85 protein-coding genes and 7 pseudogenes are annotated in these 95,118 nt (G+C 66.5%); 45 read left to right on the forward strand and 47 right to left on the reverse strand.

The features are described 5' to 3' along the window. Positions 1 to 236: 236 nt before the first annotated feature. From E1181_RS12510 to E1181_RS12520, 3 genes are all read right to left on the reverse strand, one after another. Positions 237 to 1,298 (reverse strand): phosphotransferase family protein, encoded by a 1,062-nt coding sequence (locus E1181_RS12510; protein WP_235876714.1) that lies wholly within the window; start codon positions 1,296 to 1,298, stop codon positions 237 to 239. Positions 1,299 to 1,381: 83 nt separating this feature from the next. Beyond that, positions 1,382 to 3,046 (reverse strand): class I adenylate-forming enzyme family protein, encoded by a 1,665-nt coding sequence (locus E1181_RS12515; protein WP_132674273.1) that lies wholly within the window; start codon positions 3,044 to 3,046, stop codon positions 1,382 to 1,384. Beyond that, the gene (locus E1181_RS12520) at positions 3,043 to 3,996 is read right to left on the reverse strand and encodes a cyclase family protein (protein ID WP_132674275.1); all 954 of its coding nucleotides are present in this window, start codon (positions 3,994 to 3,996) and stop codon (positions 3,043 to 3,045) included. Before E1181_RS12520 ends, E1181_RS12515 begins: the two co-directional genes overlap by 4 nt. 157 nt (positions 3,997 to 4,153) lie before the next feature. Between E1181_RS12520 and E1181_RS12525 the strand changes: the two genes are divergently transcribed. Beyond that, entirely contained in the window at positions 4,154 to 5,059 is a 906-nt protein-coding gene (locus E1181_RS12525) for a TetR family transcriptional regulator (RefSeq protein ID WP_132674277.1), read from the forward strand. Positions 5,060 to 5,103: 44 nt separating this feature from the next. Here E1181_RS12525 and E1181_RS12530 read toward each other — a convergent pair whose 3' ends face one another. Then, positions 5,104 to 6,378, reverse strand: a complete 1,275-nt coding sequence (locus tag E1181_RS12530) for an MFS transporter (protein ID WP_165944600.1) — start codon at positions 6,376 to 6,378, stop codon at positions 5,104 to 5,106. Positions 6,379 to 6,760: 382 nt separating this feature from the next. Here E1181_RS12530 and E1181_RS12535 point away from each other — a divergent pair, with 382 nt between their 5' ends. Then, positions 6,761 to 7,114 carry a UBP-type zinc finger domain-containing protein gene (locus tag E1181_RS12535; protein ID WP_132674281.1) on the forward strand — a complete coding sequence of 118 codons (354 nt, stop codon included), beginning with the start codon at positions 6,761 to 6,763 and terminating at the stop codon, positions 7,112 to 7,114. A gap of 126 nt (positions 7,115 to 7,240) precedes the next feature. Here E1181_RS12535 and E1181_RS12540 read toward each other — a convergent pair whose 3' ends face one another. Beyond that, a complete protein-coding gene (locus tag E1181_RS12540) occupies positions 7,241 to 8,515 on the reverse strand; it encodes a PucR family transcriptional regulator (RefSeq protein ID WP_132674405.1) in 1,275 nt (424 codons plus the stop codon). Positions 8,516 to 8,698: 183 nt separating this feature from the next. Between E1181_RS12540 and E1181_RS12545 the strand changes: the two genes are divergently transcribed. From E1181_RS12545 to E1181_RS12560, 4 genes are all read left to right on the forward strand, one after another. Next, positions 8,699 to 10,057 carry an MFS transporter gene (locus E1181_RS12545; RefSeq protein ID WP_132674283.1) on the forward strand — a complete coding sequence of 453 codons (1,359 nt, stop codon included), beginning with the start codon at positions 8,699 to 8,701 and terminating at the stop codon, positions 10,055 to 10,057. A gap of 28 nt (positions 10,058 to 10,085) precedes the next feature. Continuing rightward, a complete protein-coding gene (locus E1181_RS12550; protein ID WP_207922122.1) occupies positions 10,086 to 11,099 on the forward strand; it encodes an NAD(P)H-quinone oxidoreductase in 1,014 nt (337 codons plus the stop codon). Between the two features lie 53 nt (positions 11,100 to 11,152). Further along, the gene (hchA, locus tag E1181_RS12555) at positions 11,153 to 12,031 is read left to right on the forward strand and encodes a glyoxalase III HchA (protein WP_132674285.1); all 879 of its coding nucleotides are present in this window, start codon (positions 11,153 to 11,155) and stop codon (positions 12,029 to 12,031) included. A gap of 117 nt (positions 12,032 to 12,148) precedes the next feature. Then, the gene (locus E1181_RS12560; RefSeq protein WP_132674287.1) at positions 12,149 to 12,958 is read left to right on the forward strand and encodes an SDR family NAD(P)-dependent oxidoreductase; all 810 of its coding nucleotides are present in this window, start codon (positions 12,149 to 12,151) and stop codon (positions 12,956 to 12,958) included. Positions 12,959 to 13,368: 410 nt separating this feature from the next. Here E1181_RS12560 and E1181_RS12565 read toward each other — a convergent pair whose 3' ends face one another. Further along, positions 13,369 to 14,004, reverse strand: coding sequence for a TetR/AcrR family transcriptional regulator (locus E1181_RS12565; RefSeq protein WP_235876715.1), 636 nt, complete (start codon positions 14,002 to 14,004; stop codon positions 13,369 to 13,371). 301 nt (positions 14,005 to 14,305) lie between these two features. Between E1181_RS12565 and E1181_RS12570 the strand changes: the two genes are divergently transcribed. The 8 genes and pseudogenes from E1181_RS12570 (at position 14,306) to E1181_RS12600 (ending at position 20,787) form a co-directional block, all read left to right on the forward strand. Continuing rightward, positions 14,306 to 14,626: a hypothetical protein gene (locus E1181_RS12570; protein WP_132674289.1), complete on the forward strand. Its 321-nt coding sequence runs from the start codon at positions 14,306 to 14,308 to the stop codon at positions 14,624 to 14,626. Between the two features lie 60 nt (positions 14,627 to 14,686). Beyond that, positions 14,687 to 14,935, forward strand: a pseudogene (locus tag E1181_RS32860) (RNA polymerase sigma factor); the annotation flags it as partial. A gap of 82 nt (positions 14,936 to 15,017) precedes the next feature. Further along, the gene (locus E1181_RS32865) at positions 15,018 to 15,263 is read left to right on the forward strand and encodes a sigma factor-like helix-turn-helix DNA-binding protein (protein WP_408009727.1); all 246 of its coding nucleotides are present in this window, start codon (positions 15,018 to 15,020) and stop codon (positions 15,261 to 15,263) included. 11 nt (positions 15,264 to 15,274) lie between these two features. Continuing rightward, positions 15,275 to 17,014 carry a GMC oxidoreductase gene (locus tag E1181_RS12580; RefSeq protein ID WP_132674293.1) on the forward strand — a complete coding sequence of 580 codons (1,740 nt, stop codon included), beginning with the start codon at positions 15,275 to 15,277 and terminating at the stop codon, positions 17,012 to 17,014. A 365-nt stretch (positions 17,015 to 17,379) separates the two neighbouring features. Further along, positions 17,380 to 18,761 (forward strand): annotated as a pseudogene (locus E1181_RS12585) (fatty acid desaturase). Between the two features lie 5 nt (positions 18,762 to 18,766). Next, on the forward strand, positions 18,767 to 18,958 hold the full coding sequence (locus E1181_RS12590) for a ferredoxin (RefSeq protein WP_132674411.1): 192 nt from the start codon (positions 18,767 to 18,769) through the stop codon (positions 18,956 to 18,958). Positions 18,959 to 18,962: 4 nt separating this feature from the next. Further along, positions 18,963 to 20,183: an NAD(P)/FAD-dependent oxidoreductase gene (locus tag E1181_RS12595; protein ID WP_132674295.1), complete on the forward strand. Its 1,221-nt coding sequence runs from the start codon at positions 18,963 to 18,965 to the stop codon at positions 20,181 to 20,183. 10 nt (positions 20,184 to 20,193) lie between these two features. Further along, positions 20,194 to 20,787 carry a TetR/AcrR family transcriptional regulator gene (locus E1181_RS12600; protein WP_132674297.1) on the forward strand — a complete coding sequence of 198 codons (594 nt, stop codon included), beginning with the start codon at positions 20,194 to 20,196 and terminating at the stop codon, positions 20,785 to 20,787. 13 nt (positions 20,788 to 20,800) lie between these two features. Here E1181_RS12600 and E1181_RS12605 read toward each other — a convergent pair whose 3' ends face one another. The 3 genes from E1181_RS12605 to E1181_RS12615 all read right to left on the reverse strand — a co-directional run bounded on the left by E1181_RS12605 (position 20,801) and on the right by E1181_RS12615 (position 24,529). Further along, on the reverse strand, positions 20,801 to 22,615 hold the full coding sequence (locus E1181_RS12605; RefSeq protein ID WP_132674299.1) for a GMC family oxidoreductase: 1,815 nt from the start codon (positions 22,613 to 22,615) through the stop codon (positions 20,801 to 20,803). A 111-nt stretch (positions 22,616 to 22,726) separates the two neighbouring features. Then, positions 22,727 to 23,185, reverse strand: coding sequence for a LysR family substrate-binding domain-containing protein (locus E1181_RS12610; RefSeq protein ID WP_132674301.1), 459 nt, complete (start codon positions 23,183 to 23,185; stop codon positions 22,727 to 22,729). A 378-nt stretch (positions 23,186 to 23,563) separates the two neighbouring features. Next, on the reverse strand, positions 23,564 to 24,529 hold the full coding sequence (locus E1181_RS12615) for a recombinase family protein (RefSeq protein WP_235876728.1): 966 nt from the start codon (positions 24,527 to 24,529) through the stop codon (positions 23,564 to 23,566). Here E1181_RS12615 and E1181_RS32105 point away from each other — a divergent pair. The 10 genes and pseudogenes from E1181_RS32105 (at position 24,431) to E1181_RS12665 (ending at position 37,492) form a co-directional block, all read left to right on the forward strand. Continuing rightward, positions 24,431 to 24,652: a hypothetical protein gene (locus E1181_RS32105; protein ID WP_235876730.1), complete on the forward strand. Its 222-nt coding sequence runs from the start codon at positions 24,431 to 24,433 to the stop codon at positions 24,650 to 24,652. The genes E1181_RS12615 and E1181_RS32105 overlap by 99 nt on opposite strands. 689 nt (positions 24,653 to 25,341) lie before the next feature. Beyond that, positions 25,342 to 25,668 (forward strand): hypothetical protein, encoded by a 327-nt coding sequence (locus E1181_RS32110; protein ID WP_235876717.1) that lies wholly within the window; start codon positions 25,342 to 25,344, stop codon positions 25,666 to 25,668. 8 nt (positions 25,669 to 25,676) lie between these two features. Beyond that, a pseudogene (locus E1181_RS32115) lies at positions 25,677 to 26,426 on the forward strand (beta family protein). Between the two features lie 138 nt (positions 26,427 to 26,564). Next, positions 26,565 to 26,930 (forward strand): nucleotide pyrophosphohydrolase, encoded by a 366-nt coding sequence (locus E1181_RS12630; RefSeq protein ID WP_132674305.1) that lies wholly within the window; start codon positions 26,565 to 26,567, stop codon positions 26,928 to 26,930. After that, positions 26,927 to 27,925 carry a hypothetical protein gene (locus E1181_RS12635; protein ID WP_132674307.1) on the forward strand — a complete coding sequence of 333 codons (999 nt, stop codon included), beginning with the start codon at positions 26,927 to 26,929 and terminating at the stop codon, positions 27,923 to 27,925. Before E1181_RS12630 ends, E1181_RS12635 begins: the two co-directional genes overlap by 4 nt. Positions 27,926 to 28,437: 512 nt before the next feature. Further along, positions 28,438 to 31,794, forward strand: a complete 3,357-nt coding sequence (locus tag E1181_RS12645) for a DEAD/DEAH box helicase (protein WP_235876718.1) — start codon at positions 28,438 to 28,440, stop codon at positions 31,792 to 31,794. A gap of 1,002 nt (positions 31,795 to 32,796) precedes the next feature. Then, positions 32,797 to 34,122: an MFS transporter gene (locus E1181_RS12650; RefSeq protein WP_132674311.1), complete on the forward strand. Its 1,326-nt coding sequence runs from the start codon at positions 32,797 to 32,799 to the stop codon at positions 34,120 to 34,122. Continuing rightward, positions 34,119 to 35,324 carry a CaiB/BaiF CoA transferase family protein gene (locus E1181_RS12655; RefSeq protein WP_132674313.1) on the forward strand — a complete coding sequence of 402 codons (1,206 nt, stop codon included), beginning with the start codon at positions 34,119 to 34,121 and terminating at the stop codon, positions 35,322 to 35,324. The genes E1181_RS12650 and E1181_RS12655 overlap by 4 nt, the downstream gene beginning before the upstream one ends. Further along, positions 35,321 to 36,490: an acyl-CoA dehydrogenase family protein gene (locus E1181_RS12660; protein ID WP_132674314.1), complete on the forward strand. Its 1,170-nt coding sequence runs from the start codon at positions 35,321 to 35,323 to the stop codon at positions 36,488 to 36,490. Before E1181_RS12655 ends, E1181_RS12660 begins: the two co-directional genes overlap by 4 nt. A gap of 21 nt (positions 36,491 to 36,511) precedes the next feature. Continuing rightward, positions 36,512 to 37,492: a LysR family transcriptional regulator gene (locus E1181_RS12665; protein ID WP_132674316.1), complete on the forward strand. Its 981-nt coding sequence runs from the start codon at positions 36,512 to 36,514 to the stop codon at positions 37,490 to 37,492. On the opposite strand, the gene E1181_RS12670 is transcribed toward E1181_RS12665, so the two are convergent. From E1181_RS12670 to E1181_RS12710, 9 genes are all read right to left on the reverse strand, one after another. Beyond that, positions 37,459 to 38,037, reverse strand: a complete 579-nt coding sequence (locus E1181_RS12670) for a nuclear transport factor 2 family protein (RefSeq protein ID WP_132674318.1) — start codon at positions 38,035 to 38,037, stop codon at positions 37,459 to 37,461. The genes E1181_RS12665 and E1181_RS12670 overlap by 34 nt on opposite strands. Positions 38,038 to 38,060: 23 nt before the next feature. After that, on the reverse strand, positions 38,061 to 38,807 hold the full coding sequence (locus E1181_RS12675) for an SDR family NAD(P)-dependent oxidoreductase (RefSeq protein ID WP_132674320.1): 747 nt from the start codon (positions 38,805 to 38,807) through the stop codon (positions 38,061 to 38,063). Continuing rightward, on the reverse strand, positions 38,804 to 39,562 hold the full coding sequence (locus E1181_RS12680; protein ID WP_132674322.1) for an SDR family NAD(P)-dependent oxidoreductase: 759 nt from the start codon (positions 39,560 to 39,562) through the stop codon (positions 38,804 to 38,806). Before E1181_RS12680 ends, E1181_RS12675 begins: the two co-directional genes overlap by 4 nt. Further along, positions 39,559 to 40,869 (reverse strand): MFS transporter, encoded by a 1,311-nt coding sequence (locus E1181_RS12685; protein ID WP_132674324.1) that lies wholly within the window; start codon positions 40,867 to 40,869, stop codon positions 39,559 to 39,561. The genes E1181_RS12680 and E1181_RS12685 overlap by 4 nt, the downstream gene beginning before the upstream one ends. Before the next feature lie 164 nt (positions 40,870 to 41,033). Further along, positions 41,034 to 41,567 (reverse strand): flavin reductase family protein, encoded by a 534-nt coding sequence (locus E1181_RS12690; RefSeq protein ID WP_207922123.1) that lies wholly within the window; start codon positions 41,565 to 41,567, stop codon positions 41,034 to 41,036. Positions 41,568 to 41,599: 32 nt separating this feature from the next. Beyond that, the gene (locus E1181_RS12695) at positions 41,600 to 42,550 is read right to left on the reverse strand and encodes a cyclase family protein (protein ID WP_132674326.1); all 951 of its coding nucleotides are present in this window, start codon (positions 42,548 to 42,550) and stop codon (positions 41,600 to 41,602) included. Positions 42,551 to 42,572: 22 nt separating this feature from the next. Next, the gene (locus tag E1181_RS12700) at positions 42,573 to 43,805 is read right to left on the reverse strand and encodes an acyl-CoA dehydrogenase family protein (protein ID WP_132674328.1); all 1,233 of its coding nucleotides are present in this window, start codon (positions 43,803 to 43,805) and stop codon (positions 42,573 to 42,575) included. A 5-nt stretch (positions 43,806 to 43,810) separates the two neighbouring features. Further along, the gene (locus tag E1181_RS12705; protein WP_132674330.1) at positions 43,811 to 44,530 is read right to left on the reverse strand and encodes a TetR/AcrR family transcriptional regulator; all 720 of its coding nucleotides are present in this window, start codon (positions 44,528 to 44,530) and stop codon (positions 43,811 to 43,813) included. Positions 44,531 to 44,584: 54 nt separating this feature from the next. Next, positions 44,585 to 45,637, reverse strand: coding sequence for an LLM class flavin-dependent oxidoreductase (locus E1181_RS12710; protein WP_165944605.1), 1,053 nt, complete (start codon positions 45,635 to 45,637; stop codon positions 44,585 to 44,587). A gap of 235 nt (positions 45,638 to 45,872) precedes the next feature. Between E1181_RS12710 and E1181_RS12715 the strand changes: the two genes are divergently transcribed. The 4 genes from E1181_RS12715 (at position 45,873) to E1181_RS12730 (ending at position 50,731) form a co-directional block, all read left to right on the forward strand. Then, on the forward strand, positions 45,873 to 46,853 hold the full coding sequence (locus tag E1181_RS12715; protein WP_132674334.1) for a phosphotriesterase family protein: 981 nt from the start codon (positions 45,873 to 45,875) through the stop codon (positions 46,851 to 46,853). A gap of 86 nt (positions 46,854 to 46,939) precedes the next feature. Next, on the forward strand, positions 46,940 to 47,848 hold the full coding sequence (locus tag E1181_RS12720; protein ID WP_165944606.1) for a 3,4-dihydroxy-2-butanone-4-phosphate synthase: 909 nt from the start codon (positions 46,940 to 46,942) through the stop codon (positions 47,846 to 47,848). Continuing rightward, complete coding sequence (locus E1181_RS12725; RefSeq protein WP_165944607.1) at positions 47,845 to 48,669, forward strand: enoyl-CoA hydratase/isomerase family protein; 825 nt, start codon at positions 47,845 to 47,847, stop codon at positions 48,667 to 48,669. The genes E1181_RS12720 and E1181_RS12725 overlap by 4 nt, the downstream gene beginning before the upstream one ends. A gap of 37 nt (positions 48,670 to 48,706) precedes the next feature. Beyond that, positions 48,707 to 50,731 carry an acetate--CoA ligase family protein gene (locus tag E1181_RS12730; protein WP_165944608.1) on the forward strand — a complete coding sequence of 675 codons (2,025 nt, stop codon included), beginning with the start codon at positions 48,707 to 48,709 and terminating at the stop codon, positions 50,729 to 50,731. Between the two features lie 296 nt (positions 50,732 to 51,027). Here E1181_RS12730 and E1181_RS12735 read toward each other — a convergent pair whose 3' ends face one another. Further along, complete coding sequence (locus tag E1181_RS12735) at positions 51,028 to 52,359, reverse strand: MFS transporter (protein WP_235876719.1); 1,332 nt, start codon at positions 52,357 to 52,359, stop codon at positions 51,028 to 51,030. 233 nt (positions 52,360 to 52,592) lie between these two features. Between E1181_RS12735 and E1181_RS12740 the strand changes: the two genes are divergently transcribed. Both E1181_RS12740 and E1181_RS12745 read left to right on the forward strand, forming a co-directional pair. Next, positions 52,593 to 53,450: an MBL fold metallo-hydrolase gene (locus tag E1181_RS12740; RefSeq protein WP_132674341.1), complete on the forward strand. Its 858-nt coding sequence runs from the start codon at positions 52,593 to 52,595 to the stop codon at positions 53,448 to 53,450. Between the two features lie 23 nt (positions 53,451 to 53,473). Beyond that, complete coding sequence (locus E1181_RS12745; protein ID WP_132674343.1) at positions 53,474 to 54,235, forward strand: IclR family transcriptional regulator; 762 nt, start codon at positions 53,474 to 53,476, stop codon at positions 54,233 to 54,235. Positions 54,236 to 54,708: 473 nt separating this feature from the next. On the opposite strand, the gene E1181_RS12750 is transcribed toward E1181_RS12745, so the two are convergent. Next, complete coding sequence (locus E1181_RS12750; protein WP_132674345.1) at positions 54,709 to 55,047, reverse strand: EthD family reductase; 339 nt, start codon at positions 55,045 to 55,047, stop codon at positions 54,709 to 54,711. A gap of 16 nt (positions 55,048 to 55,063) precedes the next feature. After that, positions 55,064 to 56,593: a class I adenylate-forming enzyme family protein gene (locus tag E1181_RS12755; RefSeq protein WP_132674347.1), complete on the reverse strand. Its 1,530-nt coding sequence runs from the start codon at positions 56,591 to 56,593 to the stop codon at positions 55,064 to 55,066. 144 nt (positions 56,594 to 56,737) lie between these two features. On the opposite strand from E1181_RS12755, the gene E1181_RS12760 reads away from it, so the two are divergent. Together E1181_RS12760 and E1181_RS12765 are read left to right on the forward strand one after the other, a co-directional pair. Next, positions 56,738 to 58,300, forward strand: coding sequence for an acyl-CoA carboxylase subunit beta (locus E1181_RS12760; protein WP_132674349.1), 1,563 nt, complete (start codon positions 56,738 to 56,740; stop codon positions 58,298 to 58,300). A gap of 27 nt (positions 58,301 to 58,327) precedes the next feature. After that, a pseudogene (locus E1181_RS12765) lies at positions 58,328 to 59,446 on the forward strand (alkene reductase). Between the two features lie 63 nt (positions 59,447 to 59,509). On the opposite strand, the gene E1181_RS12770 reads toward E1181_RS12765, so the two are convergent. From E1181_RS12770 to E1181_RS12820, 11 genes are all read right to left on the reverse strand, one after another. Continuing rightward, a complete protein-coding gene (locus E1181_RS12770) occupies positions 59,510 to 60,127 on the reverse strand; it encodes a TetR/AcrR family transcriptional regulator (RefSeq protein ID WP_132674351.1) in 618 nt (205 codons plus the stop codon). 109 nt (positions 60,128 to 60,236) lie between these two features. Further along, complete coding sequence (locus E1181_RS12775) at positions 60,237 to 60,971, reverse strand: SDR family NAD(P)-dependent oxidoreductase (protein WP_132674353.1); 735 nt, start codon at positions 60,969 to 60,971, stop codon at positions 60,237 to 60,239. Then, complete coding sequence (locus tag E1181_RS12780; protein ID WP_132674355.1) at positions 60,968 to 61,444, reverse strand: MaoC/PaaZ C-terminal domain-containing protein; 477 nt, start codon at positions 61,442 to 61,444, stop codon at positions 60,968 to 60,970. Before E1181_RS12780 ends, E1181_RS12775 begins: the two co-directional genes overlap by 4 nt. After that, positions 61,441 to 61,905 (reverse strand): MaoC family dehydratase, encoded by a 465-nt coding sequence (locus E1181_RS12785; protein WP_132674357.1) that lies wholly within the window; start codon positions 61,903 to 61,905, stop codon positions 61,441 to 61,443. The genes E1181_RS12780 and E1181_RS12785 overlap by 4 nt, the downstream gene beginning before the upstream one ends. Before the next feature lie 2 nt (positions 61,906 to 61,907). Next, entirely contained in the window at positions 61,908 to 62,789 is an 882-nt protein-coding gene (locus tag E1181_RS12790; RefSeq protein ID WP_132674359.1) for an HpcH/HpaI aldolase/citrate lyase family protein, read from the reverse strand. Further along, the gene (locus tag E1181_RS12795; protein ID WP_132674361.1) at positions 62,789 to 63,538 is read right to left on the reverse strand and encodes an SDR family NAD(P)-dependent oxidoreductase; all 750 of its coding nucleotides are present in this window, start codon (positions 63,536 to 63,538) and stop codon (positions 62,789 to 62,791) included. The genes E1181_RS12790 and E1181_RS12795 overlap by 1 nt, the downstream gene beginning before the upstream one ends. Then, the gene (locus E1181_RS12800) at positions 63,535 to 65,346 is read right to left on the reverse strand and encodes an acetyl/propionyl/methylcrotonyl-CoA carboxylase subunit alpha (protein ID WP_132674363.1); all 1,812 of its coding nucleotides are present in this window, start codon (positions 65,344 to 65,346) and stop codon (positions 63,535 to 63,537) included. Before E1181_RS12800 ends, E1181_RS12795 begins: the two co-directional genes overlap by 4 nt. Before the next feature lie 175 nt (positions 65,347 to 65,521). Beyond that, positions 65,522 to 66,829 (reverse strand): MFS transporter, encoded by a 1,308-nt coding sequence (locus tag E1181_RS12805; protein ID WP_165944609.1) that lies wholly within the window; start codon positions 66,827 to 66,829, stop codon positions 65,522 to 65,524. Between the two features lie 380 nt (positions 66,830 to 67,209). Continuing rightward, positions 67,210 to 68,067 carry a fumarylacetoacetate hydrolase family protein gene (locus tag E1181_RS12810; protein WP_132674367.1) on the reverse strand — a complete coding sequence of 286 codons (858 nt, stop codon included), beginning with the start codon at positions 68,065 to 68,067 and terminating at the stop codon, positions 67,210 to 67,212. A 19-nt stretch (positions 68,068 to 68,086) separates the two neighbouring features. Further along, a complete protein-coding gene (locus E1181_RS12815; RefSeq protein ID WP_132674369.1) occupies positions 68,087 to 69,247 on the reverse strand; it encodes an acyl-CoA dehydrogenase family protein in 1,161 nt (386 codons plus the stop codon). A 120-nt stretch (positions 69,248 to 69,367) separates the two neighbouring features. Then, on the reverse strand, positions 69,368 to 69,793 hold the full coding sequence (locus tag E1181_RS12820; RefSeq protein ID WP_132674371.1) for a cupin domain-containing protein: 426 nt from the start codon (positions 69,791 to 69,793) through the stop codon (positions 69,368 to 69,370). 668 nt (positions 69,794 to 70,461) lie between these two features. Here E1181_RS12820 and E1181_RS12825 point away from each other — a divergent pair. The 3 genes from E1181_RS12825 to E1181_RS12835 all read left to right on the forward strand — a co-directional run bounded on the left by E1181_RS12825 (position 70,462) and on the right by E1181_RS12835 (position 72,751). Next, positions 70,462 to 70,932 carry a hypothetical protein gene (locus E1181_RS12825; protein WP_132674373.1) on the forward strand — a complete coding sequence of 157 codons (471 nt, stop codon included), beginning with the start codon at positions 70,462 to 70,464 and terminating at the stop codon, positions 70,930 to 70,932. 283 nt (positions 70,933 to 71,215) lie between these two features. Continuing rightward, the gene (locus E1181_RS32120) at positions 71,216 to 71,599 is read left to right on the forward strand and encodes a site-specific integrase (RefSeq protein ID WP_235876720.1); all 384 of its coding nucleotides are present in this window, start codon (positions 71,216 to 71,218) and stop codon (positions 71,597 to 71,599) included. A gap of 276 nt (positions 71,600 to 71,875) precedes the next feature. Beyond that, positions 71,876 to 72,751: an MBL fold metallo-hydrolase gene (locus E1181_RS12835; RefSeq protein ID WP_235876729.1), complete on the forward strand. Its 876-nt coding sequence runs from the start codon at positions 71,876 to 71,878 to the stop codon at positions 72,749 to 72,751. Positions 72,752 to 72,760: 9 nt separating this feature from the next. Here E1181_RS12835 and E1181_RS12840 read toward each other — a convergent pair whose 3' ends face one another. Further along, on the reverse strand, positions 72,761 to 73,483 hold the full coding sequence (locus E1181_RS12840; protein WP_132674377.1) for a TetR/AcrR family transcriptional regulator: 723 nt from the start codon (positions 73,481 to 73,483) through the stop codon (positions 72,761 to 72,763). An 89-nt stretch (positions 73,484 to 73,572) separates the two neighbouring features. Between E1181_RS12840 and E1181_RS32870 the strand changes: the two are divergent. Further along, positions 73,573 to 74,518 (forward strand): annotated as a pseudogene (locus E1181_RS32870) (NAD(P)/FAD-dependent oxidoreductase). Between the two features lie 529 nt (positions 74,519 to 75,047). On the opposite strand, the gene E1181_RS12855 reads toward E1181_RS32870, so the two are convergent. The 6 genes and pseudogenes from E1181_RS12855 to E1181_RS12880 form a co-directional block, all read right to left on the reverse strand. Beyond that, positions 75,048 to 75,581 (reverse strand): helix-turn-helix domain-containing protein, encoded by a 534-nt coding sequence (locus E1181_RS12855; protein ID WP_165944610.1) that lies wholly within the window; start codon positions 75,579 to 75,581, stop codon positions 75,048 to 75,050. Between the two features lie 226 nt (positions 75,582 to 75,807). Further along, positions 75,808 to 76,374 (reverse strand): annotated as a pseudogene (locus tag E1181_RS12860) (IS5 family transposase); the annotation flags it as partial. Between the two features lie 444 nt (positions 76,375 to 76,818). Beyond that, a complete protein-coding gene (locus E1181_RS12865) occupies positions 76,819 to 77,655 on the reverse strand; it encodes an aminoglycoside phosphotransferase (RefSeq protein WP_132674383.1) in 837 nt (278 codons plus the stop codon). Then, the gene (locus E1181_RS32125; protein ID WP_235876721.1) at positions 77,655 to 77,951 is read right to left on the reverse strand and encodes a hypothetical protein; all 297 of its coding nucleotides are present in this window, start codon (positions 77,949 to 77,951) and stop codon (positions 77,655 to 77,657) included. The genes E1181_RS12865 and E1181_RS32125 overlap by 1 nt, the downstream gene beginning before the upstream one ends. A gap of 686 nt (positions 77,952 to 78,637) precedes the next feature. Further along, positions 78,638 to 79,054 (reverse strand): DUF6292 family protein, encoded by a 417-nt coding sequence (locus tag E1181_RS12875; RefSeq protein WP_132674385.1) that lies wholly within the window; start codon positions 79,052 to 79,054, stop codon positions 78,638 to 78,640. Positions 79,055 to 79,510: 456 nt separating this feature from the next. Beyond that, positions 79,511 to 80,002, reverse strand: a complete 492-nt coding sequence (locus E1181_RS12880; RefSeq protein WP_132674387.1) for an MSMEG_6728 family protein — start codon at positions 80,000 to 80,002, stop codon at positions 79,511 to 79,513. 417 nt (positions 80,003 to 80,419) lie between these two features. Between E1181_RS12880 and E1181_RS12885 the strand changes: the two genes are divergently transcribed. Next, complete coding sequence (locus E1181_RS12885) at positions 80,420 to 80,905, forward strand: DUF2243 domain-containing protein (protein ID WP_093424315.1); 486 nt, start codon at positions 80,420 to 80,422, stop codon at positions 80,903 to 80,905. Positions 80,906 to 80,949: 44 nt separating this feature from the next. Further along, positions 80,950 to 81,699 carry a cytochrome c oxidase assembly protein gene (locus tag E1181_RS12890; RefSeq protein WP_132674419.1) on the forward strand — a complete coding sequence of 250 codons (750 nt, stop codon included), beginning with the start codon at positions 80,950 to 80,952 and terminating at the stop codon, positions 81,697 to 81,699. A 301-nt stretch (positions 81,700 to 82,000) separates the two neighbouring features. On the opposite strand, the gene E1181_RS12895 is transcribed toward E1181_RS12890, so the two are convergent. Then, complete coding sequence (locus E1181_RS12895) at positions 82,001 to 82,660, reverse strand: HemK2/MTQ2 family protein methyltransferase (protein WP_328590884.1); 660 nt, start codon at positions 82,658 to 82,660, stop codon at positions 82,001 to 82,003. A gap of 569 nt (positions 82,661 to 83,229) precedes the next feature. On the opposite strand from E1181_RS12895, the gene E1181_RS12900 reads away from it, so the two are divergent. Next, a complete protein-coding gene (locus E1181_RS12900; protein ID WP_132674389.1) occupies positions 83,230 to 83,688 on the forward strand; it encodes a DUF6098 family protein in 459 nt (152 codons plus the stop codon). A gap of 291 nt (positions 83,689 to 83,979) precedes the next feature. Here E1181_RS12900 and E1181_RS12905 read toward each other — a convergent pair whose 3' ends face one another. From E1181_RS12905 to E1181_RS12920, 4 genes are all read right to left on the reverse strand, one after another. Further along, positions 83,980 to 84,438, reverse strand: coding sequence for an SRPBCC family protein (locus E1181_RS12905; protein WP_132674391.1), 459 nt, complete (start codon positions 84,436 to 84,438; stop codon positions 83,980 to 83,982). A 69-nt stretch (positions 84,439 to 84,507) separates the two neighbouring features. Further along, positions 84,508 to 85,458, reverse strand: a complete 951-nt coding sequence (locus E1181_RS12910; RefSeq protein WP_093424308.1) for a manganese catalase family protein — start codon at positions 85,456 to 85,458, stop codon at positions 84,508 to 84,510. 274 nt (positions 85,459 to 85,732) lie between these two features. Beyond that, positions 85,733 to 85,984 carry a hypothetical protein gene (locus E1181_RS12915; RefSeq protein ID WP_235876723.1) on the reverse strand — a complete coding sequence of 84 codons (252 nt, stop codon included), beginning with the start codon at positions 85,982 to 85,984 and terminating at the stop codon, positions 85,733 to 85,735. A 361-nt stretch (positions 85,985 to 86,345) separates the two neighbouring features. After that, positions 86,346 to 87,227: a UbiA family prenyltransferase gene (locus tag E1181_RS12920; protein ID WP_165944612.1), complete on the reverse strand. Its 882-nt coding sequence runs from the start codon at positions 87,225 to 87,227 to the stop codon at positions 86,346 to 86,348. Between the two features lie 36 nt (positions 87,228 to 87,263). On the opposite strand from E1181_RS12920, the gene E1181_RS12925 reads away from it, so the two are divergent. From E1181_RS12925 to E1181_RS32880, 4 genes and pseudogenes are all read left to right on the forward strand, one after another. Beyond that, positions 87,264 to 88,322 carry a type III polyketide synthase gene (locus tag E1181_RS12925; RefSeq protein ID WP_132674395.1) on the forward strand — a complete coding sequence of 353 codons (1,059 nt, stop codon included), beginning with the start codon at positions 87,264 to 87,266 and terminating at the stop codon, positions 88,320 to 88,322. 23 nt (positions 88,323 to 88,345) lie between these two features. Next, positions 88,346 to 88,630: a hypothetical protein gene (locus tag E1181_RS32130; protein WP_235876724.1), complete on the forward strand. Its 285-nt coding sequence runs from the start codon at positions 88,346 to 88,348 to the stop codon at positions 88,628 to 88,630. Beyond that, the gene (locus tag E1181_RS32875) at positions 88,627 to 88,770 is read left to right on the forward strand and encodes an isoprenylcysteine carboxylmethyltransferase family protein (protein WP_408009755.1); all 144 of its coding nucleotides are present in this window, start codon (positions 88,627 to 88,629) and stop codon (positions 88,768 to 88,770) included. Before E1181_RS32130 ends, E1181_RS32875 begins: the two co-directional genes overlap by 4 nt. An 81-nt stretch (positions 88,771 to 88,851) precedes the next feature. Next, positions 88,852 to 89,292, forward strand: a pseudogene (locus tag E1181_RS32880) (FAD-dependent oxidoreductase); the annotation flags it as partial. Between the two features lie 695 nt (positions 89,293 to 89,987). Here the strand turns inward: E1181_RS32880 and E1181_RS12940 are convergent. Then, on the reverse strand, positions 89,988 to 90,455 hold the full coding sequence (locus E1181_RS12940; RefSeq protein ID WP_132674425.1) for a DUF4383 domain-containing protein: 468 nt from the start codon (positions 90,453 to 90,455) through the stop codon (positions 89,988 to 89,990). 548 nt (positions 90,456 to 91,003) lie between these two features. Between E1181_RS12940 and E1181_RS12945 the strand changes: the two genes are divergently transcribed. After that, positions 91,004 to 91,207 (forward strand): hypothetical protein, encoded by a 204-nt coding sequence (locus E1181_RS12945; RefSeq protein ID WP_132674397.1) that lies wholly within the window; start codon positions 91,004 to 91,006, stop codon positions 91,205 to 91,207. A 572-nt stretch (positions 91,208 to 91,779) separates the two neighbouring features. Here the strand turns inward: E1181_RS12945 and E1181_RS12950 are convergent. Next, positions 91,780 to 92,388 (reverse strand): hypothetical protein, encoded by a 609-nt coding sequence (locus E1181_RS12950; protein ID WP_235876725.1) that lies wholly within the window; start codon positions 92,386 to 92,388, stop codon positions 91,780 to 91,782. A 470-nt stretch (positions 92,389 to 92,858) separates the two neighbouring features. Between E1181_RS12950 and E1181_RS32885 the strand changes: the two genes are divergently transcribed. Beyond that, positions 92,859 to 93,125 carry a WGxxGxxG family protein gene (locus tag E1181_RS32885; RefSeq protein ID WP_408009750.1) on the forward strand — a complete coding sequence of 89 codons (267 nt, stop codon included), beginning with the start codon at positions 92,859 to 92,861 and terminating at the stop codon, positions 93,123 to 93,125. A gap of 513 nt (positions 93,126 to 93,638) precedes the next feature. On the opposite strand, the gene E1181_RS12955 is transcribed toward E1181_RS32885, so the two are convergent. Further along, on the reverse strand, positions 93,639 to 94,853 hold the full coding sequence (locus tag E1181_RS12955; RefSeq protein ID WP_235876726.1) for a sensor domain-containing diguanylate cyclase: 1,215 nt from the start codon (positions 94,851 to 94,853) through the stop codon (positions 93,639 to 93,641). Positions 94,854 to 95,118 lie beyond the last annotated feature (265 nt).

The raw sequence follows: 95,118 nt of genomic DNA on the forward strand, positions 1-95,118 counted from the left end.
GCGCGCCAACCGATACGCTTCCCACCGAGGTCTCCGGATAGATGTTGATCTTCTTCGTCGCTGATCCATCTACCGGAGACCTCACTATGTTCAACCACCGGGCCCCACGTTCCTAAACAGCTCCTAGACCTGAGCTCGCACCGGTGACGATCGCGACCTTCCCGTCCAAGCGGAAGGTGTCCAGCACCGACATGATTCCTCTCCGTTCTGCTGCGATGCGCTTCTGCGGATACCGGTCAGGCCGACCGACCGATAATGGCCAGTCCTTCCTCCGCGATTCGGATGATCTCGTCGGAGAGATCACCGAAGTCCTGACCCGCCATGGCACCCCCGGCGACGCGGGCGGCGATGCCTTGGGCGATCACCGCGAACTTGAAGTGGGCGAACGCCTCGTAGAAGTGGATTGCGTCCACGTTTCGACCGGTGTGGGCCACGTAGCGGTCAACGAGGTGATCTCTTCCGGGAAATCCCGGGAGCGTTGTCACGGTCGGGCTGAGGAGACGTTGTGCTTCGCCGACTTCCCGCCAGTAGAACAGCAGCAGTCCGACATCGGTGAGCGGATCGCCGAGCGTGGACAGTTCCCAGTCGAGCACGGCAGCCACGGTGGAGGGCTCGTTCCGGCTCATCAGGCAGTTATCCAACCGGAAGTCACCGTGGACGACAGCGGGCGGAGGGCTTTCCGGCATGCGAACGGCGAGTTCATTGGCCAGGGCGTCGACGGCCGGCACCTCGCTCGTGCGACTGGCTTCCCACTGGTCCCGCCAACGCTTGATCTGGCGTGCTAGAAAACCAGCCGGCCTTCCGAAGTCTGCGAGTCCCAGTTCGTCCGGATCGAGGGCGTGGAGCGCGGCGAGCACATCGACGAGCGAGTCAGCGATTGCGCGGCGTTCATCGGCGGTGCGGGCGTAGTCGTCCGGCATCTCGTCACGCAGCACGTGTCCCGACACCTTCTCCATGACGTAGAAGGGTGCGCCGATCGTGCTACTCGTGGTGTCCTGAACGACGACTTCCGGCACCGGGACGGTCGTGTTCGCGAGGGCGTGGAGGACCCGCACTTCGCGCCCCATGTCGTGGGCACGCGGCAGCAAGGGGCCCCGCGGCGGACGTCGAAGCACCAACTGACCGGAAGCACTCGTGAGTTCGAAGGTCAGGTTCGACTTACCGCCGGTGATCAGCGTCCACGTCATGTCCTGCCATGCCGGATCCTGCAGGCTGTCGGCGAGCAAACGGCCCAATTCCTCCGGGCAGACGAGTTCTCGCAGCTCTGATTGCTCCGACGTCGCGTTGTGACTGGTCAAGGGATCATTCCTCCACAACGCCTCGCCGGCCTCCAGCATCACGAGGTCGGCGAGGCGTTCGGGTCGGCCAGGCTGGCACTGGGTCAGGGACTGGTGGTACGCAACTGTCGACGCAGGATCTTCCCGGTTGTCGTTTTGGGTAGTTCGCTGACCAGCTCGATCTCCCGCGGGTACTTGTAGGCCGCCATACCGTTCCTGCAGTAACCGGAGAGCTCGTCCACGGTCGTCGAGGAGCCGGGCTTGAGCACGACGAAGGCCTTGACGGTCTCGCCGCGGTACTCGTCGGGAACTCCGACTACGGCTGCCTCCAACACCGCCGGGTGCCCGTAGAGGACGTCCTCGACCTCACGCGGCCAGACCTTGTACCCCGACGCGTTGATCATGTCTTTCTTGCGGTCCACGATGTAGAACCAGCCTTCGGCGTCCATGAAGCCGACGTCGCCGGTGCGGAGCTCTCCGCCGGGCAGCGAGGCCTCAGTGGCCTCGGGCCTGTTCCAGTAGCCGGGCACGACTTGCGGACCCGAGATCGCGATCTCGCCCAGGTGGCCTGCTCGGACCTCCACACCGTCGTCGTCGAGGATCCGCACGGCGGTGTTGAACACCGGAACGCCAATCGACAGCGCTCCCGAGGTGGGGTCCACCGGCGCTCTGGAGTGGGGTGGCACGAGGTGGGTGGGTGAGTTCGTTTCGGTCAAGCCGTAAGCGTTGTGGATGTAGTGACCGGTCTTCGCCAGGAATTGCTCGTTCACCGCCGGCGGGATTGGAGCACCACCGGAATAGATCAGCCGGAGGGAGGAAAAGTCTTCTGCAGTAGCTCCCTCCACCGTGGACAGGCTGATGAACGCAGTGATCGCGCCGATAGTGAAGGTAGGACGGTGTTCCCGGACCGCGTCCAGGATCGCACCGGCGTGGAATCGGTGTGCCAGGACCAGCGGGCATGGCAGCAGCAGGGCGACGCCGACGTGGCCGATCAGTCCGGTGATGTGGAACAGCGGGGCGATGCCCAACACGCTGTCGGACGGGGTCAGGCCCATCCAATCGCGATACGTCTGGGCGTTGAACGCCATCGTGCCGTGCGTGTTCATCGCGCCCTTGGGCTGACCGGTGGTTCCCGAGGTGTAGGTCAGCACCGCGACATCCCCAGGCCTGGGTGGCTCGGCCCGCGGCTCACGGCCTCGGTTGTCGTCGATGAGTTCGAGCAGGTCGAGAGTTCCCTCGTGGCGCTCCCGGGTTACCCGCCCGAAGATCCGCTGGTCCCCTCGAGTCTGCCAGTCCAGGGCCGAGCACGTGATGACCGTGGAGACCTGCGTCGCGCCGGAGGAGACCACATCGCGCGCCACCGACGCGTGGAGCTCGTCCAGGCACAGCAGCGCGGTGGCACCCGAGTCAGCCAGGAGATAGGTCAACTCCCGAGCCTTGTTCATCGGGTTGATCGCGACAGCTGCTCCCCCGGCTTTCCACGCGGCTACTAGTGCGATCACGAATGCCGGGTTGTTCTGAACGTAGATGCCCAAGCGGTCGCCGCGTCGAAACCCGTTGTCCTGCAGCCCGACTGCCAGAGCGTCCGAGGCCGCGTCGACCTCAGCGAAGGTGAGTTCTCCGTCGAAGTACCGGATCGCTGTGACCTGAGGTGCACATGTCACCGCCGCTCGGAGTATCTCGAGCATCGTCGAGTAGTCGGCGGTGATGTCAGCCGGCGTGCCGCTGGTGTAGTGATCCAGCCAAGGACGATCGTTGTACGTGCTCATTTGACCACCACGGGGTTGACCGGCGCACCTGTCGCCTGGTGCACCTTCAGCGGGGCTGCGGTGTAGAGGAAGGTGTACTGCCCGTCCTGGGCGCAGTCGTCAGCCAGCTTCTCGAGATCGCAGACCTCGGTGAACACCACCCCGAGGTTGCGCATCAACGCGCAGTGCAACGGCAACGCGAAGCCGTTGTTCGGGTCGAAGGTGACCTCGTTGGCGATGGTGTCCGTGACCAGGTTCGGGATCTCCCTGTCCTGGAACCACTCCGTGAGTTCACGGCTGTAAACCAGCCCTGGTTCGCAGAAGTCCTCGTAGAACGCATCCCCCTGTTCGAAGAACAGCTTGAGGAAGTTGGTGCGCACGATCAGCACGTCGTGCTTCTCGATGGAGACGCCCTGCTCCTTGGCGCAGGCCTCGAAATCTTCGTGCGTGAACGTTTCCGCCTTGCCCAGGTTCTCCTTACCCCGGTACCGCGCCATGTCGAGCAGGATTCCCCGCCCCACGACACCCCGCTCGGCGATGGGTTCCACGCTGGCCTTGTCCAGGCCGCCCACCGTGGTGCGAGCGTCGTAGCCGTTCCAGATCTTCCCGCCGTACCAGACGTGCCCCAGCGCGTCGTATTGGGTCGATCCCTGCAGAAAGGCTTCGAGCTTGTCATCGGCGTAGTGCAGTCCGCCTGGGAAAGCTGGGGCACCGTCCTCATCCCAGCGGGACTCGTCGATGATCATTTCCCTGGTGGCCGGCGCGCGCCCCGGCCACACCGGATCCCCATTCGGGTCGCCTATCAGCCGCTGCAAGGTGAACACTGCGCCCGTCCGGACATGGGAGACACCGCGAAGCACCTCTTGCGGGGCGAGGTGGTTGAGAGCGCCCACTTCGTCGTCGGTGCCCCACCTGCCCCAGTTCGTCGGGGCACTGCGGAGGAGCTCGTCCATGTTGGCGACATCAGCCATGGTCAATCCCTGCCTCATCATTGAGTACGGAACGATCGTTCGGTCTGACGATGCGTCTTCGTGGAGCTAGAAGTTCGCACTAAAAAGGCACATGGTCAACCTATGAGCGGATGAACTGAACAGGCGCCATAAAGAAGTGTTTTGCTATGCTGAACACATGGAGGAAGCCCCTCACCCGCCACACACGCGTTCGGACCTCGTCGGGGAAACCATCCGGGCAGCTCGGCAAAGCCGCGGCACGTCACTGCGCGATCTCGCCAAGCGGATCGACGTCAGCCCAGCCACGCTCAGTGCCATCGAGACCGGCAAGACCGGCGTCTCGGTCGCCAGGCTCCACGTCATCGCGACGGAGCTGGCAACGACAGCGAGCGATCTGCTCAGCGGGCTCTCAGCGGAGGCCGCGCGCCCCTGGCCGCCGGCGGCGCCTGGCCACCCGGGAACCCGTACCGACAACTGGCGGGACTTTCCGCCGCTTGCGATAGACCCGGTGCTCACAGCCGCCATCGGCGCGTTCGTCGAAACCGGATACCACGGTGCCACCATGCGTTCGATCGCACAGCGGGCCGAGATGAGCGTGCCGGGCGTCTACCACCACTACAGCAGCAAGCAGGAACTGCTGGTGACCTGCCTGGACATCAGCATGGATGAGCTGCACTGGAGGGTTCCCGCCGCACGACGTGAAGGGCGGTCCGCGCATCTGCGGGTGGCGCTCATGGTCGAATGCCTGGCGTTGTTCCACACGCATCGGCATGATCTCGCGTTCATCGGCGCCAGCGAGATGCGCGGCCTGGAGCCCGCGAGCCGGCGGCGCATCGCCGGGCTGCGCAACGACATCCAAGGCATGCTCGACGAAGAAGTGGACACCGCGATCGGAGAAGGAACCCTTACGACCTCCAACCCTCGCAGCGCGACGCGGGCCATCTCGACCATGTGCACGTCGTTGCCCCAGTGGTTCCGACCGGCAGGGCCGGCCACACCCGAGCAGATCGCCATCGACTACGCGCAATTTGCACTGGATCTCCTCGGCTACCACCCGCGCACGCAGCTATCTCCCGAAGCCTGACGGGAGTGCCGTTGCCGGCAACGACCGCCAGGCCAACTGCAGCTTCAACGCGATGTGCGATCCGCCCGCCGGCTCAGCACGGTGCCCACCAGAGTGCTCACCGCTGCGAGTGCGATCGTGACGGCAAACAGGTAGAAGGTGGTCGCGAGCCCGAGCGGCGCGGATACGAACCCGGCGGCGACCACCGGTGCGGAGATCGCCACGTAGGCCACGACGAAGTATGCGGCAAGCGTTTCCCCGCGGGCGTGGGTCGGCGCTGCCTGCACCACTCGCCGCGTCGCCCCCATGAACGTCAGACCGAACCCGATCCCCGTCACGATCGCACCGGCGAAGAACACAACCGGACTCGACAGCGGCAACGCCATCGCCGCGATGAGCATGCCCGCGATCAACGCTGCACTCCCCGCCAACGAGGCGGCCACGTTGGAGATCCTGGTGAACACCACCTGCGCCACCCCACCTACGCCCTGCATGCTGAGGATCACCAGGCCCACGACCAGGTGATTGTTGACCTGCAGCAATTCCTTGGCGATGCTGCCGCCCAGCCCGAGGTAGAGGCCGGCCACCGCCCAGGCCGCGAATGCGCCGAGCGACGCCAGGGCGAATTGACCACGGATCTCACGGGGGATCTTCAAGCGCTGAAGGCGGAGCACACCTCCCCCACCGGTACGTTCCACGGTCTCCGGCACGCGCAACGCAATTGCCGTCACCAGCACAAGCGCGACGATCGCGAGCAGCACGTAGGGCGTTCGCAGCGGGAAGACGACGAACTCGGCTATCGCGCCGGCGGCGACCGCGCCCACTGCGATCCCCAACGCTCCGGAAGTGCTGTTCACCATCGCCGCAAATCGGTGATCACTGCGCGGGTGCAGCTCAGTCAGGGCGGCTCCGGCAGCGCCGGTGAACACACCGGTGGCCAGGCCCTGCACGCCACGCGCGACGTACAGCCACGCCACTCCGCTCGCGAAGACGAACAGAACCAGACTGGCGATCAGCACCGCGACGCTACCCAGCAATACTGGTCGGCGCCCGATCCGATCCGATAGACCCCCAGAGAGCAAGAGCGCGACCACCACACCACCGGCGTAGGCTGCGTAAATCGACGTCAACGTCGCGGCGGAGAACTGCCACTGCGCCTGGTAGTCGACATAGAGCGGGGACGGTACCGCACTAGCGGCGAGGGCGAATGCCATGGCCGCGGCGACGACCCAGAAAGCGAACGCCGAACGCGCACCAGGGTGCTTCCCCAGGCTTTGAGAAGCAGCAGAACGCTCCGCCACTGCAACACCATCAAAGAGCCTTGAGTCTTCTCGCTTCACCGCGCTCCTCTTCCTGCCAGCTGCAGTCCCACGCATGCCGATCCGGCGTGACACGGCTGCTCCCCACCGGCTTTCGGGATGACTTGCCGACCCCACATTGGTGATCGGACTGAGCGGGTCAACATGAGCAATTCGCGGCACATTCCCCCACAACCTCCTCTGTGGTGGGAAGAACATGACTCCACTATCTGATGGGGAAAGACTGTGGTGGAACGACAAAGGGTTCTGTTGGCCGACCACAATAGATCCCGGGTGCAACGTGCAGCCGAAATGCTGTCAGCCAGTCATAATCGGGTGTGTTCTGCCGGAGTCCCATCCGAATCGTTCTCGATGGAGAGAGACTCCGGTGGTAAGCAAGAACCCGCGAGTCAGGAGGTCTGCCATGGCAACCGGGCCCATCCCAGGGATCAATCCAGCTGTGAGCCCCAGCGGAAACGGCTGCGTGGAATGCCTGGCCGGCGACGGCTGGTGGTTTCACTTGCGGCGCTGCGCCGAGTGCGGGCACATCGGCTGCTGCGACTCCTCACCCGGACAACACGCCACCCAGCACGCCCGCACCACCGGTCACTCGGTCATCAGCAGCTTCGAACCAGGTGAGGACTGGTTCTGGAACATCGAGACCGGACGGTTCCACCGGGGCCCCGAACTCGCACCACCGACCTCTCACCCGGTGTCCCAATCGGTACCGGGGCCAGCGGAGCGCGTTCCCCCGGATTGGCGCCGGCGCCTGCATTGATGGGCACATCCACAGGCGCCAGCGCGCCGGCGCAATTCAGCAGACAGGGCTGCGAGGGCTAGCGGAAGACCACCGTCGATGGCTGAGATGACCTCGGTGGCCAAATCCACAAACTCTGGAGAGCGTTCACCGACCTTCCGGCGGCGATGCGGCCGGTGGGCGGCCGGAGAGCAACCGCACGGCGATCAACAGCTCCTGCACATCGGCGAGCCGGCGCAGGTCGCATCCGGTGCGCTCAGCGATGCGGTCCAGCCGGTAGTAGGCGGTGTTGACATGCATGTGCAGGCGCTCCGCCGCGACCTTCGCGTTGAGGTCGCTCGCGATGTACTCCAGTAGCGTGCTGATCAGCGCCCCGCCCCGGGCCTGGTCTTCCTCGACGAACCGGCGCAGCGCTGGCCGGATCAACCGGCGGGCCGTCTCGTCCTCGCGCAGCACCAGGTAGTCGAAGGTCGACAGTTGCGGCAGCGCCAGCACTCCCGGCTCACCCCGAAGCCCGTCCCTGGCCACGCACGCTTCGGCATAGGCCTCCGGCACTTCGGTCAGGCCCTTGTGGGCGGTGCTGATGCCCACCGCCAGCGGAATTCCCTGTCGGCTCAGCCGCGCGATCGCTTTCTCCAGGGCGTCCGCCGCACCGCTCATTCCACCGGAGCGCACCGGGAAGATCGTGACGACCTCGTCCTGGCGGACGACCGTGAGCCCGTGATAACTGGCGCCGACCGCCTCACGCACCGCTGATACGGCATCGCGCAGCGTCCAGTCACCCAACAGCGGCCGGATCGGTGCCGCGGAGGCGACGCTCACGCTGGTCGCGGGCTCGAGACCGGCCGACCGCAACATCGCCTGTTTGGGGCCCGGCGACAAGTCACGACCCGCGAGCAGGTCCTCGAGCAGGTCTCGACGGACACGGTCGCTTTCCGCGACCTGGTGTTGGTGGGCGTGCAGGAAGGCCTCCGCCGCCACCGTGCTGCCCACTTCGATCACCTGCATCACGTGGGTGGCGAGTGTGAGCGCCGCTTCCCGCGCCTCCGGGTCGTCCTTCGCAGTTTCCAGCAGCCCTTCCCACAGGGTGACCTGCCCGATCCGGTACGCCTTGAGGAAGTCGGACAAGGCCACGCCCTGGCGCACGCGGTTGGCCGCGTACTTCCAGGTGACCGGGAAGTCGGAGCGCTGCGGCGACCGGGCCTCGGACAACGAGGTCAGCGCAGCCCTGAACACCGCATCCACGTGTGCGGTCAACTCGGCGTGCAGCCCTTCGTCCGGGCTCGCGGCATAGGCGGGCACCTGCGCCCAGGTCCGCTCCACCGAGCGCGCCACGATCGCATCGAAAGACGCCTCGACGCCGTCGATGATGCGCCGAACAGCGGGAGCGACCTCGCCCTTTACCCCATTCCGTCGCGCCATCACCACAACTCCCGAACCTCAAAAGTACCCATGGCCGACATCGTCTTGTCAGCGTAACCGACTTTTGTTGTCCAACAACAAGGCGATGTGACAGGTGTTGTGAGCCGGTCATCGTGCCCTGGGGAGCGAGTAACCGGGATAGTCGAGTGCTACCCGAAGCTCCTAATCACCCTCGAGGGAAGCATGAGCACCGAACTACCCACGGCGTCCGGCAATGGTGCCGCGCCACGGCGGCCGATGGGGCGCATAGCAACCGCCTCACTGGTCGGAACCACGATCGAGTTCTACGACTTCCTGATCTACGGGACCGCCGCCGCTTTGGTGTTCGGCCCCTTGTTCTTCCCCTCGCTCGGCCCGGCGGCGGCAACGGTCGCGGCGATCGCCACGTTTGGTGTGGCCTTCGTGTTCCGCCCCCTCGGGGCGATCGTGTTCGGTCACTTCGGCGATCGCCTCGGTCGCAAGAGGACTCTCGTCACGACTCTGCTCATGATGGGCGGTGCCACGTTCGTGATCGGACTCGTACCGACGGCGTCTGACATTGGTGTTGCGGCGCCCATCGTGCTCGTAGTTCTGCGGGCGGTGCAGGGCGTCGCGCTCGGCGGGGAATGGGCCGGAGCGGCGTTGCTGCCCTCCGAGTACGCGCCGCCGAAGCAACGAGGCCTGTACAGCATGTTCCCCCAGCTCGGCCCGGGGTTCGGCGTCGCGATGTCCAGCGCGACGTTCCTGGTGTCGGCGCTGGTCGTGAGCCCTGAGGCGTTCGCGAACTGGGGATGGCGCGTTCCCTTCCTGGCCAGCGCGGTGCTCATCGCCCTCGGGCTGTACGTGCGTCTCAAGATCGATGAGACGCCCGCGTTCAGCAAGGCCGCCACCCGCAACGAGAGTGTCACACTGCCCTTCGCCGACGTCCTGCGCGAACAGTGGCGTCAGGTGATGCTCGGCGGCGGCATGTTGTCGATGACGTTCGGCTCCTTCTACATCGCCACCGTTTACCTCACCGGCTACGCCGGGCGCGCCGATGGCACAGGCGTGCTCGGCCTGTCGCAGACAACGATCCTGGTCGTCGATATCCTCGCCTCAGGCGTGCTCTCCGTCGGTGTCATCGGTTCGGCGATCGTCTCGGACCGGATCGGCCGTCGGCCGGTCCTGCTGGTCGGCACCACGTTCGGGATCGTCGCCGGGCCGCTGGCCTTCGCCATCATGCAGCCCGGCAACGCCTTCTCCTTCTTCGTGGCGATGATGCTGCTGATGCTCGTACTCGCCATCCCCTACGGCCCGGCCGCTGCCTATTTACCGGAGCTCTTCCACACCCGGTATCGCTACACCGGAGCGGGTATGAGCTACAACCTGGCCGGCATTCTCGGCGGCGCCATGCCGCTACTGGTGGCAGCGCCTCTCGCAGCAGAGTTCGGCGGTTTCGGCGTCGCCTTCTTCCTCTCTGCCCTCGGGATCATCAGCACCGGATGCGTACTGGCGATGAAGGAAACGCACGCAGTGGCGCTCGACGCAACCACCCAGACCACTCCGGCAACCGAAACCTCCTGATCTCCACTCACACCCACAGGAGACGATCGTGAACGAGGCACCGACCCCAAACGAGATGACCGAGATAGTCATCTCCCGGCCCGGCGGTCCCGACGTGTTGCAACCCCGAACCGTGGCCGTGCCGACACCGCGCGACCGCGAAATCCTCGTGCGAGTCGAAGCAGCGGGCGTCAACCGTCCGGACGTGATGCAGCGCGAGGGCAAGTACCCGATGCCGCCCGGGGTCAACCCGACTCCAGGGCTCGAGATCGCCGGTGAGATCGTCGCCGTCGGCCACGGCGTTACCCAGTTCGCGATCGGTGACAGGGTCTGCGGACTGACCGAAGGCGGTGGTTATGCCGAATACTGCGTCATGCCTGCCGCCCAGGCGCTCCCCTTGCCCGACGGTGTCGACGCGGTGCACGCCGCGGCCATTCCGGAGACCTTCTTCACCGTGTGGGCAAACCTGTTCGGCATCGCCAGCGCGTCCAAGGGTGCAACTCTGCTCGTCCACGGCGGCACCAGCGGCATCGGCTCGACCGCCCTGATGCTCGCCGAGGAATTCGGCCTCCGTGCTTGCGCCACTGACACTGGTCCGGACAAATGCCACGCGGTCCTCGAACTGGGCGCCGAACGAGCCATCGACTTTGGTGAAGAGAACTTCGTCGACGTCGTGCACGACTGGAGCGGCGGAAACGGGGTCGATATCATTCTCGATATCGTTGGTGGCGCATACCTCACGCGCAATCTCGAGGCCTTGGCCAAGGACGGAACGATCCTTCTGATCGGCTTCCTTGGCGGCGAGACCGCCGAGAAGGTCAACCTACTCGACATCGCGCTCAAACGAGCAAAACTTACTGGTTCCACCATGCGATCCCGTTCAGCTCAAGAAAAGGCCTCCGTCGCAGACGATCTGCGCGACAAGGTGTGGCCCGCCCTGTCTGCAGGCCGATGCCTACCCAAGATCCACGAGGTGTTCCCGCTGGAACGCGCCGCCGATGCGCACCGGCTGATGGAAAGCGGCTCTCACGTCGGCAAGATCGTCCTGCGACCACCGAGCTGACTTTGCTCGGTCACAGGTTCGACAAGGTTCAACAATGAAAGTAGGTTCACGAGATGTCCGATACAGCCAATCTGAGCAAGAATCCAACGCCGGACGAAGCTGAGGACAACGCGTTCTTCCCGTCCCCGTACTCATTGAGCCAATACACCGCGTCGAAGACCAACTTCGCCGGGGTGCAGCACAAGGGTGAATACACCGGCGGCAAGTGGAAGATCCTCATGCTCGCTGCGGACGAGCGCTACCTCCTGCTGGAAAACGGCAAGTTCTTCTCGACGGGTAACCACCCGGTCGAAATGCTGCTTCCCCTGCACCACCTCATCGAGGCCGGTTTCGAGGTCGATGTCGCGACCATTGGTGGCAATCCGGCCAAACTCGAATTGTGGGCCATGCCGCACGAGGACGAGGCTGTGCAGGCCACTTATGAGTCGCTCAAGGCGAAGCTGAAGCAACCCAAGAAACTCACCGAGGTCGTCGCCAACGAACTCGGAGAGGATTCTGACTACCTTGCCGTGTTCATCCCTGGTGGACATGCTGCCGTCATCGGGTTGCCGGAGAGCGAGGCCGTGCGGGACACGCTGGACTGGGCTCTGGCGAACGACAAGTTCGTCATCACGTTGTGCCACGGCCCTGCCGCGCTGCTCGCCGCCTCCCTGGACAAGGAGGAATCGCCATTCAAGGGCTACTCCGCCTGCGTGTTCCCGGATGCGCTCGACGAAGGGCCGAACCTTGACATCGGTTACCTGCCAGGGCGGCTGCGGTGGCTCGTGGCCGACCGGTTGACCAAACAAGGTCTGACAGTCCTCAACGATGACATGACCGGCAAGACCCACCAAGACCGCAAGCTTCTGACCGGCGACAGCCCACTCGCCTCGAACGATCTCGGCCTCCTCGCCGCAGGGGCTCTCATCGAGGCAGTTCAGAAGACCGGATAGGGCCCCTTCGGGCGCTCACCAAAGCGCAACGAAATCCCGGGCCGCCGGGGGATCCGACAACCGGATCACCGCGGCGGCCCCGGGACTAAACCCGAACCCCAGTGAAAGAGCATCAGCATGAGTGGCAAGACCTGGTTCATCACTGGCGCCTCCCGCGGATTCGGCCGCGTCTTCGCCACGGCAGCCCTTGACCGTGGCGACAGAGTCGCCGCCACAGCCCGCAACCCCGATGCGCTGGCCGAACTGGTCGACACCTACGGCGACGCGATCCTTCCCCTCACTCTCGACGTGACGAATCGCGCCGCCGCATTCGAGTCGGTGCACGCCGCGCAGCGGCACTTCGGGGCCCTTGACGTCGTCATCAACAACGCAGGCTACGGACTGTTCGGCTTCGTGGAGGAAACGTCCGAAAAGGAGGCACGCGAGCAAATCGAGACAAACCTGTTCGGCACCATGTGGGTCACCCAGGCCGCACTTCCGATCATGCGCGAGCAGCGCAGCGGACACATCATCCAGATCTCCAGCTTCGGCGGCATCGTCGCCGTCCCGCACTTCGGCGCTTACGTCGCCAGCAAATGGGCGGTCGAAGGTCTTTCCGACGTGCTCGCCCAGGAAGTCGCCGGCTTCGGTATCCACGTCACGGTGGTCGAACCCGCAGGCTACGCCACCGACTGGGGCGGCCAGTCCGCCAAGCACACCACACCGAACCCCGCCTACGACGCCGTCCGGCCGGGCTCATGGGGATCAGGCGGCTACGACCCCAGCCACGCGGGACCGGCCATGCTCGAAATCGTCGACGCGAAGCAGCCGCCTCGTCGGGTCGCCTTCGGCTCCGGTGTTGTGAACACCTTCAACCGGGTCTACGCCGACCGCATCCGCCACTGGGAGAAGTGGGAACACGTGTCCGATATGGCCAGCGGCACCTGACATCCGACTCCCGCCCACGGGTTCGTCGAGGTCATGAGTCCGACGAGCTTCCCTCAGCTCCCACCGAATCCGTCGGGCGGTGAAAACGCCGGAACATGCGCCGAGGTCAAGATGCCAACTCCTTGCGGTGGTGGAGTTCCCCAGGCATCGTTGTCGATCTCTGTGCCGGGCTGCGTGCCCCGATCAAGTCTCAACCGCCAACCGCAGTTCCTCCCGGCAATTCCCCGAGTTCGGGCACCGGGAAAGTTCTTTGGCGGAGAGCACGACCAATCGGCGGCAGCGTCCCCCACCCCCGCTGACCCAAACGGTGCCTGCGGAACGTCGGCCCATCTTTACGGAACAGACGTCGGCATCCCCTCGACCAGACAGACCTTTCGCACCGGCACCCCTCAGCGCAAACCCATGGCGATCTACCGCTTGGTCGTCTCCTCTGACATGTCGCTGCCTGTCTCAATCGTGGCCGTAGTGGCGTGCGCGACGAGGGTTCGGATTTGAGCGACGGCATCTTCCACAGGGCCAACCGGTTGAGTGAGGTGGCTGAGCGTGAGGCGCACGAACACTTCGATCAGCCACACGCGCGTGTCCGGGGGAAGCTGCGGGTAGAGGACGGCGGCGTCGGCCTGGATGCGGGCCAGGGCGGGCTGCAGGACCGGTTCAGGGTGGGTCGTGAGCAGGGGCAGGAGATCGTTGTTGCCCCCGGGGGCGCCGAGGGCCACAGCTTTGACGAGTGGATTGTCGGCAGCCGTGCGCATCACGAACCCCGTGGCGGCCGGCAGGCCACGACCCGGATCACCCGGATGGGCCTGCAGTTGGGCGGAGACTCCGGCGAGAAAGCGCTCGGTCTCACGAGCGATGAGGGCCACTCCCAGATCGTTCTTGGTGCCGATCTCGTTGTAGACGCTCTTGCGACTCACTCCGACCCGCTCGGCGATGCGCCCCATGGTCACGGCTTGCCAGCCGTGGGAGCAGGTCAGCTCGAAGGCCGCATCGAGTAGTCGATCGCGGAGGAGGGCCCGCACCTCCGCGTGAAACCCCTGGTCACTCACGCCCCAAACTATACAGAAGCGATCACGCTGCCACCCGAGTTCACATTCGTGATCTTTTTGTGTAAGGTGTGCACACCGATTCCGTTCATGTGACGAGTCCGCTGCCTCGTGGCACCAAACCGCGCGAAGTGCCACCAGCGCTTCCGGGACAGAGATGGGCTGCAGCAAGGGTCAATCTCCATGGCCGAGGCGAGCGGGTCGCGCGAAAGACAGGCACTGACCGCAGGTAAAGCTGCGGTGCATCGGCGGATGCGAGCCCACCGCATCGACCGCCGCAAGTCCGGGCGCCAAGGCTGCCCACATGGTTCAGCTGCTCATCGCACTGATCTCAACCGCCGACTCCGCAGCGCAGGACCCTTTCAACCGCTCAGCCCAATCCACCGTGCACGACATGGCAAGAATGGGGCGCACCATGACCAACGGCATGGCCCAACTGCTCAGCATGGCGATCCCCCTCATGCTGTTCATGGTCAGTCCGGCACTGATCCCACTCATCGGCTGGCTCGTCGGGACGCTGCGCGATCTGATCGCCAGAGACCGGAGGCACGGCCGCCAAAGCACTTCTCGTTCCTTACGCGGCCACCGGCGCGATCCGAGGACTGCACGAGACCAGGAGGCCTAGCCGCCATGCCTCAGCGCCTTCCACGACCTCAGCTGCCGTAACTCACTCGTGACGAGCCCCATGAGCACACCAACTCCTCCCACAGACATCGCGTCCCCGAGGAGCAGCGCGTCCTGGCAGCTCGTGACTGCCGCACAGGCCGGCGATCGCGGTGCTTTCGCCACCCTCTACCAGACCTACGCACCACGACTACACCGCTACCTGCAGGCCCGTCTCCGCAACCAGGCCGTGGCCGAGGACCTGGCCAGCGAGACCTTCCTGCGCGCGCTGCGAAGTCTGCACACCGTGACCTACCAGGGCCGCGACGTCGGCGCCTGGCTCACCACTATCGCCGCCAATCTGATCCGCGACCAGCTCAAATCCGCCCGCCACCGGAACGAACTCCTCGATCATGACACCGCCAGCACCCAAGTCGCACACGCCAGCCCGGAAAGCATCGTCCCAGCGGAAGTGCCTGCTGCTGCGGTTCTTCCACGACTTCTCGATCGCCGATACCGCAGTAGCCATGAATCGCGATGTCAACGCGGTCAAAGCCCTCCAACACCGCGCCATCCGCCGCCTCGCCGCTCTCTTCAGTCGTGAACGAACGGGTCCTGCGGAACCAGTTCGTGAGCGGTCGGAGCACGTCGAGCGATGAAAGGACCACAGATGCGCCACGACTACGACGTGCTGGTCATCGGCTCAGGCTTCGGTGGGTCAGTGACCGCCTTGCGCCTGACCGAGAAGGGCTACCGGGTCGGTGTTCTCGAGGCGGGCCAGCGCTACACCGAAGAGAGCTACCCCCGGTCTTCCTGGGACCTGCGCAGGTTTTTGTGGGCGCCGAAACTCGGCTGCTACGGGATGCAACGCATCCACGTGGTCAAGGACGCGGTGATTCTCGCGGCCGCGGGAGTCGGCGGTGGTTCTCTCGTGTACGCCAACACGCTCTACGAACCGCTCGACGCCTTCTACGCTGACGCGCAGTGGTCCCACATCACCGACTGGCGCGCCGAACTGGCCCCCTACTACCGGCAGGCCAAAGCCATGCTCGGGGTCGAAACCAACCCCGACCGCACCGCCGCCGACCACGTTCTCGAGGAGGTCGCCGATGAGATGGGAGTGGGCAAGACCTTCCACTCCACGCCGGTCGGCGTCTTCTTCGGTGGGCCGCACACGCCACCCGGAACCGAGGTGGCAGACCCGTTCTTCGGCGGAACTGGCCCGTCACGGCGCACCTGCATCCGCTGCGGGTCCTGCATGACCGGCTGCCGGCACAACGCCAAGAACACGCTCGACAAGAACTACCTGCACCTGGCCGAGAAGGGCGGTGCTCAGATTCGCTCGCTGACCATGGTCACCGCTGTGCGGCCCCTGAGCGCGGGCGGGTACGCGGTCGACACCATCCGAACCGGGCGCAACAAGCGCAAGGAGAAGAACCGCACCACCTTGACCGCCGAACAGGTCGTTTTCGCGGCCGGCACCTACAACACTCAGAAGTTGCTGCACCACCTCCGCGACGAGGGCATCCTGCCGCACCTGTCTTCTCGGTTGGGCACGCTGACGCGCACCAACTCCGAGGCCATCCTCGGAGTCAAGAGTCGCAGCTCAGCGGCTGACTACACCACCGGTGTGGCGATCACCTCCTCGTTCCACCCGGACGACGACACGCACATCGAGCCCGTGCGTTACGGCAAGGGAAGCAATGCCATGGGCCTCCTGCAAACCGCGCTCACCGATGGTGGCAAGCGCATCCCGCGTTGGCTGACCTGGCTGCTGACCATGATCCTGCACCCGCGCAGCTTCACGTTCTTCTCCCCGCGCCGGTGGTCGGAGAAGACGATCATTCTGCTGGTCATGCAGAAGCTGGACAACTCCCTCAACATCGTCAGCAAGAAGGGCAGGTTCGGCCGTTTCACGATCACGTCGCGCCCAGGCCACGGAGCCCCCAACCCGACCTGGATCCCGGCAGGCCATGAGACCGCCCGCCGCGTGGCGACGAAGATCAACGGGACTCCCGGCGGCACGTGGGGCGATGTGCTCAACATGCCGATGACAGCGCACTTCATCGGTGGCTGCGTCATCGGGTCCACCCCCGAAACCGGGGTGATCGACCCTTATCAGCGCCTTTACGGGCATCCCGGGCTGCACGTGATCGACGGCTCGGCCGTCACCGCCAACCTCGGCGTGAACCCCTCACTGACCATCACCGCCCAAGCCGAACGAGCGGTGTCCTTCTGGCCCAACCGCGGCGAGCCGGACCCGCGTCCGCCGCTGGGCCGGTCCTACCAGCGACTGGCACCGATCGCTCCCCATCAGCCCCTGGTGCCGACTACCGCACCAGCGGCTCTCGATCTGCCCTGGCCGCACCGTCCCGACCCGGAGGGCCAGAAGGAGAAATCCGAGGCCTGACCAGACACGTTGGTGCACAGCACTTTTCCATCACAGCAGAGGGAATGCGCTGCACGTCGATTCGTTTGACCTGCGCCTGCACAGCTTTTTACTGCGGGGTTGCGGGATCGCATCGCAGCTCCCGAGGCCTCGTCGATGGTGGACCGGTCAAGGTGGGCGATCTTTCGCGCGCCAAAAGCCGTGGGCGGACACAGCGGACACCCACCCGGCAACGCGAAGCACCAGTGCAGCGCGCGGCTGAGACATCGCAAACTCGGAGCGCGCACGCCGCCGCACGAACAGCTTTACAAATTTCCACTATTGCCAAATTACACTTTACATATCTAAAGTTCTGTCAACCGATTCTCGGCAGTGAGGAGGTTGCAGTGGCTACTGCCGCAGCAAACGTCAGTGGGACGGTGCCCGCCGGCTCGACCGAGCGGTGGAAGGACAAGAAGCGCTACTTGTGGCTCATCGGACTGGTGATGCCGTCGCTCGCCTTCGTGGCGATGGGAGCCCACGCGCTGACCGGAGTGGGGGCGTGGTTCTGGATCGGGCCCGTCGTGCTCCTGGTGATCGTGCCGGCGGTGGATCTGCTGACCGGGCTCGATCGCTCCAACCCGCCCGATGACGTGATCGAGGCGCTGGAGAACGACAAGTACTACCGCTGGATCACCTTCCTGTACTCGCCGATCCAGTACGCGGGGTTCGTCGCGGCGTTGTGGCTGATCGCCCGCGGTGACCTCTCCGTCGTGGACAAGATCGGGCTGGCGGTCACGATCGGCTGCATCGGCGGCATCGGCATCAACACGGCTCACGAACTGGGGCACAAGAAGGAGAGCCACGAGCGGTGGCTGTCCAAGATCGCCCTGGCGCAGAGCTTCTACGGCCACTTCTACATCGAGCACAACCGCGGTCACCACGTGCGCGTGGCGACACCGGAGGATCCGGCCAGCGCCCGCGTGGGCGAGAACTTCTACCGGTTCTGGCCGCGCACCGTGTGGGGGTCGCTGACCAGCGCGTGGCACCTGGAGAAGAAGCGCTACGCGCGACGTGGACAGCACCCGTTCCGCATCGGCAACGACGTGCTCAATGCCTGGGTGATGTCGGCGGTGCTGTGGGGCGGGCTGCTTGCCTGGCTGGGCATCGGAATCCTGCCGTACCTGCTCGTTCAGGCGGTGGTCGGCTTCTCGCTGCTCGAGGTGGTCAACTACATGGAGCACTACGGGATGCTGCGCCGGCGGACCGGTCCCGACGGCACCGGCCGATATGAGCGGGTCTTGCCTAGCCACAGCTGGAATTCCAACAACATCGCCACCAACGTGCTGCTCTACCACCTGCAGCGGCACAGCGACCACCACGCCAACCCCACGCGCCGGTACCAGACCCTGCGCGACTACGAGGAGTCCCCGGTCCTGCCAACGGGATACGCCGGGATGATCTTGATCGCGATGGTGCCCGCGATCTGGCGCCGCGTCATGGACCCGCGGGTGGCCGCGCACTTCGGGGGAGACATGAGCCGGGCGAACATCGCCCCGCGGAAACGAGCGAAGGTGCTCGCGCGGTATCCCGCCCCCGCAGCGTCCGAGGAGGTGGCATGAGTCGGTACCGCTGCCCGGGTTGTGACTACACCTACGACGAAGCAACCGGCGATCCCCGCGAAGGATTCCCCGCCGGCACCGCATGGTCCGCCGTACCGGACGACTGGTGCTGCCCTGACTGCGGCGTGCGCGAGAAGGTCGATTTCGAACCAGGAGAGGATGAGTGAAACAGATGGAGATCGTCGTCGATCGATCCAAGTGCGAGGGTCTGGGCATGTGCGAGGCCATGGCGCACGAGTTCTTCGAGGTCCAGGACGACGGCAGCATGGTCGTCCTGGACGAGCAGCCGGGCGACGAACACCGCCAGACGGTGTCCGCCGCCGTGGACGCCTGTCCCGTGCTGGCACTCGCGCTGAAGGGGTAGAGCATTGGAGCGTCTCGTCGTCGGCGCCTCACTGGCAGGACTGCGCGCGGTGCAATCCGCCCGCCGAAGCGGATTCACCGGTCGGATCACCCTGATCGGCGCCGAGGAACACGTGCCCTACGACAGGCCACCGCTGTCCAAGTCGTTCCTTGACACCGGCCACGACGGCTCTCCGTCGTCCTTCCACAGCGAGGACGAGCTGCGCGAGCAGTTCGGGGTCGAGCTGCGGCTTGGGGCACCGGCCGAAGCCTTGGACACGGCGGCTCGGGAAGTCCGCGTCGCCGATCGCGCAGTGCCCTACGACGGGCTGATCATCGCCACCGGAGCAACTCCACGCGCCCTGCCCGGAGCCGGTGCGATCGCGGGTGTGCATCAGCTGCGCACCCTCGAGGATGCCGTGGCGATCCGGTCCGCGCTCGAATCCAGCGCCCGCACCGTGGTCGTGGGCGCCGGGTTCATCGGTTCGGAGGTCGCCTCCGCCGCGCGGAAACGAGGTCTGCCCGTCACCCTCGTGGAAGCCTCCGACCTGCCTCTTTCGGCCGCGCTCGGCCGGGACGTGGGTGCCGTGTGCGCGGACCTGCACCGAACGCACGGCACCGATCTCCGCCTCGGTCGCACGGTGACGGGGATCGAATCGAACCACGGCGCAGTCACCGGTGTGCGTCTTGACGATGGGACCGTCCTGTCAGCGGACCTGGTCGTGGCGGGTATCGGAGTCACCCCCGCCACCACGTGGCTGGGCGATTGCGGCCTTCGACTGCACGAGCACGACGGCGGTGTGCTCTGCGACTCCACGCTCTGGGCCGGAGCCCCGGGCGTGTACGCAGCCGGCGACGTGGCGCACGCGGTGAACCCGCTCTTCGACGACGACCTCATGCGCCTCGAGCACTGGACCACCGCCGCCGAGCAGGCAGCGGTCGCTGCCCGCCACGCGCTCGACCCAGCAGCGGCAACACCGCACGCTCCGGTGCCCTACTTCTGGTCCGACTGGTACGGACACCGCATCCAGTTCGCCGGGACAGCGCGAGCCGACGAAGTGCGCGTGATCAGCCAGGCCCAGCAGGGACTGCTCGCTCTGTACCGGCGAGGCCACCGGCTCGCCGGGGCGCTGACGGTGGATCGCCCCGGGGACATCATGAAATTCCGCCGCCGGATCGCCGGCCGCGACGACTGGGCCGAAGCCCTGGCCTTCGCGAGGCGGAGGGGACCCGCCCCGGTTGGCTAACATCGTCCCGATGGACGCCAAGGACACGCCCGCGCACCACACTGGTGAAGTGACCCTGCGCAACCGCATCGTGCAAGCGGCCACTGCTATCACCAGCACGAACGGCTGGTCCTCGGTGACGATGGGCCTGCTCGCGGAGACGATCGGGGTCAGCCGGCAGACCATCTACAACGAGATCGGCAGCAAGCACCAGCTCGCCGAGGAAGTGGTGTTCACCGAACTCCAGCACTTCCTGGCACTCGTTGACGGCGCGTTCCAGTCCCACCCCGACGATCTCGTGGCGGCTCTCCGCACTGCCTGCCGCGACGTACTCGTCCGCTCCGCGGAGAGCCCCTTGATTCACGCGATCGTGAGCACCTCGCACGGGGCGCGGCATGAGCTCCTGCCCCTGCTCACCACCCAGTCCGCCACGCTCATCGACACCGCCAAGAGCGTTCTTCAGAACCGCATTTCCCCCATGACCCGACCACTTGCCGAGAAGGAACTCGCCACGGCAACCGACGTCCTCGTCCGCACGATCCTCAGCCACGTCATGCAACCCAGCGCCTCGCCCGACGAAACCGCCGACAACATGGCCTGGCTGGCACGACAACTACTGGCTTGATCGCGGGCTGCACTCAGTCGAGTGAGGTGTGTTCTGACAGGATCACATCCGCTGCCTTCTCGGCGAGCATGTAGACGGCGGTGGCGATGAAGAAGCCGGGAATAGCGGGAAAGGCCGATGCGTCCACGACGCGGAGGCCCCGCACGCCCCGCACGCGGAACTCGCTGTCGAGCACGGCCATGGGATCGGCGTCGGCCCCGATCTTGCAGGTGCATGAGGCGTGGTGCCCCCACGCCTGGTCCCGGACGTATTCAGCGAGCCCCTCGCGGGTCGTGACGCTGTCGCCGGGCAGGACCTCCCGGGTGATGACGTCGGACAGCCGACTGCTCAGCGCACGCGCGAACTCGACACCCTCGACCACCGCGGTGAGGTCGTCAGCGGGGTCGTCGTTGCCCTCCTGGAAGTAGTTGAACTCGATCTCGGGGCTCTCTCGAGGGTCGCTGCTGCGAAGGTGCACCCGGCCCGCGGTGTTGTTGGTGTGGGCCTTGAGCACGACCCACGACACCATGTCCTGGTGCCTGCCGAACTCAGCGGAGTAGTTCGGGTAGTAGCCGCGGAAGAAGACCGGCAGCGAGAAGACGAACAGGTCCGGATCGTCGTCGGCGACGCTGGAGCGCTTGATGTACGCCGCCAGTGTGCCGTTGGTGGTGTACGGGCCGTCTCGCTGCTCGTCCCACTCGCCGAAGAGCGGATCGGCCGTGCCCTCCTGCGGTGCGTCGAAGTGGGAGCCGGCGAAGATCGGGTAGTTCTCGGTGAGCTGGTTCACCACGGTGACCTCGTAGCGGTCCTGAAGGTTCTCGCCCACCCCAGGAACGTCGGCCAGGACCTCGATGCCGTGCGCTTCGAGCTCCGCACGTGGCCCGATGCCGGAGAGCTTGAGCAGCTGAGGCGTGTTGAAGGCACCACCGCAGAGCACCACCTCCCGCGACGCACGCGCGACGTGGCGCTGCGGTTCACGCTCCCCTGAGCGTGCTTCCGGGTCCGCTGCGTAGAGATGGGAGCCGCTGAGGTACTCGACCCCGACGGCTCGATCGCCCTCGAACACAACGCGCGTCGCCAGCGAGTTGTACGCGATGGTGAGGTTGCCCGGAAACTCGTTCTGCGTGGCGAGGATTCGTTCTCGGCTGCCGTTGCGCTGGCCGTTGTCGACGGCGACGGGAACGAAGACCATCCCTTCCGAACCGTCCAGGACGAACCGCCAGTCGTTCGGGTCGTAGGGCGGTTCGAGGCCGTCGCCGCGGGCGGGCAACCGCTCGCGGCACTCCCGCTCCATCGCGTCGATGATCTGCAGGAACAACGGCTCGCGCCCACCCACGTCAGGATGGGCGCGCGTCGTGCCGAGCCAGCCCTCATGACCGTGTCGCGCCGCGCCGACACGCTCACCCCCGCGGGGATCCCGCCACCGTTCAAGGCGCTCGAAGTAGGCACGCATGCGCTCGGGCCGCCACGACTCATCACCGGTCAGATCGGCGATCGCATCCCAGTCGCTGTTGTGCGGGTACACCGTGATCATCGCGCTGATCGCCGTGCTCCCACCCAACGTGGCTCCGCGCGGATACAGCACACCACCGCGCTCCGGCGTGAACTTGGGATCACGCGCCTGCTGCGCGTCATCGCGGAAATGACGCGTGAAGAAGTCCCAGCGCATGCCGGGATCCTCACTGGCCCTGGCGTGGAACACCGGGACGTCGTAGTACACGCACCGATGGTCGTCGCCCGCCTCCAACAGCAGAACACGATGCCCCGCCCTAGCAAGATTCGACGCCAACGGACCACCACCAGCGCCCGAACCCACCACGACGAAGTCGAAGACCTCGGTGTCATTCATGACCGCCCGCTCCCTCCGGGTGACGAAGTAGCTGCAGGTAATCCAGTCTGATCGCCCCAAATCGCGCAAGCCACAGCAAGCACCGGTTTCTGCCTCTTCGCCGTTCGCTGATCAAAAGATCCCGGGGTCGTCGGCAAGCCGGAGCACCTCGTCCAACACCACCCTGAGGGCGGGTGTGTTGTCATCGCGTCGCCATGCCACCCTCAGGTCCACGTCGAGTGGCGAAAGGTCCGCGTCCAGTGGCGTTTCGTCGATCGGGACGAATACGACGGGTGAATCGGTCGCGTTCCGCGCCACGGACGCCAACGTCAAGTGGCATCCAACCTCGGCGCTGACGTGGGCCAACGCTGTCTGAGTGTCGGGAGCCACCTGAATGATCTCAGGCACGAAGCCATTGGCGTGAGCAAGCCGACGCAGGCGGCCTGGGAGTATAGCTTCCTCGCGTGGCGGGAGCGATACGAAGCTCTCCTCGGCGAACTGCGCGATCGATAGATGACGAGCATCCGCCAGCGGATGGGTGTCGGGCAAGGCCACGACGAGCGAGTCCGGTCCATGCGCCCAACGCCCCAAAGCCGATCAATCGAGGAGCGCTCACTTTCTCGAACGCGACTTAATTGATTTCATCCACAACTGAATCCATCAACGTCATCAACGGGCCCGTACGGGTCCGACACCTCGGGGACACCTACCGACAGGCACCCCAACACCAGTCGAAACCGCGCAGGGAGCCGACTTCGGGACACGCCGGGACACCCCACAAGATGCGTCCCCGCACACCGCCGCTACACGTTTTCGCAGCTCACATTGCACCCAGACTCTGTCCCAAGACGGTGCCCCTGATGGACCAGCGCCGGGACAAACGGGACAGCAAAAAGGCCCCCTGCCTCAACCTGTTTCGGGAACGAGAAGGCGGGTGAATAGTGTGCAAGTCCGTCCTCGGACACGCATTTACCCCATGGACCGTGGTGAACGTTCGTTCGAGCGCTTGCCACGGTTTTTGCTTCTCCGCACCAGGATCATTCCACGGGCAGTAGCAGCTGCATGCCGTCGAAGCCTGGTGTGATCCTGCCAGGCAAGCCCGCGGCGTCTTCGAGCGTCCAGCTGCTTCCCGTGCACACGATCACCTGTCCCTGTCGCCGGAGGTGATCTGCTATCTCGGTGGGCTCGCATTCTGTCCTCGCGAGCAGCCGGTCGCAGAGTTCGACGAGCAGCCTGTCCTCCCGGACGTAGACATTCTTGGCCGCATGTGGTGGTCGACCGCGGGCGCTGGTGTAACCGTGCCGGCAGCGGTATCCAGCGCGACCATTGACCCCAGTGCGAATCCAACCGACGCCCGCACTCCTCACACACCAGCAACCCCGCCAACGCATAGCGTCGGGTGTTCCCGTCGTGCGTTCTCCGGGCCGTTCGCATGCCCTGCACCGCCAGGAACAGCTCGTCCGAGACCAACGCAGGATGCACCTGGCGGTCCGACAGCACCCAGTCCTTCACCTGCGTCCGCCTGACCGCTCCCCCGGCCCGGCGAGCATGGTCACCACCACGGCCCTCGGTGCTGCGACGGTTCCACACCTCACGCCCCGTGTAACGCGGATTCTCCAGAATCCCGGTCACCGTCCGCACCATCCACTCCTGGCCGGGCCGGTGCGGATTCCGAACCCGATCAGCACCCGACGGACACCGCACCCCACGTTCGTTGAGCTCCCGGGCCAATCCCGCGACGCTTCGCCCGCTCGCCCGCTGCTCGAAAATCCACCTCACCCACGGCGCCGTGTCCGGATCCGGGTCCAGCCGACGCCGGCGGCGACCCCACCTCGCATGCGCACGGTTCGGATGCGGCCCGCCATCGACGAGCCGAAACCCGTACGGCGGACGCCCACCCAGGAACCGGCCCTGCTCCCCCGCCTGCACCCGCATCGCCGCCAACACCCGATGCCGAGCGCGCACCACCTCACGCCGGGACTGCGCCCCGAGCAGCATCATCAACGCCTGGTGGGTCGGATCTTCCGCCTCAACCGGTCCACCCACCTCGGGTGGTAACCACAACTCCACTCCCCGTTCCCGGAGAAGGTCCATCACCGACCGGAACTGCTCACCGCAAAACGCCCGCTCGTACTCCCCGACCACCACGGCGTCGAACTCCCGTGCACCGCTGGTGATCGAAGCCAGCAACGCCGCAGCAGCCGGCCGCTGCCACCACGACAACCGACGCGAACACCCCTCATCGAAGAACTCCCCCATGATCGCCCCACGCCCCGCGATCGTCTCCTCGGCCACCTCCCTCTGCCAATGCAAGGACGTCTCTCGATCCTGAATTTCCTTGGTCGACATCCGCCCGTACAACGCAAACCGCACCTCAACTCCAGAAGAACCCGACTTCGCGCCCAGTCCGATCTCAGCCGCACCCACCACGTCACCCGCCTCCACATCGCCTCCGGTCGGTAGCGGAACGCGCTTGGCCTGACCACCTGACGCGGATCCGCCCACATACGCCCAGATGGCCGTACTACCCGCGGGGTCAACCTTCGCGATCCTTCCGCGTCGAGTACGTGCCGCGCGATCGCTCCAGGATCCCGACCCGCCGCCGTCCACTCGTTCGGCCGTTAGTCCACGAGACCGCCACCTGCGACGATCATGGACGCCGTTTCACGTTCCAGCGACGCACGAAGAAGTCGATGTCATTTCGGGCCGGGCCGAAAAGGCCTGGAATCGTTGGGAGGTTGTCGCGCATGTCGGTGGCTGGAGGCATGCCCGTTCTTGCGATCAAAAGCAAGGAGGGCGAAGTCAACGCCCTCATGCACACGCGAGGAACGGACGGCCCTGTCCAGGTGATGGTTGAACTGCTCAACGGCACGGCACCTGGCGGATCAATCTCCAAGAAGATCGTCGAAGCCGGCGTGGAGGCGGCATTGGCGGACAACCCGCTCTGGGTGGACACGACCTGGCTCACCGCCGACAGCGCATTCGGCGCCGCCCCGCTGGCAGCACTCGAACACTTCGACCAAGAGATCGAACACACGATCGCGGACTCACCGAACTCGACAAACCATGCCTGATCCCGGTCATCTCATCTCGGGCTGACCAGCAGCAGCTTCACTCCATCCGCATGCTGCTCGAACACCAAGACCGCCCCGTGGTCATCCGCACTCAACACCCCTCCTCGATCGCCTCAGATCTTCCGCAGGAGATCGAGCGCATCGCCGCTGCTCTCCACCGAGGACCTGAGGCCTTTCGCATCGTCTTCGACGAGGGCTACCTCGAAGCAGTGGAGCAACACCGCGTCGACGCACTCGCGCAGAGCATCAACAAGGTCCTCACAGCCGGATTCACCTCGGTCAGCCTGCTATCAGGATCAACACCGCCGAAACGGACGAATTACGAGACCCACATCCGCCCGCGAGCTGAAGTGCAGCTGTGGGAAGCGGTCCGATAGGCCTGCGATCGCCGACTGGGCTACGGCGACTACGGGGTCGTCCACCCGATCCCGCCAACACCCGAAGGCCCGATCTTCGGACCGAACCCCTACATCCACTACACGGTTCCGGGTGCAACTCTCTCGATCGCGCGCCAGATCCCGGGGCGCAGAGGCGCACCACCATCCGGATCGTCCGAACGCTACTTCCTCGAGGTGGCCGACGAGCTCGTCCACCGTCCGGAATTCGCCGGTCCGCAGTTCTCCTGGGGCGACCGAGTTCTGCATTCCTGCAAGTCAAAGCCAGCGATGCGGCTGGGGAAGTCGACGAAGTGGATCTCGATCGCTACATCGCACCACCTGGCCCATCTCGCAAAGCGCCTGGACTCACCGACCTCCTGAGCCGAGGCCGCGCAACGCACGGTCGAGATCACCCGGACAACGACCCAGCTACCACCGCCTTCTCACGGGGTGCTTCACCACCGCCGCGCGGACGCTGCGACACCCAGGAGCAGGAAGATCCTCGTAGGGTTGATCGGCATGACGCTCGAGGACTTCCAGCGACGCCTGCGGGACTTCGCTGACGAACGCGACTGGCAGCAGTTCCACACCCCCAAGAACCTCGCCATGGCCCTGGCCGGCGAGGCAGGCGAGCTCCTCGAGCTCTTCCAATGGCTCACCCCCGAGCAGTCAGCCCAGGTCACTCGCGATCCATCCACCGGCGAGAACGTGCGCTACGAGCTGGCCGACGTCCTCGCCTACCTGCTCCGGTTGGCCGATGTGCTCGAAATCGACCTCATGGCCGCGCTCGATGAGAAGATGACCTTGAACGCGGCCAAGTACCCGGTGGAGCTGGCCAAGGGCAACGCGCGCAAGTACGACCAGCTCGGACAGGAGGACCAGTGAGGATCGCGCTCCAGCCGGCAGCGCTCAACGATCGCGACGTCGCCCAGCACTACCGCGACACCATCGACAGCAGGGTTGCCTTCTCCCAGCACGTCGACGTCGTCCCCTCGGGCGTTCTCACAACACTTGGCGCTGAATTTCCCCAGCACACAGCACAGTTCTGGGGAGCGACCCGCGGCCGCAACGACGTGAACGTCTCCAAGTGGGAGCGCCTCGAACCGGGCGATGCCGTCTTCTTCTACGGCAAGAAGCAGCTCTACCTCGCGGGCCACGTCGTCCTCACTTTCCGCAACGAGCCCATGGCCGAACGCCTGTGGGGCCGGAACCAGGACGGGCTGACCTGGGAGCTCATGTTCGCCCTCACCAACCTCCGCGACATCTCGGTCCCCATCGAAGAAGTCCGCAGCGCGCTGGACTGGAGCGACAACGCATTCATCCAGGGCTTCACGGTCTACGATGGCGACAAAGCCGACAGGCTCGCCGAACTGGTCAATCTCGACACGCTAACCATCCCCACCACCCAAGGCGGACAGGCTCCGGCAACCAAGCGGCCGAACTCCGTACCTGACGGACCGACCGACGGCACCGGAACGGGCAGCTGGCGCCGCGAACGCACAGCCTTCAAACAACGCCTCGTCGAACTGTCCGACGGCACCTGCGCGCTTTGCGGCAACCACCTACCACCCGACTTCCTCGTCGGAGCCCACATCAAGAAACGCGCCATGTGCAGCGAAGACGAGCGAAAGGACTTCGACAACGTCGGCATGCTGGCCTGCCTCCTCGGCTGCGACAGCCTCTTCGAGCACGGCTTCATCGCAGTCGGCGAAGACGGTCACATCCTGATCAGCGACGCCACCAACACCACCCCGGACGTCGCGCAGTTCGTCAAGGACCGCCTCGACGGCCGCACCAGCACCTGGTGGACCCCGCAGCGCGAGCCCTACTTCAAGTGGCACCGCGAGCACACCTTCATCAAACCCCACGACGGCGCCTAGCCGGGACCGAGTCTCTTCCAACGCGCACCGGCAGAAGTCGGCTCGGCGTCGGTGTCACGATCACGCCGCACGACACCCTCCAGCTTCCGTCGCCACCAATCCTGGTTGACCTCTCCCCCTCGCGAGTCAGCCCCATCGGGGCCGAGATCGGCAGCGAAGGTGCGGATCAGCGACAGCAGCGCGCCCTGCCGCGCTGAGAGCACGGCACCCCGTAGCGTTCCCGCTCGTTGCCGATCAGGCCCGGACTCACCGGACAGCACCACCAGCGAAACGCAATTCTTCGGGCAGGTCTTCTACCCGAGGACCTCCCACGCCCCGTGTGGTGACGGCGACGACGAGATCTCGCGCTTGCAGCCCACGGGAAGCCGATCATGTTCTACAGTGCCCCTTGCTCCGAGCGGTAATCACATGAACACACTGCGCGACGGCACTGGGGGAATTCTGTGAGTGACAGCCGGTCTGCGAACATCGTCCGGTTCTGGCGAAGCGTCGAGATGCTCAGTCCGCAAGACGTGCCGAAGACAAAACCCTACCGCCGCGGTGCCCACGAGCAGATCTTCGACCTGGACGCGGGGGAACTCGCCCCTTGGGAGTCGGGGCACCCGCTCCTCGACGAACCGATCCCCCCTCGGTACACGTGGCAGTTCACGGTCTACGGCGGCCTGTACTCCCGATCGGCCGTTGCCGAGGCGCTGGTGGAGGCGTTCGGGCAGGACACGAGGGAGGAACGACCGAGCGACGGGCGCACCGCCCTGTTCGCGCTCACCATCGACGCCGACGGGTGCCTGATCGAGAACGGCGCGACCCTGTCGGCCTGCGCTTGGACACTGGGGAAGCTGACCTCCTCCAGGCTGGATCCCAACGCCCTCGACGGGTTCGACGAGGAGGAACGGGCATTCGCCGAGGCGATGGACAAGCTGGTGCCGCCGGAACGTCGCTCCTCCACCGACGAGGAACACGACGGCAAGACGACCTCCGGCCCGTTCGATCGAGTCGTGCGCGCCTTCGGCGACCGCTTGAAGTCCGCGGGCATCGATGCGTGGAGCGCCGGAGCCGAAGCCGCGGGCACGGCCGTCAAAACAGCGACGGAGACCGCGGTGGGCCCGGTTCTCGGCGGTGTCGCCGGTGCTGCTGCGGGGGCGTTCACCGAGAGCGTGCTCGGCCCGGGCGACGCTGAAGACGACGGTGCTGTTTCCGAGACCGCCACCGCGCAACCGAGCGCACCTCGCCTTCTCGTCACCACCTTGGCACTGCACGATTTCGTCGCCGAGATGGCCGCGGCGCTGGGCGTGCGCGATTTCCTCAACGCCACCGGGGTGCGCGTCCGGTGCCGTGCAATACCGATCCGCGACGACTCCGCCGATCAGGACTTCCTCAACAGCCACATCGCCAACGACCTCAGCCATGTCGCGGACGCGGTGGCCAGGGACGACGTGGGCGCTGCCTTGCGGAACTACCTGACCGACGGGAGCGCGCTCGACACCGCGCGCCGGGTCGACGTCCGGGCGCACCCGGACGCGGTGATCGCCGGTGTCGAACCGCAGCACGTCCCGGCCGCGCGGTGGCCCGGCGACCCGGCCAAGCCGCTCGTGCTCAGCCAGCAGTTCGCCGTCAACCGCGTCGTCGCCGAGCTCCGCGACAACGCAGGGCTGTTCTCGGTGAACGGTCCGCCGGGCACCGGCAAGACCACGTTGCTGCGCGACGTGCTCTCCGCCATCGTCCTCGAGCGGGCGAGCCGCCTCGCCGAACTCGCGTCCCCTTCGGAGGGCTTCACCGAGCGCCTCGAACTCGTTCCGGTCGGGCCGAAAGAGATCCCCACGCCGGTCTACGGCGTGTCCTGCGCGTTGAGCGGCTTCGAGATCGTCCTCGCCACTGCCACCAACGATGCGGCGAAGAACGTGACCGCGGAAGTTCCCGGGATCGACGCCGTGCGCGGATACACCGACGAAGCGCTCGACGCCGACTACTTCACCGACCTGGCCTCGCACGTCCTCGACGCCGAGGCGTGGGGGTTGGTCGCGGCAACGCTCGGCAATCTCAAGTACCGCAACACGTTCGCCAAGCGCTTCTGGTGGGGCAACTACAGGACCTCGCAGAACCAGGACTCCCAGGACGCCGCCCCATCGGGCGCCGTGGGCATGTATCAGCTGCTCAAGGAAGCCGCCCACGATCCCGAGGCGGTCGACGACTGGGACACCGCGGTCACCGACTTCCGCCGTGCCCGCGAGGAAGTGGACCGCCTCGCCGAGACGCGGCAGCACGCCGCTGACGCGATCACCGCGGAGAGCAGTTGCCGTCGGCGGTGGGATGAGGCCAAGAGGGCGTTCGCCGACGCCGACGCTTTGTGTGCCCTCTTGAGAAAGGACTTGGCCACCAGCGACGCCGAGGTGAGGCGTGCCGACCGGGTGTTCCGCGACGCCGACGACGACTACGAGAGCCACCTCCGGCACCGGCCGGGATTATGGGTCACGTTGGCCACGTGGTTCCGGGCACCGCGTGAGTGGCAGGCCAAGCACGAGCGTCTCGAGGAGACTCGGGATGGGGCAAAGAAGAAGCTCCGCGACGCCGAAGGGACACAGGAACGACTCCAGCAGCGACTGAGCGCGAAACTGACCGAGCTGCAGAAGGCCGAGGACGTACGCGCCGCGGCCTCGTACGAGCTCGACCTGGCTCAGGGCCAGGTGACTCAGGCGCGCGACCGATGGCCCGGCCATGTGCCGATCCCCGACGATTTCTCCGGCGACGACGAGTTCCAGAAGTGCGCGCCGTGGTCCGACGAGGAGTACGTCACGGCCCGCAACCGGCTGTTCCTGAAGGCGCTGCGATTGCACCGCGCCTTCATCTTGCACTCCAGCAACCGGATCCGCAGCAACCTCAGCGTCATGACCGAGATCCTGCAGGGCAGCGCCAAGCCCTCCTCTGCGGCGAGGTTGGCGGCCTGGCAGTCCTTGTTCCTGGTCGTGCCGATGATCTCGACGACGTTCGCCTCACTGCCTCGCCTGTTCACCGGCCTCGGTCGTGAGAGCCTGGGCTGGCTCCTCGTCGACGAAGCAGGCCAGGCCACCCCGCAGCAGGTGGTCGGCGGTCTGTGGCGCTGCCAACGGGCGGTCGTGGTGGGAGATCCGCAGCAGCTGGAGCCGATCGTGACGCTGCCGACCTCGGCACAACACGCGCTGCGCCGTCATCACCAGGTCGACGAGCAGTGGACTCCGGAGACGACCTCAGCTCAGGGCGTGGCCGACAGGCTCACCCGTCACGGGACCACGCTGCCCCTCCAGGACAGCGACGAGCAGGTCTGGGTAGGCGCTCCGCTCCGCGTCCACCGACGTTGCGACCGACCGATGTTCGAAGTGTCCAACGACATCGCCTACGGTGGAACGCTCATGGTCTACGGAACCCAGCACGCTGGTCAGTTCCCGGACGAGAACCGCTGGATCGACGTCCGGAGCCAGATCTCCACCGGCCATTGGGTTGGCGATGAGGGAAACGCGCTCACCGATCTGGTCGAGCAACTGGTGGCGCAGGAAGTCGACCCGGATGACGTCCGGGTGATCAGCCCGTTCCGCGACGTCGTCAGAGGAGCCAAGAGCCGGCTCAGCGCGCACGTCGGCCCTGAATTCGCGAAGCGCAACGTGGGGACCGTGCACACCGTGCAGGGCAAGGAATCCGACGTCATCATCCTCGTGCTGGGGAGCGCTCCGAAAAGTCCCGGCGCGCGGCTGTGGGCAGCCGAACGCCCGAACCTGCTCAACGTAGCGGTCTCCAGGGCCAAACGACGATTCTACGTCGTCGGCAATCGACAGCTCTGGAAGGATCTTCGCTTCTTCGATCGGCTCGCTGCGTCGCTCCCCGTTCACGAGTGGCGGTGAGGTGTTCCAGGAACCGCGGCGAAAGCGAAGCCGGCCTCCTCGCCATGGGCACCGCCTGCACCATCCCAGAAGCAGACGTACTCGCGGGGACTCGGCATATCAGGCCCCGACACCGTGACCGACAAGGCTGGGAAGAACGCATCGCACGCGCACTCAACGAAGCGGCCACCGAGCTGGCGAAAAAGATCCAGAGCTACCACCTGTAGGCACCTGCTCCCGTTTCCGGGTGTCCAGCGCTTCGGAGCGGTTGCCGACTTGCGCGCGTATCCCGTCAAGGTGTCCCGACGAACTCCAGGAAGAAACACGCGAGACAGCAAAAGCCCTTTGCGCTCCAACCTGTTCCAGGAACCAGAAGGCGGGTGAACAATTCGCAAGTCCGTCTCGGACACTCTTTTGCCCCACGGGCTGGCTGGCTCGTGATGAGTGATCAGATCATTGGCTCCTTGGTCCCGCCTCCCATCGAGTCCCGGCTTCAGGCAAGCGGGGTTCGTCAGGGACAGCGGCCGCTGTCGGTGCCCTCGGTCCGCACCGAGCCAGACCCGCCAGGCGCCGTTTACGGGATCGGCCACGTCGACCGTGCGGGTCGGGTGTCGGCGCGCCCGATCCTGCGGGCACTCGGCTGGCCACCTCGACAGCCCATCGCGGTCAAGGCCACCCGCACGACGGGAACTCGACCTCAGAACCTTTGACCCCAAGTACTCCCGCGCCGGTGTTTCGCCGGTCAGATGTGCACTGGGGTACGAGGGTTGTGGTTCCGCGAGCTTGACGCGGGAACCGTGCACACACCGTGCGGTCCTCACCTGGTCCCGCCATCGGCTCAGAGGGGGTAGATGCGCACCTCGGGGATCGATGTGGCGGCGAGGCCACCACGCCCGAGCACGGAGTATCAGCTTTGGCTATAAGGCTGACTCGGGATCCGGCCTTGTCGTCGCCGTCGATCACCGGTGGAGTTGGTGCAGCGCAACGCTCGTCAACGAGTCCAAGGCCGTGACGGAGGCCCACATGGTATCAGCCGAATTCGGGACACCAGTGGTGTCACCGCCGCTCCCCCACCGGGACCGCAAGGCCTGGGGCATCGTCATCCTGCTCTTCGCCTTCTTCACCCTGAACTTCGCGGACAAGGCGGCCGTGGGGTTGGCGTCGCAGCAGATCCGCCATGACCTCGGGCTGAGCGCCGGGGACTTCGGCTTGGTCGGCAGCGCGTTCTTCTGGTTGTTCGCCGTCGGCGCGGTGGGGTTGTCCGCCGCGATGCGCTGGATCTCCGCGAAGTGGGCGGCGGCCATCCTGATGTTCACCTGGGTGGCGAGCATGCTGCCGCTCGCGGTGCCCACCACGTTCGGGGTGCTGCTGGTGTCGCGGATCGTGCTGGGCTTCTTCGAGGGGCCGGCGCACGCGCTGTGCCAGAGCGTCGTCGCGGACCGGTTCCCGAAGGAGAAGCGCGCGTTCGCCGGATCGATCGTGAACGCGGGATCCTCGGTCGGTCCGCTGATCTCCGCACCGGCGCTGACCTGGGTGATCGTCACTCACTCCTGGCACGCCGCATTCCTCGTGCTGATCGCGGTCGGCATCCTCTGGCTGGTGGTCTGGCTCTGCTATGTCGAGCGCCAGCCGCTGCGCAGGCGCCCGGTGGCCGAGGAGGTCGAAGCGGACCCGAACGGCCACATCGACGTGCCGTTCCTGCGGTTGCTGCGGCTGCCCAGCTTCTGGGGGCTCAGCCTGATGTCGTTCGCGGGCTACCTCATCACGTCGCTGAAGGTCTCCTGGTTGCCCGCGTTCCTCGGCGAAGGTCTCGGCTACTCGCCGACCACCGTCGGATGGCTGGTCACCCTCCCCTACGCCACAGCGGTCGTCGTCCTGCTCGCCAGCGGATACCTGTCCGGCCGGCTCCTCTCTCGGGGCTGGAGCTCCCGGGCCGCGCGCGGGTACTTCAGCGGCGCGCTGATCGTTTTCGCCGGCCTGAGCATGATCGCGTTCGCGTTGGTCGGACCGGGAACGCTCCAGCTGATGCTGGTGATCTGCACCTTCTCCATCAACAGCGTCGCGTTCTCGGTCGCCTTCGCAGGCGCGTCCGACTTCCTCCCGCAGCGCCAGCGCGCCGCGTTCTTCGGGTGCGTGATCGGGTTCTACAGCATCGCGGGAATCATCGCCCCCTACGCGCTGGGGCTCATCGTCCAAGCCGGACCGACGCCTTCCGCGGGCTACGCGAACGGATTCCTCGCCGTCGGCATCGCCATCTGCGCCTGCGCCGTGGTCGGCGCACGCCTGCTGAACCCGGAGGCCGCCCGCCAGGCGCTGGAGACCGAGACCGCGATGAGGAAGGCATCATGACGCAGGCACCGCTGACCGGGATCCGCGTCGTGGACCTGGGCCAGTACATCGCCGCTCCCGGGGCCGGACAGCAGCTGGCCGACTTGGGCGCCGAGGTGATCAAGGTGGAGAGCCTCACCGGCGACCAGGCACGTTCCGTCGGCTCGTTCGGTGAGGCGATGCTGCACGCGAACAACCGCGGCAAGCGCAGCATCGCGGTCGACCTGCGTCGACCTGAGGGCTTCCGGATCCTCGACCAGCTGTGCGCGGGATCGGACGTGCTGCTGCACAACTTCCGGCACGGCTCGGCCGAACGCCTCGGCATCGGGCCGGAGCAGGTGCGCTCACGCCACCCACACCTGGTCTACGGGTTCGTCACCGGGTTCGGAACGCGTGGCCCCTCGGCAGGGCGAGCCGGCCTGGACATCGCCGCCCAAGCCGAGTTCGGGGTCATGCACACCACCGGTGAAGCCGATGGTGAGCCACAGCGCGTCGGCTTCACCATCGCCGACGTGCTCGCCGCGAACGCGCTGGCAGCCGGGGTGCTCGCCGCGCTGGTCCGCCGCAGCCGAACCGGCAACGGCGCACTCGTCGAGACATCCCTGATGGAAGCAGTCGTGGCGGCTCAGGCGACGCAATGGATGAGCTACCGCCGCACCGGCGAAACGCCCTCACGGACGGGAAACGGCCAGCCGGCAGTGGCCCCCGCCGCGGATCTGGTGCAGACCGTCGACGGCGCCGTCGTGGTCTCCGCCTACACCACGACCAAGTGGGCCGCACTGTGCTCGGCGATCGGCAGACCCGAACTCGCCGCCGACCCGCGCTTCGCCGACAACCAGTCGAGGGTCGCCAACCGTCCGGCGCTCAAGGAAGTTCTGGGTTCAGCTCTCGGCCACCTCACCCGTGCCGACGCCATCGCGCTGCTGGCTTCGCGGGGGATCGTGTGCGGCTCGGTGCGGTCGTTCGACGAGCTCGTGAAGGACGCGGACCTCTCCGCATCGGGTCTGCTCGTCCAGCTGGACGAGCTCGGGATCGACGCCCCGGCCGCGCCCTTCCAGGTCGACGCGACGGTGCGCGGCCGGACGTCAGCCGCCCCCCGGCTGGGTGAGCACACCCGCGAGGTGCTGCGCGAACTCGGGCGCAGCGAGGACGAGATCGAACGGCTCGCCGACGACGGCATCGTCGGCAAGCCGGAGCAACCACGAGGGATGGAGACCCGATGAGCGGCACGCCCGACTTCGACGCGTACTTGCGCACGATCGCCGAGTTCACCGACGACGAGCTGATCCCGTTCGAGCCCGAGATGGTCGACGCGGGTCAGGTCCCGGATCGGATCGTGCGGCGCATGGCCGAGCTAGGGCTGTTCGGCATCTCGATCCCACCCGACTATGGCGGGTTCGGCTGGACGATGGAGCAGCAGGTGCTGCTGACGTTGGAGTTCACCAGGGCGTCGTGCGTCTACCGCTCGCGCTTCTCGACCGTGATCGGGCTCTGCTCGCAGGCGATCCTCGATCACGGCACGGAGGAGCAGCGCCGCGAGATGCTGCCTGACATGGCGGCCGGCCGGCAGGTCACGTCGTTCGCGCTGTCCGAACCGGAGGCCGGCTCGGACGCCACCAATGTTCAGACCACTGCCCGGCGCACCGGCGACGGGTGGGTTCTCGACGGGTCGAAGCGCTACATCACCAATGCGCACTGGGCGGACACGCTGCTCGTCTTCGCACGCACCGACGACGCCGAGGTGTCCGCGTTCCTCGTGGACCGGACCGCGCCCGGCGTGTCGACCCGGATTCCCGACCTCATGAACGGCCACGCCGAAGGCCCCGTCGGCGAGATCGACCTGGACTCGGTGGTCGTCGCCGAGGACCGGCTGCTCGGCGGGGTGCCGGGCGCCGGGCTCACGGCGGCGATGCGCGGGATCAATCACGCCCGGCTGCACGTCGCCGCCACCTGCGTCGGCCAGGCGACCCGGATGCTCGAGGAGACCACTCGCCACGTCCAGAACAGGCACCAGTTCGGAGCACCGCTCTCCGAGCTCGGCGTCGTGCAGGCCCAGCTGGGCCGGTGCTACTCGGAGATGGAAGCCGGGCGCGCGCTCACCCTCGACGCAGCACGCTCGTTCGACGCCGGAACCATTCCCCGGCACCGGATTTCGGCGGCCAAGCTGTTCTGCTCGGAGATGGTCGGCAGGGTCGCCGACCAGTGCGTGCAGTTGCTCGGCGGGGAGGGCATCGTCGGACCGCACCCGGTGCCCCGGATGTGGCGCGACGTCCGCACCCTGCGGATCTACGAGGGCGCCTCCGCCATCCACGAGCGCAACCTCGGCCGGGCGATGACCCGGTCTGTCGCGTCGGAGGGAGTGCTGCCGGACAGCTACCGCGTACGTTAGGGCTGGACCGGAGGAGGGACGATGGAACTGCGCCAGATCGAGTACTTCCTGGCCGTGGTCGAGCACGAGGGGCTGAACCGCGCCGCCCAGCACCTCTACGTCTCCCAACCGGCGCTGTCCCAAGCGATACAGGCGCTCGAACGCGAGCTCGGCGTGGAGCTGTTCCAGCGCGTGGCGCGGCGCAGCCTGGCCCTCACCCCGGCGGGGACGCTGCTGGTTCCCAAAGCGCGGGCGATCCTCGACGACGTCGTCGCCGCCCGCGACGCGCTGAGCTCGGCGCGGGACCTCGAGGCGGGCTCGGTCTCCATCGGCACGATGCCGGAGATGTCCAGCGATGCGGTCGCCTCCTGGATCACGTCGTTCCGGTCCCGCTACCCGGACGTGCGGCTGAACATCTCCGAGGTCGCCGGCGTCCGGGACCTGTGCGGTGAAGTGGTCACCGGACGCTACGAGCTCGGATTCACCACCCGGCCGGTCCCCGCCAAGAGCCTCGAATTCGTCGAGCTCGGGGTGCAGCGGCTGCTGCTGGTGATGCCGCCGGGTTCTCCGGCACCGCCGAGCGGGACGCTACCGCTCGACGCCCTCAGCTACCTGCCGCTGACGATCTGCTCGCTCGCGCAGCGCGAGAACGACCGGGTCGCGACCGCCCTGCGGAACGTGGGGGTGGAACCGCGGCTGATCGCGAGCATGCCCAACCGCCACGCTCAGCTCACCCTCGTCCTCGGCGGCGGAGTGCACGCGTTCCTCCCGCTGCGGATGGCCGTCCAGGCACGACGGCTCGGTGCCGTCGTGATCGAAACCGATCCACTGGTGTCGGTGCCCTTCGGCGTCGCGCACCGGCGCGATGCGCTGAGCCCGGCGGCGCAGGAGTTGGTCCGCCACTGCAAAGCCACCCTCGACACCTGGTACGCGGCCATCGCCAACGCTCAGACCGACGGGGCGAGCCTGATCGACGCGGCCGACGCCGCCTACGACGACGTGCACCTCCCGATGAATCCTTGATCGCCGGCGTCCGCGCTGTCGGCCCGTCGTCGCACCGCGGTCGACAGGGACCTCGTCAAGGGTGCGGCCGGGTCGGTCTCACCGCGGCTTCCTCGCACCCACGTCGGCGGGCTCGCCGTGGTGGGCAAGGGTGGGGCCGCGTGTTCCCAGTCGATGATCACGGTCCGTTCCGCGATCAGCCACCGATCCGCGCGTCGTTCGAAGATGTCGAAGTACCGAAGGCCTTGGAACACCGCCGCCGACGCACCGCCGTCGACCGGCTGTCGCCGGTACAGGCAATAGGTCTCCACCTCCGCGCGTTCCCCGTGCAACGCGATGGTGGGTGGGCTCAGGAAGTGGAAAGTGCTCTCCAGCGTTGCACCGTAGGTCTCGAAGAACTCGAAGAGCTCGTCGACGGTTCCGCTGAAGCGCCCGTGGTCGTCCGTGGCGTCGGGGTGGTAGCAGGTTCTGGCGAGTTCGCGGTCTCCGCGGTCGATCGCGTGCGCGTAGCGTCCGAGCACATCGGTGATCTCGGTCCGCGCGACCAGCTCGTCAAGAGTGGGCATGTCGCCTCCTCGCAGCAGGTTCTTCACACCGCCGTGTAGCCGCCGTCGATGACCAGCTCGGCACCCGTGATGTACTTCGACTCGTCCGAGGCCAGGAACAGCACGCCGTGGGCGACGTCGGCTGGTTCACCTCGAGCGCCCAGCGGTATCGCGGCGAGCGTGCGCGCGTTGTACTCGCGCGCCGCCGGCGACTCGTCCTGGCGCACCGAGCCGCCCGAGCCCGTTTCGATCGAGCCCGGGTGGACCGAGTTCACCCGGATCGCGTGCTGGGCGTAGGTGGCGGCGTCGGCTTTCGTCATCAACCGCACGGCCCCTTTCGTCGCGTGGTAGAGCGGCACCATCGCATTGCCGACCATCCCGTACATCGACGACATGTTGATGATGCTGCCGCCGCCTGCGGCGATCATCTGCGGCACCACGTGTTTGGTGCACAACCAGGTGCCGCGCACGTTGACGGCGAAGAGCTCGTCGAACTCCGCGATCTCGACCTCGTGAGCCGGTTTCCGCGGTCCGCCGACGCCGACGTTGTTGACCAGCACGTCGATCCCGCCGTGCTCCTGCGCGATCCGCTGGATCGCCTGCGCCACCGAGCGCTCGTCCCGGATGTCGACCTGCAGCAGGTCGGAGTCGGGTGCCCCCACCAGGTCCAGTCCGATCGTCACGCCGCCCTCGCTGCCGATGACCCGACAGATCTCGGCGCCGAGTCCACCGGCCGCACCCGTGACCACGCACGTCTTCCCATCGAGGCGACCGCCGCGGCCAGAGGTCATGACGGCCGCCCTGAGATCGCGGATCTGCCGCCATCGACGCGGATCGCTTGGCCGGTGACGTAGCCGGCTCCGGGCGAGGCCAGGAAGGACACCACCGCGGCGACCTCCTCCGGCCGGCCCATTCGTCCCAGCGGGATGGTGCGTTCCCACTGGGCTCTGGCTTCGTCGTCGCGCCACGCGTCGTCGTTGATGGCCGTGCGGATGAACCCCGGGTTGATCGCGTTCACCGTGATCCCCTCCAGTGCCAGTTCCGCGGCGAGCTGCCGGGTCAGCGCGACGATCCCGCCCTTGGAGGCCGTGTAGGCCGGGTAGGCGTAGCCGCGGTCGGCGGCACCCGAGCCGATGTTGATCACGCGCTTGGCGTAGGGGCCGTCCCCGGCCGTGAGGTGCGGCATCGCGGCCTGGACGACGCGGAAGGTGCCGACGAGGTTGATGTCGAGCACCGTCCGCCAGATCTCGGGAGTGGTGGCGCGCGCGTCGGCGCGCACGAGGACTCCGGCTGCGTTGACCACGACGTCGATGCGGGACCGCCAGCCCACGACCTCGTCGATGGCCGCTGCGACCTGCGCGTCATCGCGCACGTCGCAGGCCACGGCCAGGCGGTCCCGGTCATCGCGCCCTGCGGCCAAGCCCGCCTCGTCGCGGTCGAGGGCGGCGACGTGGAGTCCGTCCCGGCGCAGCTGACCGGCGATCGCCGCACCGATCCCCGACGCCGCACCGGTGACGACGGCGACCCTCGGAGCCCGCCCGGTCATGACGCCGCCGCCGCTGCACCGGTGCCGACCTCCGCTTCGTCGTCCGCGGTGCTGTTGTTGCGGATCCGAATGACTCCGATAGTCGAGATCAGCGACAGCAGGCTCATCGCCAGCAGGTACCACCCCAGCGAGTTGATGCCGAACGTGGCCACGAGGCTGGCCGCCACCATCGGGGCGATCGCACTGCCGCCGATCATGCCGATGGTGTAGCCGATCGACAGCCCGGAGTAGCGCACGTTGACCGGGAACGCCTCCGCGTAGAACACCCCTGCCACACCTTGGCCCGCGGCGTGCGGGATGCACATGAGCACGTAGCCGAGGAAGATCAACCAAACGTCGCCGCTGCTGACCAGCCAGATCCACGGGAAGGCCAGGACCGCCTTGCCGATCACCCCGGCCAGGATCATCCTGCCGCGGCCGACCCGGTCCGACAGCGTGCCGGAGGCGACCACGAACACGCAGTCCAGGATCATCGCGACCAGGACGATCAGCAGGATGGTGCCGCGGCTGATGCCCAGCGACGTCGTGGCGTAGGAGAGCCCGAACACCGACATCAGGTAGAACACCACGCCACCGCTGAGCGTGGTCCCCGCCACCAGCAACGTCCGCACCGGGTAGGTGCGCAGGATCGTCAGCGCCGGAGCACGGTCGGTGGCGCCGCGCTGCTTGATCTTCTCGAACGTCGGGCTCTCGTCGATGGTGCGCCGCAGCACGTAACCCAGCACGATGAGGATCGCGCTGAGCAGGAACGGCACGCGCCAACCCCAGCTCAGGAACGCCTCCTGCGGCAACGCGTTGAGCGGCAGGAAGACCAGGGTGGCCAGTACCAGGCCGAGCGGGCCGCCGATCTGCACGAAACTGCCGAAGTAGCCCTGCTTCTCCGGTCTGCTGTGCTCCATCGTCAGCAGCACCGCGCCGCCGAGCTCGCCGCCCATCGCGAATCCCTGCACGATGCGCAGCAGGATCAGCAGCACCGGGGCGGCCACGCCCAGGGTGGTGTAGCCCGGCAGGAGTCCGATGAGGAGGGTCGCGCCGCCCATGAGGGTCAGCGTCAGCACGAGCATCGGGCGCCGACCGACCTTGTCACCGAGGTGACCGATCACCACACCGCCGATGGGGCGGACGAGGAAGGCGACGGCGAAGGTCGACAGGGACACCAGCGTGCCGGCCAAGCCCTGCAGCGCGGGGAAGAACACCTTGTTGAACACCAGCGCCGCGGCGGTCGCGTAGATGAAGAAGTCGTAGTACTCGATGGTCGTTCCGATCACGCTCGCCGCAGCGGCGCGTCTGGACTGCAATGTGGCCATGATGTCTCTCTTCGTTGAGAGCGAATGGTTTTCGATACGTCGCGATTTCCGGCGATCGCTAATTGCATCGGAATACGGCCGTGCTCGGCCCGTGCCGTGAACGCGAAGAATGCGCACGCGGCCTCAACTGTTGAGAAGGTTTGTGAGTTCCCGGAGGGATCAGTTCATGCTGTCGTGCTCGGTTGATCCAGATAGGTGCCGCGGTGGAACAGCAACGGACGGCGGTCTGCGGTGCTGGCCAGTTCGTGCACCTCACCGATGACGATGGTGTGATCACCACCGTCGTACTCGTGCCACAGCTCGCACTCGATCCAGGCGACCACGCCGTCCAGGACGGGGGCGCCCAGCGGGCTCGGCAACCACTCGATTCCGGCGAACTTGTCCGCGCCGGAGCGGGAGAACTGCTGGCTGAGCTCCCGCTGATCGGCCGCCAGGATGTTGACGCAGAACGAGCCGACGTCGCGGATGCGCGGCCAGGTCCGCGAGGTCCGGGCGACCGCGAAGGTCACCAGCGGTGGGTCCAGCGACAGCGAGGCGAACGACTGGCAGGTCAGCCCGACCGGTCCCTCGGCACCCACCGCCGAGACCACGACGACACCGGAGCAGAAGGAGCCCACCACATCACGCATGCGCTGCGGCGGAATCGCACCGCGGGAATCGTTCCGCGTCGATTCGGCGATGTCACCGCTCGTTTCCATGTTTCACCACCTTCGTCATCTTTCAGTGGAATTCAGAGCAAGGCCACGGCGTTGCCGGGTGAGCCCAGCCCACCGACGAGGGCCAGCGGTACCGAGACGAACATGAACTCGTGGCGGCCGAGGTCTCGGAGTCGCGCGGCGAGCTCATCGAAGTCGAACAGTTCGCCGAGCGGGATGCCGAGCAGTCCGAGCAACCGGCGGTGCAGGCTGCCCACGGCAGGATTGCCGGGGGTTACCTCGACTGCCGGGTTGTCCGCGCCGATCGCTGCGATGTGCCAGTCCCACAGCAGTTCCGCCGTCGCCTCGTCGGCGCCCAGTCCGGCCGAATCCAGTCCGCTCTTGCGGGCCGAGATCTCCTCCCGTGCGGCGGGTTTCAGCGCCCGGTAGGCCTGCAGCCAGCCGGTGCGCACGCACAGCACGTCGCCGGGGCGGATCGTCACGTCCTGCGCACGCGCGACGGCGCGCAGCTCGTCGGCGGTGATGCTGCGCTCGGCGAGCGGATCGTAGTCGCTGCCGCTGAAATGCGTTGCGACGTCGAGCAGGACTCCGCGTCCGATGATGCCGGTGCGGGCCCAGTGGTGGATGCTCAGCCGCGGGTTCCCGGCCGCCGGGTCGTCCACGACTCCGCCGTAGAAGCCGTGCTCGCGCACCCGGTGGTGCCGGAACCCGTCCCACTGGGTCGACCCCTGCGGGAAGAAGGAGTCCAGCCGGTCGTCCCACATGCTGCCGATGCGCTTGATCGTGTGCTGAAACGGTTCTCGCCGGAACAGCGGCGGATCTGGTTGGTCCAGCGGAAGACTCAGCCCGATCCGTTCGCCGGTGCGCACCAGTCCGGTGGCGGCGCGCACCGCGTCGGCGTCGAGCAGGTTGAGGGTGCCGAGCTCGTCATCGGGCCCGAACACGTCCCACGAGCAGTTCGCGCCGAGGTCGTCCAGCCGGGGCAGTTCCGCGTACTTGGGTAGCGATGTCGCATCGATGTCCACTGCTCACCTCTCACTTGCGCGACTACAGCTCCTGGTCGCCGGCGAGCAGGCGTCCGGCGATCGTGCGGCGCTGGATTTCCGATGTCCCGTCGGGGATCCGCAGCGTGCGCGCGTGCCGCCACGCTTCCTGCAACCGCAGCTCGTTGGTTAGGCCCATCGCTCCGTGCACCTGCATCGCCGAGTCGCTGACCCGTCCCAGCATCTCCGTGCACAGGGCCTTGGTCATCGAGGTCTCCTTGACCGCGCGATGGCGCTGTTCGACCAGCCACGCAGTGCGCGCCACCACCGATTTGGCGGCGTAGACGTCCATCGCCATCTCCGCCAGCTTGATCTGGATCGCCTGGTGGTCACCGATGGCGGAGTCGAAGGTCTGGCGCTGCTGGGCGTACTCCACGGACATCTCCAGTGCCCAGCGGGCCAGGCCGACGCACATCGCCGACATCGACAGCCGTCCTTTGCTGATCCCCAGAAGCGCCAGGGCCAGCCCCTTGTGCAGGGTTCCGATGATGTGGTCCTCGGGCACCCGCAGATCCTCGACCGTGACGATGCCGATGTGCGATCCGGCGTGGCCCAGGATCGGGATGACGCTGGTGCACTCGAAGCCCTCCGACCGGGTGTCGACGAAGAACGCGGTGATGCCGCCGCGCCGGTCCTTGTTCGCCTCGGGGTCGGTGACGGCGAACAGGATGCAGTAATCGGCGTAGGGGGCGTTGGTGATCCACTGCTTCGAGCCGTTGATCACCCATTCATCGCCGTCCCGGACCGCCCGGGTGCGGATGCGCTGGACGTCGGAGCCGGCACCGGGTTCGGAGAGCCCGAAGCACAGCGTCTTCTCCCCCGAAGCGATGCCGTCGAGGTACTGCGCCCGCACGTCGGGCTTGAGCTCGCACAGGATCGGGCTCAGCCCGTTGGTGAACACCGACGGGATCACGTTCTCGTGAATGAGCGGCCGGGCGGGCCCGCAGATCCGGTTGAGCTCCTCCTGGATGTGCACCAGCGCGATCTCGCCGAGCCCACCACCGCCGAGTGCTTCGTCGCCGAACATGGTGTAGAAACCGGCCTCCGCCGAGGCCATCCTGACCTGCTTCTTCAGGTCCTGAACGGCAGGCACCAGCAGCCCGTTGTCGTCGTAGCGCTTGCGTTCGTCGTCGAGCAGCGCGGCGTGTTCGCGTTCGATCGGTTCCACGTGGCGCTCGATGAAGCTGAGCACCGCCTTCGCCGTCTCCGCAGCGTCTTCCGGAACGGTGAATTCCATGCGCGTCAGGTCTTTCTCTTCCGGGGCGCTTCCCTGGTGTCGTTGGCCTCCGCCTTCTCGACGTCCAGCGCCAAGGCACGCGCCCAAATGTTGGTGAGGGTCTGGACCACTTCTTCGATATCGAGGTCTTCTCGTTCACCGATGACCAGGTTGATGTAGGCGAAGTTGTTGATCATCGCCACGATCGCCTCCGCGGTGAGCTCGGCGGAGACGTCGGGATCGGCCGCGCCCTGCCGTTGCAGCCGTTCGATGCCGTGCTGCACGCGCTGCCGGAAGTCGCGCCGGATCTGCATGCGGTTCTCCCGCATGCGCTCGTCGAACGTGGCGACCTGCTCGACGATCCGGCTGAACCGCCGGGAGTGCTCCATCTCGGCGAAGTACTGCCGCAACGTGTAGGCGAACCTGTCGGCAACCGTTCCGGTGAAGTCGTCCGGCACGGCCGTCAGGAGGTACCGATCGGCGATGACCGAGTCGACGAGGTTGTAGAAGACGTCTTCCTTGGACTGGAAGTAGATGTAGAAGGTGCCCTGCGCCAGGCCGGCCTCGTCGCAGATGTCACCGACGCGGGTGTCCAGGAAACCTCGGGTCTCGAACACGACGCGCGCAGCGGCCAGCAGCCGGTCGCGCGTTCGGCGACCGCGCGCGGTTCGCGGTTCCGGACTCTGCTGCGAAATCTTCGACGGACTCTTCCTCTGGCCTTCACCGGAGCTGCTGTTCGCCATCATGTCTCCGTTCTCGGACGTGCGGCGTGCCAGCGGCTGCTGAGTCCGCCGCCACGCTCACAGTTGCGGACGCACCTTCTCCGCGAACATTGTCATGGATCGCAGCACCCGATCCTGCGGTTGACTGCCCGCGTCGAACCAGGCCACCAAGCCGCCGAGGCCGGTGTGGCTGTGGAAGGAGGCGAGCTCCTCGGCGACGTCATCGGGCGAACCGAGCACCAGCGTTTTGCGCTCGATGTACTCGTCGTAGCTGAGCTCGTCGATGCCGAGCCCGACCTTCGCGCGGTTGGTCAGGACCCCGACGTACCACATGTAGCCCTCGCGGTACTCCTCCTTGGCCTGCTCGCGGCTCTCCGCCACGTGCACGGCCTTGAGCTGGGAAGCGCGGGCGATGTTCTCGTCGATCGCGTCGAAGGAGTGCCCGGCTGCGCGTGCTTCCTCGCGGTACACCCCGACCAGGTGCTTCACGTCGTTGCGGGTGGGACGTTGACCGAGGACGAACGAGAAGCCCCGCCGGGCCGCCGACCGCAGCGACTCCTCGCTGGAGGACACCATCACGAACACCGGTGGCGTCGGCTTCTGCACCACTTCGGGGAACAGCTCGACCTCGTCGACCACCTCGCCTTCGGCGGGCACCTGGTAGTGCTCGCCCCGGTACTGCACCTTCCCGTCGCGCCACGCCTGCATGACGATGTCGAAGACCTCTTCGTAACGGGCGTCGCGCTCGGCTTCGGGAATCCCGTAAGCCTGGAACTCCAAGCGGTCGTAGGCTTTTCCGATCCCGAAGTTCAACCGCCCGTTGCTGAGCTGGTCGACGTAGGCGTAGTCCTCGGCCAGTCGCAGCGGGTGGTGCATCGGCAGCCGCGACACCCCGGACCCGAGGCGGATCCGCTCAGTGGCCGCCGCGGCCGCGGCCAGCAGGATCTGCGCGGAGGCCACGATCCCGTACCGGCGGCCGTTGTGCTCGGCCACCCAGGCTTCCTCGAAGCCGAGCCGGTCGGCGTGCTTGATCTGCTCGACGGCCTTGTGCACGACCTCGTTGTGTGTGTTCCACGGGGGCACGTTCGAGAGGCTGAAGATCCCGTAATGCGGGGTGGCGACGTTGCTCATTGCTCTCCTCAAAGACCCATGACGGGGTGGTCCGGCAGCCCGCATCGAACGCGGCGCCGCCGGGCGAAACCGCTGCTCAACCCGGCGTGAAGACGGGCTTGACTAAACATGACACGCGCGTCATTGTCAACAGCCAGAGACTCCTTCCGCAGTCACCTCCACTCCCGCATCTGCACTTCCACCGCAGGCGAAAACGCCTGTCCCCGCCCCTGTTTCCGAGGGAGATGTGCACCCCATGAGTTCGGTCCAGACCATCACCGGCGGCATCGACAGCGACCAGCTCGGCCGCGTGCTGATGCACGAGCACGTGTTCGTGTTCAACCACGAGTACGCGGCCAACTACCCCGAGACCTGGGACGACGTGCAGCGCACCGACGACGCGGTCGCCAAGCTGGCCGACCTCAAGGCCAGCGGCATCGACACGATCGTCGATCTGACCGTACTCGGGCTGGGCAGGGACATCCGCAGGGTGCGCGCCGTCGCGGAACGCTCGCCGGTCCACATCATCGCCGCGACCGGCTACTACACCTTCAACGAACTGCCCACCTACCTGCGGCTCCGGGGACCCGGACGGCTCGTCGGCGGCGAGGAGCCGATGGTGGACATGTTCGTGCGTGACATCTCCGAAGGCATCGCGGGAACCGGCATCCGCGCCGGAATTCTCAAGTGCGCGACCGACGTTCCGGGAGTCACCCCCGACGTCGAGCGGGTGCTGCGCTCGGTGGCGCGCGCCCACCTGCGCACCGGCGTGCCGATCTCCACGCACACCGACGTGGCCACCGAGCGCGGGCTCGAGCAGCAGAAGCTCTTCGCCGAGGAAGGCGTCGACCTCGGCAACGTGATCATCGGGCACAGCGGCGATTCCGAGGACCTCGACTACCTCCAGCGGCTACTCGACAACGGTTCCTACCTCGGCATGGACCGGTTCGGGCTGGACAACCGCCTGCCGTTCGACAAGCGCATCCGAACGGTCGTCGAACTCGTCCGCCGCGGCTACGCCACGCGCCTGGTGCTCTCGCACGACGCGTCGTGCCACAGCCACAACTTCCCCGACGCCTACCGCGCCGAACACCTGCCCAACTGGAACTACACGCACATCTCGCGCGACGTCATCCCCGCGCTGCTGGAGGCGGGTGTGAGCCAGCGCGACATCGACACCATGCTCGTGGACAACCCGCGGGACATCTTCTCCGCGCGCCCCGACGAGCGATCATGAACGGGACCGACGAAATCTTCGCCACTGGGGAAAATTCCCAACTCGAAGGCGCCTTGTTCTCAGCCGGTCCACATCAGACGGACGCCGTGGACGACGCGGTATCCGCCCTGCGTGCGGGCAGGCCGGTCGTGCTGGTGGACGACACCGGGCAGCACTCGTGCGGTGAGCTCGTGTTCGCGGCGAGCCTGGCGACCACCTCTCTTGTCTCCTTCGCAGTCCGGCACACCTCGGGCCTACTGCAGGTCGCGCTGGCCCGGCACGACGCGGACCGGCTGGAGCTGCCCCCGATCAGCCGCGACCGCAGCACACCGAACACCCCGGAATACGGCGTCGCCGTGGACACGGCCGAGAGCACCGGCACCGGCATCTCCGCCGCCGACCGCGCCCGCACGATCGCCCTGCTCGGCGACCCCACCACCACGGCCCAGCAGTTCGCACGCCCCGGGCACGTGCTGACCTACCGAGCGCACGACGCGGGAGTGCTGGGCCGGCTGGATGCCGGTGAGGCCGCACTCGACCTGGTCAGGCTCGCTGGCGCCGGAACCGGTGCCGCCCGCGCCTGCCTGGTCTCCGATGCCGACACGACCACCATCCAGCGGCTTCCAGAAGCACGCGCCTGGGCTCATCGACACGACCTGCCAGCCGTGACCGCCTCCGCCGTGCTCGCGCACCGCCTGGCACGCGGTGACCGGCGTGCGAGCGCGTTCCAGCTGACCATCCGCGGCAGGACCTTCGACGTGGTCCGATGGCGCGACGGGCCCGCTGAGATCACGGCGCTCGCTCTCGGCGGGGATGTGACCACCGAGCCGCCCATCATCCACGACGAATGCCTGCAGTGCCTCTTCGACCCCGACGCCTGCCGATGCCGGGCCGAGCTCGCCGCGTCCCTGCACTCGATCGCCGATCGGGGCCACGGCCTCGTCCTGTACCGCCATCGCATCGCGCTGCCGGACACCACCACCGGCTCTCCCCTAGCAGAAAGGCTCGTGCCATGAGTCTCGTCCGCATCGAACGGAACGAGAAGGTCGCCGAACTCGTGCTGGACCGCGAGGACAAGCTCAACGCGTTCAACGACGCGTTGTTCGAGGACTACGAGAACGCGCTGCACGAGCTCGGGGCCGACTCCTCGGTCTCGGTGATCATCGTGCGTGGCGCCGGCCGCGCGTTCAGCGTCGGCTGGGACGTCGCCCGCCCCGCACCCAGCACGAACGGCGATGCGCCCGCACACCGCACGGCCCACGAGGACTGGCTGCGCCTGCGCGGCCACATCCGCGCCTTCACCGCCGTCTTCGACCTGCCGAAACCCGTCGTGGCCAGCGTGCACGGCTACTGCATGGGCGGCGCCACGCTGATCCCTGCCTGCGCCGATCTGGCGGTGGTCGGCGACGACACCAAGATCGGATGGCCGGTGCTGCCCATCGGGGGCGGCATGCTCGGACCCGTCGCGATGTCGCACCTCGGCCCGAAGAAGGCCAAGGAACTCTCCTACACCGCCGGTTCCCACATCTCCGGTGCCGAAGCCGCGTCCCGTGGCTGGGCGAACTACGCCGTGCCCACCGACGAAGTCCTGGACAAGACGCGGGAAATTGCCCGCGAGGTGTCCAAGACCCCGCTGGACATGCTCGAGATCAAGAAGCGGGCAGCCAACGACGTGCTGATCCGCCAGGGGTTCCGGGAAACCCTGGACGCCTGCGCCGGCTGGGACGCGCTGATCCACACCGCCGAAGGCAACCGGCGCATGGTCGCCAAGCTCGGTGAGCTGGGCATCTCCGCCGCGCGCACCTGGTACGCCGAGGGCGGCTCCCTCGCCTTCTGATCACCGCACCCACCCGAGCCCGAAGGAGCCCACCGCCGTGTCCCGATCCACCATCGCCGTCGTCGGCGCCTCGCCCCGCAACTTCTGGACCCAGTGCGCCATCCACAACCTGCGCACGCTGAACCCGGACCTCGACGTCGTCCCGGTGACCCCGACCCACACCGAGGTCGCCGGTCTGCCCACCGTCCCCGGCGTCGGGGCGCTGCCGGAGGCGCCGCGCGCCGCCGTGGTCGCCATCCGGCGCGAAGCCAGCGTCGAGGCCGTCCGCGAACTCACCGAACTGGGAACGCCCGACATCGTGCTGGTCTCCGACGGCTTCGGGGAACGCGGCGATGACCTGGGCCGCCAACTTCACGCCGAGCTCATCGACGTCGTCTCCGGCACCGGGACCCGCTTGTGGGGTCCCAACTGCGTCGGTTTCGCCGACTTCCACGAGCGCGTCTGCGCAGTCGCCGAACCGGTCTGGCTCGACGCCGCGGCGGGACCGGTCTCGATCATCTCGCAGAGCGGCGCCCTGCTGTCCGCGCTGGTCGCCGCGGCCACCGAGGAACACCTGGGCGTGGACTTCTGCGCCTCGACCGGCAACGGCGCGCTGATCGGGGTCGCCGAGTCGATCTCGCTGGCCATCAGCAGAGCCACCACCGAGGTCCTCTGCGTCTATCTGGAAGGCATCTCCGCCGAGCAGCTTCCCGTGTTGGTCGACGCCTTCCAACGCGCCCGCGAGGCGGGCAAGCAGATCATCGTGATGAAGTCCGGGGTGTCCGAACGCGGCGGCCGGGTCGTGCTCTCCCACACCGCCAGCATCTCCGGCAGCGACGCGGTGCTCTCCGAGCTGCTCCGCGAGCACGGCGTGCTGCGCGCCGACGGCATCGACGAACTGATGCGGCTGGCCACGCTGAGCCTGTCCGGCGTCAAACCCGGTCGGCCGCACGCGGTCTCGATCCTGGGCGGTTCCGGCGGCGCCGCAGCCCTGTGCAGCGACCTGGCCGAACGCCACGGCGTGAACCTCACCGTGTTCGCCGACGAGACCATCGCACGGATCCGCGAACTCGCCGGGCCCGGTTCCTTCGTCGACAACCCGCTCGACGTCATCGGCGTCAAGCGACGCGAAGGCGACGAGAGCGTCAACAGCAGGGTCTTCGCCGACCCCAACACCGGACTCGTCCTGATGCCGTGGAGCGTGCAGCTGCCCTCGGACTCACCGGAGCAGGCCGTCCACACCTGGAACTGGGACGACCTGGCGAGGTTGTCCGCGGAGCACGAGATGCCGCTGGTCATCACCTCGATGGCGCCCGTCCCGGTCACCGACTGGGTCCGCGAGTACCAGGCACGGCACCCGCACGTCTCGGTCGTGCACAACCTCCGGCTGACCTTCACCGCCCTCGCCAAGCTGTTCCCCGCTCTGCCCGACGACGAGCACACCACCGGCCTCGAGACCAGTGACCGCGTGCTCAGCGAAGCCGACTCCCGCGACCTGGTCGAAGCCGCCGGAACACCCGTGGTGCGCGGTGTCCGGGTGAATCCCGGTGATGACCCGGCAGCGGTGGCCGCCGACCTGCGGCCGCCGTTCGCGGTGAAGATCATCGCCTCCATCAGCCACAAGTCCCGCCTCGGCGGCGTGGCGCTGGGCATCTGCAGCACCGACGACCTCCCCGCCACGACGAAGCAGATCGAAGCGAGCGTCACCGCCTCCGGAGTCGAACCCGGCACCATCGAGGGCTACCTCGTCGAGGAGATGGTGTTCGGCAAGGAGATCCTCATCGGCCTCAACACCGATCCGGTGCTCGGCAAGCACGTCGTGGTCGGCCTGGGAGGCACGGCCACCGAACTCGCCAACCGCTCCTCCACCCGGCGACTCCCGCTGCACCCCGACGACGCCGAGGACCTGCTTCGCGCCGCTGGAGTCACCGAGCACCTGGCCGCCCGGAAGGCCCTCACCCAGCTCTGCGAAGCCTTCGAGCGCGGTGAGCTGGCCGACTACGAGACCGTGGAGATCAACCCGCTGATCATCACACAGGCCGAGTGCTGGGCGGCAGATGCCGTCGTCACGCGCTTCGCCTAGCGGCCGACGATGTCGACGCGAGCCCTCCGGGACTCCGAGGTCAGCGCGGCGAACTGCCCGCGTCGAGGACCTCGACAGGCCGCCGAAGCCGCCAGCCACATGGGCGCCGCGAACGCCTCCGCACACGAAGACGCGCAGCAGTCATCGCTTCCTATTCGCGGCCGTGCAGCAGGTTTTGCAGCCAAGTGGTGCGTCGGCTGAGGGCGGAAGGGCGAGACCTTCCGCCCGACGCCCACCTCCCGGGGTCTCGCGCAAGCACATCGAGATCACCCCTTCGGCCTTCGCCACGCGCCGGGTCAGCTGATGGTCGTCAGATCTCGGCCGCGGCCCTCGCTAGTGAGCACGATCGCCACCGCCGAAGCGACGAAGACGCAGATCCACGCACCGCCGAGGAGAGCGATGCTGCCGCCGCTGACCGCCAGCAGCCCGGCTGCGATCGCCGGGGTGAATCCGGCACCGAAGGTCGAGGCGCTCTGGTACGCCAGTGATGCTCCCGTGTACCGCGTCCGCGTGGGGAACAGCTCAGCGGTGAAGGCACCGAACGGCCCGAAGATGATGCCCTGCAGCCCCTGCCCGAGCACGACGGCGAGGGCATAGCCCCACACGGTGCCGCTGCCGACCAACCACAAGATCGGAAACGCGCACACCGCAGCGCTGATCACTCCGAACAGCATGACCGACCGGCGGCCGTACCTGTCGCTGAGCCGGGCGCTCAGGATCACGGTCACGACCATCACCGCGGCGGCAGCGGCCTTTGCGTTGAGCACACCGGTCTTATCGGCGCCTGCCTCCACTGCGAAGGACACCGCCCAGACGGTCACGATGCCGGCCAGCGAATAGATGCTGATCCCCGCGACGATCCCGAGAACGAGGTTCTTCGGATTGCGACCGAGTACCTCCAGCAACGGGATCTTCTTCTCCTCAGCGGTCTCCTCGAGCTGCTGGAAGAGCGGAGTTTCTGCGACCTTGAGCCGGATCGTCAGTCCGATGACGACCAGCACTGCGCTGAGCAGGAACGGAATTCGCCAACCCCAGGACAGGAACTCCTCGTCGGGCAGCAGGCTCACGGCGCTGACCGCCAGCGTGGCCAACACCGCTCCCGCCGGGGCACCCATGTTGGCGAAGCTGGCCGCGAATCCGCGTTTGCGTTCAGGAGAGTGCTCCAACGCGATCAGCATCGCCCCGCCCCATTCGCCTCCCACCGCGATCCCCTGGACCACGCGCAGCATGATCAGAAGGACCGGTGCGATCACGCCGATCTCCGCCGTGCCGGGCAACAAGCCCATCACGCAGGTGGCGGCGCCCATGGTCAGCATCGAGATGACCAGAACGTTCTTGCGCCCGAACCGGTCGCCGAAGTGGCCAAAGATCGCGCCGCCCAGTGGCCGGAAGACGTACCCGGCGGCGAGCGTGCCGAAGGCGGCGAACGCCGCGAACCCGGGACCTGCATCCGCGAAGAAGACCTTGTTGAACACGAGGGCTGCGGCCGTCGCGTAGAGCAGGAAGTCGTAGTACTCGATCAGACTTCCGATGAAGCTGGAGGCAAGGATCCTCCGCATGTTCTTGGTGTTCAGGCTGTCGCCGGTCGCCGACGCTTCTGATGCCTTCATCATTGGAGCCATCGCCATGCCTGTTCTCGTGTCGCGGGGGAACGCGTGCACGTCGTCACTGGTATCCACGCCACCGAAGTGACGGGGATCATTGAAGTAGGCACAGCCTCACACCGCGCTGACCACGAAGCCCACCCCGGCATTCCGTTGAACGGAACGCGCGCGTAGCGCCTTCACCCGCCACCGGACGAGCATCCGGTGGCGACGCCGCGTTGGCGCTTCCGCAGAAGTTCACCAGGAAGGATCAGCACATGGATGCAACTGTCACGCTTACCGGAACCGGCACTCCCCTTCCGGTTCCCGGCCGCGCCGGACCGGGTACGCTGCTTCGTTGCGGCGAGTGGGCCGGGCAGGTCGACGCGGGACGCGGCACCGTGCTGCGACTGGCCGAGCTCGGAGTGCGCTGCCCGCAGATCGGCTTGCTCGCGCTGACCCACTACCACTCCGATCACCTCGTCGGCGTGGCCGATCTCGTCCTCACCCGCTGGGTGCAGGGCGGCAACGATCCGCTGGTGGTGCTGGCACCAAAAGGTCCGACCTCGCGGTTCGCGCACCGGGTGCTCGACATCTGGGCCGACGACATCGAGGTCCGCCAACTGCACGCCCGACGCCCCGCACCCCCGCCGCTGGACATCCGGTCCTTCGACGCCCCGGCCGAACCCACCGTCGTGTGGCGATCCGGCGACGTGGAGATCTCTGCCATCGCCGTGCGCCACGAACCTGTCGAAGCCGCCGTGGCCTACCGCTTCGACATGGCCGACGGCGCGGTCGTCGTCAGCGGCGACACCCGGGTGTGCCCTGAGGTCGAACGGTTGGCTGCCGGAGCTCAGGTGCTCGTGCACGAAGCCTGCCGCAGCGAAGCCGTTCGAGCGCGCGGCAAGGACTACATCGCCGCGTACCACGCCGACACCGTGCACCTCGGAACGATGGCCGAACGCACGGGCGTGGCCACCCTGGTGCTGACGCACCTCGAACCCGCACCGCTGACCGAGCACGACGTGAACGCCTTCGCAGAGGACGTGCGCCGCGGCGGGTTCACCGGAAACCTCATCGTGGGAGAAGATCTCACCACGGTGCCCGCTGCGGCAGAGACCGCGTTGTCGACCTAGCCGGGTGGTAGGAGGGCGTCATCGTGCCAGGCCAGATTCGAGAACCAGGACGGACGGTCACCAGCCGAGTTCTGGCGGTCCTCGACGCCTTCGGCTCCGACGACCTCGACCTCTCGCTGGCGCAGCTGTGCCGCCGCACTGGCCTGGCGCCCTCCACCGCACACCGGCTCCTCGCCGAACTCGTCGAATGGGGCGGCCTGGAGCGCCGCGGAGATCGATATCGAATCGGACTGCGGCTCTTCGAAATCGGCATGCGCGCTCCCGGCCGCCGCAACCTCGCCGACGTCGCCCAGCCCTTCATGGAGGACCTCTACGAAGTCACCCACGAGAACGTTCACCTGGCTGTGCGCGACGGCCACCACGCGGTCTACCTGCACAAGATCACCGGACATCGCGCGGTCGAGGCACCGTCGCGATCCGGCGAGAGGCTTCCGCTGCACGCCACCAGGATGGGCAAGGCCCTGCTCGCGTTCGCTCCACACGAACTCACCGAGGAGATCATCTCCGAGGGTCTGCCGCGTCACACGCCGCACACCATCACCACGCCCGGCGTCCTGCGTCGCACTTTGGCGCAGATCCGGAAGCGCGGATTCGCCGTAGCGGCACAGGAGTACTCACTCGGCACCATCTCCGTCGCCGCCCCCGTTCTCGCAATCGACGGACACGCGCACGCCGCGCTGTCAGTCGTCGTGCACAGCTCCCGTGCCGACGTCGCCAGGCTGGGGCCAGCAGTGAGAACCGCGGCCATGGGAGTCACTCGCCAAACGTCGCCCTCCCCCAGCTGACGCCGGCGACCAGGGCCAGTTGGATTCACTTCGTTCTTCACTGAGGTGATCTCAGTAAGTCCAGGTGAGGGTCCGCCGTGGTGTGATCGGTGGCGGCGGCAGAGAACCTGCCTGATGCAGTGGGACGTGGGGGCTCCTGGTAGAAGAACTCCGACCGAAAATGATCTTCACCAGGTAAGGCCCCCACAATGATCACCTCTCGTGCCATCCTTGATGTTCCTCGTGACCTCGCCTCTACCTCGCCAGACTGCTGGCCATCCACCGTCGCGAGCTGGGCACCCGAAAAGGCCGCCGGGCACTAAGCCCATTCGGTCAGGTGCCTCTACCTGGCCACCCGCTCCCTGGACCCTACCGGCCGAGGCAGGGCACGATGGGCCGCCAGGTGGAAACCCGCACTCAACGCCTTCGCCATCACCTTCGAAGGCCGCATCAAACCCAACGAGAACCAACGCATGCCGAGCCAGATCCACCGATCATCTGACAGTCCCGGTTTCACCCACGGGCTCGACCGTGGTTTCGGTCGCGATGAACCAGTCGATGGTGTCGAGGAAGTGCTGCTCGTGCTCGTGCAGCGGTTCGGCCTGCGGGGAGGCGAAGGCGGTGCGCACGTCGTCGACGGTGTCGAAGTACAGCTCCGCCATTCCGTCGTAGGGCCAGGACTTGCGGTGCTCGATGGCCGGATTCTGCCGGTAGGTGCGCAGACCCGGTAGCTGCCACACGAGCGCGGGGTGTTCCTGCTGCCAGTAGGTGAGGAAGTCCTCCCGCGACAGTCCCGGAAGTGCCTTCAGCATCGCGACGATCTTGACCGACATCGATGAGTCCTTTCCGCTACCAGCCGACGAGCTGGCGCAGGTTGCTCTTGACGATCTTTCCGCTGGGGTTGACGGGCATGGAGCCCGGTTCGAGGAACACGAAGCGCTTCGGGATCTTGTACCCGGCGAGAGAAAGCCGCAGATGCTCGCGAAGATCGCTCTCGGTCGCGCTCTGCCCTGGCCGCAGCGCCACAACGGCACGGACTTCTTCGTCCCATTCGGCGCTGGAGACGCCCAGCACTCCGCACTCCATGACGGCGGGGTGGGTGTAGAGGACCTGTTCGATCTCCGAGGCGTAGACGTTCTCACCACCCGACTTGATCAGGTCCTTCGCGCGATCGCGGAAGTAGAAGTAGCCCTGCTCGTCCTGGGTCACCAAATCGCCGGTGTGCAACCAACCCTCGCGCAGGGCTGCAGCCGTGGCGTCGGGGTTGTTGTAGTAGCCGAGCATCACCGCCGGACCGCGCACGGCGATCTCGCCGAGTTCCCCGGCTCCGAGCGGCTCGCCCGTCACCACGTCGACCACGCGAGCTTCGACCATGGAGTACTCCTGGCCGATGGAGCCGTCGAGCTCGGGCCGCATGATGTCGCGGTCGAGCAGGCGGGTCACCATCGGCCCGCCCTCGGTCAGCCCGTACCGGAAGTACATGCGCACCTGCGGAGTCAGCTCGCGCACGGCTCGCTTGTCGGGCATCCGCAGCAGGCCGCCCCCGCTGTGGAGCTGGCGGAAGTGCTTCTGGAATCCCGGTGTTTCGAAGATGCCGGCCTGCAGGAGGCGGCGCACCATGTTGGGGATCATGAACGACGTGGTGATCCGCTCGCGCTGTACGAGCTCACCGATCTGCTCCTCGTCGAAGCGGTGCAGCATCACGTTGGTACCGCCGCTCATGTAGTGCGGCGCGAACACGCACAACAGCGCGGCCGAGTGGAACATCGGCGTCACATTGAGCCCGACGTTCTCCGCTGCGCTGGCCATACCCACGTCGAGCCGCTCGTTGATCGAGTTCACGATCCCGGAGCGGTGGGCCAGCACGACACCCTTGGAGAACCCGGTGGTGCCCCCGGTAAACAACACGCACATCGGATCCTCGGGACCGACTCCGGGATCGACGGACTGTCCCGGCGTGGCCGCGAGAGCCTCGAACTCGCCGCCCTGCAAGACGACGCCGAGCGAGGGATCGAGATCGCCGGTCGACCGGGCGGCGTCCAGCGCGTCCTCGAACCGGGACTCGACCAAGACGGTGCCGGCCTCAGTGGAGTTGATGCCCTGCACCAGCTCGGCGGTGGCCCAGCGCCAGTTGTACATCACGGCCACTGCGCCGGCGGCAATGACGCCGAGGAACGCCTCGACGCAGAAGATCGAGTTCCCGGCCAGGATCCCGACGTGGTCACCGCGCCGGACGCCGGAGGCCCGCAGACCGCGGGCGATTCCCTCAACCCGCGCACTGAGCTCGCGATGGGTCAGCCGGCCGGTGTCGTCGACCAGCGCGTCCCGGTCGGGGTGCCTGCGGGCGTTGAGGCGCACACAGTCGGCAAGGGTCCACATCGTTGTCTCCTCCGCACACTCCGAACTTGCCCAAGAGCCTAGGAAACGAATGCACGTTTGTCTATCTCGACTTCTTGTCTTCGCAGCAAGTAGCGGTAACATACGGTCGCTCGTTCGTTTTTAGTTGCGTACCCAGGAGTGCTGATGACCGACATCCAGGACAGCCCAGCGACCAGCGCCGAGGACGTGCACGGCGAACTCGGACGCCGGCTGGAGCAGGCCCGGCTCGGAGGTTCGGAGAAGAACCGCGCGAAGGTCCTCGACTCCGGCAAGATGCTCGTCCGGCAACGCCTCGAGCTGCTGTTCGACGACGGGTGGTCGTTCGAGGACGGCCTGCTCGCCCGCTACGACGAAGGGCTGCCCGGCGACGCGGTGGTGACCTGCATCGGCAAGGTCGACGGACGCGATGTGGCCGTGATCGCCAACGACTTCACCGTCAAGGCCGGCACCTGGGGCAAGAGGACGTTCGAGAAGATCACCCGCACGCAGGAGATCGCCGACGAGACCGGCATCCCCCTGGTGTACCTGTTCGACTCCGCCGGCGCCCGAATCGACGAGCAGTTCGAGAGCTACGCCGGTCGCCGTGCCTGGGGCAACATCTTCTACAACCAGGTGCAGATCTCCGGGCGCGTCCCCCAGGTGTGCGCGCTGTTCGGTCCCTCCCCCGCCGGCTCCGCCTACGTCCCGGCGTTGTGCGACTTCACGATCATGGTCCGCGGACACGCCACGGCCTATCTCGGATCTCCCCGCCTGGCGGAGATGGTCACCGGCGAGAAGGTGACCCTGGAAGAGATGGGCGGCGCCGAGATGCACTGCCGTACCTCCGGTCTCGGCGACTGCCTCGTGGATGACGACGCCGAGGCCATCGCGGCGATCCGCGTCTGGCTGTCGTTCCTCCCTTCGAACTGGGAGGAGAAGCCGCCCGTGGCCCCAGCAGCGGAACCCGCGTCGGCCCGAACGGTCCAAGAAGTGGTGCCGGAGCGCGAGTCCGAGGTCTACGACGTGCACGATCTCATCGACGCCCTCGTCGACGAGGACTCGTTCCTGCCCTACAAGGACCTCTTCGCCCCCGAGCTGGTCACCGGCTACGCGCGGATCGAGGGCCACAGCGTCGGCTTGATCGCCAACCAGCCGCTCCAGCGCGGCGGCGTGTTGTTCCCGGATTCCTCCGACAAGGCCGCTCGGTTCATCTGGACCTGCAACGCCTACAACATCCCGATCATCTTCCTGGTCGACATCGCCGGTTACATGATCGGCTCGGAGGTGGAGAAGCAGGGCATCATCCGCCACGGCGCCAAGATGCTCTTCGCGGTCGCCGAGAGCCGGGTGCCGCGCATCGCCGTGCTCGTGCGCAAGGCCTACGGCGGCGGGTACCTTGCGATGTCCGGCGCGCCGATGAAGCCCGACGCCGTCATCGCGCTGCCCACCGCCAAGCCCGCGCTGATGGGCCCGGACGCCGCCGTCAATGGCATCCACTACAACCGCATCCAGGCCATCGAAGACCCCGAGGAGCGCAAGCGCTTCGTGGCCGAGAAGCAGGCCGAGTACGCCGAGGGCATCGACGTGTTCAAGATCGCCAACGAGAACGCCGTCGAGGCCGTCGTCCCGGCGAACGAGCTGCGCGGGGAGCTGCACCACCGCCTGTCGGTCTACCGGCGCCGCTCCACCCCGCCCGCCGCGCGCCGCCAGGCCGTCACCCCCGCCTGAGCCCCGAGCACGAGGAGGAACGCGCGCATGGCCCGCAGCTCACTGTTCGAACCCGTTGATCTCGGAAGCTTGAAACTGCGCAACCGGTTCGTGATGGCCCCGATGACGCGAAGCCGAGCAAGCCGGGACGGAGTCCTGCCGACATCGGCGCCGACCTACTACGCCCAGCGCGCCACGGCCGGGCTGATCGTCTCCGAAGGGGTCTGAACCTCCCCCGTCGCGGTCGGCAACCCCAAGGTGCCGGGGATCTGGACCAACGACCAGACAACGTCCTGGGCGAAGGTCGCCTCGGCCGTGCACGCAGCCGGTGGCACGATCGTCGCCCAGCTCTGGCACACCGGCCGCGCCTCGCACCCCTCCCTGCAACCCGGCGGGCAGGCACAAGTCGGACCGTCCGCAATCGGAATCGACGGGTCCACCTTCGCGCGGGACGGGCGCACACCGCACGTGACACCACGGGCCCTGGAAACCCAAGAGATCCCGGTCATCGTCGCGCAGTACCGGCGCGCCGCGCACAACGCGATCGCCGCCGGTTTGGACGGCGTGGAGATCCACGCGGCCAACGGCTACCTCATCGACCAGTTCCTCCAGGACAACGCCAACGCCCGCACCGACGCCTACGGCGGGACCATCGAGAACCGCACCCGGTTCCTCGCCGAGGTCGTCGCCGAGGTCAGCGCTGAGATCGGCGCCGACCGGGTCGGAGTGCGCATCTCCCCGGCCAGCACCTTCCAGGACATGGCCGACTCCGACCCGGCCGCGCTGTTCGGCCACGTCCTCAACGTGCTCGACGAGGCCGCAGTGGCGTACCTGCACATCGTCGAGCCCGGCATCGACGGTTCCCAAGACCTCGCCAGCGCTCAGGCAGGGGCACGTGGCGCTCTCGGTTCGGCATGGGCGCGTGAGCGCTACGCGGGCAAGATCGTGGCCACGGGCGGTTACCAGGCAGATTCAGCGGAACACGCGGTGCTCAACGGTCACGTCGACGCCGTCGCGTTCGGGCGCCCCTACATCGCCAATCCCGACCTGCCGAACCGCGTCGCCGCCGGCGCGCCGCTGACGGAGTCCGACCGGGCCAGCTACTACGGCGGTGGTGATGCCGGCTACATCGACTACCCCGCGTTCCAAGGGACCGTCAGCGGTTGATGCTGCGACGATGAACGGGGTGACCGGGTTCAGCCCGGTCACCCCGTTCATCGTTGGTGCGTTTCAGTTGCTGGTCGCAGCAACGGCCGCGGAGGGCACTCCGACCTGGCGCAGGATCAGCTCGGTGTAGGTCTGGACGATCGCCTCGAGAGACATTCCACCGCGCGGCTTGTACCAGGACGCCACGTGGGTACCCATCGCGACGATCGCGTAGGTCTGCAGCCGCGCGTCGACGACCTCGGCCTTGCCCTGGGCGGAAAGTTCCTCGATGACCCCGCGGATGAGCTTCTCGTACTGGTCGCGCTTGCTGACCACCCGCCTGTGTTCCTTGGCAGGTAGCGCGCGCAGTTCGGAGTTGCCGATGAAGACCTCGCGGGCGCGCTGGGCGTGGAACCGGATGTGGGTGTCCACGCAGGCGCGCAGGGCCGCGACCGGGTCGTCCTCGTGCTCGCGCAGCACGCTTCGCAGGGCGGCGAGCAGGTCGTCCATGATGCCGATCATGATCGAGCTGAGCAGCTCGTCCTTGCCGCTGATGTGGTTGTACAGGCTGCCGACGCGGATTCCGACCTTGGCCGCCACCTCGCGCAGCGAGGTCGCTTCGTAGCCGTGTTCGTAGAAAAGCTCGATCGCCGCCTCACGGATGGCGTCAGGCGTGCGAACGCCGTTCGTGGGGCGCGGCATGCGGTGCTCCGATCCGTAGTGGGAGGCCGAAGGGCCTCGCTGGGTATTCCACACCTCATTCTAGCGGATGGCGAACAAGCAGCCGTTCGTTTACCCGCTCGTGTCATGCTCAGGAGATCGACGTGCCCCCGTCGACCGGCAGGACGTGGCCCGTGACCCACTCGTCGTCGATGAAGCGGGTGATCCATTTGGCCACCTCGGCCGGCTCCCCGGTGCGGCCCAGCGGAATGGTGGAGGCGCGCTGAGCCAGGAACGTCTCCGTGGCCGCGGAGTCCATGCCCGCCGTGGCGAACAGAGGGGTGTTGGTCGGGCCCGGAGCGATGGCGTTCACCCGGACCCCGTGGGGTGCCAGTTCGAGGGCCCAGCAGCGGGTGAGCTGGGCGACGGCCGCCTTCGACGCCGCGTAGTGGGCGTTGGAGACCGACGCCTTCAGCGCCACCGTGCTGGAGAGGTTGACCACCGCGCCGCGGACCTCGATCAGATCCGGCAGCAACGCCTGCGTCACCAGGGTCGTTCCGGTGACGTTGATGTCGAACAGCCGCCGCACGTCAGCCGCCTCCACGTCGGCCAGCGAGCCGAGGACGAAGATGCCGGCGGAGTTCACCAGGAAGTCCACCCGGCCCCACGCGCCGCGCACCTCCTCCGCTGCTGCGGCGACCTGGGCCGGGTTCGTGACGTCGACGACCGCCGTGAGCGTGCGTTCGCGACCGGACAGCCACCCCAGGCCGCCGCCGCTGATGTCCCAGCCTGCCACGTGGGCGCCGCGTTCCAGCAGCAGCTCCGCGGCCGCCCGGCCCAACCCGGAGCCGGCACCCGTTACGACCCCGACCAGATCGGACTTCATCGCTCACCGCCTTCGGGACGGCGGCGGACCATGAAGCTGCTGGAGAAAGTCATCACCGTCTCACCGCGCTGGTTGACGGTCCGGTAGGCGAGCGTCCAGATCCCGCGATCCGGTTTGCTCGTCGAGCGGGCCGCGGCGACCTCGGCTTCCGGGTGGACGGTGTCGCCGATGAGCACCGGCGCCGTGGCCCGGACCTCGTCGAGGCCGAGCCAGGCCTGCACATTGCCGAAGATGCCCGTCTGAGTGAGCAGCCCCAGCGACAACGACATCGACAGCGGGCCGTGAGCGATCCGGCCCGCGAAACCCGCTTCTCGGGCGTGGTTCTCGTCCAGGTGAAGCGAAACCCAGTCACCGGTCAGGCCCGCCCACTGGACCAGGTGCGAGTCCGTGACCGTCACACCCGGGCCGCGCAGCGCATCGCCAACCGCGAGGTCCTCCCAGAACACGTGTCCCTGCCCGGTCACCGCGCTCATGCGCTCACCTCAGCAGGACGTCGCTTCATCAGCGCAGCGCGGCGCAGACGGCAGACCAGCTCGTCGCGCTGGTTGAGCGCGCGGTGCTCGAGCTTCACGATGCCGGTATCCGGACGGCTCTTGGACTCGCGCACATCCAGCACTTCGCTCTCGACGCGGAGCGTGTCACCGATCAGCACCGGTTTCGGGAACTGCACGTCCTCGAAGCCCAGGTTGCCCACCGTGGTGCCCAGTGTCAGGTCGTTGACGTGGATGCCGGCGACCAGGCCGAGGGTGAACACCGAGTTCACGATCCGGGTGCCGAACATCGAACCCTTCGCGAACTCCTCGTCGAGATGCAGCGGCTGCGGGTTCATGGTCAGCGTCGTGAACAGGAGGTTGTCGGTCTCGGTCACCGTGCGGGTCACGGCGTGCCGGTGAATCTCACTGACCACGAATTCCTCGAAGTACAACCCTGCCATGTTCATTCCTCCTCGTTGTGCCCGGCCACGGCCAGAACGGATCGGGCGCGCTGGGCGTGGGCCAGGTCGATGTGCTCGCCCTCGAACATCACCGCTCCCTGCCCGGTACGAGCTCCGCCCTCGTAGGCCACGACGAGCCGCCGTAACCGGTCCAGTTCGGCCGCATCGGGGGTGTAGGTCTCGTTGACCGGTCCGACGTGCGACGGGTGGATGACGACCTGCCCGCCGAAGCCGAGGTCGCGGTTGGCCCGGGCGAACACGCGCAGACCGTCGAGGTCCCGGAGCTCCTGCCAGAGCCCGAGCACGATGTGCTCCAATCCTGCCGAACGAGCCGCCAGCACGACCTTGCTGCGCAGGTACAGGGTTTCCAGGCCGCCGGGACTCCAGGTGAACCCGACCTCCCGGGAGATGTCGGCGTCCTTCGCGGCAGCGGCCATCAGGCTGACCACCCGAGGAGCCGAAGCGATCTCGTCCACATTGGTCAGCGACCGCGCCGTTTCCAGCGACGGGATCAGGCCCACCGTTCCGCGCGGCAACCCGCGCTCGATCTCAGCCGCGGTGACCAGCGCGTCGTAAGCGAGGACGTCGTCGCGGCTGTACACCTTGGGCAGCAGCAACGCTGTCAGACCGGGGCGGACGACGGCCGCGACGTCCTTGCCGAACAACTCCGTCTCGAGCGGGTTGACCCGGACCACCAGGCCCGTCGGACCACCGGCCAAGCGCTCGAGGGTCCCGGCGGTCGCCGTACGCGCCTCATCCTTCGCACCGGAGGGAACGGCATCTTCGAGGTCCAGGATCAACGCGTGCGCCCCGGCGCGGACTCCCTTGTCAGCCCAGTCGGGCTTGTGCCCCGGCACGAACAGCAAGGAGCGATAGGGTTTCATCACGCCTCCTCCTCGGTGAAGCGGAACACCGCGGTCGCACCGCCGTCGACGACGAGCGTCTGACCGTTGATGTTCGCGGCGTCCTCGGACAGCAGGAATGCGCACACACCGGCGACCTCGTCGGCGCTCGAGATGTGCCGGGTGGGCGTCTTGCGGAGGAATGCCTCCATGGCAGCCGTGTTGAGCATCGGTGTGCGCATCGGCCCCGGGCAGACCGCGTTCACGGTCACGCCCTTGCCCCAGAAGTCGAGCACCAGCGCCCGGGTGAGGTTGACCACCGCACCCTTGGAGGTGGCGTAGGCGGTGAACTCGTAGCCGTTCATCCCGGCGATCGAACCGATGTTGACCACCCGGCCCGCACCGGTGGCGGCCAAGTCGCCGGCGAACTCGCGGGTCACGGTGTAGGCACCGGTCACGTTGACGTCGAGCACCTTGCGGAAGGTCGCGGTGTCGGTGGTGTCGAGCTGACCGCGGAACATGATGCCAGCCGCGTTGATCACCTGCTGCGGCAGCATGTCTCGTCCAGCCAGGGTCTCGCGCAGCTCGTGCACGGAGTCCTCGTCGGTGATGTCGACGCCGAACCCCACAGCACTCCCGCCACTCTCGACGATGGCCTGCGCCGTCCGCTGGGCGGCGTCCTGGTCGAGGTCGAGGCAGACCGCGGAACGCCCCTGGGACGCGAGTCGACGCGCGATGGCCGACCCCAAACCGCCTGCGGCTCCGGTGATCAGTGCTGTTCCGGTGCTCATGCGGGCACCACCACGGCCAGCGGAGCACCGGCGGTGACGACGTCTCCCACCGAAACGCCGACCTCGCCGACCGTTCCATCGGCAGCCGAGCGAACCGGGTTCTCCATCTTCATCGCCTCCACCACGAACAGAACCTGCCCGGCCGTCACGACGTCGCCGTCGGCGACCTTGACCGCGATGACCGTTCCTTGCATCGGGCTGCTCACCGCTCCCGAACCACCAGCACCGGGCCCTCCTGCGGCCTTTCGCTTGGTCCCGCTCCCCCGCGACCGGCGTGCGGGCGGTTCCGCCGGGGCCGCAGCACCTGCCCCTGCGAAGAAGGGGATGACGTATCGCCGGCCGCCGACCCAGACCTCGTCCCGCCCGCCTTCGTCGTCCTCGGCATCGGGCGCCTCCTCGGCCACGACGCCGACCGCAGCGGGGAACTCGACCGCGCTCTCCAACCACCGAGTGGTGAACGTGACATCGGCGAAGTCGCGATGAGCCAGAACGGCCTTGGCGGCGGGGATAGTTGTCGGCACCCCGTCAACGACGAGTTCGTCCAAGGCAGCCAGCGTGCGCCGGATCGCGGTGCCGCGGTCCGGGCCCCACACGACGAGCTTGCCGATCATGCTGTCGTAGTGCGGTGCGACCTCGTCGCCGCTCTCGTACCCGGAGTCGAACCGCACCCCGGGGCGCATCGGAGCCTGCAGGGTGTGAATCGGCCCAGGGCTGGGCACGAACAGGCCACCCGTCGGGTCTTCGGCGTTGATGCGGCACTCGATCGCGTGTCCGCGAGGGGCCGGTCCCGACGTGGGCTCGCTCAACCGCTGCCCGGCCGCGACCCGCAGCTGCTCGGCGATCAGGTCCATGCCCAGCACGGCCTCGGTCACCGGGTGTTCGACCTGGATGCGGGTGTTCATCTCCAGGAAGTAGAACCGCCCGTCCTCCACGAGGTATTCGACCGTGCCCGCGCCGACGTAGCCGACCGCTTTCGCCAGCCGGACGGCGGCCTCACCCATCTCCGCCCGCAGATCGTCCGGCAGCCCTGGTGCCGGGGACTCCTCCACCAGCTTCTGGTGGCGTCGCTGCACCGAGCAATCGCGGTCACCCAGCCACACGGCGTTGCCGTGAGCGTCGGCGAAGATCTGCACCTCAACGTGGCGCGCCGCCGACAGGTAGCGCTCCAGGTAGACCTCGGAGTTTCCGAAGGCGGCTCCGGCCTCGCGACGGGCCGCGGCCAAGGCCTCCTCGGCCTCGTCCGGCCCGGCGACCGTGCGCATCCCCCGTCCGCCTCCGCCGAAGGAAGCCTTCACCGCCACCGGGTAACCGTGCTCAGCACCGAAGGCGCGAACCTCGTCAGCGCTGGTGACCGGCTCGGTCGTACCCGGAACCTGCGGGACACCGGCCTGCGCGGCGACCCGGCGCGCAGCGACTTTCTCCCCCATCACCTCGATGGCGTCGCCGCTCGGGCCGATGAACACCAGCCCGGCGTCGGTGACCGCGCGAGCGAACTCGGCGTTCTCGGCGAGGAACCCGTAACCGGGGTGGACCGCGTCCGCGCCGCTGTCCTGCGCCGCGCGGACGATCCTGGTGATGTCCAGGTAGTTCTCGGTCGCAGCGGTTCCGGGGAGTGCGACCGATTCGTCTGCGAGACGCACGTGCAGCGCCTTCTCGTCAGCGTCGGAGTGCACGGCGACGCTGGCGATGCCGTGCTCGGCCAGCGTGCGGATGATCCGGACCGCGATCTCTCCGCGGTTGGCGACGAGCACCTTCGACAGAGCCCCAGCAGCTCCTCGTCCTGCCTGCTCTCGCGGCACCTGGCCCATCGATCTCTCCCTCGTTAACGAACGTGCGCTCGTTTTTCAATCTAGGCTTGCACGTGATGCCCGGTCAAGAAATGCAGGTCACAGCACCCACATAGGCGAACGATTGTTCGCGAAGCAGAGCTGATACCGGGAACAGCGGCCGCAGGAGGACCGCCGCTCCCGGCATCGCCGGCGATCAGAGGTCCTCGTGCAGCGCCCTCTTGTAGTGCTCCGGCAGGAGAACCGTCGCGATGATCGACACCAACACGAGCCCTACGCCGATCGCCGAGAGCGCGAAAGTCCCGTTGCTCGTGTTCTGGAAGATCCACGCGGCCACGAACGGAATGGGCGCACCGAAGATGAGCCCGGCGAAGGTCATGCCCAGCGCGGACCCGGTGTAGCGCATGCTCGTCGGCAGCGCCTCGGAGAAGAAGGCCGCCTGGGTGCCCGCGGTGATCTGGATACCGCACAGCGCCAGCGCCACCACGGCGACGCTCGCCGGGAAGTTCATGCTGTTCATGATCGGGAACATAGTTCCGGCCGCAATGCCCTGCATCGTCAAGCCGACGATGAACATCTTCTTGCGCCCCACGCGGTCGCTGAACCTGCCACCGTAGATCGCGGCGGGCACCGAGATGAGGTTCGCCATGACCAGCAGCGAGAAGGTCACGGAGTTGGCGTATCCCAGCTCCTTGGTCATGTAGTTCACGGCGTAGGTCACGCAGATCCAGAACAGACCCGTCGACGCGCCCCAGGACAGAACCAGCTTGAGCACCGTTCCCGGACGGCGCCGCAGCACGGCCAGCGCCCGTTCCTGCGGAACCTCCGAGGCTTCGGCTCGCTGCCGGCTCTCCTTGAACGCGGTCGTCTCCTCGATGCGCCGGCGGATGAACATGCCCACGCCGAGGAGCAGCACGCCCATCAGGAAGGGCACTCGCCAGCCCCACGAGGCGAAGGCCTCTTGGGACAGCACCGCCGCGAGTCCCGCTAGCACGACGGAAGCCATCGTCTGCGCGAGGGGCGAACCGATGGCGAGGATCCCGCCCATCATGCCCCGGCGGCCGTCGGGCGCGTGCTCGACCACGAGGATCTGAGCGCCGCTGGCCTCGCCTCCGAGGGCGAAGCCCTGCAGGAAACGCAACGTCACGAGCAGGGTCGGCGCCAGGATCCCGGCGACGGCGTAGGTGGGCAGCAGTCCGATGAAGACCGAGGCCAGACCCATGAGCACGAGCGTGAACATGAGGACGTTGCGCCGGCCGATCCTGTCTCCCAGAACACCGAAGACGATGCCGCCCAGCGGCCGGGCCAGCATGCCGGCACCGAAGGTGGCGAAGGAAGCCAGCACGGCGGTGTTGTCGTCGAAGCTCGGGAAGAACAGGCTCGGGAACAGGGTGGCCGACAGCGTGCCGTAGACGGCGAAGTCGAACCACTCCATGGCGGTTCCGAAGGTTCCACTGGCCACGGCTCGTCGCGCGGCCCGCTCGTCCCCGGGTGTTCTGGTCACAGGATGAGTCGCCTGTCGTGTGGATTCGGTGAATTCAGACATGGGAAGTCTTTCTGCTCGGACTGAGGTGGCCGACCGCAGCGGAAGCCAAAGTTCACATGGAAACGAACATCCATCCGTTCGTTATTTGCGAAACGACGTCTCACCGATTCGCAACGGTTCGCTCAGGAGTGGGATGAGCGAGGAGGCCGGGGACTCCAGCCGCTCGCACCTTCAGAGCGAATGCGGGTGGCGCTGTCCGAGGAAGAACTCGATCTCCAGGAGCGGTCGGTCTGCTCCCAGCTCGGCAACGCTGACGAGCGGGCTGTCCATCTACACCTCCTATGAACGTGCGTACGTTTTTCTCACTCGACACGTCAGGCCCTGCGAGGCCGGCGTCCTCAGTCCTCGCCGACGATCGCGTTCCGCAGTACGCCGACCCCGGACACCTCCACCTCGCAGACATCACCGGGTTTCATCCACAGCGGGGGCTCTCGGCGGGCACCGATTCCGCCGGGTGTTCCGGTGACGATGACGTCTCCCGGTCGCAGCTCGGTCCAGGACGAGCAGTAAGCGACGATCTCCGGGATCGAATAGGTCAGGTCCGACAGCGGCGCGCGCTGAACCTCCGCGCCGTTGAGACGGGTGGTCAGCTCCAGCTCCGCCAGGTCCACGATCTCATCCAGCGTGACCAGCCAGGGCCCCATCGAACCAGTAGCCGGGAAGTTCTTGCCCGGGGTGAACTGGTGGGTGTGCGACTGGAAGTCCCGGATCGACCCGTCGTTGAGACAGGTGACCCCGGCAATGTGGTCCAGGGCGTTGTCCTGCGCGATGCGGCGGCCTCCACGACCGATGACCAGAGCCACCTCCCCCTCGAAGTCGAAGCGGTCGCTCTCGGCCGGACGGACGAGCGGCGCGCCGTGCCCGACGAAGGTGTCCGGAAACCGGGTGAAGATCACCGGGTACTCGGTTCGCTCCCGCCCGGTTTCGATGCGGTGCTTCTCGAAGTTGAGCCCCACGCACAGGATCTTCTGCGGGTCTGGCACCACTGGCAGGAGCTCGACGGAGTCGAGCGCAACTCGGTGCGCGGTGTTCGCCGCCGCGGTGACCGCGTTCCCGATGCCATCGGCTCCAGCATCGCCGAGCGCGTAGGCCAGGGTCGGCCAGCCCGGATTCGCGGCGGCCAGGTCGAGGATCTCGCCATCGACGAGCGCACCCCACGACCGCCGGTCAGCACTTCGGTAGGACAGCAGCTTCATGGTCTCAACGACTTCCGGTTCAGTAGGAGCGCGGCAGGCCGAGCCAGCGCTCGCCGACGAAGTTGCGCAGCATCTCGTTGGTCAGCGGCGCGAAGGTGTACAGGCGGGCATCGCGGAAGTAGCGCTGCATCGGGTACTCGCGGCTGTATCCGGCTCCGCCCATGACCCGCATCCCCGCATCGGTGATGTCTGTGGCCGCATCAGCAGCGGCGATCTTGGCCATCGCGGAGAAGGTGTCCGACTGCCCATCTCCCGCACTGGCCGCATCAGCCGCTCTGGTCAGCAGGCCGCGGGCTGACTCCACCCGCACGGCCCCATCGACCAGGCTGTGCTGCAGGGCCTGGAAGGCCCCGATGCTCCGGCCGAACGCCTGCCGCTGGGAGGCGTAATCCACCGCGCTGCGCAGTGCTCCGCGCGCGATGCCCAGCGCAACGGCGGCGGCATTGAGCCGCTCACCGTTGAGAGTTCCGATCACCTGCCGGAACCCCGCTCCGACCTCGCCCAGCACGGTCGATTCGTCGAGTCGGACGTCGTCGAAGGTGACCTCGCAGGTGTCGAGGCCGTGGATACCGGCGGTGTCGAGCACGCGCACCGAGATCCCGTCGGCGCCCAGCGGCACCAGGAACATCGTGATGCCATCGATCGCCGAGCCCGCATCCTGTGCCGTGCGGGCCAGCACGATCGCGTGCCCGGAAGTCGCTGCTCCCGAGATCCACGTCTTCCGACCGGTGAGCACCCACCCCGAACCGCCCTGGACGGCCTTCGTGCGCATGGCGCGGGCGATGTCGGTTCCGCCGTCCTCTTCCGAGAGCGCGAACGCGAGCCGCTCGCGCCCCTCCGCGAGCGGCGCGAGCACGCGCTTGCGCTGCTCGTCGTCGCCGTAGTGGCTGAGCAGGCGCAGAGCCATGTACTGCACGACCAAGCAGACGGCCATCGAGGTGTGGCCGGCCCCGAGTTCCTCCAGCACGACGATCTCGTGACGGGGGTCCGCATCTTCGCCGGTCGCCGGGTCAGCACCCAGGCCGATGAGCCCGGCGGCACCGAGGTGGCCGTAGAACTCCTCGTCGAAGCTCTCCGACTCGTCGAGCCGGGCGACGTGCTCGTCCGGCGCGTGGTCGGCGAGGATCGACCGGATCAGTTCTCGGATCTCGGCCTGATCCGGTGAGTCCGTCCCGACCACGTCGACCTTCCATCCCGCGGGGCGATCCTGACCGCCTGCCATGCCGCTCTGCATGCTCGAGCCTTTCTGCCGCCTACCGCCGTGCGGCGTTCAGCGCCGATGTGTTCCGAAGGGGACTGGTCAGGCGCGCCGATATCCGTCGAGGGTGCTGTCGTCGACATCGTCGAGGTTGACCACGATGTTGTCCGGCGTCCGGCAGGTCAGCCAGACCAGCTCGTCGGTGGTGCTCATGTTGCCCTCGACGTGCGGCATGAACGGCGGGACGAACACGAAGTCACCCTCGGCCAGGTCCACGTGCTCGGAGTAGTTCGGGCCGAACCAGATCCGCCCCTTGCCCTTCAGGACGTAACCACCGGTCTCGGCTTCACCGTGGTGGTGCGGCAACGAACGGTATCCCGGCTCGTTGCTGACCTTGCCGTACCAGATCTTCGTGGCGGGCGTGTGCTGCGGACCAACACCCGAGATGCGCACCGCGCCACCGGACTGCCCCGTACCGGTGTCCTCCTGGCCGCTCCGGGTCACAACGGGAACATCGTCCTTGGCCATCGCTCCTCCTCATCGACTCAGACGCCCGAAGCGTAACGAACGTGCGATCGCTCGTCTACTGTCATTTTTGACTAGACCAGCAGTTCAGAGTCTATATAGACGAGCGCGTGTTCGTTTATCAGCGACGATGCAGCGCAAGATCCGCCCGGACCCGGCACCCGCGGCGCGCTCTCATCACCGCCCGCTGGTCCCGGAGCGGAATCTATGGAGATCGATAGGACGCCGCAAACTGGACCGCCGCGATGAAGAACTACAGGCTCGCCAGCGAGCACCACACGCTGCCACCGGGACGCAACGGTTCCTGGTACTGACCTAAGCGCGATATCGGCAAGTTTGTCTCGCCGACGCCACCCGGGACACCCCACGGAACCCGCCCTCGGTAGTGAACACTCCGTGTTCACGCAGCTCAAGACACAGCCAGCCACGTCTCGTCACGGTGTCCAGGTGGACTCACTCCGGGACACACCGGAGAGCAAAAGTCGACTGCATCAACCAACTTCCGGAACCTGAATCCGTGTGGCTAGTGCGCAAGTCGCCCCTCGGACACCAGTGGGTGGGATCCGTCCCACACAACCACAGATGGTTTCAAACGCGAGACGGCGAGGTGCATTGCACCCGCCGTCTCGTCGTGTCTTGCGCCCCTGAGGTCGTATTCGGGGGTGAGGGCCGTGGCTGAGTCCGCCGTGCCCGCGATCGAGCTGCACCCGCTGTCGGTGGATGAGCGCGCCGAACTACTCGCCGCCCGCGGCACGGCCCGGCGGGTGCCACTCACGCAGCTGGCCGCCCTGCCGAGTACGACCTCGATGGTCTATCGGATCGCCTCGCTGGACCCGCAGGGCCGCATCGCCGAAAGCAGCATCGTCAACACCCTCGGCTGGCAAGCCGGGCGGCGACTGCGCCTCGAGGTGCCATCCAACACCACGGTGACCGTCCAGGCCGACCCCGACGGTGTATTCACCCTCGCCCGCCGCGCCCACCTACCCCTGCCGGCCGCGGTGCGCCGCTGGTGCGGCCTCAACCGCGGCGATCGGGTGCTGCTCGCGGCCGCGCCGGATCCCGGCCTCCTCATGATCCACACCATGCAGGCCCTGGACGCGATGGTCTCTGCCTTCCACACTCCCGGAGCTGATCCCCAATGACCACCTCCCGCAACACCGACGCACCCGAGCTCGACGCCGCCCGCCTGCTGCTGGCCAAAATGGGCGTCACTCCCGAAGACCTCCTCGGCACCGCCGCGCCGAAGCCGCAGGCGCCGACCTTCGCCGACTACATCCCCGAGGTCGCCAAAGCCGTCTCCCCCGGCACCAAACGCGTCTACGGCACCTACTGGAACCGCATCCTCCAACACTGGGGCCACCGCCACCTCGACGAACCACCCTGGAAATCCAGCAGCTCGCCGAAACCATCCGGTCGCAGGTTGTCGTGCGCCGCAACGGCCGCGGCGGGCGCGGGGCCGCCGAGCACCTCATCGCCGCCATCCGCTGCCTCTACAACCACGCCGTCGCCGACAAGCTCATCACCGAGGCCGACAACCCAGCGAAAAACGCCACCAAACCCCGCCGCCTCGCCAGCACCCGACGGGGGATCCCGGACAACCGCCTCAACGAGATCAACCACGTCGCCGCCACGACTGGTGATGACCCGGCGCTCGACACGCTCATCCTGCGCCTGCACATCGAAACCGCCTGCCGACGCGGCGGCGCTTTGGCTCTCACCCTGCGCGATCTTGACCCCGACCAATGCCTCATTCGCCTGCACGAGAAAGGCGAGACCGTCCGCTGGCAGCCCGTTCCCCCACCCTCATGACCCACCTGCGCGAGCACGCTCAGCAGCGCGGCGCCACGAAACCCGGTGACCAGCTGTTGCGCTATCGAAACAAGCGGCCCATCACCAGACGCCGCTATGACCACCTCTGGATCCGCATCGGTGAGCACCTGCCCTGGGTGACCACCCAGGGAGTCAGCACCCACTGGCTGCGCCACACCACTCTCACCTGGGTCGAGCGCAACCACGGCTACGCCCTACAACGGCGGCATCGCCCTCATCGACACCGGGTGGCCCGCGCCCGAGGCCTGGGACGGCCTGGTCTCCGGTCTGGCCGAGGCCGGCTGGGACATCACCGACGTCAAGGCGGTGCTCATCACCCACGGCCACGGCGACCACATGGGCCTGGCCCGGCGGGTACGCGAGGCCAGCGGCGCCTGGGTGGCCATGCACGAGGCCGATGCCGTCACCGCCCACGCGCCCGGCAGCCTCGAGGAGTTCCAGCGGGCCAGCGACGAAAACCTGCGCCTGCGCGGCGGACTGGCCGCAGATTTCTCCGCCACCCAGCAGGGCCAAGGGCCGGACGCCAGCACGTTCGACGACTTCGCGCTCACCGTGGACCGCTACCTGCCCGACCGCGAGAAGCCCCTGGGCGCAGGCAGCGACCTGGTCTCCATCCACACACCCGGCCACACCCTGGGCCACACCAGCTTCTTCGACAGCGGCCGGAACGTGCTGCTGACCGGCGACCACATCCTGCCGCGCATCACGCCCAACATCAGCCCGGCCCCCGGCCAGGACGACGACCTGCTGGGCATCTACATCAATTCCCTGCGCACGCTGACCGACATCCCCGCCGAGGAGGTACTACCCGCCCACGAGTACCGCTTCGCCGGGCTCACAGGCCGCATCAACGGGCTCCTCCGCCACCACGAGGAACGGCTGGCCGAGGTGATGACCGCCGTCCACACCTCCCCCGGCTGCACGTCCGTCGCCGTCGCCGAGGCCCTCAAATGGAGCCGCCCCTGGGACCAGATGGTCGGCCCACAGCGCCGCTTCGCCATCGGCGAGGCGTACTCCCACCTGATCCACCTCGAGCAAACCGGCTACCTGGTCAACAAGCGCCTGGCCTCCAACGGAAACGGCGTCGACAGCTGGTACCCCCTCCGCGACACCGGCCCAAAACTCCTCTAGCCCGGCACCTCAGGCCGAATCCGTGCGTGGTTGCTGTCGCGCCGCAGACCGCTGCTGGCGCGCTTGATCGGCGTCGTCGCCGGGGGTGGGGCGTCGAAGGGCTTCCCAGGCGGCGTCGGCGAGGACTTGTTCGGCGTGGGCGAGGTGTGCGGCCAGGGCGTCGGGCGCCGGTGCGGTGAAATGCTCGGAGGGGTCGATGGCGGCCCGGATGAGCTGTTCGGCGGGTCCGAGCCATAGCGCAAGGCTGTGCTCGTGCGGCAGCGCTCGTAGCTCCCCAGTCGCGGCGCGTTCGTCGAGCCAGCCGGCGAGCCGACCGTAGAAGGATTTCTTGAGCCGAGCTTCCTCGCCCTCGGAGATCTCGGCGACGTTGGGCTCGCGGCACTGATGCAGGTAGCCCATAGCGCGCGGATCGGCCCCGGCCCACCGCAGGTAGGCCAGCACCAGCCCGCGGACGGCGTCCTCGGTGCGCGCGTGGCGGTCAAGCTCGGCGAGCAGGTCGCCCTGGAAGCGCTGCAGGTGTTCCAGATAGACCGTGGCGGCCAGGCTGAGCTTGTCGCGGAAGTGGTGGTAGAAGCTGCCCACGCTCACGCCGGCCGCGGCCAGGATGTCTTCCACCCGGGTCGCGGCGACACCCCGGTCGAGGAACAGCTCGATCGCGGCGGCCGCGATGTCCTCGCGGCGCGAGCCGGGCCTGGCCCGATGGCCCGTGCTGGCAGTGGGGGTCCTGGTCATAGTGGTCCATCCTAGTAGAAGAAACCTCGGTTTCTGTGCTAGAACTTTCCTCTAGAGGTTTCATCGGTGAGCGTGCGGGAGGGTGCGTTATGTCGGAGTACGACGTGGTGGTGGTCGGTGGCGGGGTGGCTGGCTTGTCCGCGGCGCTGATGCTGGGGCGGTCCCGACGGCGGGTGGTGGTCGTCGATGCCGGCGAACCGCGCAACGCCCCGGCGGCGCACCTGCACGGCTTCTTGTCCCGCGACGGTATGGACCCGGCCGAGCTGCTGGCCACGGCCAGACAAGAGGTCGTCGGCTACGGCGGGGAGCTACTGGCGGGCCGAGCGGTCGGCATCGACCGCCTCGACGGGGCGCGGTTCGCCGTGCGCCTGGCCGAGGGCGGGACGCTGGGCGCACGCGCGGTGGTGGTGGCCACGGGGCTCCGCGATGAGCTCCCCGAGATCCCGGGCCTGCGCCAGCGGTGGGGCCAGGATGTGCATTTTTGCCCGTACTGCCACGGCTACGAGGTACGCGACAGCGCCCTCGGAGTGATCGGAGGGCAGGACCGGGCGTTCAGCCTGCGCCAGGCGCAGCTGATCCGGCAGTGGTCCGACGGTGGTGTTCTTTCCCCACCGGATCGACCTGGAGGCCCACGAGCGGGAGCGGTTGGTCGCTCGCGGCGTACGGATTGCCGATGGCGACGTGACGCGGATCGTGTCCGACGAGACCGGCGTCCGCGGTGTCGAGCTCGCCGAGGGACCGATGGTCACACGCGCGGCGCTGTTCGTCGGTCCACGCTTCGTACCGTCCGACGAGCTGCTGACCGCCCTGGGCTGCGAAGTCAATGACGAGGGCTGGGTCGCCACCGATCGCACCGGTCGCACCAGCATCGACGGCGTGTGGGCGCCCGGCAACGTCGCCGACCACACCGCCCAGCTGATCAACGCCGCGGCCGCCGGATCCGCCGCCGCCATCGCACTCAACAACCACTATCTGGTCCCCGGCGACACCGAGAAGGCCCTCAACAGCCACACCCAGTCAGCACCAGCCAATTGATCGTCGGAACACGAGCAGCAACACGAGGACCGAGACGAACATCGCCCCATCCTCCCCAGTGGAGGCGCGGCCGAAGGTGGCGTCCCTGGGCCGCCGTACCTTCCCCCACCACATCCGCTCGCAGGATTCGCATTAAGCAGGTGCGGATTCCCAGCCCGATCGATAGGTGCGTTTGGCCGGTGCCGGGAGGCCCGAGGGGGCCACGTTTTCCTTCTCCGCGATGAAATCCAGCGTCCCGAGGTATGCGATGGTGTCGCGCTTCAGGGAGGGAACCGAGCGGAGCGGATGTGCCCCTCGCCGCCGTGGGCTTCGCCGGCGGCGACCTCCCGTTGCCGGCAAGCGACCAGGAATTCCTCGTGAGACCAGCCCTCAGCGCGGGCCGGTTCACCCAGGCGCTCGCCTTCCCCAGCCAGCGAAGGGGGTTTCAAAGCCCCACCGCATCCTCCTCAGCTGAGATCACGCACCGTCACCACCCAAAGTGGGCCAGAGCCAAAAATCGGACACTCTCACCTACGGCCTTCAGCAGCAGTCAGTGACGCCACGCGGTTAGCTGTCCGGCGCCAACGAGAGAGGTCGTGGGCTCGAGGTCGCAGCTGCCGAGTTCCAGGGCCCAGGCCACCTCTATGACCGTGTCGGTGGACATCAAGGTTGCACCGGTCAGGTCGGTGAACTTCTCGAGCCTGTAACGGAGCGTGTTCCCATGGACGTTGAGATAGGCAGCAGCACGAGCCACGTTCTGGCCGTTGCCGAGATAAGCACGAACGGTGTCCTCCAACACCTTCCCGAACTCGCCTTGCTCGCGCAGAGGTGTGAGATACCGGTCGACGAGGTGGCTACTCACCTCTGGATCGGCGGCGGCGGCGAGCCGCCAAGACAAGTCCTCGACACCGACCACACCGACCCGATTGAGACGGTTCCTCCCGACCACGCGATCATCGATGTGGCGATTAAGGGGGACAAGCCTCCGGCGAGCATCGAGGCCAGACCGTCTTCTGGCTTTGTCGAGTCCGGCAGCCCCGTTCTGGCCTACGTGGCGCTGGTGCTGGCTCTCGGAGTCGGTCACTCCGCCATGTTCGGGCCTACAGTCCGCCATGTTCTCGGAGATGTTCGAAACCCGAACCAGATATACCGGGTTCGCCGTCGGGCATGGCCAACCGGCGTTGGTCGGCCTGCTCGGCAAGGATTGTGTCGGTATCGTTGCTGGGCAACCCGAGGCACCTGACTCCGCATCGGCGCGGCAGGACAACGAACCCGACCTGACCTGCGAGTTTCGAGACGATCTCGATGCTGATGCCGAACAACGACTTGGTCCAGTCGATGAGCGTGCCGGTGTAGCCGGAGTCGGCCCAGACCAGGCGGATACTCGGGCACAGATAGCGCAGGCGAGCCAGGAGGTTGCGAGCGGCGACGCGGTCTTGGGCCTCGGCGCCGGTCACGAGCACGCAGATCAGGAGACCGAGCGTGTCCACGGCGATGTGGCGTTTACGTTTCTTGCCAGCGTCGAAGCCCCGACTCCGTGCACTGACGGTCTCGGCGGCTTTGACCGAGGCGGAGTCGATACTGCCGGCGCTGGGCCCAGCACGACGCCCCTGGGCCAGTCGTGCCCGATCACGCAGAGCGTCGAGCAGTGTTTGGGTGATTCCGACGGCCTCCCACGCAGCGAAGTGGTTGTACACAGTGGACCAGGGTGGGAAATCGCCTGGTAGCGCCCGCCACTTGATGCCGTTGTCGACCACGTACAGGATCGCATCGACGATCTCGCGGCGGCAGTGTTTGGCTCGACGCCCGCCTCGCCCGGCCAGCCATCCTGGCGTCGGTAGCAGCGATTCGACGATCGCCCACTGCGCCTCACTCATATCCGACGGATAGCGACGTGACCTGCGTGGCCGGCGATGCGAGGTAGCCAACAGGCAACATTGCCCACCCCGCGCGTGAACCAACGACATATTCGGGCACGATGACACCTCGGGACTCCTCGGTAGAGCGGATGACTAGGCATCAACCGATCTACCAGGAGTCCCTTCTCATCGCCGCAGTGCCCCGACCGACCAAGATCAGTTCAGGAACAGGCTCTCAGTCGTAGGTTTTCTCTGACCTGGGAGAACAGCGACAGCGACGACTGGTGAGATGTGGGGGCTTGCCAGGCCTCGAAAAGAAGGCGAGTGACGTTGGGGTCACCCGCCCAGCCTCTTTGAGAGACGTCGTTCACCGACGATGCGCCCTTGTATACCACCTGACCTGGTACGCGGAGAGTGTTTGCCTGGGATCAGAGCGCTGCGTGTCTCCCGAGCTGCGGGCCGCTACTCGGCGAGCAGACGGCCGTGAATGCGCAATGCTCGGGCGGCCTCGTGGTGCCGGTTCCTCTCTGCCCGGTGCAGTAGTCGCGCGGCGGCGTAGAGCTGGGCGACGCGACCCGTCGAGGTGTCGAGCACGCTGCGGAACTGCGACAGGACCGCGACGTAGGTAGCCGGAGCGAGCAAGCTGCAGCACAGCAGTTCCGCTGCGTCGGTGCCTGCCGGACCACGGCCCCACCCTTCCCAGCCCAAGAGCCCGAACTCAGGACACAGCACGTTGTTCCAGTGCAGATCACCGTGGACGGTCTCCCACCGCTCCACGTGAGTGGGCGCCTGGTCACCGAAGGTCTCGCGGATGCGCCGGGTGACCTGGTCCTGATCGGCATGGACACGACTGGTCGAGGTCCCGGCGAGAGTCGCGAGTGTATCTTTCAAAGTCGACCACCAGGAAAAAGGCATGGGCTCATCAGTAAACGGGATATCGGTGTTCGAGCACGGATGGCCGGGAAGCAGCGTGGACAGCTCGGCGCGCTGACACCTCCCGTCTCCCCACTCGAACGTGCCCAGCACGTGCGGGCGCGAGATCGTCTCGGGAAGATCGTTCGCGTCGGCGTTGCCGGTCCAGAACTGGCCGCGTGCCCACTGCGGGAACTCCGAGACCACCCGAAGCCACCGATCGCCACCTGAATCATCGCGTGCCCTCGCACCGATGGAACGCATCCGCCATCCGAACACGGGATCTCCGGTCACGGAAACAGCCATGTGCTCCGCGGCCAGGCCGAGATTGCCGCGCATCCAATCGGCAAAGCGACGGTCGGCGATCTCAGCAGCAGTGTGGCCCATTAGACGACGATGTGGCGCGGGGAGCGGTCGGGGTTGGCAAGGTAGCGGCGCCAATGGTCGAGGCGATCACGCTCATCCCATGTGACCCGCCGGAACCCGTACTCTCCGAGCTCGATGATGTCGGCACCGGATGTGGCCGCGAGGATCGATGAGTGCGTCGGACACACCACCTGTGCCCCGCGCCAACCAAGTTCGTGTATGAAATCGACCAGCCGCAGCCGCGAAGTGAACGAGAGCGCCGCCTCAGACTCACCCATGACGCAGCGACCGCGGCTGTCGACCATCTCCCGCAACACCGTTAGAAGTCCTTTCCCATGCGACATGGCCGACGTGTCATCGTTCCAACACCCCGGCACCCCGCCAGGTTCTGGGCCCTCTGAACTGCCATCTCCGCACGCAGGAAAGCCCCTCTGTTGAAGTGGCGGTCCGCCGAGCATCCGAGATCCGGCCGCAGTAGTTTCCAATGTCAGCAAATGGCCGAATGGAGATTTCGTCGCGCTCAGGCGATCGCTTCGAGGAGCGTAGATCTGCCGGACCCGTGGCTGCCGACAAATGAAGATCACCGCCTGGAACGTCAGCCCTTCCTCAGCGAACTCGGCCACGCACGGCACAGTGAACAGCCACCGGTCGCGCTCAGCGCAACCGGGGCGATTGGCCTCTCTGAAAAGGCCGCGTCGGACGAACACCACGCTCCCAGGTGTAGGCGTCGTAGCTCGGTAGGCACCCGCCATTGGGCCCGCATAACCCGGCGCCGGTCGGCCAGCATGACGGGTTACAGGCAGGTCCGCAGCTCGACACACAGAGGATCACGCACCGCCTTCGGCCGCGGAGTGAAGTGAATACGCAGTGTCACGCCGCCTCGGCCAAATGAGAGCAGCACCGCTGAACACCCGCCGGGTCATGACGGGCGACGGTTCCACCGGGCGGGCGTGGTCGAAGCCGACCTCATCGACGTCACCAGCAGGAGCACAACCGGCCGTACCTACCCTCTTTCGTGGTCGAGGAACTGCGCGAGCCGCGTCTCCAGACCATCACCAGCATTCGGCAGACGGAAAGCAGTGGCCGTCAACGTGCCGGGACTCCTGCCATGGACCGCGTCCCGCAGGAAAGCCTGCACGGTCTGCGGGTCGGGCAGGATGTCCTCGCCCAAGTAGGCCAGCGGCGTCGTATGGCCCATCCCACTCGTCTCCACCCGCAACGCCCACCCGGCCACCTCGTCCCAAGTGAGCAGAAGAGGCGAATCCGCCAGCGTCGGCACACGTGACTTCACCAGAACGATCACCGTGGCCAGTCCACCGTCGACGTCGACGTCTACCTCGTCGACCTCGTCGGCCATGTCTTCGGCAACACGGCGTACGTAGTTGACCAGGCCGCCAACCGCAGGGCTAGCCGTATCCATCGAGCACCCCATCATTCATTAGCGCGCCGTTTGCCCGGCCTGCAGAACGACTCATAACGCAGACCTGCAGGATGTCCGTCATCCGGTTACCTCGCCCGCTCAACCGGGAAACGCCTTCCGAAGGTGAAACCATCACGTGTAGGCGCCCACGACGTGACGTGCCCGCGGCGAAGACGTAGGGCGGCTGCCCCGCCAAGGGCGGTTACGGGGAAACGGCGGTGGCCGTCCGTCACCGCTCTTGCGGGCGCATCGCTTGACCGACGGGATTGCCTCTAGCGGGTCGCGGACTTGACCGCGTGCCGGAACAACGGCGGAGCCGATCTAACCGAGCGTTCCGGTAATGAAAAGCGGGCACGCCGAAGGCCGGGCCAGGGAGGTCATTCAGGACCACGGTTTCCGCGCCGGTTTCCCACCGAAGTTGCGAACCTGCGAAGGATGACAAAGGTGCATCGTGTACTAAGGCGGCGACCTGCGGCCGAACCTTCGGGTGCGGTCGGAGACTGGCCACACGTAAGGCAGGTCGTTGGCGACTCCGGCGAAGAACCTGCGGTAGTGTTCGGGATCCTTGCGGAGCAGCGCTGACCGGTGGCTTCGGTGGAAATCATGATCACCCAGCCACGGCGGTAGTTCTCCAGCTCTCGCCAGCTCATCCTGCGACCGCACGACGTCCAGCCCAGTCGCTGCTCCCCACTCCTTGCGCATGCTCACCTCGCAGGTGTCGGGGCTCCCGGATTTCTTCCACACGCCGCATGTCGTGATGCCATAGCAGGTCAACGCTTCCTCGTAGCCCGCCCACATCGCCACTACCGGGTGGTGTTGCCAGCCGTAGCCGACGATGATCAACGCACGAAGAACTTGCAATGCTTCGACGCGCTGCTTGCCGAGTCGACGAGCATCGAGCACTTCGGCCGATTCGACGAAGTTCGGGTAGGGCAGGAACGTCTGCATACCTGCGGTGTGCCCAGCCCACCTCGCTGACAACCCTCAGCCACCGCGCCTACTCCCAGCGAACGCTCCGCAGCGTACTGCGGCTCTTCACGGCCCACCGGGGTAGTGCGGACAGCGCTCCTTGGCTGAGGCACTCCGGCTCTGAGACACGAGTGGTGGTTCGTGGCGGCAGCGGTAGCCACTTTCGTTCTTCGAACGGCGCTAGGAGACGACGGAACTCGAACCCCGCATCGACAGCCCCGGATCCCAGCATGGGCCTGAAACGGGTGACCCGCCCGGCCGCTGGTGAATTTGCTGCCTAGGCACAGGTTATCGATCGAGCACCGCTCGCGGTTACGCGAACAGTCACAGGGGTAACCCATGAGCCGGTAGTCCTGCATCAGACCGAGACCGGAGCTCGCTCGAGGAGGCGGAGACGTGAAGGCTCGCGCACCCGACGCCGCCCGACGGACGCCTCCCGGCCGCAACCTGCTCGCCGGAGTTCTGCTGGGTCTGGGCACAGTGGCTTTCATCGACGAAGTGGTCTTTCACCAGCTGCTGCACTGGCACCACTTCTACGACCGTTCTACCAGCGGTATCGGCTTGGTCTCCGACGGACTCTTCCACGCGTTTAGCTGGTTCGCGACAGTCGCCTCCCTGCTCATGGTCGCTACCCTGCGCCGCGAACGCGCTTTCAGCATCGCGGCCTTCGCGGCTGGCTGGCTGACCGGAGCCGGGTTCTTCCAACTCTACGACGGCCTCGTCCAACACAAACTTCTGAACCTGCACCAGATCCGCTACGGGGTGGACTTGACGCCCTATGACCTCACGTGGAACGCCCTCGCTGCCGTCCTGCTGCTGGCCGGAATCGCGTGGTGGGCTCTGCTATGGCTTCATTACCGCACCGAGCACCAAACACGCTAGAAGGCGTTGTCGATGCGTCATCATTCCACTCGAGTGCGGTGCTGATGAGCACCCGGGAATGCGTTGTCGTGCTGCTGTCGGGCATCGCCATCCTAGGATATGCGATCGCGACCGCGATACTGCGGAACCGGGGCACCCAGTGGCCGACATACCGCTCGGCGTTGTGGGCTGCTGGGTGGTCGTGCGCCGCAGGAACCCTGGTGGGGCCGTTCGCGGAGCGCGCCCACCACGACTTCGTCGTCCACATGGCCGGACACATCCTGCTTGGAATGCTCGCACCCGTGCTCATCGTCTTGGCGGCTCCCGTCACCCTCGCTTTGCGGGTGCTACCGGTACGCGCCGCTCGCACGTTGGCTCGCTGCATCAACTCGCCGCCGATGAGGGTGCTGACACGGCCGACCATCGCAACATTGCTCAACATCGGCGGTTTGTGGGTTCTCTACCGAACCGGCGTGTACGCGGCGATGCAGACCGAACCGTGGTTGCACGCCGCAGTCCACTTGCAGGTGCTAACGGCCGGCTTCGTGTTCACCTTCGCCGTCCTTGGTGGCCCCGACCCCGCACCTCACCGCTCTCACGCGGCCTGGCGCGCCACGGCGTTGATCGTGGCCGTGGCCGCCCACAACGTCCTGGCGAAAACCGTCTACGCCGCGCCTCCCGACGGCGTGAGCGCAGAACAGGCACAGGCAGGCGGCCAGCTCATGTACTACGGCTCCGCACCAGTAGAAATCTTGCTGCTCGTACTCCTGTGCCGGTCCTGGCTCACGTCCCGGTCAGCTACCACTCCACACTGATTAGATCGGTCGGAACCGGGACGCCCAGCACGCGCACTGCCAACCGGCGATACGCCGCGTCCGAGCATGAACCGAACCACCCGATTCACTGCAGCCTTCCCCAGTGCGCATCAAGCCCACGACCACAATCACGATGAAAAGAAGAAGACTACGGGCAACAGATCACAGACATCGCCGCAGAAGCGAAGAACGCTCCAGTCCGCTGAACCAATGCACTCGCAGAATTCCAGTCCACCAGGTCGTCGGTAGAACGGGCCGTCGAGGTGACATACGAACGCGGCACACCTTCCGTTGTCGTACATCAAGCTTTGACACCGCGGACCACCACCAATTCCTCCGTGCGTTGGCCTACCTCGATGAGCCCTCGCTCCTCGAGGTAGCGCACGCGTTGCCGCAGCACCGGTCCGAACGGCTGGCACCGGCGCGCGACAATAGACGCTGCCAGGCCCGAACTTCGAAGGCGGTTCACCGTTTCGTCGACATCGGACAGTCCGGATTGCACCAGGAGCAACTGGCCGCTACGCCTGAGCATACCTGGTGCCACGGAACACAACACGTCCAACACCGCACGGCCGTCGTGTCCCGCGTCCCATGCACGCGCAGCGCCGCGTAGTGGCGGAGCAGAGACCGACGACGGGATGTAAGGAGGATTGGAAAGCACGAGGTCGAACCTGCACGACGCCAGCACCGCGAGCGACTCAACCCTTTGCACCTCGACGCGCAGACCCCTAATCCGCGCGTTGACCCAAGCTGTGAGCACGGCGCGTGCAGAAACATCTACCGCAGTGACGCTTCTGGCACCACACCGCGCTGCGACCATTGCGAGCGCACCCGTGCCAGTTCCTACATCAAGTACGTCCAAGCCGGCACAAACACCCGAGCGTTTCAGAACGTGCTCCAGCAGGTAGGTATCGCCCTGCGGCCGGTACACCCCTGGCGAGCTAAGCACCCACATCTTCATACTTTTCCCATCAACAACCCAGTTCAAACATCAGCTCGTTGATGGGGGTTTACAAAATGCGCTGCGACTGCAGCCGTCGTGGTACGGGAGAGGCGAAACGAAAGGGAATGATTCCTGTTAGGACGCCGTGGGAGTGCCCCGCGGCGGCACCTGCGGTTCAACTGGGCTGGGCACGTACGCCCCAGAACGAGAATCCGGCCCCCACGCGCCGCTCGTCATCCCACCGGGTTGCTTCTGCGCCTCCGCAACCGCCTAAGGCCAGATCAACATCCAGACTCGCCGCCCACGGCCCGACCTCTCAGAGGCATCGCCGAGAAAGTGTTACCTTCCGTGCAATCACGCGTGGAGGCGGCGCCACCCCACCCGATCAAGACCGCGGTCACTATAAGGGCTCGTTCGTCGGGCCTCGCCGGACAGGCCTTCACCTGCCAGACGTGGATTCCAACCTCCTCATCGAACCGAACCGGCCTTGGCCGTCGAGTGGGCGAACCACCTCCGGGTCCCACACGTCGGGGCCTCCCACCACCTCGAACGCTTTATGTCGTCCCGCAGTCGGGTAACCACTTGCAATGAACCATGACCACGAAGAGCTTCCGCTGGTGCGTGATCTCGACGAATTGGTCGAGTTCGTACTGCTCGAAAGGAGGGGACTCGGGCTCTACGTGCGCTGGTCGCGCGGGCCAACGGTCGACGCGGGCTCTACGAGCAGTGACGAGCTCACCGGCGTCGAGCTTCCAGGACTCTCAGCGAACCCCTTACAAGTCGAGTCGTGGTGGGGCGACCGTTCACTGCGGCTTTGGGTCGCGCGGAGGCTCTACGACTACGAACACCTGCGCAAGCGCCGCCCTGAGCCCGACGTGCGAGCGTGGCTGCTGCGAGGCGTAGAGGTCGCACGGGGCCCTGACAACGAACCTCTCGTTCGTTGCCAGCAGGCACTTGCCTGGGTGGCCGAACATGCCCTTCAGGAAGCACGAGGTTTGGTCAAAAATTACCACGGTGGTTGGGGACCGCTGGACCGTTACACGTGAGGCCACCAGTCCATTCGGAGGCGTTCCCACGCGATTCGCGCTCCCCTCCCGGAGCCGGCATTTTGTAACGGCCCTGCGGCTGGCCTGCACGATGATCGTGATGAGTTGTTCGGTCGTTGATCAAAGCGTCCTCAGTCCCATCAGAGGAAGGCCGTGGTGCGCCACAGCAATAGAGCAACCGTCGTTCTGCTCGACGTGTTCGCGGACAGCTCGCTTGCATTGACCGCGTAAGCCGGCATGCACCGAAGGTCCAGCACCAGAACCACCGATTGCGACCCAATCGTCGAAACCTCAACCCCCTCGCCTGGTGCCCTCCATGATTTCTTTGAAGGATTCGAGAGCACGCTCAACCTTCTGCTGAGGGTCCGCGAACAGCGTGGCCACGGCCTCCGCCACCCCGCCCCCCGGCACGTCGTACCGCAAGCTCACTTCTACTCCTGTACTCTCCCCATGGTCGTCGAACCGTACCGCCCCCGCCGTGGAAACGGTGTTGGACTCCTCGGTGTGCTCCTCGATTGATTTCCACGCGATTTTGCGGCCTGGCTCGTCCTCGACGATCCGCGCGTCCCACTCGACGTTCTTGCCTGCGGGTCCGGAGACCACCCAATGCGTTGTCTCGGCTTCAGCGCTTCGCGGTTCCACCCGTTGTACGTCGGGGAAGATTTCGGGAACGTGGGTGAGCGGGCGCCACCACTGATAGCACTTCTCGGCGGGCGCTCGCACTTCCAGGTAGTGGGCTACTGACCCCATTTGCTCTCCTCGTTCATCTCGTTCAGGTGCGTTCGGCACCCGTCTGCAGCTGGGAACGTTGGTCCCGATCTAGCTAACGGGGCCGTATCGGACAGGTTCGTCGGCCTCGGCGAGCTCGAGCTCTGCGGTGGCCTGCACGAGTTCGAGTAGCTCGCGGTCGAGCCCGGGGGCGAACTCCTCTGGACGCGGGTCAGCAATGTCAATCGGCACCCCTTCGGGCGCCTGCGCGGTGCCCAACGACTTGCCGGGGTCCGAGGGCGACGCCCCGCGGAAGATCTTGCCCGCCTCTGAGAGGTGGTCGAGGTCGAAGGTGTACTGCTTGTTTTCCAAGCCACGCTCGAGCAGTGTGGCGACTTCGGGGAACTTCTCCGCCGAAGTCTTCGGAATCGGCAAGGTCTTCGACCAGTTCACCCCGAGGCTCTCCAACGCCTTGGCGTAGGCGTTCTCGTGCGCTTGATCGCGAACGATCAGGTAGGCCACCGTGGACCGCAAGGTGCGGTTTGCGCTCATCTCGTAGATCCGGCACTTCTGCAGTCGGCCAGTCGACTCCAACATCAAGTTGTACAAGAGGTCCAGTACGAGGTTTCCGCTGTTGTAGACGTACGAACCGGACCACGGGTTGCCGACCGCGTCCACGGGCATCGCACCTTGCGCACCGACCAGGAAGTGGTGAATGTTCCCGTCGGACAATGCGTTCGACAGTGGAGTCGCTCCTCCTGCCGCGGGTTCGTCCAGGTCGGTGGCTGTGCCGTTGTAACGAGGCGAGCCGTCGGTCAGGCGAGCGATCGTGGTCGCGATCAGCTCGACATGGCTTATCTCCTCCGTGCCGATTCCGTGCAGCAGGTCCCGAAATGGCTTGGCTTGCGCGCCGCGGAAATTGAAGCTCTGGAAGAGATACTGCATCATAGTGCGCATTTCTCCGAATTGTCCACCCAACCCCTCCTGCAAAGCGTTGGCCGCCCCCGGATCCGGCTCGTCCGGGACGATCTCGTTGATCATTTTCTGCACGTGGTAGAACATGGCGCTCCAAAAATGGCTTCGGTGGTAATCTCGACTCTGAAATTAGCGTGCCACCGTCACGAACCGCAGGTTTCGTTCAGGAGACGCGATTTCGGCGCACGGGGACTGCCTGACAATCCGCGATAGTACGAACTGGGCCCGCGATGAGTGTTCTAATCACGTGCCGCAGTGTCCCGCCGGCGACAGTCGTACCACTTGGCACTCCCGCAACAGCTGCACAAGATCGCGGATGCCTTGTCGAAATGACTGAGAGGTCGAGGCGCGCCGACCAGCCCTATCGACCACCCTTCACATCTTGTTTCTCATCTACGCGAAGCGCCACACCCAAGGCGAAGAAACTAGGCGCCCATTCCCCCACGAAGATTCCCCAACGGTCCGCTCGGGCGGTCGATTCCGAGGCGTTGAGCGATGCGGCCCAACTGATCACGCTCAGAGCAATAGAGATCAGCCCTGCGGCGAACATGTGGTCGGACGTAACGCCCTTCTTTCGCAGAATGGTCAACACCGTGGCCTCCAGTGAGATCAAGGAATTTGCTTCTCCTCTTGCATTTCCCGGCACGACCAACCCTAAACTCGACCGCCGCCCTGTAGTCGACCAGAGCGGCAGAAGCGATCAGAACCAGGTTTCTCGCGTGGGTCACGCGAGATGCATGTCGTCGGCACGTCGATGCTCGCAGCAGCATGCCGGTGGTTGGGCCGTCGCCGCACCTCCCGGAAGGCGCTGTGTGCGGGACTCAGCCGCGGGGCCGACGCCGAACTGGGAAACGTGATCCAGATACTGCCGTGGTTCGTCTGGGCGCGCACCAGCGCCAAAACCCCCAGCCGCAGCACGAGAGCAGTTCTCTCCGGTGACATCCGGTGTCTGAGCGAACTTCAGGGCAGCGTGCTCAATTCGTGACCGCGAGCAGCACGACAACGTCGAGCACCGCGATCACCAAAGTGAACCGAAACGCCGTCGGGCTGTGCGGGGAACGTACCGCGATCGTGGCTGTCACGAGAGCTAACACAATTCCGGCCGACGAAGCCGCGGCAGTGAACGCGGTCGGCGTGACTTGCGGGGCGGTGCCGAGGACGACCGATGCGGCAGCCAGTGCTGCGACCATGACGATTGCGCCGGCCTGCGGGCCTAGCCGATGTGGGAGGCCGCGCACCCCGGTCTTCGCGTCGTCCCGCAGGTCGGGAAGAGCGTTCGCGACATGTGCTCCGAAACCGAGCAGTGCGCTGACGACCGGCACCCACCACGGCGGCCAGGGCTGTCCAGGCAGCGCCGCATATGGCGCCACGGGCAGCGCGCCAAAGGCAAGCACGTAGGTCGCACCGGACCAGGTCGTCCCCTTCAGCCCGAGGTTGTACGCCCACGCCGCGGCGATTCCTATCAGCAAAGCCGCAGCGGGACGAGGCCCGAGCAACGATGACAACACGATCGCGGCAACCAGCGCCGCAAATGCGGTGAGGCCAACGGCCACCACCGGGACTGTTCCTACCGCGACCGGTTTGTCTTTTCGTCCGACTGAGCGATCTCGCGCGGCGTCGATCCAGTCGTTGGACCACCCGACCGACAACTGACCAGTCAGCACTGCTGCACCGAGCAACACCACCTGTCCAAAGCGGAGCCCCAGACCAGCGGCGAAAACCACAACCAAAGATGTCACCGCAAGTCCCGGCGCCGGGTGAGAGGTGCGGATGAGACCTCGTGCCAACTCCTGCCAGCGTCGCTTGTTCGGTGCAGAACGTCGAGCACTGTTGTGTCCCTCTGCGGAACAGGTCATCTGGCGAGTGTAGGCGGAAGTCGTACCCTGGAAACGGTGACAACCATTTCGGCCGTGCACGGAACGCTCCCGCCACATCGGTATCCACAAGCGCAGCTGACCGAGCTGTTCAGCCGGATGTGCCTACCAGACCGGACTGCGCGAGCCGTGGCGAACCGAATTCACACCAGCGCACGTGTCGCTACCCGACACCTGGCGCTGCCCATCGAGCAGTACGACGAGCTGGATGGTTTCACCGCGGCGAACGACGCGTACCTCTCCGCAGCGGTGGATCTCGGATGCGACGCCGCACTCGGCGCTCTCAAAGCCGCTGGGTTCAGCGCCGCGGACGTGGACCTCGTGTTGTCGACGACGGTTACAGGGATTGCGGTCCCTTCCCTCGACGCGCGGATCGCGGCACGCATCGGCATGCGTCCGGACGTCAAAAGGGTGCCGGTAGTGGGACTTGGCTGTCTAGCAGGGGCAGCGGGGATCGCGCGGTTGCACGACTTCCTGCGTGGCTGGCCGAGTGCGGTGGCGATGCTGGTCTCGGTCGAGCTGTGCTCCCTCACCGTCCAACGCCAGGATCACAGCCCTGCCAACATGGTGGCGGCAGGGCTGTTCGGCGACGGTGCTGCCGCACTCATCGCGGTGGGAGACGAACGTGCTGCGGGGTCGACGGGACCACGTGTGGTGGACTCCGTGAGTCACCTCTACGAGAACACCCAGCGTGCCATGGGGTGGGACGTCGGTGACTCGGGCCTGAAGGTGGTGCTGGGAGCGGAAGTGCCTGACCTCGTGCGCGCGCACCTGCCGCAGGACGTCGAACAGTTGTTGGCCCGGCACGGGCTCGAGACCGCGGACATCGCCCGGTGGATTTGCCACCCCGGCGGGCCGAGGGTCATCGAGGCCGTTCAATCGGTGTTGGGCCTCGACGAGGACGACCTGGCGATGACGTGGCGCTCCCTGCACCGGATCGGCAACGTGTCGTCATCCTCGGTGCTCCACGTCCTCGCCGACACGATCACTTCCAGACCCGCGTCCCCAGGGGATTGGGGCGTGATGATGGCTATGGGCCCCGGGTTCTGTGCAGAACTGGTGCTCCTGCGGTGGTAACCCAAGCCTGGTACACGGTCCTGGTGGGCCTGGTCGCAACAGAGCGGCTGGCCGAATTGGCGGTCGCGAAACGGAATCTGGCGTGGAGTTTGTCCCGAAGCGGGCGAGAGACCGGATCCGCTCACTACCCCTTCATGGTCGCGCTGCACACCGGCCTTCTGTTCGGCTGCGTGATCGAGGTGTGGCTGACTACTCGAGGCTTTTCGGGCTTGCTGGGTTGGCCGATGCTCGCTTTGGTCGTCGCGTCGCAAGCACTGCGGTGGTGGTGCATCCGCGTTCTCAAGCACAGTGGAACACCCGCATCGTGATAGTCCCAGGCCTCCCCCTGGTCACCGACGGCCCATACCGTCTTCTCCCCCACCCGGACTACGTCGCGGTGGCCGTCGAAGGGTTCGCCCTGCCGCTCGTGCACGGCGCGTGGCTAACAGCTGTCGTTTCACCGCGTTGAACGCGACGCTGCTCTCAGTGCGGATGCGTGCGGAGGACAAAGCGTTGAGGTCGGCACGTGCTTAGGCATTGTCACGACGTCGTGGTCGCTGGTGGCGGTCCCGCCGGCCTCGCGGTCGCGCTGGGGTGTGCACAAGCTGGCTTGGACGTCGTCGTGGCGAGGAAACGCCCCGGAGTGATCGACAAAGCCTGTGGAGAAGGCTTGATGCCTGGCGCCGTCCGTGCACTTCGCGCTCTTGGGGTCGACCCGCCCGGCCACCCCATCGAAGGCATCACCTATCGACAGAACTCTACGGTCGCCCGCGCTGCGTTCCGCACCGGGTCCGGCAGAGGGGTACGACGCACAGCACTGCACAACGCTCTGCGCTCCGCGGTAGAGCGGCACGGCGTACCGATACTGGCGACCCCGATCAGCCACGTCTCTCAACACAGCGATCACATCCGCGCAGGCGAATTGCGAGCGCGATACCTCGTCGCCGCTGATGGGCTGCATTCCACGGTCCGCGAACTCGCCGGACTGAGAAAGGTCAACACGGCAGGCTCGACGCGCGTCCCGCGTTGGGGTTTGCGCCGCCACTACGCCCTCGTTCCGTCCACCGACACAGTCGAGGTGACATGGGCACCGCAGTCCGAAGCGTACGTAACACCGGTCGGACCGAACACTATCGGGGTCGCGATCCTCTCCTCTGTCCGCGGCGGTTTTGCACAGCAACTCTCTGCCTTCCCAGACCTGTCAGCACGAATCGCGGATGCGGAACCGATTACCTCCGCCCGTGGTGCTGGCCCGTTCCGCCAGCAAGCATCGAGCCGCGTCGCGGGCCGCGTCCTGCTCGTTGGGGACGCAGCCGGCTACGTGGACGCCCTCACCGGGAAAGGACTAGCGGTGTCTCTGTTGACCGCGGCAGAGCTCGTGCGCTGCATCATGATGGATCGGCCCCTCCGACTACGAGCGCGCCTGGAAGAGAACGTCACGGCGGTCACGATGGCTCACCGAGGCCCTGCTGTGGGCCAGGCGCCAACCGTCGCTCGCCCGGCGGATCGTGCCGACCGCCGCCAGAAGTCCGCGGCTCTTCGCGTTTGCTGTCGACCAGCTCGCACGATGACGTCGCTCTCAAGGGGAGCGCCAGCAATGGCCGTGGGCATGGTGTCCACACCATCGGCAACGAAGGCCCCGTTTGGCCACACCGTGCGCCGCGACGCCTTTGAGACCGCATGGCCTCAGTCGCTGGCGCCCCTTCCAGAGGTGCCTTCATGGTCACTCGTCGAACGGCGGCGGGTGGCTGCTTGCCAGATCAGCGCGCCTAGTGCGGTCATCCCGAGGCCCAGGAAGAGGTGCAACCAGTTGTCTGCAGTATTCAGTGGGACGAAGTTGGCCGCGCTGTCCATGTCGACGATGAGGCCATAGATCCACAACACCAGGTATACAGCGCCTCCCCCGATGAGAAACGAGATCGCGCCGCCGGCGGTTCGGGCGAGAACGAGGCCGACGATGCCGAACAGAAGGTGCACGATGTTGTGCAAGATCGATACGTGGAAAATACCAAGCAACATCGCAGTGGAGTGGTGGCCTGCGAATGTCATCCCCTCATATTCGGTTGTGACCCCAGGGATGAAACCAAGAATACCGACGAGCAGGAAAACTCCCGCCACGACTGTTGCGGCGATCCGCGCGGGTGACTTGTTCATTGATCTGCCGGTCGTTGTCCCGCTCATGATGATTCTTCCCTTCTCGCGCTTTGGCAGGCTCTCGGCTACCCGCTATGAGTCGCAGCGACACGTCGCGACCGAGGGAACGGCCGGTACTACACTTGGCGACTTGCAACGGACGACGGCATCAGACCGTTGTTTTGATCGTCACTGCCCAACGCTCACCTGGGTGGATCTTCTGCACGACCAACGTACCCGCGGTAGAATTGAGAAGTCACCTTGAACCCGTGACGGTGGGAGCCGTAAACCGACTGCGTTGCTTAGGACTCACAGAGTGTGTGGGCTGGCACGTAGTAGCGGCGGCCCCGATTCGGCCTCGCCGCTGACGATGGCATTTTTGCTGGATCGATTTGGCAGAGGCAGGAGCCATGGCTCATCATCCTCTCGAAGATATGTACGCCGCCCGGGACGCGCTCGACCGGGCCGCCCGGAGATGTGCAAGGACTGACCTCACTCAACTAGATTGGCCTCCGTTCGGTGCGGCGCTCCTCGGAGTTCTGGGGTCTTTGCACCACCTGGCTGGCGAGTTGACCAACAAGCTCGACCAGGTGGACCGAGAGAACCTGTACCGGGAAGCGCTGCGCGACCGTCCCCACGAAGCTCTCGATCGGGCGGTCAGAGATCTCGAAGGCATGACCGTAATTCTCGATTCAGCTATGCGGCACGCTGGAAATTATTGGGAAGAGGTGCAGCACATCCACGAAGACACCGACTCCCGCGAGCGGGAGTGATATCGGTGTTCAGAATCTTCATTGCCCGGTGAACGCCTCACACATCGTACGGCCATGGGCGACATCCACGACGCGACGAAGCGGAAATGGTCATCGCTACCAGCACTCAGTTTGCGATCGCGGCCATTGGGCAAGCTGAGTACCGCCGACGATCCCGCAGCGCACAACTTGTGGCCAAGGGACGAGCGGGTGGCTACTTCTCCGCTACCCCGCCAAAGGCCACCGTTCTAGAGTGGTATTGCTGTCCGGCGGAATGAGATCCTGAGGCCACACCCGCTCTGGGGAGTCCTCTTCGTGAAAATGGTGCTGGCCTCGGTCTAGCGGTTCCGTTCGACATTGCTGTGGCGTCGTCTCGATCTGCGGTGCGGCCGGCTCACACCGCAGATCGACCAATCAGGTCGGCAGACGCTCGTCGGCAGCGCACCATCGCTCACAACGGCTCACCCACGCAGCAGTCATTCATGGTGGCACGTCAACGGCTGGCCCACTTCCTCTGTGCGACTACGGTTGTGCGGCGCGCAGCAGAGTGGTCGCCCTGATTGCAGATGCCGCCACGGGCGATGGAGCGCCGCTCACGTTCGACGCGCGGCCGCGTACGCGGGCTCGCGAAGCTGCTCGATCGCAGGTGGCCAGGCGAATCCCGGTAGGACGTGAAGGGTCGGATCGAAGCGGACGGGCTGGTCGGCCGTCGCCGCGGCGCGGCCCGTTAGGTCCAACCTGCCGAATGGCCACCACCGTCCAGTCGGCGTGGCGGCGAGCAGCCGGAAACTCGCCACCGAGCCGTCTGGAGCCAACGGCACGGCAGCGAGCAAGACCAAACCACCCGCTGCACTGTACGGCAGGAGGGAACCGTACGTACCCGAAAACGGTTCCCGGCGGGGCAGGAGGAAAAAGCGCAGGCTTGGCCGCAAACCGGTGGTGGCGAGCAAGAGGTCGTGGCGGTCGCCGGAGGGCCCGCTGAACGTGAACGCGAGGCCGAACACGTCGGGTAAGAGCTTGGGGAGACCCATCGACCTGGAGATGCGGACCAACCCGTGATTCTCGCCGGCTTCGTCCAGCCATTCCACAGCCCACGGCTGCGGCGACCCCGCTCGCCGCAGCACGGCTTCGTACACCGTGCCGTGCGGGTGCAGTGGCTTGCCGCGCCTCATCCGGGCGACAGCCCCGAAGACCACGCCCACCACAGCACCGACACCGGCACACCACATGCCCCTCGGGATGCCCTGGAGGACAGGGCGTTACACCTCCGCCAGTCGCTGGCGCCCCAGAGGTGTCGCAGAGGGAGATCGAGCAGCCATGCCTGCCCCGGAGACGGCGCGCCCTCGCTTCCACCGAGCCGCGCTTCACCCCTGTTGACGCGCAATGCGGTCGTCTGCGGGTTTAAAAAGCCAGCTCGTGGCAAACCTGACGTTGCGGAACCGCTTCTACGAAACTCGCGGCTGTAGCGCGAAGGTTGCACAATCTTTGTTCGAGAGCATGGCTCGAAGAGCAATCAGCAGGGAAGAAATATCCGGAGCAGGCGGCAAGCTGAAATGCCACCCGCACCCACTCCACCCTCTCGCGGAACGCCAAGCGAGCGAATCGGAGTCGATCTCTCCACTTGGAAATCGGGCCTTGTGGAGCACGGAACAAGACACGAAGGGGTACTAAAATGAGACGACTGGCTCGTACGGTAGCGGCGGCAGCTCTCGCGGTCGGCTTGACGGCTGCGCCGGGTGTGGGATTTGACGCGGCACCACTCTCAGCAACCGCCGCAAGTCGTGTCGTCCACATGCAGGAGCAACCAGAGCAGAAGGACGACAACAATCAGTACTGGGGCCTGTTCGGCTTGCTGGGTCTGGCCGGCCTCGCTGGGCTGATGCGGCGCCAGCAGCAGAGCAGGGAACGGCCGAGTGCGGGGCGCGGGCCTAGCGCGTGAGGCGTGGCAGCCGACCGCCCGCCTCGGCACTACATCGGAGGCCAAGAATGCGTTTTCGCAATGTGGAGATCAAGCCGATTGGCGGTGCGGTCGGCTGCCTGACCATGGTCCTCATCTCGGTTGTGCTGTCCGTGGCGTTGACGCTCGTGTTGAACTACATGCGGTGAATTCCACGCCACGCCAGCCATCACCGAAAGCGGGCGCACCCGGGCTGGAAAGCCCACGGTTCGCAGGCCCAGGCCAAGGCAACAGCTCGGCGCTCTACATCTGAGGGTCCACATTGGTCGGTAGTAGGCCGCCGGGAGAGCCCAGAACTCTGAACGTCACCCGCCACCGGCACCCTTATCGGGCGCCGGTGGCGGCCAGGTAGCGGCTTCGCCACGTCATCACGGAATTTCCTGCGGTTGACATGCTTGCAAGCGAAGACCGAAGCTCCGCACGTCAGGCGCCAACCACAAGCCTGAGAGCCCTGCGTCGCCGACCGGGCATATCACCAAACGCACACCATGCCCTCTAACTGAAACGGTGCTTGCGCGCGTACATGTCTCGGTCGGCGCTGTCCAGCAGGGCTCGGTAGGGGGTCGAGGCGCTTCGCGTGATGGCCATTCCCACGCTGGCGCCCGACCTGATGCGTAGATCGGGTGCGGTGGGCTCCGTGTTCAGACTGCGGTCGACTCGGGCGCGCAGTTCCTCGGCCTGGGCCTCGTCGGCCACGCTGGCGAGCACGACGAACTCGTCACCACCGACGCGAGCCACGGTGTCGGCGGTGCGCACGGCGCCTTGCAGCTCGCGTGCGGCGGCCTGCAAGATCTCGTCACCCGCGACGTGTCCGTAACGGTCGTTGATCTCCTTGAACCCGTCCAGGTCGATCAGGAACACGGCGAGTACACCTTCCTGCTCCGGGAACTTCGCGAGCTCCTGCTCGAATCGGTCCATGAGCAGGGCGCGGTTGGCCACACCGGTAAGGGGATCGTGCAACGCCATGCGGGTCAGCTCGGCCAGGCGGCCCTCCTCCACCTGCGCATCGTCGCCGAGCGGCTCGTACTGGCCGACCACGTAGGCTGGCCGGTCATCCAGCCCTCGGATCAGACCGAGGCGGGCCAAGATCCAGAACGGGTGGCCGTCCCGGTGCCGCAGGCAGATCTCCAGACTGGCCGAATCGTTGCACCCATTCCGAAACTCGGCGTATAAGGCTTCCACCGGTTCCTTGTCGCCGTTGTAAATCAAATCGGTGCACAGTTGGCCCACCAATTCCTCGCGGCGATAGCCGACCAACTCGCACAGCCTGACGTTGGCCTCGGTGCAGCGTCCCTCCAGAGTTGTCAGGGCTATTCCGATGGGGGCGTTGATCAGTGTCTTGCGCCAGAGAAGCTCAGACTCGTGGCGAGCGGTAATGTCATGGAACTGGGAAACGATCAGTTCAGGGCTGCCGTCCTGCGCTCTGATCAGTGAACTGTTGACGAGCACCAGGATCACACTGCCGTCGCAGCGCAGGAGCCGCTTCTCCGCCGAGAAGCTCTCGATCTCCTCCAACAACATGCTCTGGACTGCTGTTTCCGTCAGCACGTAGTCATCCATGTGGGTGACGTCAGCGGGCAGCAGTTCGAGCAGCACCTCGCGGTCGTAGCCGAGCAGACGGCACATGGCCGGATTGACGTCCACGTGCCGCCCCTGCAGGTCGAGCAGCGCGATAGGACCGGAGACCTGATTCCACAGGGCCTCCCACAACGCGGTACCGCGTGTGCTTCGTGCCCCGACTCGCATAACACCGATACTAGCTGCCGACAGCGAGCATGTGCGAAGACTGACAGCGCGTGCAGGGGCAACCCAGCCAAGGGTTTAAACGGGAAGAAGATGTGATCGATTCCACTGAGGTGATCTCAGTGGATTCGGTTGTGTTCGTGGTGGGTGAGTACGAGTGCGGCTTGGATGATGTTGCCGATTTTGCGGGGGCTGGCGGTGATGTGGTGGAGGGTGCGCCAGCGTTTGGTGA

The sequence above is a fragment of the Saccharopolyspora terrae genome (assembly GCF_004348435.1).
Lineage (GTDB): Bacteria > Actinomycetota > Actinomycetes > Mycobacteriales > Pseudonocardiaceae > Saccharopolyspora > Saccharopolyspora endophytica.

Bases quoted from the DNA above. Each gene is read 5' to 3' on its own strand.
- E1181_RS12515 (WP_132674273.1), bottom strand. From the start codon at position 3,046: ATGAGCACGTACAACGATCGTCCTTGGCTGGATCACTACACCAGCGGC.
- E1181_RS12520 (WP_132674275.1), bottom strand. From the start codon at position 3,996: ATGGCTGATGTCGCCAACATGGACGAGCTCCTCCGCAGTGCCCCGACG.
- E1181_RS12525 (WP_132674277.1), top strand. From the start codon at position 4,154: ATGGAGGAAGCCCCTCACCCGCCACACACGCGTTCGGACCTCGTCGGG.
- E1181_RS12535 (WP_132674281.1), top strand. From the start codon at position 6,761: ATGGCAACCGGGCCCATCCCAGGGATCAATCCAGCTGTGAGCCCCAGC.
- E1181_RS12540 (WP_132674405.1), bottom strand. From the start codon at position 8,515: ATGGCGCGACGGAATGGGGTAAAGGGCGAGGTCGCTCCCGCTGTTCGG.
- E1181_RS12545 (WP_132674283.1), top strand. From the start codon at position 8,699: ATGAGCACCGAACTACCCACGGCGTCCGGCAATGGTGCCGCGCCACGG.
- hchA (WP_132674285.1), top strand. From the start codon at position 11,153: ATGTCCGATACAGCCAATCTGAGCAAGAATCCAACGCCGGACGAAGCT.
- E1181_RS12560 (WP_132674287.1), top strand. From the start codon at position 12,149: ATGAGTGGCAAGACCTGGTTCATCACTGGCGCCTCCCGCGGATTCGGC.
- E1181_RS12570 (WP_132674289.1), top strand. From the start codon at position 14,306: ATGGTTCAGCTGCTCATCGCACTGATCTCAACCGCCGACTCCGCAGCG.
- E1181_RS32865 (WP_408009727.1), top strand. From the start codon at position 15,018: ATGACACCGCCAGCACCCAAGTCGCACACGCCAGCCCGGAAAGCATCG.
- E1181_RS12580 (WP_132674293.1), top strand. From the start codon at position 15,275: ATGCGCCACGACTACGACGTGCTGGTCATCGGCTCAGGCTTCGGTGGG.
- E1181_RS12590 (WP_132674411.1), top strand. From the start codon at position 18,767: ATGGAGATCGTCGTCGATCGATCCAAGTGCGAGGGTCTGGGCATGTGC.
- E1181_RS12600 (WP_132674297.1), top strand. From the start codon at position 20,194: ATGGACGCCAAGGACACGCCCGCGCACCACACTGGTGAAGTGACCCTG.
- E1181_RS12605 (WP_132674299.1), bottom strand. From the start codon at position 22,615: ATGAATGACACCGAGGTCTTCGACTTCGTCGTGGTGGGTTCGGGCGCT.
- E1181_RS32105 (WP_235876730.1), top strand. From the start codon at position 24,431: ATGCGCACGGTTCGGATGCGGCCCGCCATCGACGAGCCGAAACCCGTA.
- E1181_RS12615 (WP_235876728.1), bottom strand. From the start codon at position 24,529: ATGCGGGTGCAGGCGGGGGAGCAGGGCCGGTTCCTGGGTGGGCGTCCG.
- E1181_RS32110 (WP_235876717.1), top strand. From the start codon at position 25,342: ATGTCGGTGGCTGGAGGCATGCCCGTTCTTGCGATCAAAAGCAAGGAG.
- E1181_RS12630 (WP_132674305.1), top strand. From the start codon at position 26,565: ATGACGCTCGAGGACTTCCAGCGACGCCTGCGGGACTTCGCTGACGAA.
- E1181_RS12650 (WP_132674311.1), top strand. From the start codon at position 32,797: ATGGTATCAGCCGAATTCGGGACACCAGTGGTGTCACCGCCGCTCCCC.
- E1181_RS12655 (WP_132674313.1), top strand. From the start codon at position 34,119: ATGACGCAGGCACCGCTGACCGGGATCCGCGTCGTGGACCTGGGCCAG.
- E1181_RS12660 (WP_132674314.1), top strand. From the start codon at position 35,321: ATGAGCGGCACGCCCGACTTCGACGCGTACTTGCGCACGATCGCCGAG.
- E1181_RS12665 (WP_132674316.1), top strand. From the start codon at position 36,512: ATGGAACTGCGCCAGATCGAGTACTTCCTGGCCGTGGTCGAGCACGAG.
- E1181_RS12670 (WP_132674318.1), bottom strand. From the start codon at position 38,037: ATGCCCACTCTTGACGAGCTGGTCGCGCGGACCGAGATCACCGATGTG.
- E1181_RS12675 (WP_132674320.1), bottom strand. From the start codon at position 38,807: ATGACCTCTGGCCGCGGCGGTCGCCTCGATGGGAAGACGTGCGTGGTC.
- E1181_RS12680 (WP_132674322.1), bottom strand. From the start codon at position 39,562: ATGACCGGGCGGGCTCCGAGGGTCGCCGTCGTCACCGGTGCGGCGTCG.
- E1181_RS12685 (WP_132674324.1), bottom strand. From the start codon at position 40,869: ATGGCCACATTGCAGTCCAGACGCGCCGCTGCGGCGAGCGTGATCGGA.
- E1181_RS12690 (WP_207922123.1), bottom strand. From the start codon at position 41,567: ATGGAAACGAGCGGTGACATCGCCGAATCGACGCGGAACGATTCCCGC.
- E1181_RS12700 (WP_132674328.1), bottom strand. From the start codon at position 43,805: ATGGAATTCACCGTTCCGGAAGACGCTGCGGAGACGGCGAAGGCGGTG.
- E1181_RS12705 (WP_132674330.1), bottom strand. From the start codon at position 44,530: ATGATGGCGAACAGCAGCTCCGGTGAAGGCCAGAGGAAGAGTCCGTCG.
- E1181_RS12710 (WP_165944605.1), bottom strand. From the start codon at position 45,637: ATGAGCAACGTCGCCACCCCGCATTACGGGATCTTCAGCCTCTCGAAC.
- E1181_RS12715 (WP_132674334.1), top strand. From the start codon at position 45,873: ATGAGTTCGGTCCAGACCATCACCGGCGGCATCGACAGCGACCAGCTC.
- E1181_RS12725 (WP_165944607.1), top strand. From the start codon at position 47,845: ATGAGTCTCGTCCGCATCGAACGGAACGAGAAGGTCGCCGAACTCGTG.
- E1181_RS12735 (WP_235876719.1), bottom strand. From the start codon at position 52,359: ATGGCGATGGCTCCAATGATGAAGGCATCAGAAGCGTCGGCGACCGGC.
- E1181_RS12740 (WP_132674341.1), top strand. From the start codon at position 52,593: ATGGATGCAACTGTCACGCTTACCGGAACCGGCACTCCCCTTCCGGTT.
- E1181_RS12750 (WP_132674345.1), bottom strand. From the start codon at position 55,047: ATGTCGGTCAAGATCGTCGCGATGCTGAAGGCACTTCCGGGACTGTCG.
- E1181_RS12755 (WP_132674347.1), bottom strand. From the start codon at position 56,593: ATGTGGACCCTTGCCGACTGTGTGCGCCTCAACGCCCGCAGGCACCCC.
- E1181_RS12760 (WP_132674349.1), top strand. From the start codon at position 56,738: ATGACCGACATCCAGGACAGCCCAGCGACCAGCGCCGAGGACGTGCAC.
- E1181_RS12770 (WP_132674351.1), bottom strand. From the start codon at position 60,127: ATGCCGCGCCCCACGAACGGCGTTCGCACGCCTGACGCCATCCGTGAG.
- E1181_RS12775 (WP_132674353.1), bottom strand. From the start codon at position 60,971: ATGAAGTCCGATCTGGTCGGGGTCGTAACGGGTGCCGGCTCCGGGTTG.
- E1181_RS12780 (WP_132674355.1), bottom strand. From the start codon at position 61,444: ATGAGCGCGGTGACCGGGCAGGGACACGTGTTCTGGGAGGACCTCGCG.
- E1181_RS12785 (WP_132674357.1), bottom strand. From the start codon at position 61,905: ATGGCAGGGTTGTACTTCGAGGAATTCGTGGTCAGTGAGATTCACCGG.
- E1181_RS12790 (WP_132674359.1), bottom strand. From the start codon at position 62,789: ATGAAACCCTATCGCTCCTTGCTGTTCGTGCCGGGGCACAAGCCCGAC.
- E1181_RS12795 (WP_132674361.1), bottom strand. From the start codon at position 63,538: ATGAGCACCGGAACAGCACTGATCACCGGAGCCGCAGGCGGTTTGGGG.
- E1181_RS12800 (WP_132674363.1), bottom strand. From the start codon at position 65,346: ATGGGCCAGGTGCCGCGAGAGCAGGCAGGACGAGGAGCTGCTGGGGCT.
- E1181_RS12810 (WP_132674367.1), bottom strand. From the start codon at position 68,067: ATGAAGCTGCTGTCCTACCGAAGTGCTGACCGGCGGTCGTGGGGTGCG.
- E1181_RS12820 (WP_132674371.1), bottom strand. From the start codon at position 69,793: ATGGCCAAGGACGATGTTCCCGTTGTGACCCGGAGCGGCCAGGAGGAC.
- E1181_RS12840 (WP_132674377.1), bottom strand. From the start codon at position 73,483: ATGACCAGGACCCCCACTGCCAGCACGGGCCATCGGGCCAGGCCCGGC.
- E1181_RS12865 (WP_132674383.1), bottom strand. From the start codon at position 77,655: ATGGGCCACACTGCTGCTGAGATCGCCGACCGTCGCTTTGCCGATTGG.
- E1181_RS12875 (WP_132674385.1), bottom strand. From the start codon at position 79,054: ATGGATACGGCTAGCCCTGCGGTTGGCGGCCTGGTCAACTACGTACGC.
- E1181_RS12880 (WP_132674387.1), bottom strand. From the start codon at position 80,002: ATGCAGACGTTCCTGCCCTACCCGAACTTCGTCGAATCGGCCGAAGTG.
- E1181_RS12890 (WP_132674419.1), top strand. From the start codon at position 80,950: ATGAGCACCCGGGAATGCGTTGTCGTGCTGCTGTCGGGCATCGCCATC.
- E1181_RS12895 (WP_328590884.1), bottom strand. From the start codon at position 82,660: ATGAAGATGTGGGTGCTTAGCTCGCCAGGGGTGTACCGGCCGCAGGGC.
- E1181_RS12900 (WP_132674389.1), top strand. From the start codon at position 83,230: ATGAACCATGACCACGAAGAGCTTCCGCTGGTGCGTGATCTCGACGAA.
- E1181_RS12905 (WP_132674391.1), bottom strand. From the start codon at position 84,438: ATGGGGTCAGTAGCCCACTACCTGGAAGTGCGAGCGCCCGCCGAGAAG.
- E1181_RS12910 (WP_093424308.1), bottom strand. From the start codon at position 85,458: ATGTTCTACCACGTGCAGAAAATGATCAACGAGATCGTCCCGGACGAG.
- E1181_RS12920 (WP_165944612.1), bottom strand. From the start codon at position 87,227: ATGACCTGTTCCGCAGAGGGACACAACAGTGCTCGACGTTCTGCACCG.
- E1181_RS12940 (WP_132674425.1), bottom strand. From the start codon at position 90,455: ATGAACAAGTCACCCGCGCGGATCGCCGCAACAGTCGTGGCGGGAGTT.
- E1181_RS32885 (WP_408009750.1), top strand. From the start codon at position 92,859: ATGAGACGACTGGCTCGTACGGTAGCGGCGGCAGCTCTCGCGGTCGGC.